124 protein-coding genes and 1 pseudogene (1 of these 125 only partly in view) are annotated in these 111,186 nt (G+C 61.3%); 41 read left to right on the top strand and 84 right to left on the bottom strand.

The genetic code is table 11. From position 1 onward, the window contains the following. Positions 1–114: 114 nt before the first annotated feature. Positions 115–705, bottom strand: a complete 591-nt coding sequence (pdxT, locus tag QP971_RS05815) for a pyridoxal 5'-phosphate synthase glutaminase subunit PdxT (RefSeq protein WP_284811086.1) — start codon at positions 703–705, stop codon at positions 115–117. Then, positions 699–1,601, bottom strand: coding sequence for a pyridoxal 5'-phosphate synthase lyase subunit PdxS (gene pdxS, locus QP971_RS05820; RefSeq protein WP_040424867.1), 903 nt, complete (start codon positions 1,599–1,601; stop codon positions 699–701). Before pdxS ends, pdxT begins: the two co-directional genes overlap by 7 nt. 81 nt (positions 1,602–1,682) lie before the next feature. Between pdxS and pdxR the strand changes: the two genes are divergently transcribed. From pdxR to metX, 4 genes are all read left to right on the top strand, one after another. Next, a complete protein-coding gene (gene pdxR / locus QP971_RS05825; RefSeq protein WP_198492569.1) occupies positions 1,683–2,987 on the top strand; it encodes a MocR-like pyridoxine biosynthesis transcription factor PdxR in 1,305 nt (434 codons plus the stop codon). A 37-nt stretch (positions 2,988–3,024) separates the two neighbouring features. Next, positions 3,025–3,186 (top strand): hypothetical protein, encoded by a 162-nt coding sequence (locus QP971_RS05830; RefSeq protein WP_162837285.1) that lies wholly within the window; start codon positions 3,025–3,027, stop codon positions 3,184–3,186. Positions 3,187–3,308: 122 nt separating this feature from the next. Beyond that, positions 3,309–4,625, top strand: a complete 1,317-nt coding sequence (locus QP971_RS05835) for an O-acetylhomoserine/O-acetylserine sulfhydrylase (protein WP_284811087.1) — start codon at positions 3,309–3,311, stop codon at positions 4,623–4,625. After that, a complete protein-coding gene (metX, locus tag QP971_RS05840; RefSeq protein ID WP_284787208.1) occupies positions 4,622–5,740 on the top strand; it encodes a homoserine O-acetyltransferase MetX in 1,119 nt (372 codons plus the stop codon). Before QP971_RS05835 ends, metX begins: the two co-directional genes overlap by 4 nt. A 113-nt stretch (positions 5,741–5,853) precedes the next feature. On the opposite strand, the gene QP971_RS05845 is transcribed toward metX, so the two are convergent. The 3 genes from QP971_RS05845 to QP971_RS05855 all read right to left on the bottom strand — a co-directional run bounded on the left by QP971_RS05845 (position 5,854) and on the right by QP971_RS05855 (position 8,119). Further along, complete coding sequence (locus tag QP971_RS05845) at positions 5,854–6,834, bottom strand: HNH endonuclease signature motif containing protein (protein ID WP_284767811.1); 981 nt, start codon at positions 6,832–6,834, stop codon at positions 5,854–5,856. Positions 6,835–6,959: 125 nt separating this feature from the next. Beyond that, on the bottom strand, positions 6,960–7,274 hold the full coding sequence (locus QP971_RS05850) for a DUF3017 domain-containing protein (protein ID WP_049378934.1): 315 nt from the start codon (positions 7,272–7,274) through the stop codon (positions 6,960–6,962). Continuing rightward, a complete protein-coding gene (locus QP971_RS05855; protein ID WP_049378933.1) occupies positions 7,271–8,119 on the bottom strand; it encodes a bifunctional methylenetetrahydrofolate dehydrogenase/methenyltetrahydrofolate cyclohydrolase in 849 nt (282 codons plus the stop codon). The genes QP971_RS05850 and QP971_RS05855 overlap by 4 nt, the downstream gene beginning before the upstream one ends. Positions 8,120–8,142: 23 nt before the next feature. Between QP971_RS05855 and QP971_RS05860 the strand changes: the two genes are divergently transcribed. After that, positions 8,143–8,613, top strand: coding sequence for a tRNA (cytidine(34)-2'-O)-methyltransferase (locus QP971_RS05860; protein ID WP_049378932.1), 471 nt, complete (start codon positions 8,143–8,145; stop codon positions 8,611–8,613). Here QP971_RS05860 and QP971_RS05865 read toward each other — a convergent pair. Both QP971_RS05865 and QP971_RS05870 read right to left on the bottom strand, forming a co-directional pair. Beyond that, on the bottom strand, positions 8,597–9,952 hold the full coding sequence (locus QP971_RS05865) for a PH domain-containing protein (RefSeq protein WP_284811088.1): 1,356 nt from the start codon (positions 9,950–9,952) through the stop codon (positions 8,597–8,599). The two genes, QP971_RS05860 and QP971_RS05865, sit on opposite strands and share 17 nt — an antisense overlap. After that, a complete protein-coding gene (locus tag QP971_RS05870) occupies positions 9,949–10,410 on the bottom strand; it encodes a PH domain-containing protein (protein ID WP_284787195.1) in 462 nt (153 codons plus the stop codon). The genes QP971_RS05865 and QP971_RS05870 overlap by 4 nt, the downstream gene beginning before the upstream one ends. 111 nt (positions 10,411–10,521) lie before the next feature. On the opposite strand from QP971_RS05870, the gene QP971_RS05875 reads away from it, so the two are divergent. The 4 genes from QP971_RS05875 to QP971_RS05890 are packed head-to-tail and all read left to right on the top strand — an operon-like array spanning position 10,522 to position 12,084. Beyond that, on the top strand, positions 10,522–11,070 hold the full coding sequence (locus tag QP971_RS05875) for a hypothetical protein (RefSeq protein ID WP_232619491.1): 549 nt from the start codon (positions 10,522–10,524) through the stop codon (positions 11,068–11,070). Between the two features lies 1 nt (position 11,071). Further along, positions 11,072–11,281 (top strand): helix-turn-helix domain-containing protein, encoded by a 210-nt coding sequence (locus QP971_RS05880; protein ID WP_420361662.1) that lies wholly within the window; start codon positions 11,072–11,074, stop codon positions 11,279–11,281. A 42-nt stretch (positions 11,282–11,323) separates the two neighbouring features. Beyond that, positions 11,324–11,587 carry a helix-turn-helix transcriptional regulator gene (locus QP971_RS05885; RefSeq protein WP_023020645.1) on the top strand — a complete coding sequence of 88 codons (264 nt, stop codon included), beginning with the start codon at positions 11,324–11,326 and terminating at the stop codon, positions 11,585–11,587. Continuing rightward, a complete protein-coding gene (locus QP971_RS05890) occupies positions 11,587–12,084 on the top strand; it encodes a hypothetical protein (RefSeq protein ID WP_284787191.1) in 498 nt (165 codons plus the stop codon). The genes QP971_RS05885 and QP971_RS05890 overlap by 1 nt, the downstream gene beginning before the upstream one ends. Here the strand turns inward: QP971_RS05890 and QP971_RS05895 are convergent. After that, positions 12,081–15,200 carry an error-prone DNA polymerase gene (locus QP971_RS05895; RefSeq protein WP_284787189.1) on the bottom strand — a complete coding sequence of 1,040 codons (3,120 nt, stop codon included), beginning with the start codon at positions 15,198–15,200 and terminating at the stop codon, positions 12,081–12,083. The two genes, QP971_RS05890 and QP971_RS05895, sit on opposite strands and share 4 nt — an antisense overlap. A gap of 137 nt (positions 15,201–15,337) precedes the next feature. On the opposite strand from QP971_RS05895, the gene QP971_RS05900 reads away from it, so the two are divergent. The 3 genes from QP971_RS05900 (at position 15,338) to QP971_RS05910 (ending at position 17,986) form a co-directional block, all read left to right on the top strand. After that, positions 15,338–16,201 (top strand): MetQ/NlpA family ABC transporter substrate-binding protein, encoded by an 864-nt coding sequence (locus tag QP971_RS05900; RefSeq protein WP_284787187.1) that lies wholly within the window; start codon positions 15,338–15,340, stop codon positions 16,199–16,201. Positions 16,202–16,271: 70 nt separating this feature from the next. Next, positions 16,272–17,309: a methionine ABC transporter ATP-binding protein gene (locus QP971_RS05905; protein ID WP_284811089.1), complete on the top strand. Its 1,038-nt coding sequence runs from the start codon at positions 16,272–16,274 to the stop codon at positions 17,307–17,309. Further along, positions 17,306–17,986: a methionine ABC transporter permease gene (locus QP971_RS05910; RefSeq protein WP_049378924.1), complete on the top strand. Its 681-nt coding sequence runs from the start codon at positions 17,306–17,308 to the stop codon at positions 17,984–17,986. Before QP971_RS05905 ends, QP971_RS05910 begins: the two co-directional genes overlap by 4 nt. A gap of 31 nt (positions 17,987–18,017) precedes the next feature. Here the strand turns inward: QP971_RS05910 and QP971_RS05915 are convergent, their stop codons facing one another. Further along, positions 18,018–18,878, bottom strand: coding sequence for a sucrase ferredoxin (locus QP971_RS05915; protein WP_284811090.1), 861 nt, complete (start codon positions 18,876–18,878; stop codon positions 18,018–18,020). Between the two features lie 110 nt (positions 18,879–18,988). Here QP971_RS05915 and QP971_RS05920 point away from each other — a divergent pair, with 110 nt between their 5' ends. Continuing rightward, complete coding sequence (locus tag QP971_RS05920; protein ID WP_269954176.1) at positions 18,989–19,546, top strand: AMIN-like domain-containing (lipo)protein; 558 nt, start codon at positions 18,989–18,991, stop codon at positions 19,544–19,546. Here the strand turns inward: QP971_RS05920 and QP971_RS05925 are convergent. Then, positions 19,543–21,066, bottom strand: a complete 1,524-nt coding sequence (locus tag QP971_RS05925) for a Y-family DNA polymerase (protein WP_284811091.1) — start codon at positions 21,064–21,066, stop codon at positions 19,543–19,545. The two genes, QP971_RS05920 and QP971_RS05925, sit on opposite strands and share 4 nt — an antisense overlap. Beyond that, entirely contained in the window at positions 21,063–21,659 is a 597-nt protein-coding gene (locus QP971_RS05930; protein ID WP_198492557.1) for a DnaE2-dependent mutagenesis accessory factor ImuA', read from the bottom strand. Before QP971_RS05930 ends, QP971_RS05925 begins: the two co-directional genes overlap by 4 nt. Before the next feature lie 130 nt (positions 21,660–21,789). Here QP971_RS05930 and QP971_RS05935 point away from each other — a divergent pair, with 130 nt between their 5' ends. Further along, the gene (locus tag QP971_RS05935) at positions 21,790–22,209 is read left to right on the top strand and encodes a hypothetical protein (RefSeq protein ID WP_284811092.1); all 420 of its coding nucleotides are present in this window, start codon (positions 21,790–21,792) and stop codon (positions 22,207–22,209) included. Positions 22,210–22,345: 136 nt separating this feature from the next. Continuing rightward, on the top strand, positions 22,346–23,383 hold the full coding sequence (locus QP971_RS05940) for an HNH endonuclease signature motif containing protein (RefSeq protein ID WP_198492555.1): 1,038 nt from the start codon (positions 22,346–22,348) through the stop codon (positions 23,381–23,383). 66 nt (positions 23,384–23,449) lie between these two features. Here the strand turns inward: QP971_RS05940 and guaA are convergent, their stop codons facing one another. Next, positions 23,450–25,024, bottom strand: a complete 1,575-nt coding sequence (gene guaA, locus QP971_RS05945) for a glutamine-hydrolyzing GMP synthase (RefSeq protein WP_198492554.1) — start codon at positions 25,022–25,024, stop codon at positions 23,450–23,452. A 33-nt stretch (positions 25,025–25,057) separates the two neighbouring features. On the opposite strand from guaA, the gene QP971_RS05950 reads away from it, so the two are divergent. Then, positions 25,058–25,429 (top strand): hypothetical protein, encoded by a 372-nt coding sequence (locus tag QP971_RS05950; RefSeq protein WP_284787166.1) that lies wholly within the window; start codon positions 25,058–25,060, stop codon positions 25,427–25,429. 111 nt (positions 25,430–25,540) lie between these two features. On the opposite strand, the gene QP971_RS05955 is transcribed toward QP971_RS05950, so the two are convergent. Then, positions 25,541–26,704: a GuaB3 family IMP dehydrogenase-related protein gene (locus tag QP971_RS05955; protein ID WP_284792238.1), complete on the bottom strand. Its 1,164-nt coding sequence runs from the start codon at positions 26,702–26,704 to the stop codon at positions 25,541–25,543. Between the two features lie 7 nt (positions 26,705–26,711). Next, positions 26,712–28,232, bottom strand: a complete 1,521-nt coding sequence (gene guaB / locus QP971_RS05960) for an IMP dehydrogenase (protein WP_239273770.1) — start codon at positions 28,230–28,232, stop codon at positions 26,712–26,714. A 119-nt stretch (positions 28,233–28,351) separates the two neighbouring features. Between guaB and QP971_RS05965 the strand changes: the two genes are divergently transcribed. Further along, the gene (locus QP971_RS05965; protein WP_269946397.1) at positions 28,352–28,723 is read left to right on the top strand and encodes a DUF5319 domain-containing protein; all 372 of its coding nucleotides are present in this window, start codon (positions 28,352–28,354) and stop codon (positions 28,721–28,723) included. A gap of 3 nt (positions 28,724–28,726) precedes the next feature. On the opposite strand, the gene QP971_RS05970 is transcribed toward QP971_RS05965, so the two are convergent. Both QP971_RS05970 and QP971_RS05975 read right to left on the bottom strand, forming a co-directional pair. Then, positions 28,727–29,482 carry a hypothetical protein gene (locus tag QP971_RS05970; protein ID WP_284787161.1) on the bottom strand — a complete coding sequence of 252 codons (756 nt, stop codon included), beginning with the start codon at positions 29,480–29,482 and terminating at the stop codon, positions 28,727–28,729. 65 nt (positions 29,483–29,547) lie between these two features. Continuing rightward, complete coding sequence (locus tag QP971_RS05975) at positions 29,548–30,120, bottom strand: sigma-70 family RNA polymerase sigma factor (RefSeq protein ID WP_284787160.1); 573 nt, start codon at positions 30,118–30,120, stop codon at positions 29,548–29,550. 306 nt (positions 30,121–30,426) lie between these two features. Here QP971_RS05975 and QP971_RS05980 point away from each other — a divergent pair, with 306 nt between their 5' ends. Beyond that, complete coding sequence (locus QP971_RS05980) at positions 30,427–30,729, top strand: WhiB family transcriptional regulator (protein WP_198492550.1); 303 nt, start codon at positions 30,427–30,429, stop codon at positions 30,727–30,729. A 9-nt stretch (positions 30,730–30,738) separates the two neighbouring features. On the opposite strand, the gene QP971_RS05985 is transcribed toward QP971_RS05980, so the two are convergent. From QP971_RS05985 to QP971_RS06010, 6 genes are all read right to left on the bottom strand, one after another. Then, positions 30,739–30,897, bottom strand: coding sequence for a daunorubicin resistance protein (locus tag QP971_RS05985; RefSeq protein ID WP_284792237.1), 159 nt, complete (start codon positions 30,895–30,897; stop codon positions 30,739–30,741). Continuing rightward, complete coding sequence (locus QP971_RS05990; RefSeq protein WP_284811093.1) at positions 30,888–31,097, bottom strand: hypothetical protein; 210 nt, start codon at positions 31,095–31,097, stop codon at positions 30,888–30,890. The genes QP971_RS05985 and QP971_RS05990 overlap by 10 nt, the downstream gene beginning before the upstream one ends. Before the next feature lie 64 nt (positions 31,098–31,161). Beyond that, on the bottom strand, positions 31,162–32,778 hold the full coding sequence (gene groL / locus QP971_RS05995) for a chaperonin GroEL (RefSeq protein ID WP_284811094.1): 1,617 nt from the start codon (positions 32,776–32,778) through the stop codon (positions 31,162–31,164). 8 nt (positions 32,779–32,786) lie between these two features. After that, positions 32,787–33,080 carry a co-chaperone GroES gene (gene groES / locus QP971_RS06000; RefSeq protein ID WP_005322702.1) on the bottom strand — a complete coding sequence of 98 codons (294 nt, stop codon included), beginning with the start codon at positions 33,078–33,080 and terminating at the stop codon, positions 32,787–32,789. A 187-nt stretch (positions 33,081–33,267) separates the two neighbouring features. After that, the gene (locus tag QP971_RS06005) at positions 33,268–34,509 is read right to left on the bottom strand and encodes an FtsX-like permease family protein (RefSeq protein WP_284811095.1); all 1,242 of its coding nucleotides are present in this window, start codon (positions 34,507–34,509) and stop codon (positions 33,268–33,270) included. Continuing rightward, positions 34,493–35,098 (bottom strand): ABC transporter ATP-binding protein, encoded by a 606-nt coding sequence (locus tag QP971_RS06010; protein ID WP_284787156.1) that lies wholly within the window; start codon positions 35,096–35,098, stop codon positions 34,493–34,495. The genes QP971_RS06005 and QP971_RS06010 overlap by 17 nt, the downstream gene beginning before the upstream one ends. Before the next feature lie 112 nt (positions 35,099–35,210). Between QP971_RS06010 and QP971_RS06015 the strand changes: the two genes are divergently transcribed. Further along, positions 35,211–36,365, top strand: a complete 1,155-nt coding sequence (locus tag QP971_RS06015; protein ID WP_284811096.1) for a sensor histidine kinase — start codon at positions 35,211–35,213, stop codon at positions 36,363–36,365. Beyond that, positions 36,362–36,997 (top strand): response regulator, encoded by a 636-nt coding sequence (locus QP971_RS06020; protein ID WP_284811097.1) that lies wholly within the window; start codon positions 36,362–36,364, stop codon positions 36,995–36,997. The genes QP971_RS06015 and QP971_RS06020 overlap by 4 nt, the downstream gene beginning before the upstream one ends. Before the next feature lie 18 nt (positions 36,998–37,015). On the opposite strand, the gene QP971_RS06025 is transcribed toward QP971_RS06020, so the two are convergent. The 11 genes from QP971_RS06025 to QP971_RS06075 form a co-directional block, all read right to left on the bottom strand. Then, positions 37,016–38,470 (bottom strand): purple acid phosphatase family protein, encoded by a 1,455-nt coding sequence (locus QP971_RS06025; protein WP_284811098.1) that lies wholly within the window; start codon positions 38,468–38,470, stop codon positions 37,016–37,018. A 122-nt stretch (positions 38,471–38,592) separates the two neighbouring features. Beyond that, positions 38,593–39,021 (bottom strand): hypothetical protein, encoded by a 429-nt coding sequence (locus QP971_RS06030; RefSeq protein ID WP_005322709.1) that lies wholly within the window; start codon positions 39,019–39,021, stop codon positions 38,593–38,595. Positions 39,022–39,111: 90 nt separating this feature from the next. Then, positions 39,112–40,155 carry a tRNA (adenosine(37)-N6)-threonylcarbamoyltransferase complex transferase subunit TsaD gene (gene tsaD / locus QP971_RS06035; RefSeq protein ID WP_284811099.1) on the bottom strand — a complete coding sequence of 348 codons (1,044 nt, stop codon included), beginning with the start codon at positions 40,153–40,155 and terminating at the stop codon, positions 39,112–39,114. 9 nt (positions 40,156–40,164) lie between these two features. Continuing rightward, a complete protein-coding gene (gene rimI / locus QP971_RS06040; protein ID WP_284811100.1) occupies positions 40,165–40,665 on the bottom strand; it encodes a ribosomal protein S18-alanine N-acetyltransferase in 501 nt (166 codons plus the stop codon). Next, positions 40,662–41,369, bottom strand: coding sequence for a tRNA (adenosine(37)-N6)-threonylcarbamoyltransferase complex dimerization subunit type 1 TsaB (tsaB, locus tag QP971_RS06045; protein ID WP_284811101.1), 708 nt, complete (start codon positions 41,367–41,369; stop codon positions 40,662–40,664). The genes rimI and tsaB overlap by 4 nt, the downstream gene beginning before the upstream one ends. Then, complete coding sequence (locus QP971_RS06050) at positions 41,369–41,878, bottom strand: hypothetical protein (protein WP_269954293.1); 510 nt, start codon at positions 41,876–41,878, stop codon at positions 41,369–41,371. Before QP971_RS06050 ends, tsaB begins: the two co-directional genes overlap by 1 nt. A 163-nt stretch (positions 41,879–42,041) precedes the next feature. Beyond that, positions 42,042–43,631: an aspartate:alanine exchanger family transporter gene (locus tag QP971_RS06055; RefSeq protein WP_269954292.1), complete on the bottom strand. Its 1,590-nt coding sequence runs from the start codon at positions 43,629–43,631 to the stop codon at positions 42,042–42,044. Between the two features lie 89 nt (positions 43,632–43,720). After that, on the bottom strand, positions 43,721–44,221 hold the full coding sequence (gene tsaE / locus QP971_RS06060) for a tRNA (adenosine(37)-N6)-threonylcarbamoyltransferase complex ATPase subunit type 1 TsaE (RefSeq protein WP_284811135.1): 501 nt from the start codon (positions 44,219–44,221) through the stop codon (positions 43,721–43,723). Next, positions 44,211–45,314, bottom strand: a complete 1,104-nt coding sequence (alr, locus tag QP971_RS06065) for an alanine racemase (RefSeq protein ID WP_284811136.1) — start codon at positions 45,312–45,314, stop codon at positions 44,211–44,213. Before alr ends, tsaE begins: the two co-directional genes overlap by 11 nt. A gap of 160 nt (positions 45,315–45,474) precedes the next feature. Then, the gene (glmS, locus tag QP971_RS06070) at positions 45,475–47,346 is read right to left on the bottom strand and encodes a glutamine--fructose-6-phosphate transaminase (isomerizing) (protein ID WP_284811102.1); all 1,872 of its coding nucleotides are present in this window, start codon (positions 47,344–47,346) and stop codon (positions 45,475–45,477) included. Between the two features lie 94 nt (positions 47,347–47,440). Continuing rightward, entirely contained in the window at positions 47,441–50,245 is a 2,805-nt protein-coding gene (locus QP971_RS06075) for an FAD-binding and (Fe-S)-binding domain-containing protein (protein WP_284811103.1), read from the bottom strand. A gap of 204 nt (positions 50,246–50,449) precedes the next feature. Here QP971_RS06075 and QP971_RS06080 point away from each other — a divergent pair, with 204 nt between their 5' ends. Next, positions 50,450–51,283, top strand: coding sequence for a dienelactone hydrolase family protein (locus QP971_RS06080; RefSeq protein ID WP_284811104.1), 834 nt, complete (start codon positions 50,450–50,452; stop codon positions 51,281–51,283). Positions 51,284–51,287: 4 nt separating this feature from the next. Here QP971_RS06080 and QP971_RS06085 read toward each other — a convergent pair whose 3' ends face one another. The 10 genes from QP971_RS06085 to eccCa all read right to left on the bottom strand — a co-directional run bounded on the left by QP971_RS06085 (position 51,288) and on the right by eccCa (position 62,272). Beyond that, on the bottom strand, positions 51,288–51,548 hold the full coding sequence (locus tag QP971_RS06085) for a hypothetical protein (protein ID WP_269954288.1): 261 nt from the start codon (positions 51,546–51,548) through the stop codon (positions 51,288–51,290). Continuing rightward, positions 51,548–53,281: a hypothetical protein gene (locus QP971_RS06090; protein WP_284811105.1), complete on the bottom strand. Its 1,734-nt coding sequence runs from the start codon at positions 53,279–53,281 to the stop codon at positions 51,548–51,550. The genes QP971_RS06085 and QP971_RS06090 overlap by 1 nt, the downstream gene beginning before the upstream one ends. Further along, the gene (locus QP971_RS06095) at positions 53,278–53,589 is read right to left on the bottom strand and encodes a hypothetical protein (protein WP_239661112.1); all 312 of its coding nucleotides are present in this window, start codon (positions 53,587–53,589) and stop codon (positions 53,278–53,280) included. Before QP971_RS06095 ends, QP971_RS06090 begins: the two co-directional genes overlap by 4 nt. 111 nt (positions 53,590–53,700) lie before the next feature. Continuing rightward, positions 53,701–55,044 (bottom strand): phosphoglucosamine mutase, encoded by a 1,344-nt coding sequence (gene glmM / locus QP971_RS06100; protein WP_284811106.1) that lies wholly within the window; start codon positions 55,042–55,044, stop codon positions 53,701–53,703. A 188-nt stretch (positions 55,045–55,232) separates the two neighbouring features. Further along, the gene (gene rpsI, locus QP971_RS06105; protein WP_204610198.1) at positions 55,233–55,766 is read right to left on the bottom strand and encodes a 30S ribosomal protein S9; all 534 of its coding nucleotides are present in this window, start codon (positions 55,764–55,766) and stop codon (positions 55,233–55,235) included. Beyond that, entirely contained in the window at positions 55,766–56,209 is a 444-nt protein-coding gene (gene rplM / locus QP971_RS06110; RefSeq protein ID WP_049378943.1) for a 50S ribosomal protein L13, read from the bottom strand. Before rplM ends, rpsI begins: the two co-directional genes overlap by 1 nt. Before the next feature lie 405 nt (positions 56,210–56,614). Further along, positions 56,615–56,902: a WXG100 family type VII secretion target gene (locus tag QP971_RS06115; RefSeq protein WP_005322746.1), complete on the bottom strand. Its 288-nt coding sequence runs from the start codon at positions 56,900–56,902 to the stop codon at positions 56,615–56,617. 69 nt (positions 56,903–56,971) lie between these two features. Next, on the bottom strand, positions 56,972–57,286 hold the full coding sequence (locus QP971_RS06120) for a WXG100 family type VII secretion target (RefSeq protein ID WP_225745954.1): 315 nt from the start codon (positions 57,284–57,286) through the stop codon (positions 56,972–56,974). Between the two features lie 141 nt (positions 57,287–57,427). Beyond that, entirely contained in the window at positions 57,428–58,552 is a 1,125-nt protein-coding gene (locus tag QP971_RS06125; protein WP_284811107.1) for a type VII secretion-associated protein, read from the bottom strand. Continuing rightward, on the bottom strand, positions 58,553–62,272 hold the full coding sequence (eccCa, locus tag QP971_RS06130; RefSeq protein WP_284811108.1) for a type VII secretion protein EccCa: 3,720 nt from the start codon (positions 62,270–62,272) through the stop codon (positions 58,553–58,555). Between the two features lie 154 nt (positions 62,273–62,426). Between eccCa and eccD the strand changes: the two genes are divergently transcribed. Together eccD and QP971_RS06140 are read left to right on the top strand one after the other, a co-directional pair. Continuing rightward, on the top strand, positions 62,427–63,854 hold the full coding sequence (gene eccD / locus QP971_RS06135; RefSeq protein ID WP_284787137.1) for a type VII secretion integral membrane protein EccD: 1,428 nt from the start codon (positions 62,427–62,429) through the stop codon (positions 63,852–63,854). Beyond that, positions 63,854–65,002, top strand: coding sequence for a S8 family serine peptidase (locus QP971_RS06140; RefSeq protein ID WP_284811109.1), 1,149 nt, complete (start codon positions 63,854–63,856; stop codon positions 65,000–65,002). The genes eccD and QP971_RS06140 overlap by 1 nt, the downstream gene beginning before the upstream one ends. Here the strand turns inward: QP971_RS06140 and eccB are convergent. The 12 genes from eccB to secY form a co-directional block, all read right to left on the bottom strand. Continuing rightward, positions 64,992–66,278, bottom strand: coding sequence for a type VII secretion protein EccB (eccB, locus tag QP971_RS06145; RefSeq protein WP_284811110.1), 1,287 nt, complete (start codon positions 66,276–66,278; stop codon positions 64,992–64,994). The two genes, QP971_RS06140 and eccB, sit on opposite strands and share 11 nt — an antisense overlap. A 74-nt stretch (positions 66,279–66,352) precedes the next feature. Beyond that, a complete protein-coding gene (truA, locus tag QP971_RS06150; protein WP_284811111.1) occupies positions 66,353–67,234 on the bottom strand; it encodes a tRNA pseudouridine(38-40) synthase TruA in 882 nt (293 codons plus the stop codon). A gap of 146 nt (positions 67,235–67,380) precedes the next feature. Then, positions 67,381–67,878 (bottom strand): 50S ribosomal protein L17, encoded by a 498-nt coding sequence (gene rplQ, locus QP971_RS06155; RefSeq protein WP_284811112.1) that lies wholly within the window; start codon positions 67,876–67,878, stop codon positions 67,381–67,383. 72 nt (positions 67,879–67,950) lie between these two features. Then, on the bottom strand, positions 67,951–68,961 hold the full coding sequence (locus QP971_RS06160) for a DNA-directed RNA polymerase subunit alpha (RefSeq protein ID WP_005322760.1): 1,011 nt from the start codon (positions 68,959–68,961) through the stop codon (positions 67,951–67,953). 114 nt (positions 68,962–69,075) lie between these two features. Continuing rightward, the gene (gene rpsD / locus QP971_RS06165) at positions 69,076–69,681 is read right to left on the bottom strand and encodes a 30S ribosomal protein S4 (protein ID WP_005322762.1); all 606 of its coding nucleotides are present in this window, start codon (positions 69,679–69,681) and stop codon (positions 69,076–69,078) included. Between the two features lie 21 nt (positions 69,682–69,702). Beyond that, on the bottom strand, positions 69,703–70,107 hold the full coding sequence (gene rpsK, locus QP971_RS06170) for a 30S ribosomal protein S11 (protein WP_005322764.1): 405 nt from the start codon (positions 70,105–70,107) through the stop codon (positions 69,703–69,705). Positions 70,108–70,110: 3 nt separating this feature from the next. Further along, positions 70,111–70,479, bottom strand: a complete 369-nt coding sequence (gene rpsM / locus QP971_RS06175; RefSeq protein ID WP_005322765.1) for a 30S ribosomal protein S13 — start codon at positions 70,477–70,479, stop codon at positions 70,111–70,113. A gap of 183 nt (positions 70,480–70,662) precedes the next feature. Beyond that, positions 70,663–70,881, bottom strand: coding sequence for a translation initiation factor IF-1 (gene infA, locus QP971_RS06180; RefSeq protein ID WP_004566852.1), 219 nt, complete (start codon positions 70,879–70,881; stop codon positions 70,663–70,665). 264 nt (positions 70,882–71,145) lie between these two features. Beyond that, positions 71,146–71,997, bottom strand: coding sequence for a L,D-transpeptidase (locus tag QP971_RS06185; protein WP_284811114.1), 852 nt, complete (start codon positions 71,995–71,997; stop codon positions 71,146–71,148). 65 nt (positions 71,998–72,062) lie between these two features. Next, complete coding sequence (gene map / locus QP971_RS06190) at positions 72,063–72,857, bottom strand: type I methionyl aminopeptidase (RefSeq protein ID WP_284811115.1); 795 nt, start codon at positions 72,855–72,857, stop codon at positions 72,063–72,065. Between the two features lie 2 nt (positions 72,858–72,859). After that, the gene (locus QP971_RS06195; protein ID WP_005322769.1) at positions 72,860–73,405 is read right to left on the bottom strand and encodes an adenylate kinase; all 546 of its coding nucleotides are present in this window, start codon (positions 73,403–73,405) and stop codon (positions 72,860–72,862) included. Next, entirely contained in the window at positions 73,405–74,730 is a 1,326-nt protein-coding gene (gene secY, locus QP971_RS06200) for a preprotein translocase subunit SecY (RefSeq protein ID WP_284811116.1), read from the bottom strand. Before secY ends, QP971_RS06195 begins: the two co-directional genes overlap by 1 nt. A 372-nt stretch (positions 74,731–75,102) precedes the next feature. On the opposite strand from secY, the gene QP971_RS06205 reads away from it, so the two are divergent. After that, complete coding sequence (locus QP971_RS06205) at positions 75,103–76,410, top strand: class I SAM-dependent methyltransferase (RefSeq protein WP_049383596.1); 1,308 nt, start codon at positions 75,103–75,105, stop codon at positions 76,408–76,410. Positions 76,411–76,421: 11 nt separating this feature from the next. Further along, positions 76,422–77,924 (top strand): FAD-binding oxidoreductase, encoded by a 1,503-nt coding sequence (locus tag QP971_RS06210; protein WP_284811117.1) that lies wholly within the window; start codon positions 76,422–76,424, stop codon positions 77,922–77,924. A 108-nt stretch (positions 77,925–78,032) separates the two neighbouring features. On the opposite strand, the gene QP971_RS06215 is transcribed toward QP971_RS06210, so the two are convergent. From QP971_RS06215 to rpsH, 7 genes are all read right to left on the bottom strand, one after another. Further along, positions 78,033–78,521: a hypothetical protein gene (locus tag QP971_RS06215; protein WP_284787124.1), complete on the bottom strand. Its 489-nt coding sequence runs from the start codon at positions 78,519–78,521 to the stop codon at positions 78,033–78,035. Positions 78,522–78,760: 239 nt separating this feature from the next. Further along, positions 78,761–79,207 (bottom strand): 50S ribosomal protein L15, encoded by a 447-nt coding sequence (rplO, locus tag QP971_RS06220; RefSeq protein ID WP_005322777.1) that lies wholly within the window; start codon positions 79,205–79,207, stop codon positions 78,761–78,763. Positions 79,208–79,210: 3 nt separating this feature from the next. Then, positions 79,211–79,396, bottom strand: a complete 186-nt coding sequence (gene rpmD / locus QP971_RS06225; RefSeq protein ID WP_023020587.1) for a 50S ribosomal protein L30 — start codon at positions 79,394–79,396, stop codon at positions 79,211–79,213. A 3-nt stretch (positions 79,397–79,399) separates the two neighbouring features. Beyond that, the gene (gene rpsE / locus QP971_RS06230) at positions 79,400–80,023 is read right to left on the bottom strand and encodes a 30S ribosomal protein S5 (RefSeq protein ID WP_239194921.1); all 624 of its coding nucleotides are present in this window, start codon (positions 80,021–80,023) and stop codon (positions 79,400–79,402) included. Positions 80,024–80,063: 40 nt separating this feature from the next. Beyond that, complete coding sequence (gene rplR, locus QP971_RS06235; protein WP_005322788.1) at positions 80,064–80,465, bottom strand: 50S ribosomal protein L18; 402 nt, start codon at positions 80,463–80,465, stop codon at positions 80,064–80,066. Positions 80,466–80,468: 3 nt separating this feature from the next. After that, positions 80,469–81,005, bottom strand: a complete 537-nt coding sequence (rplF, locus tag QP971_RS06240) for a 50S ribosomal protein L6 (protein WP_284787122.1) — start codon at positions 81,003–81,005, stop codon at positions 80,469–80,471. Between the two features lie 15 nt (positions 81,006–81,020). Further along, the gene (gene rpsH / locus QP971_RS06245; protein WP_005322799.1) at positions 81,021–81,404 is read right to left on the bottom strand and encodes a 30S ribosomal protein S8; all 384 of its coding nucleotides are present in this window, start codon (positions 81,402–81,404) and stop codon (positions 81,021–81,023) included. A gap of 355 nt (positions 81,405–81,759) precedes the next feature. Between rpsH and QP971_RS06250 the strand changes: the two genes are divergently transcribed. Both QP971_RS06250 and fdhD read left to right on the top strand, forming a co-directional pair. After that, positions 81,760–82,008, top strand: coding sequence for a DUF6457 domain-containing protein (locus QP971_RS06250; RefSeq protein ID WP_284811118.1), 249 nt, complete (start codon positions 81,760–81,762; stop codon positions 82,006–82,008). After that, positions 82,008–82,826 carry a formate dehydrogenase accessory sulfurtransferase FdhD gene (fdhD, locus tag QP971_RS06255; RefSeq protein ID WP_284811119.1) on the top strand — a complete coding sequence of 273 codons (819 nt, stop codon included), beginning with the start codon at positions 82,008–82,010 and terminating at the stop codon, positions 82,824–82,826. The genes QP971_RS06250 and fdhD overlap by 1 nt, the downstream gene beginning before the upstream one ends. Here the strand turns inward: fdhD and QP971_RS06260 are convergent. Continuing rightward, a complete protein-coding gene (locus tag QP971_RS06260) occupies positions 82,823–83,608 on the bottom strand; it encodes a formate/nitrite transporter family protein (protein WP_049383593.1) in 786 nt (261 codons plus the stop codon). The two genes, fdhD and QP971_RS06260, sit on opposite strands and share 4 nt — an antisense overlap. A 140-nt stretch (positions 83,609–83,748) precedes the next feature. Between QP971_RS06260 and QP971_RS06265 the strand changes: the two genes are divergently transcribed. Continuing rightward, positions 83,749–84,630 (top strand): sortase family protein, encoded by an 882-nt coding sequence (locus QP971_RS06265; protein ID WP_284811120.1) that lies wholly within the window; start codon positions 83,749–83,751, stop codon positions 84,628–84,630. Positions 84,631–84,739: 109 nt separating this feature from the next. Here QP971_RS06265 and rplE read toward each other — a convergent pair whose 3' ends face one another. From rplE to rplN, 3 genes are read right to left on the bottom strand one after another with little or no spacing between them, the layout of a single operon-like run. Next, on the bottom strand, positions 84,740–85,291 hold the full coding sequence (gene rplE / locus QP971_RS06270) for a 50S ribosomal protein L5 (RefSeq protein ID WP_049358620.1): 552 nt from the start codon (positions 85,289–85,291) through the stop codon (positions 84,740–84,742). Positions 85,292–85,293: 2 nt separating this feature from the next. Beyond that, on the bottom strand, positions 85,294–85,608 hold the full coding sequence (gene rplX, locus QP971_RS06275; RefSeq protein ID WP_049378876.1) for a 50S ribosomal protein L24: 315 nt from the start codon (positions 85,606–85,608) through the stop codon (positions 85,294–85,296). A 4-nt stretch (positions 85,609–85,612) separates the two neighbouring features. Beyond that, positions 85,613–85,981: a 50S ribosomal protein L14 gene (gene rplN / locus QP971_RS06280; RefSeq protein WP_049378875.1), complete on the bottom strand. Its 369-nt coding sequence runs from the start codon at positions 85,979–85,981 to the stop codon at positions 85,613–85,615. Between the two features lie 649 nt (positions 85,982–86,630). Here rplN and QP971_RS06285 point away from each other — a divergent pair. Beyond that, positions 86,631–87,431: pseudogene (locus QP971_RS06285) on the top strand (hypothetical protein). 175 nt (positions 87,432–87,606) lie between these two features. After that, a complete protein-coding gene (locus QP971_RS06290) occupies positions 87,607–87,999 on the top strand; it encodes a multidrug transporter (protein WP_049383588.1) in 393 nt (130 codons plus the stop codon). Positions 88,000–88,035: 36 nt separating this feature from the next. Here the strand turns inward: QP971_RS06290 and QP971_RS06295 are convergent, their stop codons facing one another. The 4 genes from QP971_RS06295 to QP971_RS06310 form a co-directional block, all read right to left on the bottom strand. Continuing rightward, positions 88,036–88,878 (bottom strand): ABC transporter ATP-binding protein, encoded by an 843-nt coding sequence (locus QP971_RS06295; RefSeq protein WP_284787222.1) that lies wholly within the window; start codon positions 88,876–88,878, stop codon positions 88,036–88,038. Between the two features lie 86 nt (positions 88,879–88,964). Further along, positions 88,965–89,999 carry a FecCD family ABC transporter permease gene (locus QP971_RS06300; protein ID WP_284787115.1) on the bottom strand — a complete coding sequence of 345 codons (1,035 nt, stop codon included), beginning with the start codon at positions 89,997–89,999 and terminating at the stop codon, positions 88,965–88,967. 3 nt (positions 90,000–90,002) lie between these two features. Next, positions 90,003–91,088 (bottom strand): FecCD family ABC transporter permease, encoded by a 1,086-nt coding sequence (locus tag QP971_RS06305; RefSeq protein ID WP_284811121.1) that lies wholly within the window; start codon positions 91,086–91,088, stop codon positions 90,003–90,005. After that, a complete protein-coding gene (locus QP971_RS06310) occupies positions 91,089–92,036 on the bottom strand; it encodes an ABC transporter substrate-binding protein (RefSeq protein WP_284787112.1) in 948 nt (315 codons plus the stop codon). 129 nt (positions 92,037–92,165) lie between these two features. On the opposite strand from QP971_RS06310, the gene QP971_RS06315 reads away from it, so the two are divergent. Further along, positions 92,166–92,960, top strand: coding sequence for a siderophore-interacting protein (locus QP971_RS06315; protein ID WP_284787111.1), 795 nt, complete (start codon positions 92,166–92,168; stop codon positions 92,958–92,960). 71 nt (positions 92,961–93,031) lie between these two features. Here the strand turns inward: QP971_RS06315 and rpsQ are convergent, their stop codons facing one another. Genes rpsQ through rpsJ form a run of 11 tightly spaced genes read right to left on the bottom strand, consistent with a single transcriptional unit; the run spans position 93,032 to position 98,203 of the window. Then, positions 93,032–93,340, bottom strand: a complete 309-nt coding sequence (gene rpsQ / locus QP971_RS06320; protein ID WP_284787110.1) for a 30S ribosomal protein S17 — start codon at positions 93,338–93,340, stop codon at positions 93,032–93,034. A 2-nt stretch (positions 93,341–93,342) separates the two neighbouring features. Beyond that, positions 93,343–93,573, bottom strand: a complete 231-nt coding sequence (gene rpmC / locus QP971_RS06325) for a 50S ribosomal protein L29 (protein WP_259885623.1) — start codon at positions 93,571–93,573, stop codon at positions 93,343–93,345. Further along, entirely contained in the window at positions 93,573–93,989 is a 417-nt protein-coding gene (gene rplP / locus QP971_RS06330) for a 50S ribosomal protein L16 (RefSeq protein WP_023020553.1), read from the bottom strand. Before rplP ends, rpmC begins: the two co-directional genes overlap by 1 nt. Positions 93,990–93,992: 3 nt before the next feature. Next, a complete protein-coding gene (gene rpsC / locus QP971_RS06335; RefSeq protein WP_023027807.1) occupies positions 93,993–94,736 on the bottom strand; it encodes a 30S ribosomal protein S3 in 744 nt (247 codons plus the stop codon). Beyond that, a complete protein-coding gene (rplV, locus tag QP971_RS06340) occupies positions 94,736–95,098 on the bottom strand; it encodes a 50S ribosomal protein L22 (protein WP_005276938.1) in 363 nt (120 codons plus the stop codon). The genes rpsC and rplV overlap by 1 nt, the downstream gene beginning before the upstream one ends. A 3-nt stretch (positions 95,099–95,101) precedes the next feature. Then, entirely contained in the window at positions 95,102–95,380 is a 279-nt protein-coding gene (gene rpsS / locus QP971_RS06345; protein WP_005276936.1) for a 30S ribosomal protein S19, read from the bottom strand. 13 nt (positions 95,381–95,393) lie between these two features. Then, entirely contained in the window at positions 95,394–96,230 is an 837-nt protein-coding gene (gene rplB / locus QP971_RS06350) for a 50S ribosomal protein L2 (RefSeq protein WP_204610252.1), read from the bottom strand. A gap of 35 nt (positions 96,231–96,265) precedes the next feature. Next, a complete protein-coding gene (gene rplW, locus QP971_RS06355) occupies positions 96,266–96,568 on the bottom strand; it encodes a 50S ribosomal protein L23 (RefSeq protein WP_049383584.1) in 303 nt (100 codons plus the stop codon). Continuing rightward, positions 96,568–97,221: a 50S ribosomal protein L4 gene (gene rplD / locus QP971_RS06360; RefSeq protein WP_005322847.1), complete on the bottom strand. Its 654-nt coding sequence runs from the start codon at positions 97,219–97,221 to the stop codon at positions 96,568–96,570. Before rplD ends, rplW begins: the two co-directional genes overlap by 1 nt. Beyond that, positions 97,218–97,874 carry a 50S ribosomal protein L3 gene (rplC, locus tag QP971_RS06365; RefSeq protein WP_049378864.1) on the bottom strand — a complete coding sequence of 219 codons (657 nt, stop codon included), beginning with the start codon at positions 97,872–97,874 and terminating at the stop codon, positions 97,218–97,220. Before rplC ends, rplD begins: the two co-directional genes overlap by 4 nt. A 23-nt stretch (positions 97,875–97,897) precedes the next feature. Then, on the bottom strand, positions 97,898–98,203 hold the full coding sequence (rpsJ, locus tag QP971_RS06370; protein WP_003848085.1) for a 30S ribosomal protein S10: 306 nt from the start codon (positions 98,201–98,203) through the stop codon (positions 97,898–97,900). Between the two features lie 719 nt (positions 98,204–98,922). On the opposite strand from rpsJ, the gene QP971_RS06375 reads away from it, so the two are divergent. From QP971_RS06375 to amaP, 6 genes are read left to right on the top strand one after another with little or no spacing between them, the layout of a single operon-like run. Beyond that, complete coding sequence (locus QP971_RS06375) at positions 98,923–99,402, top strand: Asp23/Gls24 family envelope stress response protein (RefSeq protein ID WP_284811122.1); 480 nt, start codon at positions 98,923–98,925, stop codon at positions 99,400–99,402. A 5-nt stretch (positions 99,403–99,407) separates the two neighbouring features. After that, on the top strand, positions 99,408–99,755 hold the full coding sequence (locus QP971_RS06380; protein WP_049378862.1) for a hypothetical protein: 348 nt from the start codon (positions 99,408–99,410) through the stop codon (positions 99,753–99,755). Positions 99,756–99,757: 2 nt separating this feature from the next. After that, positions 99,758–99,952 (top strand): hypothetical protein, encoded by a 195-nt coding sequence (locus QP971_RS06385; protein WP_005322852.1) that lies wholly within the window; start codon positions 99,758–99,760, stop codon positions 99,950–99,952. Beyond that, positions 99,952–100,917, top strand: coding sequence for an Asp23/Gls24 family envelope stress response protein (locus QP971_RS06390; RefSeq protein WP_284811123.1), 966 nt, complete (start codon positions 99,952–99,954; stop codon positions 100,915–100,917). The genes QP971_RS06385 and QP971_RS06390 overlap by 1 nt, the downstream gene beginning before the upstream one ends. Further along, on the top strand, positions 100,910–101,476 hold the full coding sequence (locus QP971_RS06395) for a DUF6286 domain-containing protein (RefSeq protein ID WP_225745982.1): 567 nt from the start codon (positions 100,910–100,912) through the stop codon (positions 101,474–101,476). Before QP971_RS06390 ends, QP971_RS06395 begins: the two co-directional genes overlap by 8 nt. Further along, complete coding sequence (gene amaP, locus QP971_RS06400) at positions 101,469–102,044, top strand: alkaline shock response membrane anchor protein AmaP (RefSeq protein ID WP_239273823.1); 576 nt, start codon at positions 101,469–101,471, stop codon at positions 102,042–102,044. Before QP971_RS06395 ends, amaP begins: the two co-directional genes overlap by 8 nt. Here the strand turns inward: amaP and QP971_RS06405 are convergent. Then, on the bottom strand, positions 102,033–102,731 hold the full coding sequence (locus tag QP971_RS06405; protein WP_239273824.1) for a hypothetical protein: 699 nt from the start codon (positions 102,729–102,731) through the stop codon (positions 102,033–102,035). The two genes, amaP and QP971_RS06405, sit on opposite strands and share 12 nt — an antisense overlap. A 331-nt stretch (positions 102,732–103,062) precedes the next feature. On the opposite strand from QP971_RS06405, the gene QP971_RS06410 reads away from it, so the two are divergent. The 4 genes from QP971_RS06410 to QP971_RS06425 all read left to right on the top strand — a co-directional run bounded on the left by QP971_RS06410 (position 103,063) and on the right by QP971_RS06425 (position 108,746). Beyond that, positions 103,063–104,046: an ABC transporter permease gene (locus tag QP971_RS06410; RefSeq protein ID WP_023020541.1), complete on the top strand. Its 984-nt coding sequence runs from the start codon at positions 103,063–103,065 to the stop codon at positions 104,044–104,046. Beyond that, on the top strand, positions 104,047–105,039 hold the full coding sequence (locus tag QP971_RS06415; RefSeq protein ID WP_284787104.1) for an ABC transporter permease: 993 nt from the start codon (positions 104,047–104,049) through the stop codon (positions 105,037–105,039). It abuts the gene before it with no gap. Then, positions 105,036–106,940 (top strand): dipeptide ABC transporter ATP-binding protein, encoded by a 1,905-nt coding sequence (locus QP971_RS06420; protein WP_284811124.1) that lies wholly within the window; start codon positions 105,036–105,038, stop codon positions 106,938–106,940. The genes QP971_RS06415 and QP971_RS06420 overlap by 4 nt, the downstream gene beginning before the upstream one ends. A gap of 111 nt (positions 106,941–107,051) precedes the next feature. Continuing rightward, positions 107,052–108,746 (top strand): ABC transporter family substrate-binding protein, encoded by a 1,695-nt coding sequence (locus tag QP971_RS06425; RefSeq protein WP_284787102.1) that lies wholly within the window; start codon positions 107,052–107,054, stop codon positions 108,744–108,746. 223 nt (positions 108,747–108,969) lie between these two features. Here the strand turns inward: QP971_RS06425 and tuf are convergent, their stop codons facing one another. Continuing rightward, positions 108,970–110,160 (bottom strand): elongation factor Tu, encoded by a 1,191-nt coding sequence (tuf, locus tag QP971_RS06430; protein WP_239273828.1) that lies wholly within the window; start codon positions 110,158–110,160, stop codon positions 108,970–108,972. Between the two features lie 393 nt (positions 110,161–110,553). Beyond that, positions 110,554–111,186: the 3' end of an elongation factor G gene (fusA, locus tag QP971_RS06435; protein WP_284811125.1), read on the bottom strand. The gene runs 1,497 nt beyond the window's last position; 633 of the gene's 2,130 nt are visible here — the last part of the coding sequence; its start codon lies off the right edge, out of view; the stop codon is at positions 110,554–110,556.

Below are 111,186 nucleotides of genomic sequence, written 5' to 3' on the forward strand. Positions count from 1 at the left end.
TGCAATATCGAAATCAGACCCTTGAAGCCCTAACCGCCTAGAATTAAACCAGTCCAACTTTCGGGGGCCAGTTCACAATGAACGCTGCGGGGCGGCTTTGGTGTATCTGCGTACTTAGAAGCTTTCGAGCCAGGCGGCGTGCACGCGAGCGTCGCCATTTTCTTCTGGGTGGAAGCTCAGCGCCGTCACGCGGCCTTGGCGCACGCCGACCACCGCGTCGCCGTTCTCGCCCGGCACCGTCGCGATGATTTCGACGCCGTCGCCCACGCGAGTAACCAGTGGCGCGCGGATGAAGCTCGCCTCAATGTCGAGCTTGTCCTCCCCCATCGCGACTGGCACGATGCGTTCTTCGGAGAAGCGCTGGTTGCCAAAAGCATTGCGGCGTACAGTCACGTCCAGCAGCCCCAGGGTTTGCTGCCCCGGCGCGGGGTTATCGAGCTCGCGGGCGCAGTAGATGAGCCCCGCGCAGGTCGCGAGCACCGGCAATCCTGCGGCCACGGCATCGCGCAGCGGCTCGGCCAGCCCGAAGCTACGCGCCAGCTTGTCGATGACGCTCGACTCGCCGCCCGGAATCACCAGCCCGTCGAGCCCGTCCACGTCGCGCGGCACCCGCACCCGGCGCGTAGCCACACCGAGCCCGTCCAAAATGCGCAGGTGCTCCTCGACGCCGCCTTGCAGCGCCAGCACCCCGACGGTAGCTACCATCCGCGCTCAGCCAGGCGGTGCGGTGCAGGAACGTCGTTGACGTTGATGCCCACCATGGCCTCGCCCAGGCCGCGGGAAAGCTTGGCGAGCTCAGCGGGGTCGTCGTAAAGCGTGGCGGCCTTCACGATGGCTTCCGCGCGCGCCGCCGGGTTGCCCGACTTAAAGATGCCGGAGCCAACGAAGACGCCTTCGGCGCCCATCTGGCGGACAAGGGCGGCGTCGGCAGGCGTGGCCACGCCACCGGCAACAAAGAGCACGACCGGGAGCTTGCCGGTCTCCGCAACCTCGGCGACCAGGTCGTACGGGGCCTGCAGCTCCTTGGCTGCGACATAAAGCTCGTCTCGATCCAGGTGGCGCAGGCGGGCAATCTCGGCCTTAATGGTGCGCAGGTGCTTCACGGCCTCGGAGACATCGCCCGTGCCGGCCTCGCCCTTGGAGCGAATCATGGCCGCGCCCTCGGTGATGCGGCGCAGCGCCTCGCCCAGGTTGGTGGCGCCGCACACGAACGGCACGTCGAAGTCCCACTTATTGATGTGGTTGACGTAATCGGCCGGGCTGAGCACCTCGGACTCGTCGATAAAGTCCACACCCAGCTCGCCCAGGATCTGCGCCTCTACAAAGTGGCCGATACGGGCCTTGGCCATGACGGGGATGTCGACGGCCTCGACGATGCCCTCGATAAGCTCCGGGTCAGACATGCGGGCCACGCCGCCCTGCGCACGGATATCGGCCGGCACGCGCTCCAGCGCCATCACGGCCGATGCGCCCGCGTCCTCCGCGATGCGCGCCTGTTCCGGCGTGACGACGTCCATGATGACGCCGCCCTTCAACATATCGGCCAGTCCTCGCTTCACGCGCGTGGTAGCGCGTCCTTGTTCATTTACCTGTTCAGTCATAGGTGCCATAGTGGCCCACACAAGTGGTACAAGACAAGAGCCATTTTTAGCGTGTTGGATTAGACCACCTATGATGGGCCCGTGCCTCTTCGCCTCGATCCCTCTGATACGCGGCCGCTGCCCGTGCAAATCGCCGCCGCCCTCCGCACCCAGGTTGCCGCCGGCGTCCTCCTGCCCGGCGAGCGCGTTCCCTCGACCCGCCACTTGGCTTCGCAGCTCGCCGTTTCCCGAGGCAGCGTGGTCACCGCCTACGAGCAACTCACGGCCGAGGGCTACCTCACCGCGGAGGTCGGGTCGGGCACCGTCATCAACCCGCGCCTCCCCCACGCGCGTGCCCCACGGCCGGAGCCGGCCCCCGCACCGGCCACTGAGCCCGAGCTGGTGTCACTGACCCCCGGCCTGCCCGACACCGCCGGAATCCTCACCCCTGAATGGAGGGCCGCGTGGCGCGCCGCGGCTGTCGACCCCTCCGGCGATCTGCCCCGCGAGGTCGCCGCGCACCTGCGCCACATGCGCGGGCTTAACGTCGACCCAGCCTGCATCCTCATCACGGCCGGCGCCCGCGACGGCCTCTCCGTACTCCTGCGCGCTCTCGGCCGCCAGCTGCGCGTGGGCGCAGAATCCCCCGGCTACCCCAGCCTGCGCCGTGTGCCCCGCGCGCTCGGCCATACGTTGGTGGAAATCCCCACCGACCCCGATGGCGTCACCGTCCCCACGGCCGATCTCGACGCCCTCATCGTCACCCCCAGCCACCAATACCCCTACGGCGGCTCGCTTCCTGCAGCCCGGCGCGCCGAACTCGTCGAATGGGCCCGCGCACACGACGCCCTCCTCATCGAGGATGACTTTGATTCCGAACTGCGCTACGTCGGTCAGCCACTGCCCGCCCTGGCCGCGCTCGCCCCGGAACACACCGTGCTGCTGGGCACCTTCTCCTCGGTCATCTCCCCCTCCATTGCCTGCGGCTACCTCGTCGTCCCGCCGCGCCTGCGCTCGGCCGTTGACCGCGTGCGCGAGGTCTTCGGCCAACCCGTCGGCGCCATCCCCCAGGCGGCGCTCGCCCACTACCTTGCCAGCGGCGCTTTACGACGCCACACCGGCCGCATGCGCCGCACCTATAAACGCCGCCGCAACCTAGTGGCCGAAACGCTGGGCTCCGTCGATGGCGCCCAGCTCCTGCCCATCCACGGTGGTCTCCACGCGGTTCTGCTGTGCGATCCAGCCGTGGTCCCCCGCGCCGCCGCCCACGGCATCAAACTCACCCCACTGCGCGATTATTGGGGCGGCGCCGATGCTGAAGACGGCGTCGTCCTCGGCTTCGGCCACCTTAGCGACACCGAGCTACGCACGAGCCTCTCCGCAGTCGCGGCCGCCTTACGCGAGTGATACCGTAATGCCAACGTTCATAAACGAAAGGTAATACATGTCCCTCGGCCCGCTTGAATTCCTACTCATACTCATTCCGTTTCTTATCCTCGCCGGAATCATCGCCATCGTGGTCAAGCTCGTACGCAATAGCAACGAAACTCGCACTAACACCCGCCGCATTGCTGATCAGCTCGAGAAACAAGACCGCCACCGCTAAGCAAGGCACCCCACCAGACCAAGCACACACCGACCGCTTGGTCTATTTTTATTCTCGGTTCTGCCAGCGAGTTTTCCAAGATCCATTCGCCATACATACCGCTTGGTCTAGTCTTGCCAAGCATGACGACGAAATACGATAACTCCAATTCCAACTGGTCCTTCGCTACCCGCTCCGTACACGCGGGCCAAAACCTCGACGGGCACCACAACGCCCGCAACGTGCCGATTTACCAGACCACTTCCTACGTTTTTAACGACGCCGAACACGCGGCCAACCGCTTCAACCTTTCCGACGCCGGCCCCATCTACACCCGCCTGACCAACCCCACCCAGGACGCGCTGGAAGAGCGCCTCGCCTCCCTCGAGGGCGGCGTCGCGGCCGTTGCCTTCGCCTCCGGCCAGGCCGCCGAAACCGCGGCCATTTTGAACCTCGCCTCGGCCGGCGACCACATCGTTACTTCCCCGCGCCTCTACGGCGGCACCTCAACACTCTTCACCGTCACGCTCAAGCGCCTAGGCATCGACGTCACCCTCGTCGAGAACCCGGATGACCCGCAGTCCTGGCAGGACGCCGTCCGGCCGAATACGAAGGCCTTCTACGGCGAGACCTTCGGCAACCCCGTAGCCGATGTCCTCGATATCCCGGCCATCGCCGAGGTCGCCCACAATAACCAAGTCCCGCTCATCGTGGATAACACCATCGCCACCGCCGCCCTCGCCCGACCGTTGGACCTCGGCGCGGACATCGTCGTGGTTTCGACCACCAAGTTCTACACCGGCAATGGCTCGGCCATCGGCGGCGCGATTATCGACGGCGGCTCCTTCGACTGGACCGTCACCCGCAACGGCGAGCCCGTCTTCCCCTACTTCGTCACTCCAGATGAGGCCTACCACGGCCTGAAGTACGCTGATCTCGGCACCCCAGCCTTTGCACTCAAGGCCCGCGCCGGCCTGCTACGCGATACCGGCGCCGCCATATCCCCCTTCAACGCCTGGCTGACGCTGAATGGAATTGAGACGGTGGGGCTGCGTGTCGAAAAGCACAATGCCAACGCCCAGGCCGTTGCCGAGTACTTGGAAGGCCACGCCAAGGTCACCAAGGTCAACTACGCCGGCCTGGATTCTTCGCCGTACAAGGCCACCAAGGAAAAGCTCGGCTACGCCTACACCGGCTCCGTGCTTTCCTTCGACATCGACGGCGGCCGCGAGGAAGCCTGGGCGTTTATCGACGCCCTCAAGCTCCACTCCAACCTCGCTAATATCGGTGACACCCGCTCCCTGGCCGTACACCCAGCAACCACCACGCACTCGCAGTCCGACGAGCCTGCGCTTGCTGCTGCCGGCATCACCCAGTCCACCATCCGTCTGTCCGTGGGCATCGAGCACATCGATGACATCATCGCGGACCTCGAGCTGGGCTTTAACGCGCTGGCATGAAGCTAGTTAGCATCGGCGACTTCCACACCGAAGCCGGCGCCACGCTTGCCGACGCCCACATTGCCTACCACCGCTTCGGCCACCTCCTCGGCGATCCCCACGGCCGCAATAACGTCATTGTGGTTGAACACGCCCTGACCGGTGATTCGAATGTGGCCGAGTGGTGGGCCGATCTAGTCGGCCCTGGCAAGGCGCTAGATACGACGAAGTGGTGCGTTATCGCCACCAACGCACTGGGCGGATGCGGCGGCTCCACCGGTCCCGCCTCCCCGCACCCAGACGACGGCCGCGCCTGGGGCTCGCGCTTCCCCGCGCTTTCGGTGCGCGACCTTGTCTCGGCCGAGCGCGCCGCGCTCCGCGAGCTCGGCATCACCCACGTCCACGCCATCATTGGCGGTTCGATGGGCGGCGCGCGCACGCTGGAGTGGACGCTGATGCACCCCGAGGCCGTTGATGCGGCCTGCGTCATTGCCGTATCGGCCCGCGCTTCCGCCTGGCAGATTGGCATCCAGTCGGCGCAAATCGCGGCCATCGAGCAGGATTCCTTCTGGCATGGCGGCGACTACTACGCCTCCGCGCAGCGCCCACGCGAGGGGCTGGCGGCCGCGCGTCGCATTGCACACCTGACGTATCGCGGCGAGCAGGAAATCGACGAGCGCTTCGGTGTCCAGGCCCAGACCGGCGAGAACCCGCTCGGGCCCTACCGCCGCCGCAATGAGCGCTTTGCCGTCAATTCCTACCTGGACTACCAGGGCACCAAGCTGGCCGATCGCTTCGATGCCGGTTCCTATGTCACCCTCACCGAGGCGCTCAACCGCCACGATATCGGCCGCGGCCGCGGCGGCCTCAACCGCGCGCTGGGCTCGTCCAAGGTGCCAACGATGGTCGTCGGCGTGGACACGGATATCTTGTATCCGTACCATCAGCAAGAACACATCTCGCGCAATCTGGGAAATCTGTTGGCGATGGCGAAGGTTGTCTCCCCAGTGGGCCACGATGCCTTTCTTACCGAGTCACGCCAGATGGATCGCATCTTGCGAAACTTTCTCACCCTTTCCCAACCGGACCCGCGCATCGATTCTGCGGCCGGCGATCCGACTGAGTACACGATTTAAGAACCCGCCAAGTCTGGGATCGCCAAAGCCGCGCAGCGCGCACTAGCGATAAGCGGTGCGGCACACTGCGCTGGGACTATGGATTGACGGGGCGAGCAGAGGCGGGACGCGGCTCAGCGATCTTCGGGCGGTGTAGCCCAGGGCGGGCGCCAGACGATACCTTCGCCGGGGCGGCGCTCGAGCCGGCCGCGGCGCGGCGGCGCATTGGGGTCATCATCATTGACCCCGTTGTGATACTTGCAGGCCATGGTGAGGTTTTCGGAATTGGTGTCCCCACCGAGCAGCCACGGGGTGAGGTGGTGAACTTGGCATTCATCCGCTGGCGTGTGGCAGTCGGGCCACGGGCACACTGGATTTTCCGCCATCGCCATCTGCCGTTGCTTCCACGTAGCCCGGCGCCGCGATTGGTAAAGGTTTACGGGTCCGGTGACGGGATGGATGAGGGTGATAAGGCCGACGTCGGCAAGCGCACGGCGGGCAAGGTCCGCACCGGAAATCTGCGCGCCATTGGTCAGCTGCAGCGTCACGTCCTCGCCGTGGGTGACCTTGACCATCTCATTGAGGGTGAGGACCACGTTGGTGGTGATTGTGGAAGCGGCGGCACCCTGGGAAAAGACGCGGCGAGCATCGGCGACGGTGGAGACATGGTTATTAATCTCTGCCACCAGTTCGGACTCGGCGGTAATGGTCAGCGTCCACAGGTCATCGCGGCGGCGGGTTAGGCGCACTCCCTCAGAGCGCTTGGTGGTGCGCTCCTCGCGCACAAGGCGGCGGGCGCGCTTTTCAATCTCACTGGTAGCAACGCGCAGAGCGCAGAGTTCTTCGCGCAGCGCCCAGGCCGCACGCTGGGTTTTCATCTTCTGGGCGTAGTGCTCGATGATTTTTAGCGCATCGAGCGGCAGCGTCGTGCGGCGGGCGGTGCGCTGCTTGGCGCGAAAGGAGGTGCGGCCGAAGTAGGTATCGGCAAGGCGGGCGAACTCGACGGCTTCGCGGTCGCTAAAGCCCTTATCGACGAGCTCTTCTACCGACAGCCCAGCACACTCCTCGATGAGCACCATCGGGGAGTTCACGGCTGTCAGGTAGGTCGAAATCATGGCCCCGAGCCTAAGTGGGCCGCGCATGCCGGCGCGCGGAGGCGGGCGGTGACCTGTGGATAACCGCCCGAACTACACCATTTAGGGCCGAGATGGGTGATGGCTCTACAAAAACCTGTGGATAACTAGCTGCCGAGCGAGTCCACGGAAAAGGCCAGAAAGGCCATCGTGGCGCCGAGCAGGCCGGTGAAACAGGCGTCGAAGCGGCGCGAGCGCACGGCTAGCACGCCGACGCGACTAGAATCACACGTCAGTCGGACCACGGTGAGCCACAGCAAGGCCAATCCGAGGAGGAATGTGGCTCGCCGCCAGTACTCGAAGACAGCATAGCCACCGGAGACAATCACGCCGGCCACGAAGAGGCCGATTGCTGCCCACTGCGCGGCGGGCGGCAGCGAGGAGGGCGCGAGGCCGGCGTCGTGCGGGTTATCTAGATTCACGCCAACTTTTCCGCGCGCTCGACGATATTGCGCACCAAGAAGGCACGAGTCAGCGGGCCGACGCCGCCCGGGTTCGGCGAGACGAATCCGGCCTTGTCCCAGCAGTCTGGGTGGATGTCGCCGGTGAGCTTGCCGTCGACGCGGGAAACTCCGACGTCGAGAAGCGCGGCGCCTTCCTTAATCATGTCCGCGGTGAGCATGTGGGGCTGGCCGGCGGCGGCGATGACGATATCGGCCTCGCGGGTCTCGGCGGCCAGGTCTTTGGTTCCGGTGTGGCACAGGGTGACGGTGGAGTTCTCGCTGCGGCGAGTAAGCATCAGGCCAATAGGGCGGCCCACGGTAACGCCGCGGCCGATGACCACGGTCTTGGCGCCGTTGAGCTCAACGCCGAAGCGGCGCAAAAGGTGCAGACAGCCGTTCGGGGTGCACGGCAGGGGCGCCTCCTCGTTGAGCACGAGCTTGCCCAGGTTAACCGGGTGCAGACCATCGGCATCCTTGGCGGGGTCGATGCGCTCGAGGATGGCGTTTTCATCCAGGTGCTTGGGCAGTGGCAGCTGGACGATGTAGCCGGTGCAGGCGTCATCGGCGTTGAGCTCATCGATGACGGCCTCGAGCTCTTCCTGCGTGATGTCGGCCGGCAGGTCCTTGCGGATGGAGTTGATACCGAGCTTTTCGCAGTCGCGGTGCTTCATCTTCACATAGGACTGGGAGCCGGGGTCTTCGCCGACCAGGACGGTGGCGAGGCCGGGGGTAATCCCCTTGTCCTTCAGCGCGGCCACGCGCTGGGCGAGGTCGGCGAAAATCTCGTCGCGGTACAGTGTGCCATCTAGTTTGGTAGCGCTCATAGCCACCATCCTAGACTGAAGGCATGAGCCAGCTGCACATTGTCTTTGATAACCCGGTCATTCCTACTAATACAGGCAACGCCATCCGCACGGCCGCGGTGACGGGCGCGAGCCTGCACCTAATTGAGCCGCTGGGTTTCAATTTCGACGATAAGCACTTAAAGCGCGCCGGGCTGGATTATCACGATCTGGCCGATGTGCAGATTCACAAGGATTTTCAGGCCTGCATGGATGCGCTGCCGGGCGCGCGCGTATTCGCGTTTACCACGCATACGGATAAGTGGTTTACGGATATCGAATACCAGGAAGGCGATGTCTTACTCTTTGGCACGGAGCCGACCGGCCTGCCGGAGGAGCATATTAACCATTCGCGCGTGACGGACCACGTGCGCATTCCTATGGTGCCGGCTAGGCGCTCGATGAACCTGTCGAATTCGGCGTCGACGGCCGTATTCGAGGCGTGGCGCCAGCTGGGCTTTAACGGGGCGGTTTAAAATCCGGCAGTTGGCGGGAGCGCAGGCGGGCAAGGAGTGCGGCGGCGTCGGCAAGCGTGAGGTTGCGCGCATCCATGCGCACGGGCCCTTGGACGAGGTCGAGGCCGACGGTGGCTAGGCCGAGCGCTTGGGAAATCGGCCCGCGGCGGTAGGTTAGCTCCTGGATATGGGAGGTGTGGATGGCCTTGACGCGGCGGTTGAGCCGGCCGTTGCGCACGATGACGTAGTCGCCGGTGAGCGCGACGGTTTGCTGGCGGTAATCCAGCGGGGAGACCCATTTGGCGCGGGCCGGCGAGGCGTAGGTGGGGGCGGCGTCGGCCGGGAGGAATTGCCGGGCTTGGGCGAGGGTGCCCACCGGAAGGATGCGAGTGGAGCCAGAAGCCTTGCCGCTTGCCGACGCCCCATACCCCGCCACCGAAACCCTCACCTCGTACCAGCCCAAGGGCCGCCAGAGGAAGGGCTGGGTTATCTGCACGGCGTGGATGCGGTCGAGGCGAATGCTTTGGCGGCGGCGATCGGCCAGGCCGTAGGTGATATTGAGCACCTCGCCGTCGGTGCGGGCGGTATAGCGCCAGGAAGAATCGAGCACGTTCCAAGCGTTGGGAAGCGCGCCGACGAGAATGGGCAGCGCGGTCGAGGGCGGCAACCGCGTAACCACCACGAGGATGAGGAAACCGACGAGGAAAAGCGTGGACGTACGCAACGCGGCCGCAATCAGGGAGCGGGCGATGGGGATTTCAGGCACGAGAGCTGGTTCTTCGGCCGGCGGGGCGGGTGTTTGGGCGCTAATCGCGTCGGCGGCGGTTGCGTCGATGTCAGTGTCGGTAGCGGCCGGTGTGGGTGCGCCGTGGACGCGGGCGAGGATGTCATCGCGTAGGGCCTCGGCGTCGGCCTTCTTCAGGTAGGCGATTTCGATGACAGAAGATTGGCCGCCTGCGGTTTCCACGCGCACGGCTGCGAGGCGAAGGAGTCGGGCGATGACGGGCTCGACGACGTCAACGGCCTGCGTGCGGTCATAGCGTGCGGTGCGCAGCTGGACAGATAATAGTCCGCGGCGCAAAGAAAGCTCTTCTGCGCCGAGCCGATAGCCCATGCGGCGCCACCATAGGCCGGAGACGAGCCACACCACCGCGCAGACCGCGATGAAGCCGGCGAGGGCGAGGGCGGTATCGCGCAAGGCCTCGCCGCGGTGTTCGCCGGTAATAAAAGCGAAGATATCGCGCAGGGCTGCCAGGTTGACGTTGAGGGCGAAGGCCGCGATGAGGGCTAGGATTACGGACCACAGGCGCAGCAGCGGGGTGAGGCGGTGGACGCGCCGGAAGCTGAGCTGATCGCTCATAGGCCGCTCATCCGTTCGCGGGCTTGATGGGCAAGGCGGGTACGGAGGGCGTCGGCAAGCGGGGCTTCCAAGCCTTTGATGGTGGCATCCGTGCTGGCCGAGGCCGTATGGAGCTGCAGCTTTTTCAAGCCTAGGGCGCGGTCGATGGGCCCGGAGGTCACGTCGACGAACTGGATGCGGCCATAGGGCACCACGGTGAAGGTATACCAGAGCTTGCCGCGGGTGATAAGTAGCTCGTCGTCGGTTTCGAGCCAGCCCATGTTGCGCACTTGGGCGGGGATGAGCCAGAGCAGCCAGAAGAAAAGTGCGACGAAAATTCCGGCCGCCCAATAGAACCACGGGGTCCACCAAAAGCCTGCAGCAGCGGCGGCCGCGGCGAGCAGAAACATCCAGCTCAGGTGGTGGATATAGCGCGAGGTCACCAGTCGCTGTGAGACGGGATTCATTTCTTCGCTCATAGCTATTGACAGTATCAATCGGGTTCACCCCTTGCGCAACTTATCGTTACTCGATATTATCGAATTACGACAACATCGAAAGTCGATAAATTATCGACGGAAAGGATTGTCATGACCACCCCACAACCCACCCCTAAGGCCGAGCGCCGCGAAATTAATGCAGCAGCCGGTCTCGCCCTCCTCACCATCATCATCCTCGGCCCCTCCTACCTGCGCGACCTTGCCACCGGCCACTTTTCCACCGCACTGAGCGCGGCCATTCCGGAAGGCCTAGGCAAACACAACCTCGACGGCGGGCCATTCTGGATGCTCGCCGCAGCGCTCGCCGTCAAGATTGCGGCCATCTTAATTATCGCGTTCTTTGCCTATAGCCTGGTTAAGCCGATGCTTCGCGGACAGGTTTTTAATACGAAAAATATCCGCCTCCTGAACGGAATGACCGCCGGCATCCTCGTCTGGTTTATCGGACGGTTCGTACTCGAAGGCCTGGGCAACAACTGGGCCTCCTCACAGCTTGGAATCGACTGGTGGGCCAGCCAGGACGGAACGTCCCTTGGCGAGCTCGCCCTGCCCTACCTCTTCGTCTGCACCTTGCAGCTCTTCTCGGCCGCCATCAAGCGCGGATGCAAACTGGAAGAGGAGGTCGAAGGCCTTGTCTGAGATACATGAACCCCAAGTAATCTGCCACCTCGACCGGATTATGCAAGAGCGCGACATTACCGGCGCGGCGCTCGCTAGAGAAGTAGGAATCACCCCAGTTAACCTCTCCGTCCTGAAGAATAATCGCGCCAAGGCCGTACGCTTTAGCACCCTGGCAGCACTGTGCACGGCACTGGACTGCCAGCCGGGAGATATCTTCGGCGTCGAGTAACAAGCCTTGCCAGCGTGTTGGGTTTATGCAATACTTTGATTTATGTCCCCAAAGAAGAAGCCCTCCGCACCCATTTATAACCGGGTTCGTGTGCTGCGCGCCGAGCGGGACATGTCGCGCGCGCAGTTGGCTGAGGCCATCGACGTCAATCCCCAGACCGTCGGTGCACTTGAACGCGGCGACCACTCCCCCAGCCTGGACTTAGCCTTCCGCGTCTGCGAGGTCTTTGACCTCCCCGTGGAGGCTATTTTTTCCCGCCAGGAATTTTCCCCCATGTCCACTGAAATCTACAGGAAGAATTCCTAATGGCTAACACGATTCCCGCCTCCGTTTCTCGCCGCAAGCGCCTGGTCCTGGCCGGCGATATTTTTCTCGGCCTGGCCATCGTGGCGGCGGCCCTACACTTCTTCGCTCTCGGCTTGTCTAACTTGCTATGGCCAATTGCCGGCATTGCGGCGACTATCTGCACCACGTGGCTGCGCCAATCCATACGTCGCCTCGATGTGCCCACCACGGATATGGACGGGTACGAACTGCGCCTGCATACCGGCGCCCGTGACCAAGGCCTTAAAACTGCCTTGGCCACGGCCATAGTGCTCTTCCTCGTCGCCGGCGCCACCGCATTTGGGCTGCGCTTCCTCGGGGCGGATGAAGTCGCAGTGGAGGAGGCGACCTCGGGGGCGAATATCGCCATCTTCTTTGCCGAGCTCATCTATATCCAGCTGCTGTGGATCCCATTTGCGGTAGCCAAGGAATTGGCCAATAAACTTAACGCGGACGAGCTGCGCAGCGGCGGCAACTAGCGGAAGTCGCGGGAGCCGCGGGAGAGGAATTCCCCAAAGTCCAGCGGCTCGAGCTTATCCGCAACCACGCTGACCACGCCGGTGGCATTTTGCACGATGCCGCGGATGATCATCGCACGGGCGGTGCGAGCCAGCACCTTATGCCGCGACCACAATCCGGGTGAAACCATCACATTCATCAGGCCGGTCTCATCCTCCACACCCAAAAAGGTCAGGCCAGACGCTGTACGCGGGCGCTGGCGGTGAGTGATAATGCCGGCGATGCGCACGCGGGTGCCATCGGGGACATGGGGGAGCTGGGAGGCAGGGAGGACGTCGGCAAGCGAGGCACGCACCAGCTCCATCGGCTGCTGGTTATGGGTCACGCCGGTGGCGGCGACGTCGGTAGCCATAAGCTCAAAAGCAGACATGCCGGGCAGGTGCGGCGAGGCCAGGGCGGAGGTGCCGGGCAGCATGCCCTCGCGCTCGGTGGCGGCAACGCCGGCCTGCCACAACGCTTGGCGACGGTCCAGCCCAAGGCACTCCAACGCCCCGGCCGTGGCCAGCGCCTCCACCTGCTCCACACTGAGGTCCGCCCGGCGCGAAAGATCGGACACGCTAGCAAAAGGCGCGGCCGCCTCTACACGCTCGGCGGCGGACTCCCCCAGCCCTTTGATGAGGTTAAGGCCCAAGCGAATCTCGGCTGGTCCCGTCGCGCGGGCCTGGGCGCCGGAGTCATTAATACTTACCGGCAGCACCCGCACGCCGTGGCGCCGGGCATCCTGGATGAGTGACTGCGGGGAATAGAAACCCATCGGCTGTGCGCGCAGCAGGCCCACACAAAATTCCGCCGGGTAGTGATATTTAAACCACGCGGAAAAATACACCAGCGAGGCAAAGGACTGCGAGTGCGACTCCGGGAAGCCATAGGCAGCAAAGGCCACAATCTTGGTCCAGAGCTTATCGGCCACCTCGCCCTCGATACCGTTGGTCTCGCGCAGGCCGGCAAAGAAGCGGCTGCGCAGCGCGGCCATCTTTTCCGGGGAGCGCTTCGAGCCCATGGCGCGGCGCAGGTCATCGGCCTCGGCGCCGGAAAAACCGGCGGCGTCGACCGCGATCTGCATCAACTGCTCCTGGAAGAGCGGGATGCCTAACGTCTTGCCCAGGGATTTTTCCAGCACCGGATGGTCATAGGTCACCTCCTCAAGGCCATCGCGGCGGCGCAGGTAGGGGTGCACGGACCCGCCTTGGATAGGGCCGGGGCGAATGAGCGCGACCTCGACCACCAGGTCAAAGAAGCGGCGCGGCTTCAGGCGCGGCAGCGTGGCTAGCTGCGCACGGGATTCCACCTGGAAGACGCCCACCGCATCGGCGCGGCAGAGCATGTCATAAACTTCCGGCTCGGCAAGGTCGAGCTCCCACAGGTGCACCTCGCGGCCGGTGGTGGCGCGCACGGCATCAATCATGTGGTGCAGCGCCTCCAGCATGCCGAGGCCCAAGAGGTCGAATTTCACCAGGCCGGCGGCCGCGCAGTCGTCCTTATCCCACTGGAGTACGGAACGATTGTCCATGCGCGCCCATTCCATGGGCACGACGTCCGCAATGGGCCGATCGCACAGCACCATGCCGCCGGAGTGGATGCCCAGGTGGCGGGGCTGGCCGAGGAATTGCTCGGCTAAAGAGGAGACGTCGGCAGGCGGCTCAGAGGTACCTTTCGACCACGCATCGGCCGAGCCCTGCGGGTAGCCCAACGCGCGGGCTGCATCGCGCGTAGCTCCCTTGCGGCGATAGGTAATGACATTGGCCACCTGTGCGGCGCGATCGCGGCCGTGGGTGCGGTAGACATACTGGATGACTTCCTCGCGGCGGCCGGACTCGATGTCGATATCAATATCGGGCGGGCCATCGCGGTCCGGGGAGAGAAAGCGCTCGAAGAGCAACTGCGCGGAGATGGGCTCTGCATTGGTAATGCCCAGCGCGAAGCACACCGCAGAGTTGGCGGCCGAGCCACGCCCCTGGCACAGAATATTCTCGCGCCGGCAAAAATCCACCAGATCGCACACGATCAGGAAGTAGCCGGGGAAGCCCAGCTGCTTGATGACGCCCAGCTCATGCCGAATCTGCTTCCGCGCCGCCTGCCTGATCGCGGCCGGGCGCGAAGCATAGCGGTCCTTGGCGCGGCGCCAGACCTCGTGCTCCAGCCAGCTCATTTCGGTGTACCCCTCCGGCACCGGAAAATGCGGCAGGTTGGGCGCGAGGGCGTCCCAGGTAAAAGAGCACTCGCGGACGAGCGCCACGGTTTCGGCGATGAGCTCCGGCCGATCCGGCAAGAGTTGCGCCATCTGCTCGCCGGATCGCAGCCAGCCAGCTCCCATGGGGTGGGCGTGCGGAGCGGCGGCCGCAAGAGATTCGCGCCGGGCTAGGGCACGCTTGGCGGCGGCGAGCCGAGTTTGGTCGCGGGTCGCGGCCGCGGGCCGTGCGGTTGCGATGGCCCGCAGGTTATTGTATTTATCGAGGAAACGGTGCTGATCCGCATCCTCGGGGGACATGCTGCACGAATATTCGAGAACTATGCTGTCTATTTTTATTCTTTCGAGCAAGTTATCGATTTCTGCTAGCGCCTCCGGCCCCACCAGAAAGAAGCACTCCCCTTCCAGTTCGCGCGCCACTTCATCCAAGGACGGATAAGCCACGCGATCCTTCTCCCCGGCTTCCATCCGGGCGCGCGCGATGAGGCGCGACAGGCGGCGATAGCCCTCCGGGGTGCGTGCCAGCACGGTCACCGGAGCCTCCGCGAGCGATAGCTCCGCGCCATATACAGCCGGAAGGCCCGCTTTAGCTGCGGCTTCAGCAAATTTCATCAGGCCATAAAAACCATCGCGGTCCACTATGGCCAGCCCCTCAAGCCCCAGCTCCACAGCCCGGGCCACCAGTTCCTCCGGCTCGGCGGCGCCGTCGAGAAAACTATAGGAACTTACCGCATGCAGCTCCGCAAAGGGCACGGTGGAGTGGCCGCGCTGGGCGGGAACCGTTGGTCCGTGAAGGTGATCCACCGGCACGGGCGCAGCAGATTCGCGGCCAGAGAGGATGCGCTCCACCCGCGACCACGACAGCGCCCTTCCACCATTAAATTCCACCCCACACAGCGTAATATCGAATTATTGTTCTAGACAAGCCGGTGGGACGTGATGCCCACAATAGACAAAGCGGTTCGCTGATTGCTAAGTTGCTAAACAAGCAAATTATTTCAACTCCTACAAGAAGGGGATTCCCCATGCAGATCCGTCGCGTAGTGGCTGCTACCGCCGCCGTAACCATCGCCGCCACCAGCCTGGTGGCATGCTCTTCCGACTCCGATGACTCCAAGACCATCACAGTCGGCACCACCGATGACGCAAAGAAGGCTTGGGTAGCGTTCGAGCAGGAAGCAAAGAACGCAGGCTATGACATCGATATCCAGCCTTTCGCGGATTACAACACCCCGAACCAGGCTCTGGACCAGGGCGAGCTGGATACCAATAACTTCCAGCACCTGAAGTTCTTGGCGGAGTATAACCACGGCAACGGCACCAACCTGGTGCCTATCGTGGCTACCGAGATCGTGCCGCTAGCACTGTTCTGGAAGGACCACGACTCCCTCGACGGCATCGAGGGCGAAGAGGTCGCCATCCCGAATGACTCCACCAACCAGGCTCGCGCCATCAACGTGCTGGTTCAGGCCGGCCTTCTCACTCTGAAGGACAAGGACAACCTGGAGCCCACCCCGCTGGATATTGACGAGGCGAAGTCCAAGGTCAAGGTCACCCCGGTAGATGCGGCACAGACCACGTCCGCACACGGAGAGGGCACCCCGGCGATTATCAATAACTCCTTCCTGGAGCGCGCCGGCATCGACCCAGCCACCGCCATCTTCCAGGACGACCCGAACTCTGAAGAGGCAGAGCCGTACATCAATGTCTTCGCCGTCCGCGAGGAAGACGCCGATAACGAGGACATCAAGAAGCTCGCCGAGCTATGGCACAGCGACGCCGTCCAGGAGGGCGTCGACGAAGACTCCGCCGGTACCTCCGTCGAGGTGGAGCGCAGCCAGGAGGATCTGCAGAAGATCCTAGATAAGCTCGAAGCAGATCTGGACTAATCACCCTTGCTTTTACCCCGCCGGAGTCCCCGGCGGGGTTTGGCACTTTCCTAGCTAAGGACGCAAACACGTGGCAGATTCCACTCAACGCGGCACCCGCATCGAGTTCCGCGAGATCACCAAGGTCTTTAAACAGAAAAAGGCACGAGTCAAAGCCCTCGACAATGTCTCCATGACCATCGAGCCCGGCGAAATCGTCGGCATCATTGGCTATTCCGGCGCCGGCAAGTCCACCCTCGTGCGCATGATCAACGGTTTGGACACCCCGTCTGCGGGCGAGCTACTGCTTGATGACACCAATATCGTCGGCATGTCCGAGAAAAAGCTGCGCGGCATTCGCCGCAATATCGGCATGATTTTCCAGCAGTTCAACCTGATGAACTCGCGCACCGCAGCCGGCAATATTGAATACCCGCTGCAGCTACAGGGCGTCGGCAAGCAGGAGCGCGCCAAGCGCGTGCAAGAGCTGCTGGACTTCGTCGGCCTGGGAGACAAAGGAAAGAGCTACCCGGAGCAACTCTCCGGCGGCCAGAAGCAGCGCGTCGGCATTGCCCGTGCGCTGGCCACCAACCCTTCGCTGCTGCTTGCCGACGAAGCCACTTCCGCCCTCGACCCCACCACCACGCAGGAAGTCCTCGACCTACTGCGGCGGGTGAACAAGGAATTCGGCATCACCATCGTGGTTATTACCCACGAGATGGAAGTCGTACGCTCCATCGCCGATAAGGTCGCCGTGATGGAAAGCGGCCGCGTAGTGGAACAAGGCAGCGTCTACGAGGTCTTCTCCAACCCGCAGACCTCCGTGGCCGCCAAGTTCGTGGCCACCTCGCTGCGCAACGAACCCGACGTTGTCGAAACCGACGACCTGCTTGCGCACGAAGGCCGCCTGTTTACCATCAACCTCACCGAGGAATCCGGCTTCTTCACCGCCGCCGCCCGCCTCAAGGAAGCCGGCGTATCCATCGCCGTTGTCCACGGCGGTATCACCACGCTGCAGCAGCATTCCTTTGGCAAGCTGACCGTGCGACTCAGCGGCGATAATAACGCCATCGAAGGGTTTTACCGCACGCTTTCTACCACCACCCAGATTGAGGAGATTGCACGATGACCGTCACCACCCTCGCCCAAGCCAACTGGGACCGCCTCGGCCCTTCACTAGCCGAGGCCATCGTCGATACCCTCATCATGGTCTCGACCACCCTCATCATCTCCGGCATCCTCGGCCTTGGCCTGGGCATGCTGCTCTATACCACCCGCACGGGCGGCATCCTGCAAAACCGGTTTGTCTATTTCATAGTCAACCTGCTGGTGAACTTCGTCCGCCCCATCCCGTTCATCATCTTGCTGGCTTTTGCTCAGCCACTGACCGTCATGGTGATGGGCGGTTCCATCGGCCGCGGCCCGGCGACCTTCGTCATGGTGATCGCCGCAACCTTCTCCGTAGCCCGCGTGGTGGAACAAAACCTCGTATCCATCGACCCCGGTGTTATCGAGGCCGCCCGCTCCATGGGCGCCTCGCCGTGGAAGATCATTACCTCCGTTATCGTCCCAGAGGCCCTCGGCCCACTGATTCTGGGCTACACCTTCCTGTTCATCGCCATTGTGGATATGTCCGCTATGGCCGGCTACGTCGGCGGCGGCGGCTTGGGTGACTTTGCCATCGTCTACGGCTACCGCGCCTTCGAGTGGGAAGTCACCGTCGTGGCCACGCTCATCATCATTGTGCTGGTGCAGGCCGCCCAGTTCTTTGGCAACTGGCTCTCCTCCAAGGTCATGCGCCGCTAGCCCCTGCTTGCCGACGCCGCCTTCGCGCAGCCTACCCCGCGACCGGCTCCACGCCGGTCGCTACGATGGCTTGGCCTTTCTTCGGCGCATCGCCGCACGAGGAGACCACACCTTCTACCTCGCGCTCCTCGAGCGCCACGCGCCAGCGCCGGCCGTCAGCGTGGCTGACCTCGCCGCTGTCGGTGGCGGTGAGCTGGCCATAGGAGAGGTCCTCGCCGGCGTCGATAAGCGAGCGGGCCACCGCCAACTCCGCCACCTGGCCGCGCGGGCTGAAAATACCGCGCCCGCGATTTACCGGGTAGAAATACTTCCCCTTCGCCGCCGCCGCAATCATCTGCGCGGCGGCTTCTTTATTCATACGGCCAAAGGAATAGCCCCACGGCATGAGCATGACCGACGGCGCGAACCGGTGCCCCTTCGTGTGCGAGGTCTCCCACACTATATCTGGGTAATCCGCCACCAGCTCCGCGGCCAGCGGCCGGCCCTTGACCGCACAGCACGTATCGCGCTTCGCATGCGTACACACCAGCACTAGCGGCGTGTCCAAAGCGCCGCCCCCATTGCGGCCAGGCCCGGTCAGGTCCAGATCGAGGATCTTCTCCGGGCCCGTCAGCAGCACGAGTTCCATCACGCCCTGCTCGGCCCACACCAGGTAACAGCGGTGCATCTTGCCTACCTGGCGGCCGTCGCGGCCCGGCCGGCGGATAAGCTGCAGCCCCGCCACGCCCTTCAGCTTGGTCTTGAGCTGCGCCGTGAACTCCGGCCCAAAGGTATCGCCGTCGAGCACGTCTCGCGACCATCCGCCCGGCCACTCGAAAAGCACATAGACGGATTCCTTCTTCGCCGTGCCTGGCAGCGGCTCTACCTGGATATCTGAACAGAACTCGGTCATATACCTAAGCCTAACCTTTCTGCATTTCAGCTCACACCCTTGGCAACAATTCGGCCACGAAGTACCCCCTCAGCTATACAGTTCACGGCCGAAAATATAACCTAGGGGACATGTTGAAAGTCCGTCTCGCCGCAACGCTTCTCGTCGCTGCTTCTCTCAGCGGCTGCGCCGCCCACGAGACGGACCGCACCACCATGGCCGCGTCTGTGGATAGCTCCCAGCTCAATCCGCTGGGCCAGGCCAATATGGAGATGAAAACCCTCCGGCCGCAGGCCCCCTCCGAGCTCACGGTGACCGACGTGCGCATCGGCCAGCACGAAGGCTTCGAGCGCGTCGTCTTCGAACTCGACGGCGGCGGCACTCCTGGCTGGTTCGTGGACTATGCCGATACGCCTACGCAGCAAGGCTCCGGCAAGACCATTGATTACTCCGGCGAGACCGCGCTCAATGTCAATATCGACGGCGTGGTCTACCCCTTCGAGGCCGGCAAGGAAGACCCCCGCATCGGCGTGGTGGATGCCCCTACGGAAGGAATTGTCACCCAAGTGGTCAACGGCGGCACCTACGAGGGCCGCTGCCAATTTGTCATCGGCATGACCTCTCGCAAGCCTTATTCCGTGCAGGTGCTCGATAACCCCACCCGCCTCGTGGTCGATATTCGCAATTAGTAAGTCGCCTCAACCCGCCAGCGGCCGCCGGACCATACCAACAGCCACGCCCGCTGATGCTCTTCGTGGTCGGCTTGGCCCACCACCTGCAGGCGCGCTACGTGCTGTGGAGTATCGGTCCACCACTGCGTATCCACCGGCCAGGGGCCGGCCCAGCCCAGTACGCGGAAGCGATGTGCACCCCAGCTCACGGCCACCGGCACCCCGGACAGGAGGGCCTCAGCGGTGACGAAGACGGGGTGCTCGGCGGCGTCGACAAGCCGAATGCGCGCGGCCGGGTGGTTCGGCCCACCACCCAACCGCGCGGGCAGGGGCGCGGGAATGCGGCCGGGCCACTCGCCCTGCGGCGGGGCGTCGCGCTGCTCACCATAGGGCATATACTCGATGCGCTCGGCCACCCCACGGCCGCCCACTGCCCGCGGCTGCAGCACACGATCCACCCCCAGCTGTGATTGCACGCGGGCGATCACGCGCTTGACCTGCTCCTGCGAGCCTTCCCCACCCCACAAACCGGTGGCGGACGGGGCGGCAACCTCCACCGGCTCCAGCGCTAGGCGGCGAATGGCCGCGCCCTCACCAGTAGCGCGCGTGAGCCAGCCATCGAGCTGCCAGCGCACGCGGTCCGCGGTGGCCTGCTCCGTCAGCGCTTCCTGCGTGCGCCATACCCGCGCCAGCTCCTCGCCGGTGCCAAACTCCGCCACCACGCGCAGCCGCAGGCATACCTTGCCGGCCTCCTCCAAGCGGGCATGCAGCCGGGCCGCGAGTTGGCGGGCCGCGAAGGCCGCCGCGTCGACACGCTCGATGCGCTCTTCCATTTCTACGGCCAGGTCTGGGCGCGCCAGCTCTGGTGCCACGCGCCTATCCGCACGGGCCTGGGCCAGCTCGTGCGCGCGCCGGCCCGGCTCGCCAAACCGGGTGGCTACCTGCTTAAACGGCAGCGCAGCCAAGTCACCCAGGCGCCGCACACCCAGCTTATCCAGTTGTGCGATAAACCCAGCCTCAAAGCCCAAGGCCTCATCGGCCGCCAGTACCTCTATGGGCTGGGTGGCCAAAAACTCCCGCGAGCCGCCCTCTGGCACCACCGCGCCCACACCACGATGCCGGGCCGCGATGACGGCCGTGGCAATCTCGTCGGCGACGCCGAGGGTGGAGTCGAAGCCGGCGTACGAAGCGGCGTCGACAAGCATCTCTAGTGCTTTCTCCCCGTGGTAGCGCAACGCCGCGCCCGCATCCACAATCGCCAGGCCCGGGCGTAGCACCTCCACCGAGGACGCCACCGCGTCCAAACCAGCCGCAACCTCCGCAAACGCCGCGCCATCCCGGTCCGGATTGGCCTCCACCACCGCGGCCTCGGGGCACAGCGCTTGGGCCTGGCGCAGGCGCATCCCGCGCCGCACCCCCGCCCGGCGCGCCTCTCTATCGCACACCGCCACCGCGTGGTTGCGCGCAATAACCATAGGGCTCTGTCCGCCGGCGGCCTGGATGGGCCAATCCGGAAACCAGACGGCCGCTACCCTCATACGGCCTCCAACCGGCGGCGCTCACCCACCGTGAGCACCCCGCGCGAGGCACCCTGCTTCGAGGTCACCTCCACGTCCATGTCCACACCGCGAATGCGCCCACTGCCCTTGCCGACGCCCCGGTAAGCACTCACCCGCGCCCCTATCCCCACCGCCGTGCCTGGCAGCCGGGTGCCGACTGTAAGCACCGCCGCGCGCCCACCGCGCACCTTCGCCAGCACCGGCCGAGCCTTGGTGGGGCTCACCTCGCCGGGCGGCCCACGGTGGATGACAAGGTCCAATCCTTCCGCCAATACTCCCGTCACCATCCAAGATTCCAGGCCCGGATCCGGCACGGTTACCACGCGTTCGATATCACCTTTATCGGCCACTTGTGCGAGCAGTAAATCCGGCCACCCCACCACTCCCACATATCCGCCACGGGCGGTGAGGTGACAGATAAGCTCCACCACCAGCGCCGGACAGTTCGCGCAGTGCACCACCTGCCGGCGCGCCAACCCACCTGCAGGAAGCAAACGCGCCAGCCCAGGGAGCGTATCTACCAGCTCTTCTTCCGGACTACGCTCCATAGCGCGCATGCGGGTACGCAGCATCGCCACACGGTCTGACCTGCTTAGCCCGGCCACCGCTTTTTCTAGACGAACGCTCGTTTGACTCACCCAAATAGTATGAACCCTCACCCGGACACATGCAAGTGTATGTTCGAATGGTAGCCTTAACGGCATGAACTTCAACGCTGCCTACAGCGCCATGCGCGAGCACACCACCCCCATCCCCACTCCGCCATGGGTGCGCTTGGGCTCGTCCATCCTCATCGGTGCGGCCGTGGCACTCTTGGCTAGCCGCGCGCATATCTTTGCCGCACTGGTTGGGGCACTCGTATGCCTTGTGGCGGCCTTCGTTCTCGTCTTTGCCCACCCCTACCGCCGCGCGATGCGCGCTTATGCCGACAAGCGCAATGTCGCTCTGGTTCCCACCGTCGCACAGCTCGTGCCGCTGATGATCCTGTGGCTTATGGTGATGATCGCACCCATCGTGGTCCTGCCCGCCTGGGGCGCCGGTCTGGTGTGGCTAGTGGTCTTTGGGCTGAGCTTTTTCGTCTTCCCCCACGTGGATGGCACGCGCCGGCTCGCGTTTGCCTAATCTATACGACACTTTTCGGGGTTATCCACAGCTTTTCCGGCCCTAGTGCCGGGGTGGGGCGGGTTATCCACAGAATTCGCTGTAGCGGTTGCGCCGGCCGTGCACCGGTGTAGGTGCGCGCCGTAGCGTTGCAGGCATGAACGCACTCGAGACCTACCTCACCGCCTTGGGCCCCGGCATGGACATCATCGCCGGGTGCCAGGGCATGTCTGGGTCCGAGCTTATGGACCGCGGCGCGCCCGATGCCATCGCCGCCGATCTGCTTCTTTTGTGCGAAAGCTACTTCGGCCGCACCAAATTTACGCGCCTGCAGCGCCGCGCTATTGCCGACGCCCGCCGCAACACCCATTCCATCGCCACGCTTACCGCCCTAGAGCGCATTGTTAACCGCGCACCCAGCAAGAAGCAGGCCTGGCAGCTGCGCGCGGAATGTTGCGCGATGACCGGCTCGATGAGCCATATCCTTAAACACGCCCGACGGCGCCTGCGCGAGATGAAAGACAACACCGTAACCCCAGGCGTGCGCACTTACCGACGCCCCAATGACTACTGGACGCTGGCCATCACCGGAACCTCTAGTTTCATCGCAGATCTCAACGCCGCGCTGGCCGCGACCGGAAAGCAATCGCTCGAGGCGGTGGAAAAGATATTCTTTGACCAAGCTGCAGCCGCGCGGGCAGAAGTGGTCACTAATGCCATCGTGCCCTTGGACAAATTCATCCGCATCCGCGATGGCCGCGGCGATGATATCGAGCTCGATCTGACTAACGGCGCCACCATCACCGGCACCGAATATCTGCGCCGCGTGCTCAACGACGTCGGCTTTTCTGGCGATAAAGAAACCGGCTACGTCACGCTCGTGCACCCCGAAGAAGGCCCAGTCAACTTGTACCGGACCGCACGTGTGGCCAATGACAAGCAACGCATTATGGCCGCTGCAGAAAATCCACGCTGTGCCTGGCCGGGCTGCAACCAACCGGCCGACCTCTCCCAAGTCCACCACCTTAAAGCGTGGAGCAACGGTGGGGAGACGAATATGAAAAACCTGGTCATGTGCTGCGCCTACCATAATGGCGTCAACGACGATGACCCCAACGCCCCACCTCGGCGCGGCCGCCTCGAGCGGGTGGGCGGGCGCATTGTGTGGCGCCCACCGTTTATCCCGCACGAGTAAGCGCCGCCGCTAAAACGAGCGAAAAGGCGCTCAGCACTAGACTGAGCGCCTTTTACGCCTGCCGTTTTACTCCCACTCGATGGTTCCCGGTGGCTTGGAGGTGCAATCCAAGACCACACGGTTGACGTCCTTTACCTCGTTGGTGATGCGGGTAGAAATCTTCTCCAGCACTTCGTAAGGCAAACGGGTCCAGTCCGCGGTCATAGCGTCCTCCGAGGACACCGGGCGCAGCACAATCGGGTGACCATAGGTGCGGCCGTCGCCCTGCACGCCGACGGAGCGGACATCGGCCAGCAGCACGACCGGGCACTGCCAAATCTGGTCATCCAGGCCGGCATTGGTCAGCTCGGTGCGGGCAATGAGGTCTGCCTCGCGCAGCGTCTCCAAGCGCTCCTCGGTCACCTCACCGATAATGCGGATACCCAAGCCTGGGCCGGGGAATGGCTGACGGCTAACGATCTCTTCTGGCAAGCCCAGCTCACGGCCGACGGCGCGAACCTCGTCCTTAAACAGGAGGCGTAACGGCTCGACCAGTTCGAACTCCACGTCATCCGGCAAACCGCCGACATTGTGGTGAGACTTAATATTCGCCGTACCATCGCCGCCGCCAGACTCGACGACGTCTGGGTACAGCGTGCCCTGGACGAGGTAGTCGACGGTGGAGCCAGCAGGGGCGTCGTCAAGCACGCCTGCAACCGCCCGCTCAAAGGAACGGATAAACTCCGCGCCGATAGCCTTGCGCTTGGCTTCTGGGTCGCTAACTCCTGCCAGCTTATCCAGGAAGGCGGCGCGCTCATCGGCAGTCACCAGCTTCGCGCCGGTGGAGGCGACAAAGTCCTTTTCTACCTGCTCACGCTCGCCAGCACGCAGCAGGCCGTGGTCAACGAAGACACAAGTGAGACGATCACCGATAGCACGCTGCACCAGAGCGGCCGCTACAGCGGAGTCCACACCGCCGGACAGGCCGCAAATAGCGCGGCCTTCCTCGCCCACCTGGGCGCGGACGTCGGCAATGAGCTGCTCGGCGATATTATCGGCCGTCCAGTTCTGCTCTAGGCCAGCAACCTCAGTAAGGAAGCGGGTAAGCACCTCCTGGCCATGCGGCGAGTGCTGTACCTCAGGGTGGTACTGCACGCCGGCCATCTTCTTGTCTAGGCACTCCATTGCTGCAACCGGAGCACCGGCCGACGTGGCCGTAACCTCAAAGCCTTCGGGAGCGGCAGATACGGCATCGCCGTGAGACATCCACACCTTGTGGGTAGCCTCCAGGCCTTCATGAAGTACGCCGCCCTTGACATTTATATCGGTACGGCCGTATTCACGCTCGCCAGTCGACGACACGGTGCCACCAAGCGCATGGTTCATGGCCTGGAAGCCATAGCAGATGCCGAAGACTGGGATGCCGAGCTCAAGCAGCTCCGGCTTCAGAGCCGGGGCGCCGTCAGCATAGACAGAGGACGGACCGCCCGTCAGAATAAGCGCGGCGGGGTCTTTAGCTTTGATTTCCTCCACAGACGCGGAGTGAGGGACAACCTCGGAGTAAATCTTGGCCTCGCGCACGCGGCGGGCAATAAGCTGCGCGTACTGAGCGCCAAAGTCCACAACGAGGACGGGGCGCGGGGTAGTATTTGGCTTAGTCACGTCCCATAGTCTAACCCACTAAACTGATAGCTTATGAAGCGCTTGGCTATTGTGCTCGCCGCGAGCCTGTTGTTGTGCGGTTGTGACGCCACCCCAACTACGGCGGAGGTGGCGTCTACGCTGGATGAACAAGGCCCGCAACAGGTGACACTTCCGGCCGCGGAAGTCTTTGGAAGCGAGTGGGATGAGTGGGTTCCATTGTGCGGCACGCAGCAGGCAGAGCGCGCGGGGCATCCAGAAGTAGCGCAAAATTCGGTGGTTCTACGCGCGAGCGGCGAAGAGAAGGTTGTAGAGCTCAATCCCTCGGGAGTACGCGTGTGCCCAATCCACAACGCAGGGCAATGGCGGCCAGCGACGGGCAAGACCACGTGGAGGCGCGAAGGCGGCTGGCAATTGATTTCCTAATCACTCTCCTACCTCGCCACCTGGCATCTGTTCAGCGGCGAAGGAAGTAATAGGGCAAAGAAACGCGGCTGCGCCAAGAAGGCACAGCCGCGTCGGAAACTCTCGCACGGATTAGTAGCGAACGGCGAGTTCGACCTTCTGGAAGGACTTCAGGTCGGTGTAGCCACACTTGGCCATGGAACGGCGCAGCGCGCCGACCAAGTTGGTGCGGCCGAAAGGCTCGCTGGAGGGGCCATGCAGCACGGTTTCCAGCGACGGGGTGGCCGACTCTTCTGTGGCTTCGGCCGGGGTACCGGTGGTGAGGAAGTCGATGTCCAAGTCGGTATCGGCCCCGGAGAACTGAACGAAACCGCGTGGGAAACGCGGGTGGCCGGCCGTGGCAGGCCAGTACCAGCCCTTGCCGCCGGCCTCGCGGGCCTGAGCCAGCAGTGGGCCGAGAACAACGCCGTCAGCGCCGCAGGCAAAGGCCTTGGCAATATTGCCGGAGTTTTCAAACTCGGTATCGGCGATGATGTGTACGTAGCGGCCGCCGGTCTCGTCGAGGTAGTCGCGGCGGGCTGCGGCGGCGTCGGCAATCGCGGTGCCCATGGCTGAGTCGATGCCTACGGTCTCGGCGTTAGTGGTCACGCCTGCGCCAACGATGACGCCGGCCGCACCGGTGCGCATCAGGTGTAGCGCAGTGGTGTAGTCGGTGACTCCGCCGGCGATAACCGGAACGTCAAGGGAGCCAATGAACTCCTTGAGGTTCAGCGGCTCACCGCCGGTAGCCACGTGCTCCGCCGACACCAAGGTGCCCTGGATAAATAGCAATTCGGCACCGGCCGCGATAACCTTTGGGGCCATCTCTCGCGCATTCTGCGGAGAAACACGCACAGCGACGGTAACTCCGGAGTCGCGGACTTGGGAGATGCGTTCGGTAAGGAGGGCGTCGTCAAGCGGTGCAGCGTGCAACTCTTGGATGATGGAGTTATCACCCGGCTGCGAGTAAATGCGGGCTAAAGCTCCCTCGAGGTCCTTGTGGCGGCCCCACAGGCCCTCGGCATTGATGACGCCGAGGCCACCTTGCTTGCCCATCTCGATGATGAACTCAGGGGTGGCGAGCGCATCGGTGGGATGGGATACGAAGGGGATGCCGAAGGTATAGGCGTCGATGTGCCAGGTGGTGTCCACGTCCTTGGAGGAACGGGTGCGGCGCTGCGGCACGATGGATAGTTGCTCTAGATCGAAGGTGCGGCGGGCCTCGCGGCCGATGCCAATTTCGGCGTATTCACGCATGATATTCCTAGCGGTAGTTTGGTGCTTCTGCGATTTGCTGCAGGTGGTGCGGGTGGGATTCCTTCAGGCCCGCGGCGGTGATTTGAACGAAGCGCTTGGTCTTTAGCTCGGCCAGGGTGGCGGATCCGGTATAGCCCATGGAGGCGCGCAGACCGCCGATAATCTGGTGCACGATGGCATCGATATCGCCACGGAAGGGCACGCGACCCTCGACGCCTTCCGGAACCAGCTTGTCTTCGCTGCGGACATCGGCCTGGAAGTAGCGGTCCTTGGAATAGGAGCGCTTCTCACCAGAGAGGCCACGGCCCTGCATGGCGCCCATGGAACCCATGCCGCGGTAGCGCTTGTACTGCTTGCCCTGGTAGACCACGATGTCACCGGGGGCTTCGGTGGTGCCGGCAAACATGGAGCCCAGCATGACGGTATCGGCGCCGGCCGCCAGGGCCTTGGCGACGTCGCCGGAGTACTGCATGCCACCATCACCGATAACCGGCACACCGGCCGGGCCAGCTATTGCGGCGGCCTCCATCAGGGCCGTAATCTGCGGCGCGCCCACGCCGGCGACGACGCGGGTGGTGCAAATGGAGCCTGGGCCGATGCCGACCTTAATGGCGTCGGCGCCGGCATCGATCATCGCCTGGGCGGCCTCGCGGGTGGCGAGGTTACCGCCGATGACATCAACCTTGGAACCGAAATCCTTTTGCACGCGGGAGACCATTTCCAGCACGCGGTTGTTGTGGGCGTGGGCGGAGTCGACGACGAGGGCGTCCACGCCGGCGTCGACAAGCGCGGCGGCGCGTTGATAGGACTCTTCGCCGGTACCAATGCCGGCTGCAACCAACAGTCGGCCGGCCGAGTCCTTGGACGCGTTAGGGTACTGCTCGGTCTTGACAAAGTCCTTGACGGTAATCAGGCCGGTGAGCTTATTATCCGCATCGACGATGGGCAGCTTTTCCACCTTATTGGCCGAGAGCAGTTCGAGGGCTTCCTTCTTAGATACGCCCTCGCGCGCAACGACGAGCGGCATGGCCGTCATGACCTCGCTGACCTTGCGGTCAAAGTCAGGTTCGAAGCGCATATCGCGGTTGGTGCAAATGCCCACCAGGGTGCCGTCCTCGTCTACCACCGGCAGGCCGGAGATGCGGAAACGGGCGCACAACGCGTCTACTTCCCCGATGGTCATATCCGGGCGGGCAGTGATGGGGTCGGTGACCATGCCGGACTCGGAGCGCTTCACAATCTCTACCTGCTCGGCCTGGTCCTCGGTGGACAGGTTGCGGTGCAGCACGCCGATACCACCCTGGCGGGCCATGGCAATGGCCATGCGGGCCTCGGTCACGGTATCCATGGCGGCCGAGGCAAGCGGAACGCCGAGGCGGATATTGCGGGTAAATTGCGCGCCAGTATCGACCTCGGAGGGCACGATATTGGATTCGGCGGGCAAAAGGAGCACATCATCAAAGGTCAGGCCGCGCAGGGCTACCTTGTTCGGGTCATCTCCACCAGTATGAATACGGTTCTCGCTCATCGAGGTCTCTCCTTAACAGGTTTAGCGGCTAACCTAACTGTAGTGCGTTGCCGGCCGAAGACACCATTTGGGCAGGGGGTAAATTGCCTCGGGAGGGTAAGTTCAATAGGCTCGCAGGCGTGAACTTCTTCGCCAATATGCCCCGCGATCCTTTCGCCGATGATCCGAATGACCCCGCCTCCTTCTTGGAGGAAGACGAGCAGGTCATGCCGCTTACCGACGACGACCGGATCGCCATCATTCACGACCTCGCGCTGGTGCAGAAATTTGCGTCCATCCTCGGCCCGCGCGGCATCGATGGCATCTTCTTCTTGTGCGAGGATTGCCAGGAAAACCACTTTTATGAGTGGGACATTATGGCCGCCAATATGCGCGCCACCCTTGAAGGCGAGCTAGCACCGGTGCACGAGCCAAGCGCCGAGCCAGATCCCTCCCGCTACGTGCCTTGGGACTACGCCTTGGGTTACTTGGATGGCCTAGAGGGCCGCTAGCTTCTACTGCTGCTGGCCCAACTCGATGGTGGTCGTCGGCCCATCCTCAACGTTGGGGTTGGGCTGCGGGTTTGGCTGCCCTTGTTCCGTGACCACCACGGTTTCGGTAGCGTATTGAGTTTCGGTCACGGTGACCTGCTCCGGCTGCTGTTCCGGTTGCGAAGCCTCTTCCGCCACGGTTTCGGTGGCGGTCTCCGTCACGGTGTGCGGGGTAGGCTTCGGGTGCGCAGAGCGCTTTTGTTCCGCCTCGCGGTTGGCAGCGATGGCCTTTTCTTCTTTGCCTTCGGCCTCGTCCAGCTTGGCGCGGGCGTCCTTCATCAGTTCGCGAGCGCCTTCAATATCGCCTTCGGCCGCGCGAGATTCCATCTCTTCCAGCGTCCCGGCCAGCTCCACGTTGCGGGTCTTATCACCCTTGTCAAAGGTTCCGGCGTGCAGCATCGCACCACCAGCGCCAGCGATGACTAGGGTTGCGGCGGCAGCGCCGATGAGCCCATGTACGAACGGGCCGCCGCGGCGGCGCTTGCGGGCCTGGCCTAGGTCGATGACCTCAGGCTCAGCGTCGGCGCCTTCTACCAGCGGAGCTGGAGGCATCTGCTTATCGACGTCCCCCTTTAACTCCAGCAGCAGCTCCGCCAGGTCATCCTGACGGTCGGAAGGGGCGTTCCCCTTCGAAAGCTCAGTGAGGAATGCATCATCATCGACCAAGGGCTGGAGCTGTTCCGCTAGGTCGTCGTTATCGCCGTGGTGCTTCGGTGCCATGATGGTGTCTCTCCCCCTTCCTTTCTGTTATGAAATATCTGCTGTAAGAGTCGGCCGCTAGGCCCTTAGCGCGCAGTTTCCTGGGCGGCCTGGAGGGTCTTTCGCAATTGAGCGAGTGCTCGGTGTTGTGCGACACGAACCGCGCCTGGGGTGGAACCCACAATTTCCGCGGTCTCTTCTGCCGACAAACCGTTGAACACGCGCAGAATAACGATGTTTTTCGCCTTGTCACTTAACGTATCGAGCAAGGCGCGCATTCTGTTACTACCGTCGGTCTCCAGCGCCCACTCTTCAGGGGTGGCGTCACGCGCGGAGTCTTCTGGAATTTCTTCGGTAGGGGTGGACTTATCGCGCCCCATGGCGCGGTGGGCATCGGTGACCTTATTGAAAGCGATGCCATAGACATAGGCCATAAACGGGCGGCCTTTGTCCTCGTAGGAGCCAATAGAGGTGGCCACTGCAAGACAGATCTCTTGGGCTACATCCTCCGCGGTGGGTTGACGGCCGCCACCGATGCGGGCGCGGCAGTAGCGCAGCACCTGCGGGTGAATGATCCGCAGGACTTTTTGCAGCGCTCGACGGCTGCCGTCGACGGCATGCGGGACGAGATCCGCTAGCTCCTGTTCTTTATCACTCACGTATGCACCCTCTGAGATGTTTTCGACCGGTAACTAACCATATTGGCACACAGGAAGTTTATGCAAAGACAACGCGCAGCCCCATTACCTATGCAATCTGAGAGACAGAAAATTCACAAACCGTTAACCTTCGACGTTTGCGCTGGTAAACCATGGTGTAGGAAGAGGAATGGCGAGAACAATACTTAAAAGTCAAAAATCGGTAACCCACCGTTTACCCACGCGCGAAACACTACGTGAGGTTGCTTTCCGCGACACTGCGGAAGCCGCACAAGAATTCTCGCCCTTACAAAGGAGCTTATTAACGTGTCTCAGCCTCATTTGCTTCCCGGTCCCACCGCTGACTTGTGGGATTGGCAGCTACAAGGCGCCTGCCGCGGAGAAAACTCAGATGTGTTTTATCACCCAGATGGCGAGCGCGGCCGCGCCCGCGCCCAGCGCGAGAATCGCGCCAAAGCCATCTGCAATTCTTGCCCGGTCATTGATTTGTGCCGCGAGCATGCCTTGCAATCCGCCGAGCCCTATGGTGTATGGGGCGGAATGAGCGAATCCGAACGCGTCGTAGAGCTTCGCCAGCGCCGCCGCGCCACTGCCCCTGTCAACGCTTAGGACGGGAAACTAGGGGGAGACGAGGGCGTCGGCAAGAAAGCGCCCTGTCACCGAATCACGCTGCTGTGCCAAGTCAGCTGGTGAGCTACCATAGACCAGCTGGCCACCGGCTGAACCGGCGCCAGGGCCCAAGCCGATGGCGTGCTCCGCATGCGCGATTACGGCCAAGTTGTGATCGATGCAGATGACGGAGTGGCCGGAGTCCACCCGCTCATCACGCCCTGCTCCACGTAGACCACACCCGCACCGCTGCGCTTGGGGCAGGCACTCTCGGAATACGCGGAAAAGAGTGCAGGTTTAACGCCATTGGCCTTGGCGAGGGCCTTGCGAATGGGGTCGGTATCAGCGGTGACCTTGATGTATTCCACGACCCTAGCCAGGTACAACAAAACCCGCCACGCGGGAAGCGGGGCGGGTGATGTTGGTAGCCGTTTAGTGCTGGTGGCCGTGACCGGCGTCAGCAGGCTGCTCTTCCTGTGGCTTTTCCACCACGGAGGCCTCGGTGGTAAGAACCATGCGGGCCACGGAGGTAGCGTTGACCACGGCGGAGTGGGTGACCTTCACCGGATCGATAATGCCGTTATCGATGAGGTTGCCGTACTCGAGGGTATTGGCGTTGAAGCCTTCACCGTTGGACATCTCGGCAACGCGGGAGACGACGACGGCGCCGTCGAGGCCAGCGTTTTCGGCGATCCAGTAGGCCGGGCGGGTCAGGGCGCGGGCGACGGCGAGGACGCCGACCTTAGCCTCACCCTCGAAGCCCTCGGCGAAGGACTCGAGTTCCTTGGAAATCTGGACCAGCACGGAGCCACCGCCGGCGATGACACCCTCTTCGACGGCCGCGCGGGCCGCGTTGATGGCGTCTTCGACGCGCAGCTTGCGCTCGTTGACCTCGGTCTCGGTAGCCGCACCAACGCGGATGACGGCCACGCCGCCGGAGAGCTTAGCTAGGCGCTCCTCGAGCTTTTCCTTATCCCAGGTGGAATCGGTGCGCTCGATCTCGCGACGGATCTGCTCGCGGCGTTCCTCTACTGCCTCAGCGGTGCCGCCACCATCGACGATGACGGTGTTATCCTTGGTGATGGTCACGCGGCGGGCAGAACCGAGCACGTCGAGGCCAGCCTCGTTAAGGTTGACGCCGACCTCTGGGTCGATGACGGTGGCGCCGGTAACGACGGCCAGGTCATCCATGAATCCCTTGCGGCGCTCACCAAAGTACGGAGCCTTAACGGCCGCGACCTTGAGCACCTTGCGGATGGAGTTGACGACGAGCGCCTGCAGCGGCTCGCCCTCGATGTCCTCCGCGATGATGAGGGTCGGGCGATTGGTCTCGGCGATCTTCTCCAGCAGCGGCAGGAAGTCCGGCAGGGAGGAGATCTTGTTGCGGACGAGCAATACTGCGGCGTCGTCCAGCACGGCGTGGTAGGTCTCTTCCTCCGTAGCGAAGTACGGGGAAAGGTAGCCCTTATCAAAGGAAATGCCCTCGGTGACATCGACGGCGGAGTCGATGGTCTGGGATTCCTCGACGGTGACCACACCATCCTTGCCCACCTTGTCCATGGCACCGGCAACCATCTCGCCAACCTCCGGGTCGCGGGAAGAGACGGTAGCTACCTGCGCGATTTCAGAGGAGGAGTTGACCGCGGTGGCGCGGGCCTTGAGCTCCTCGACGGCCTTTTCGGCCGCCGCCGCGATGCCGCGGTTGAGCTCAATGGGGTTGGCGCCGGCCGCTACGTTGCGCAGGCCCTCGAAGATGAGCGCTTGGGCCAACAAGGTAGCGGTGGTGGTGCCGTCACCTGCGGTGTCATTGGTCTTGACCGCAACGGACTTGACCAGCTGCGCGCCGAGGTTTTCGAAGGGCTCCTCGATGTCGATATCGCGGGCGATGGTCACGCCGTCGTTGGTGACGGTGGGGCCACCGAAGGCCTTGGACAGCACGACGTTGCGGCCGCGCGGGCCGAGGGTGACCTTGACGGCATCAGCCAGCGTATCGACGCCGCGCTGGATTCCCTCGCGGGCTTCTTGGTCGAATGCAATCAGCTTTGCCATAAGTGGGCCTACTTCTCGATGACGGCGAGCAGGTCACGGGAGGACAGCAGCAAGTACTCCTCACCGTTGTACTTCAGCTCGGTGCCGCCGTACTTGGAAAAGACCACGGTATCGCCTTCATTGACACCTACCGGGGTGACCTCACCCTTGTCGTTGGTGCGGCCTGGGCCTACGGCAACGACGGTAGCTTCCTGCGGCTTTTCCTTGGCGGAATCCGGAATAACCAGGCCGGAAGCGGTGGTGGTTTCAGCTTCTACGATCTGTACGAGGACGCGGTCCTCGAGAGGCTTAATGTTTGCCATGATGTTTCCTCCGTAGTGTTCGTATGCGCGCCGGTATGGCGCGCGCGTGCCGGTTGTGGATGTCCAGCACAGCCGTCGTCGCGGGTGAACAACTGTGGGTCAAACAACCTGATTAGCACTCTACCCTCGTGACTGCTAACCCTCAACAATGACCCGGCCCACATTCCTACGCCCTCAACGATCCCTTTTAGCGTCCTCGTTGCCCGGCGCGTACACAGCCGGCCAGCGCCAGCTTGACGACGTCCAGGGCAATAAACATGGCACCAAAAATCACGGCGAAGGCCGACCACCACAGGTCCTCCACCAGCGTTCGACCGAAGGAAGCCTGTGGGGTGAGCAGGTGGTGGAGTGGGAGGAGCGTCGCCAAGCACAGCGCCCAGACCACGCCGGCCGCAGTCAGGGTGAGGCACGCCGCCTCCCCCACTTGCACGCGGGCCCAGGCCGAGCGGGTGGCGCCGGCCAGGGTGAGGCCGCGGATATCGGAGGCGATGCGCCCGCGCATGAGCAGCGAGGTAAGCACAGCGCCTACGATGCTGGGTGCAAAGACCGGCCCTAAAAGGGCGACGAAGACCTGCCACGAGGACAAGGTGCCGCCGGCGCCTGCGTCGTTTCCAAAGCGCAGGCCCGAGCCGACGGCGACGATAAAGCCGCCGAGGAGCACCCACGGCACGATGTGTGGGGTGGAAAAGTGCCGGCGCACGCGCACGTTGGCCCCAGCGATGCCGGCCATGCGGGTCCATTGGTCGATGCCGGGCATGAGCCAAGGTAAGAAGAGGGCGACGAGGATGACAAGCCCCATCTCTGCCGAGAGGAGGTCGCCGGGGTCCTCGATGTGCAGGCACCCATAGACCGTGCCGCCGATGGCCGCGGCCGCAAGCAGGAACTTCACCAGAAGCCAGGCCGGGTGTGCGGTAGTACGCGGCCGGAATACGCGGCGCAGTGGAGGCAGTGCACCAACCAGGGCCGCGGACATGCAGACGGCTACCGCAATGGCGGTGACCTGGCCGGTAATGACGATATCCGGCATGGGGATGCCATCGCTGCGCAGCGCGCGCACGCACGGGGCAAGCAGCGGGCGGGCAGGCAGCACGCCAAGAACCCCTGCGGCCGCGCTGACCACGGCGACCTGGCCCAGAATGAAGGCGATAATCATCCACCCAGGCATGCCCACCATGCGCCAGGAGCGGTAGACCGGCTCGCGCTCGGAGATGATAAGGCGTATCTCCGATAGCGTCACCAGCACCACCACGCACAGGGCCATGCCCAGCACCGTGCCACCCAGCGGGCCGGCGGGGTCTCCTTCGGTCCCGGAGGAAGCCACCAGCATGGCTAGCGCCAGGGTGCACGAGGTGGAAGACACCACCAGTGTCAGCGCCACGGCCAGCCACGATAACCAATTGGACTGTAAGTCCTTAAGCCACACCAGCATGGGCCACCTCCTCTAAGGAAATGATCCGGTCGGCCGCCTCAGCGGCGAGGTGCGAGTGAGTCACCATGACCACGCTGGCGCCATCGCGGGCGGCGGCGCGCAGGTGGAAAAGGACGGTGGATGCGGTGGCGTCGTCAAGCGCGCCTGTAGGCTCGTCCGCGAATATATAGGGCGCCTGGGCCAGCAGTGCCCGGGCGACGGCCACGCGTTGCTGCTGCCCGCCGGAAAGCTGCCCGGGCAGGCGGCGCTCTAAGCCAGCAAGGCCAAGCGAGTCAAAGACCTCCGCCACCCTGCCGCGTGTAGGGCGCCGGCCGGAAAAGCGCGCGGTCAAGGTGGCATTGCGCTGCGCGGTGAGGGCTTCCAGCAGGTTATAGTCCTGGAATACAAATGCCCGCTGCGTGCGCCCCGGCGCATTGACTCGGCCGGAAGTGGGCTTATCTAGCCCGGATAGCAGGTTCAGCAGCGTGGTTTTACCGCTGCCGGAAGGCCCCATGATGGCGACGAATTCGCCCGGGGCGATGGACACAGTGACGCGATTGAGCACGGTGTGGCGGCCGTAGCGCTTGCTGAGGTTGTCTGCTTTTAACATGCCTTTGATTCCACTCGGCCGCGTAGCAGAAAGACATGGGGCGGGCTGCCGGGAAAATGGTAGAGCTAGCTCTACTGCCCCACCCTGGCTAAGGCGGCTAGGCTCATGGGTTATGCGAACCCTCAAAGCCTGCGCGTGGAGCCTTGTCCTCGGCGCGCTATTTATCCCGGCGTTGGTGGTTTCGGTGCTGATGCTGCCGTGGATTCCGCTGGTGGGACGCGCCGCGGAATTTATCGGCCGGTTGGGTGCGCAGTGGATGGGCGTGGAGATCCCACCCCGGCGTGCGGGCCGCTGGTTTGATTGGCAGCAGTTTTATCACCTTATTGTGCAGCTATTGCTTTCGGCTGCCTGCTTTGCCGCGTGGACTGCCTTGGGGTTTACGGCGGGCGTGCTGGTAATTGCGCCATTCGTGCCAAAGACCGAATTCTCCTTTGGCGAGTGGTCTACCTCCAACCGGCCGCTCATTTTCTTCACCTGCTGGCTCACCGCGCCGCTACTGGTGGCTCTATTGGTGGGGCTTAACCGCCTGTTGGTCTTGGCATCGACCTCGCTGACTCGGCTGGCATTGAGCCCCTCGGCCGAGGAGTTGGCGGCCTCGCGTGCCACGCTTATCGATGCCTTCTCCGGCGAGCGCCGCCGCATCGAGCGCGAACTGCACGATGGCCCACAGCAGTATCTCACCGCGCTCAAGCTCAATTTGGCCGCGGCGAAATTGCAGGCCCCTCCCGAGGCGCAACCTGCCTTGGCCGATGCGGAACATAATGCCTCATTGGCCTTGGCCTCCCTACGGGCGACGGTGCGTGGCATTGCCCCGCAGGTGCTTTTCGACGCCGGATTAATCCCCGCCCTCGACGAACTCCTCGCCCACTCCGGATTGGAGACCGAACTACACGTGGAAGGCGCCGAGCGCTCAGTGGATGAAACCACTGCCCTGCTGGCTTACCACGCGGTGGCCGAGGCGCTTACCAATGCGTCCAAGCATGGTGCGGCCACCCAGGCGACGGTAATAGTTGCTTTTGGGGACACGCTGCGCCTAGACATCGTTGATAATGGAACCGGACCTAACCCCAGCCCCGGCTCCGACCCCGGAGCTGACCTCGGTCCCACGGCCAAGGAGCCGGCTGAGACCGGCACCGGTATCGCCGGTTTGCGCGAGCGCGCCGCTGCACTGGGCGGCACGGTGAGCTTTGCCGCCGCACATGACGCGGCTGCGGGTGAACGCGGTGGCCGGCTGCAGGTCGAATTGCCGCTGAAGGAGGCGGAATGAAACTACTACTGGCGGAAGATTCCGCGCTGCTGCGCGCGGGGCTCGAGCAGCTACTTAGCGCTCTGGGGCATAGCGTTACGGCGGCCACGGATGCCGAAAAACTGCGCGCTATTGCCGGACAGGAAGATTTTGACCTGATTATCACCGATGTGCGCATGCCACCGACCATGACCGACGACGGCCTGCGCGCCGTGCATGACCTGCGAGCGGCCAATCCCACCCAGCCGGTGGTGGTGCTCAGCCAATACGTAGCGGCAAGCTACCTCGACCGGCTCTTGGAGCACGGCGGATTCGGATACCTGCTTAAAGAGCGCGTTTCTAATGTGGAAGAATTCGTGCGCACGCTAGACGAGGTCGCGCGCGGCGGCACCGTGGTGGACCCCGAGGTGGTCACTGCACTGCTGTCAGCGCGGCGTACTGGTTTAGCCCAGCTCACCGCCCGCGAGCGGGAGGTACTGGGGCTTATGGCCCAAGGATTGAGCAATAAAGAAATTGAAGACACGCTCGTTCTTACCGCCGGAGCGGTAAGCAAGCATGTCTCCAATGTGTTTATGAAGCTCGGCTTTCGGCCCGAGGACTCCAACCGGCGGGTCAAGGCCGTATTGACGTGGCTGCGCCACACCGAGCGCTAGCCAGTGGGCCGACGCTAGTTACTTCTTCGAGCTGAGCCCACCGAAAATATCGCTGGAGCTCAGGGAGCTGCTACCTTCCGGATCTTTGGGCGCCTCTGGGGTATCCGGATCGGTGGAATCGGCGGGGTCGGTGGCGTCGTCGGCGGGCGCAGCGCCGCGGTCCTTCTTCTTGAGGGAAACCTTGTCCACCAGCGTGTTATCGCCTTCGTTGAAGGTGGTAAAGGTGAGCTTGTCATCGGAGACGTCCACTCGCATGTAGTCCTCGGTGTAGTCCTGGCGCCACATGGCGGTGGATTCGTGGGCAAGCTTTGGATCGATGGTCTCCATACGCGCGCCCTTGTGCTTTTTGTTATTCACGTCGGTGAAGTCGTAGTACTTGCCGCCACCTGCGGTGGTGGTGGTCAGGTACAACGCCTCGCCGTCCTTGGGCTCGAGAACATCGCCGCGCTGCGGCTTTTCTTCCGGCAGCACCGGCTTATTGTTCTTCATCAGGTGGCTGCGGGTGTAGATGTGGTCGTGGCCGGAGAGCACGGCATCGACGTTGAGCTCAGAGAGTACCGGGGTGAGCTTCTCGCGCAGGTTGGTGACGTCCTTATCAAAATAATGGGTGCCCTGGGAGTATGGGCCGTGGTGCATGCCGACGACGATCCAGTCATTATCCGTGCCACGGGATTCGATGGCCTCGCGCAAGAACTGCTCGTGGCGGGCGATATCGGCGTCGGAAGAAGCATTGGAGTCCAAACCGATGAAGAGCACGTTATTGCGCTCGAAGTAGTGGTCGCGGATATCGTCCGCCTGGTGCGGGTTGGAGAAGTGCTCATCATGGTGCTTCATGGTGAGGTTATAGGTCTCGTGGTTGCCCGGGACCGTATTGGTAGGGATGTGGCGAATCTCCGGGGCGGAGAAGTACGCATCGTACTGCGGTACCTGCGCGCCCCACCCCTCCACCTGGTCACCCAGCGACCAGATCATGCTGGCATTCGGCACGTGGGAAGCCGCGTGACCGATGGTCTTGCGCCACTGTTCGGCTTGGTCATCCACCTTGAGGTCCACGCCGATCTGCGGGTCAGCGAAGGTAAGGAAGGACCAGTCATCGCCGTTGGAGCCGGTGTTAAAAGTCTCTGGTTCGGACCAGCCGCCTTCCTCGGAACCAACGCGGTAGGAATATTCGGTATCCGGCTGCAGGTTGGTAGCGGTGGCGAACTGGGACTTGTACAGCAAGGCGCCAAAGTCGCGCTCGTCGGCGCGGAAGGTCGTGGTGCCTTCTGGGCCGGTGACCTCGAGGACCTCGTCCGCCTTGGACTTCGTGCGCCAAGTGACCATGACCTGGGATTCATCTTCGCCCGGCTGCAGGATGGTGCGGTAGATGGGCGAGTCAGCAGCCAGCGCCGGGGTGGCAGGCACGAGGGCGGCGGCGCCACCCGCGGCGAGGGCGGTGGCGAAGGAGGCGACGAAGCGCGATGAACGAAGCATACAGTTTTCACCTTTGGAGTCTTAGAAGAAGCGGTACGGCTCCCTAGAACACCATAAGAATGTGAACACCGTATTACGGGCGCGCGAAAAGCGCTTGAACCCTACCTGTGAGGGGCTGGGGTTTAGAGGCTCTTATCGGAGTTGATAACGGCCGCGCGCCAGAGGGTGTATTCCTCCGGGTTATCTTCGCGGTAGTTCTTCACTGCGCGAATACCCTGCTCCACAGACTCGATAACGGCATCGATGGTGGTGTCTTCGCCCTCGGCGTCAACGAAAATGACGGGACCGCAGATGGAGCGGATGGGGTCCTGCAGGAAAGCGGCGTTGCCGGTGGCAGCCGCGTTGCGCGCCAGGGAGGCTACCGGGTTCGGCTCGGCGCCTTCGGCCTTGGCTTCGGGGTTGTAGAGCGCGGCATAGGTGGTGCCGTCTTCCTGGAAGACAACGGAGACGCGGTCCTCGGTGGTGCCGCCCAGGAACTGGTTGGCGTGCTCCAGCTCGAACTCGAGCTTACGGCGGGTGAGATCAGGGTTGACAAGGAAACCGACGGTCATGAGAGAAAGCTCCTTCAGAAAGCCAAGAGGGCATGAACGCCTTTAGAGTACCGGCCCCGCGCCCCACCTGCAGCGCGAGCGAGAAGAACTTTAGGTTAACTGCGTCTCTTCCACGTCCATCTGGGTATCGGTGCCTACGCCGAGACCAGAGGGCTGGGCACCTTCGTGGATGAGCTGCGCACCGATGGCCGCGATCATCACGCCGTTATCGGTGCACAGGGAAAAGCGCGGCACGCGCAGCTCCACCCCGGCCGCGGCGCAGCGCTCGGTGGCCAGCTCGCGCAGGCGGGAATTAGCGGCCACGCCGCCTCCCAGCAGCAACACGCGGGCACCGGTGTCCTCGCAGGCACGCACGGCCTTGGCGGTCAGGACATCGGCCACGGCTTCCTGGAAGCTGGCACAGACATCTTCCACGCTGATGGTCTCCCCTGCCTTTTCGGCGCGCTCCACGTAGCGGGCCACGGAGGTCTTGAGCCCAGAGAAGGAAAAGTCGTGGCGGTGTGGGCCGCGCAGATCCTCGGCACGGGACATGCCACGCGGGAAATCGATGGTAGCTTCGCCGCGGGCGGCGAGCTTATCAATCACCGGGCCGCCCGGGTAGCCCAGCCCGAGGAGGCGGGAGACTTTGTCGTAGGCTTCACCTGCGGCGTCGTCAAGCGTAGAGCCCAACTCGCGCATGGGCTTGCCGACGGCCTCAACCTCCAACAGTTGCGTATGCCCGCCCGAGACCAAGAGGGCCACCGAGTGCGGCAGCTCTTCGCCTTCCAGGTTGGCCACGGCAACGTGGCCGCCGAGGTGGTTAACGCCGTAGAAAGGCACGCCCCAAGCCGCGGCATAGGCCTTGGCGGACGAGGCACCCACCAGCAAAGCACCGGCCAGGCCGGGCCCTACGGTGGCGGCGATGGCATCTGGCTTAGCGATGCCCGCCTCATCCAGCGCCGCCTGCATCACCTGCGGCATGGCCTCAAGGTGGGCGCGGGAGGCGATTTCCGGGACGACGCCACCGAAGCGCGCATGCTGCTCCATGGAGGAAGCAACGGCATTGGCGATGATTTCCATGTGGCCGTCCTCGCGCAGCTCGACGATGCCCACGCCGGTTTCATCGCAGGAGGACTCGATGCCCATGATCTTCATGACTGCTCCTTAATCTTCTTGGCTATCTTCTGGGCGCTCGGACTGGCGCGGGCGCACCATCACGTGCGCATCCGCCCCGGAGGGTTGGTAATAGTTCTTGCGAATCCCCTGCTTGGCAAAGCCGTAGCGCTCATACAGGCCAATGGCGGGATCGTTGCCCACACGAACCTCGAGGAAGACCGGGGCATCCTTGAGATCCGCAATATGGCAGATATTGTCCATCATCATCCGCGCGATGCCGCGGCGCTGCGCGGCGGGATCGACGCCGATGGTGTGGATTTCAAACTCCGGGTCCGCGGCCGGCCCCATCATGCCGATGCCCGCATAGCCTAGGAGTTCCAAGGGTTCCGGTTCCTCGATCGCACCTTCCACCCCGAAATAGAAGTTGAAGGGCTGGGCCATTTCTTCCCGGAAAATCCGGCTGGACCACGGGGTTTCGCCTGGAAAAAGGACCTCTTCCAGTTCGGCGCACCGAGGTGCATCGGCCGGGGTTAGCTCGCGTAGCTTCACAGCTCGACCTTCGGGATGGCGGCAGAAAGCTGTTGCTGCTTCGGCGGGACCGCATCCGGGCGGCGCAGGTACAGCGGCACGACGGGAGCCGGTTCCGCCTCGAGGTCGGCCGCGGCAACGAGGGCCGTCGCACTCGGATGGGCCGCGCGGTGCGGCAGGGCGGCGAGCTTCTCGGGGAGTTGCTCAGCAAGGCGGTCCGGGATGATGACTTCCGCGGTGGAGGCAAGTTCCACTTCGAGTTCGGCCGGTTTCGCCACCGCGGGGTCAGAAATGCGCTGCACACCGGAGTCGGTAGCGCGGTAAGTGGCCCAATAGATCTCTTTGCGGCGGGCGTCAGTAGCTACCAAGGCGGTCGCTTCCTCGGCCGCGGCGACAGGATCTACGTCGAGCTCGGCTGCGGCCGCGATGGCATCGTGGGTGCAGATGCCGTGGAGGGGGATAGAAAGGGCGTCGGCAAGCGCGGAGGCCGTCGCCATACCCACGCGCAACCCGGTAAATGGACCCGGGCCCACGCCGGTGACCACCGCTTCGAGGTCGGAATACTCCATGCCCGCCTCTGCGAGGACCTCGGTGATGGTAGGAATGAGCAGCTCATTATGCGCGCGGGTATCCTCCAACACGCGCTCGGTGCTCTGCCCAGTGGCGGTATCCACTACCCCGGTAACCAGGGCGGTGGTAGCCGTATCGATCGCGAGGACGCGCATTAGGCGACCATCTTCCAGGTGCCATCCTCGCGCTGGAAGCCCAGCGGCTGGGTGCCCTGGATCATGGGCACGCCGCCATCAAGGCTCTGGCCCTGCTGCTCCATGGCCTTGACCTGCATGTCAATCATCTCGCACACCTCGACCTTTTCCGGATCCAGCTCTTCGATGAAGGGCTTAGCGCTCTGGGAAATAGCTACCGCGTAGCTCTTGCCTTCAGGCACCGCACCATCTTCAAAGGTGATGTTCTCGGTGTCGATCTGTGCTTCCTTGACCTTGTCCTCGCGCATGCCCGGGCAGATGAAACCGATGGCGGGGTATTCCTCACCATAAACATCGGTGGGCATGAGGGTCATAAATTCCAAGTTATTTGGTGTCTTGTCCAGCGTGGAGGTGAGGTTTCCCTCCAAGTGGTCATCCTCGCGCAGCGTGGAGGAGGCAAGAAGAACCATCATGACAACGATAAAGATGGCGATGATGGCGGCGGTGAGGTTGCGAGCGAATTTAGTCATGGGGTGAGTATGGCTCCTTGAAAAGATGTTTAAGTTTCAGGCGGGCGGCGGTAATTCTGGCAATCGATGCTACCTGGTTAACCGCAACACAAAACCCACAGGGTAGTGCCTGCCAGTGTAGGCGGGCGACCCTGTGGGTGAGTAATTAACGCGAGATATTGCGCTATAGCAACAGCAGGAGCAGCACCTGCGAGGCAATGATCTTGCCGATAATTGTGGTGGGATAGACCGTGGCCCATCCGCGGCCGGCCAGCTCGGTGCCGGTTTGATCACGAATATAGGCAAAGACTGCAGGGTTGGTGGTCATGCCGGCCGCACAGCCCATGGCCTCGTCCCACTTCAGCTTCAGGACCAGCATGCCGATGACGCCGATCAGGATGGCGGAGGTCAAGGTGATAATAAGGCCCACACCCATGATGGTCAGGGAGGACGGATCCGTCAGGGCATCGCGGAAGGAGGCGCCGGCCGAGGTGCCCACGCCGGCCAGGAACAAGGTAAGGCCCATATTAGAAATGGTTTCGCGCGTGTGAAATGGCATCTGCCAGTTCAACGGGCCGGTACGGTTGAGGTAGCCCAGCAGCAGACCGACAACCACGGGGCCGCCACCAAAGCCCAGCTGCAAGGTGGAACCGCCCGGCATCGGAATCGGAATGAGGCCGAGCAACATACCCAGCGACAGGCCGATAGACATGGACAGCAGGTCCGCGTTGCCCAAAGCGGCCTCAGAGTCACCGAGGTACTTGCGCACGTACGGCAGGCGGCTCGGGCTGGTTACTACGCGAACACGGTCCGAGTAGTTAAGCACCGTATCCGGGTGCGGAACAATGTCATTATCACCCTTGCGGACTCGAGCGATGATAAAGCCGTGATCAAGAGCCTTGATCTCGCGGACCGACTTGCCAGCAATATCCGGGTTGGACACGGTAATGCGGGCGTACTTCAAACCAGCTTCCTCGGTCAGCTCCACCGGATATTCTTCACCCAAAATCTCAATGGCCTTATCGACGGCCTCTTCTGAGCCATTGAGCAGATAAGCCTCGCCCTCGCACAACGGCATTTCCGGAACAGCCAGGCGGTGGCGCTCCTCGTCCGAGACGATACGGGTAGCAACGACAGTCTGGCCGGTAACGCGGTAGATGTGGCCAGCGGTGTCATTAAAGTTCTTGGTCAAACGCACGCCCTTGGCCACAAGCTCGGCGGGAATCATGCCCTCTTCGCGGGCATCTTCCTCATGGTTGGCTTTGACAACCTTGGCGCCGATGGCGGCGACGAGGATCGCGCCGATCACTGCGCCCGGGTAAGCCAAGGAGTAACCGACGACCGGGGTGGAATCGCCCACCATTTCCACCACGGCGGCCATGCCCGGCGTGGAGGAAAGCGAACCGGCAAACATACCGGTAGCTTCTGGCGCGCTCAGGTCAAAGGCGCGGATAAGGCCATAGCCGACCGCGACCAAAATAACCAGCATGCCCAGCATGAAGACGGTGAGCTTCCAACCGCGGGTTTTAAACTCGCGGACAAAGGAAGGCCCGAAGCTAAGGCCAATGGCATAAACGAAGATCGCCAGGCCAAATTGATAGACCAGCGGCGGAATTTGGATATCCGGATTGGCAGTAGATAGACCCAGTGCCACGAACATCGCAGCCGCGGCACCAAGGGAGATGCCGAAGATCTTAATCTTGCCAATCGCTAGCCCCACCGCCATGATGACGAAGAGAGATAGCAAAGGACTTGAGGCGAGAAAATTCAACACCTCAATAGAATTACGTACTGGTTATACCCGGGGCAAGTTCTCCGCGTAGGAGATTCATCACTTATCTGCACTTTAGGCGGACATTTGTACTAGTGGCCGCCCCGCCACGACCATGTAAAGCGGCGAACGTCTTCGTCTGCATCCGCGTATTCCGCCGGCTCACGGTCGATGTTGATAAACAAGTAGCGCTCCGCAATCTGCTCTACTAGTCCCCCGCCCCATTCGGCAATGACCACGGCGTCCTCTAGCTCCGTGTCTAGGTCGAGAGCGTCAAGCTCCCCTAACGGATCCCCAGAATTAGCGCCGCCTTCATCGAGCAGGCGGTAGGCATCCACATGCACCAGGTCTGGCCCACTCACAGTGGAGCGGTGCACGCGGGCGATCACAAAGGTCGGCGAGGTAACGCGACCTTTAACCTGCATGCCCTTGGCGACGCCCTGCGTGAGCGTCGTCTTTCCAGCCCCCAACGGCCCATCTAGGATCACTACATCGCTGGCTTCAAGCGCTGCACCCAGTTCTTCCCCGAATGCGTAGGTTTCTTCCACCGTGGATAGGTCGCGGCTACCAGATTCCGGAAAGCTACTGCGCATCATCTTCTCCTATATATTCGCGTTCGGTGCGGCCATCGGGCAGGCACACTACCTCATAGTTAATGGTTCCTGCCGCCGCGGCGAGATCCGTGGCCGATACTCCCCCGTTGCCAAAGATCACGGCTTCTTGCCCTGTGTCCACACCATGGGGGTTTTCGCCCAAGTCCACCACAATCTGATCCATGCAGATACGGCCTACCTGTGGGTAGAGGTGCTCACCAATGCCTACATGCAGGTCGCCCTGGTAGCCACGCGGCAGGCCATCGGCATAACCACAATCCACTGTGGCCAAAAATCCCGGCTTATCCGCTTTCCAGGTCAATCCGTAGCACGTGCCCTCCCCTGGTTGAATGGGCTTGACATTGAAAATCTGCCCGGACCAGGTCATGGCTGGGCGCAGGCCGTGCTCACGCCCTTCGATGGGCTCCAAGCCATAGCAGGCGGCGCCTACGCGCACTTGCTCAAAATAGGAGGAAGGGCGCGTCAGCACGGCAGGTGAATTGGCCAGGTGATTGACTGGGCACTCCAGCCCAATCTCGCGCGCGAGCCGCAGGGCCGCGCGAAACGCCTCCTCCTGGGCATCATTGTGCGGATTATCCGGCTCATCGGCACACGCAAAATGGGACATGAGGCCGAGTACCTTGATACGTGGAGCATCGCGCAGCACCTTAAAGGTCTCTGCCCAATCGTCCTCATCCACGCCGGCGCGATGCATACCGGTTTCCACCTTGACGTATACCTCAGCAGGAAAATCGGCCTTGACCAGCTTATGCGCCTGCTCAAGGGAGTTGACCGCTACCTCGATTCCATTGGCCAAGGCTTCTTCGAGGATTTCATCTGTTTGCCAAATCCACGCCACGATGGGCGCATCCACGCCCACACGGCGCAGCTTCACGGCCTCCCGCAGGGTGGCCACGCCAAAGCAATCTGCGCCGGCGCGCGCCATCACCGGCACAACCTTGGCCGCGCCATGCCCATAGGCGTCGGCCTTGACCACGCACATCAGCTTGACCTCAGGCCCCACCTTTTCCTTGATGAGGCGGACGTTGTGCGCAATAGCGGAGAGATCAATCGTGGTTTTCAGCATGCCCACCATTGTGCCACTGCTCACCCTTGTGCTGAATTCGGGCAGGGTATGGCCCGTGCACCAGCATCGTGCCCGGGAAGATCTGTGCGCAACAGAAAAGCCTCCTTTCCTGCCGCGCAAGCTACGCGGCGGGAAAGGAGGGTTAGCTAGTACCGTTCGGCGTGGATTACTCCACGGTCACGGACTTGGCTAGGTTACGCGGCTGGTCAACGTCGTAGCCCTTGGACTTAGCTACATGGGCAGCAAAAATTTGCAGCGGCACGGTGGCCAGCAGCGGCTGCATGAGGGTCGGCGCCTTCGGGATGCGGATGACGTGGTTAGCGTAATCCTCCACGGCGGTATCGCCCTCTTCCGCAATCACGATGGTAATGGCACCACGGGCGCGGATCTCCTGGATATTGGAGACGACCTTGGAGTGCAGGGAGTCGCGGCCGCGCGGGGACGGCACGATGACGAAGACCGGCTGGCCTTCTTCAATCAGCGCAATCGGGCCATGCTTGAGCTCGCCGGCGGCAAAGCCCTCGGCGTGCAGGTAGGCGATCTCCTTGAGCTTAAGCGCGCCCTCAAGAGCTACAGGGAAGCCGACGTGGCGGCCCAAGAAGAGCACGGATTCCGCATCCTTCATGGAGTTGGCCAGGCTGGCCACCTGGTCCTCTTCGTCGATGACGTTTTGGACCTTGTCCGGCATGTGACGCAGCTCAGCGAGAACGCTCTGGATTTCATCGGCGAACATGTTGCCGCGCAGCTGGGCCAGGTAGAGGCCGAGCAGGTAGGTAGCGGTAATCTGCGCCAGGAAGGCCTTGGTGGAGGCCACGGCGATTTCCGGACCGGCGTGGGTGTAGAGCGCGGCATCGGATTCGCGCGGGATGGACGAACCCTGGGTATTGCAGATGGCAATGACCTTGGCGCCCTGCTGGCGAGCGTGGCGCACGGCCATCAAGGTATCCATGGTCTCGCCGGACTGGGAAAGTGCAACAACGAGGGTCTTCTCGTTCACAATCGGATCGCGGTAGCGGAACTCGTGGGCGAGCTCAACCTCGGTAGGAATGCGACACCAGTGCTCGATGGCATAGCGTGCCACGTGGCCGGCGTAGGCGGCGGTACCGCAGGCAATGACGATAATCTTGTCGATGGACTTCAAAACGGTCTCATCGATGCGCAGATCATCGAGAGCCAGCTGGCCCTGTTCATCAAAGCGGCCGAGGAGGGTATCGCGCACGGCGGCGGGCTGGTCGTGGATTTCCTTTTCCATGAAGGAATCGAAGCCACCCTTTTCGGCAGCGGCGGCATCCCACTTGATTTCAAAAGGCTTGCCCTGTGCAGGGTTGCCCTCATAATCGGTGATTTCCACCTCGTCGGCGGTGATTGTCACGACCTGGTCGTTGTCCATCTCCACGGCGGACTTGGTGTAATCGATGAAGCCGGATACGTCGGAGCCGAGGAAGTTTTCGCCCTCGCCCAGGCCGATAACCAGCGGCGAGTCACGGCGAGCGGCAACGATGCGATCGGCCTGCTCGGCGTGGATGGCCAGCAGGGTGAATGCGCCCTCCAGGCGGGAACAGGTCAGCTGCATTGCCTTGGTGAGGTCACCAGCGGCCTCGTTGTGGAAGACATCGCCCAGCAACGTAGCGGCAACCTCAGTGTCGGTCTCGGAAACGAAGTTATAGCCCTTGTTCAAAAGCTCGGACTTAAGCTCGGCAAAGTTCTCGATGATGCCGTTGTGCACCACGGCGAGCTTTCCGCCATCGACCACGTGCGGGTGCGCATTCAGGTCGGTAGGGCCACCATGGGTAGCCCAGCGGGTATGGCCAATGCCCAGCACGGAGTCTGGCAACGGGCGGGCCTCAATCTCAGCATCCAGCGCAGCGACCTTACCGGCCTTCTTGCGCCAGCTGATGTCCCCGTCGGCGTACATTGCTACGCCAGCGGAGTCATAGCCGCGGTATTCCAAACGGCGCAGCCCTTCCAGAACTACGTCGAGGGCGAAGTAATCACGGTCACCACCAGCGTGACCAACATATCCAACAATTCCACACATGGTTGCTGATTTTACAGCACGAGAGGCAGACCTCTAGGCGGGCGGGGCGTCGGCAAGCGGGGCCTAGCCCCCACCCGCTAGTGCGCTGGGAAAACTAGCGCGTCGCCTGCTCCAAAAGCTCCAGAATGTGGTGATAATCCTCGCCGGTAGCACGGGTCAGGCCGAGCTCGCAGGTGCGGTTGGTCGAGGCGTGATACTGCGCCCCGATTTCCTTGACTTGCGCTGCCTCGGCGCGGGTAGCGGCTTCTGTAAGCTCTGGGTGGAGCATGCCGCGGTCGCCAGCATAACCACAGCAATTCCAGTCAGTAGGAATGTGGACCTCGGTCGCTGCGGCACGGGCTACCTTTTCTACGTCCTCCATCATGCCCAGCTGGAAAGCAGAGCAGGTGGGGTGCACGGTCACGGAGGCCGCGGGGTTCTTGACCGCAAGCTGCGGCAGGAGGGTATCGGCCGTAAAGCTAATGGCGTCGATGACGGTAATGCCTACCGACTCCAGCATGTCCTTAAATCCGGCGGTGCAGCTGCTGGCGTCCACGATGACCGGCAGGCGCGCACCATCGGTGGCCTCCATGACGACATCGCGCACGCGCTGTTCCATTGCATCGTGGCCGGCTTGCATGCCCTTAGACGCCCATGGGGTGCCACAGCAGAGCTTGTCGATGCCCGCCGGAACCTCCAGCGCTACCCCGGCGCGCTCCAAGAGAGCCACGAAGGAATCGGTAGTGCCCTTGCCGCCGCCCTGCGGGCCAAACATGGTGTTCACGCATGCTGGCAGGTAGATGCCGGTGGTCTGCGCGTAGCGGTCGCCCACGCGCCCGGCCAAGCGGCCGCGGGACTTGCCGCCCTTGCCCAGCTCCGGCTGGTACTGCGGCAGGTTATCGGTGCCGATGAGGCTACGGCCCACGTCGGTAACCTTCTTGACCAGCTCGGTGGGAAGCAAGTGCGCGCCGGTCAGCGCCAGCCCGGCGCCTTGGCTGACTACCTGCCAGTTCTTAGCGGCCGCGCCCCATAGCTTCTGCTGCGCTGGTTGCGCCTCCTCGCGGCGCAGGCGCTTGATGAACTTGCCGGTATCGATGCCTACTGGGCAGGCGGTGCGGCACATGGAATCCACCGCGCAGGTCTCGATGCCCATGTATTCATAGGCCTCATCCAGCTCGGCTACGAGCTGGCTATCGCCGGCTTCTTCCGCGCGCTTGCGGGCACGGCGCACCACAATGCGTTGGCGTGGGGTAAGCGTGAGATCGCGCGACGGGCAAACCGGCTCGCAATAGCCGCACTCCACGCAGCGGTCCACTTCCTCTTCCACCGTGGGGTTGAGCTTGATGTTTTTGATGTGCGCATCCGGATCATCATCCAAGATGACGCCCGGGTTCATCGTGTTGGTGGGATCGCAGGCCCACTTGAGTTCCTGCATGACCGCATAGAGTTCGTCGCCGTATTGGCGGCGCACATACGGCGCCATGGCGCGGCCGGTGCCGTGTTCTGCCTTGAGGTTGCCCTCGGCGGAGAGGACCAAGTCCACCATGCCCTCATTGAAGTCGTTATACCGACCGATGGCGGCATCGCCTTCAAAGCGGTCCGTAAGCAAGAAGTGGATATTGCCGTCCTTGGCGTGGCCGAAAATGACAGCATCGTCATAGCCATAGCGGGTAAAGAGTTCCTGCAGCGAAGAACACGTATCCGCCAGATCGCCGACGGGTACCACGATGTCTTCCAAAAGGGCCGTCGTACCGGACGGGCGTGCCTCTGCTACTTGGGCGTAGAGGCCCTTGCGGAAGTTCCACGCAGCATTGCGAGCGGCGGTGTCTGCAGAGAAAGCGGCCGGAGACTGCAATGGCAGCTCGCGCAAGAGCTGCGAGCCCTTGCCCTCCTTATCGCGCAACTCCTCTTCTGCATCCGCATGGTATTCGATGAGCAGTGCGGCCTGCTTGTCCACATCGAAACCGGTGATGGCCTGCGGAACCTTGTCAAAGCCTTGGCCCACGCGAATAGAAGCGGAGTCCATTAGCTCCAAGGTGGCCGCCCCGGTATCCAGCAGAGCCGGCAGGGACTTGGTGGCAGCGGTGAGATCATCAAATACCGCCACCGTGGTGGTAGTCAGCTTAGAAATCGGCACAGTGCGGAAAACCGCTTCCGCAATAAAGGCCAGGGTTCCTTCCGACCCGATAAGCAAGTGCTCAAAAAGTTTGACCGGGCTATCAAAGTCCAGGAAGGAATTGAGGCCATAGCCCATCGTGTTTTTCAGCTGGAAGTGGCGGCGGATAATATCCACGGACTCTTGATTACCGCGCACGCGGCGCTGCAGGCGGATAAGCGTGTCCACCAGCTCCGGCTCCTGCTCCTGAAACTGTCGGTCGGCGTCCGGATCGGCGGTGTTAATCACGGTGCCGGTGGGCAGCACGAAGATCAGCGATTCCAGGGTGTTATAAGTATTGAGCTCAGTGCCGCAGGCCATGCCGGAAGAGTTATTGGCTACCACGCCGCCAATGGTGCAGGCAGACTCGCTCGCCGGATCCGGGCCGAGCTTGCGGTTGCGCAGGCCCAACCGAGCATTAACCTGGCGCACCGTCGCACCAGGCTGGACGCGCACGCGCTTGCCCTCATCCAATACCTCGATGCCGCGGAAGTGCTTGCGCACGTCCACCAGGTAACCATCGCCAGATGCCTGGCCGGCAAGGGACGTGCCGCCGGAGCGCAGGGTTACCGGAACATTCTGCTGTCGGCCCGCACGAAAGATGGCGGCCACGTGCTCGGCGGAGCGAGCCTCGATGACTGCCTTGGGGGTGTACAGGTAGTGCGAGGCATCGGAGGCATGCGCCACGCGGTCAATAACCTCGGTTTTTACCTCCATCCCGTAGCGGTTAGAAAGTTCTTCCACATCAACGACGCCGGTAGTCATGTACCGCAGCCCGCCTTCCCAGAAAAATAGAGTATGTAGTTGCCCACACATTGCACTCCCCTGCGCACAGGCGCGCAAGTTAGGAGGGGCTTAGGAAAGCCTTTCCACCACACCCGTGGCTCGGCTGGATACTGCGCAGACATTTCTCAGATAAACCCGCACCCTTTCCCGCCTAGCGGGTGATCTTCATCTATCCTGGAATGCGTGTCTGCGAATTTGAATAAACATCTAGCAACGTTGTCGAAGCGTGGTCGCAACCGAGTTTTGGTTGGCGACCTTGACTATGCCGGAATCACTGGCAAGGTTTATACCCCCGCGGAGGGCCAAAGCCTGCCCGCCGTGGCCTTTGGCCATGACTGGATGCACAAGATTAAGGATTACCACGCCACCCTGCGCCACTTGGCCAGCTGGGGCATCGTCGTGGTAGCCCCCGATTCCGAGACCGGCCCCTTCCCCAACCACCGCAACCTGGCCGCGGATATGGAATCCGCGCTGCAGATTGCCGCTGGGGTAAAACTTGGCACCGGAAATATTACGGTCTCCCCGGGCAAGCTCGGCATGATTGGCCACGGCATGGGCGGTGGTACGGCCGTGCTTGGCGCCTTGGATAACCAGAAGGTCGCCGCCGTCGCCGCCATTTACCCTTCCATCACCGCGCCGTCTGCGGTGCAGGCGGCCCGCCGCATTAATACCCCGGGCTTGGTCATTGGCGCCGGCCAGGAAGACATTTTCAATGCCGGCAACCCCGCCAAGCTGGCCTATAACTGGAATGGCCCAGTCTGCTTCCGCGCCATCGACAAGGGCAGTCACGCTGGCTTTACCGAGGATCGCCTGCGCAAGCTGGCCATCGGAACCGACGCATTCCAATCCGGCCCCACCGAAATCGCCCGCGGTTTGGTCACCGGATTCTTGCTGGCCACCCTCAATGGCGATTCCACCTATGACGCCTTTACGGATCCAGAGGCCAGCGCGAAGAAGGTCCAAAGCCTCGTAGGCGAGGACTTGGCCGAGCGCGCAGGCGTCACCCGCGACGCCTAAGTAATTAACCCCGCCGCAGCACAGATTGCACCTGCCCCGACGCGTTCCGTGAGCGCGCTGGGGCAGCGCCATATCGGGGCCTTGGCACCGCCGCCGCTTGCCGACGCCCCACCTGGCCCTCCTCCCTTCGCGCCTCCTGCATGGCTTTATCCGCGGACTTTTCTAGCTCGTCCTGCGCTTTCGCCAGCGTTTTTTCAAATTCCAGCAGGCGTTTAGCCGTCCTTTCCCGAAAGCCCTGCGCAAATTCTGCGAAGTCGTTATTCATTACCACTGACCTGCCTTTCGTGCCTTAATGGTTGGTTCTTCTGGCGCGGGCGCCGCCTCCTGCTGCGGTGCTGGTGCCGGTGCTGGCGCCGGCGCTGAGGCTTCTTCTGGAGTCGGCTGCGGTGCTGGTTCAGGAGCTGGGGCTGGTGGCGATGCCGGCGCCTCCGCTGGACCGGACGCCGGGAGGTGTGCCACCTTCTCTGGTGGCGGCGTTGGCTCCTCTACCTGAGACAGCTCAGGAGGCGGAGTCATGACGCCATCATCACCAATTGGCTCCGGTTTGGGCTCTGGCTCTGGCTCTGGTTTAGGTTCCGGGCAGGGATCAGGTTCTGGCTCAAGCTCCGCCTCAGGAACGGGGTCCGGTTCAGGTTCCTGCACTGGGCAATCCGCCTCCGACATGATCTCCAAGCACTGCGCCGCGCCTTCCACAATGAGTCCCACGCCTACCAAAGCGATTCCGGCCCCCACCATGCCGAGGCTGCCACTGCAGGAGGATTCAATTCCACAGCCTTCTGAGCTGGTTTGGGTCGTTTCCACACATTCTTCGGTACTTTCCGCGGTACTTTCTGGGCAGAGCGTTTCCTCGCCTGCGCCCGATTCAGAAGCGGGCTCCGTATCCAAGTCTGGTTTAGGTTTCGGCTCTGGCTGAGGTTCAGGTTCCGGGCACGGCTCTTCTACTTGCTGTGGCTGTTCTGGCGGCTCCTGCGGCGGAATGATCTCCGCCTGTGCCGGCCTAGTTATCTCTACTTCGCGCTGGAACTGCGATGAACGCTCGGTAAATGATTGCTCGATGCACTCTTGGCAATGGCAGCCGAGACCGTGTTCTGCAGTGATCTCCGTGTGCACTTCCGTCTTGGCTGAAGGCTCGGGACTAGGTGTGCTAGTCCGCTCCGGCTCCGGTTCGGGGCATTCCCTTGGTGGAACTGGTGGTGGCGAAGGAGGCGTGGGTTCTGGAGGGCACTCCACTTGGGCCGGCTCGGTGGGCTGCGAGGGCGGGGGCGGGCATTCTTCCTTCGGCGTCGGCTTAGTGGGAATAGGAGTGTCCGGGCATTGCTCTACCGGTGCAGGGCAGGCACCATCTGCAGGCTTAGCCGGCGTCGGGCATTCTTCCGGCATCGGACGCTCACAGACGCATTCGCAGCGCGATTCAAACTCGTTATAGCAGGACTCAATCGCATCATCGCGGTCGCGGCAGGTGCTAGCGATATTGTGATTCGTCTCTTCGATAACGCGCCCGCCGATGGTGGAAAGAATCGGGATGATAAACCGGGCCAGCGGGTGCTTGGTGGCCACCATGGACAAGATATTCAGCAATGGGATGACCGCAGAGATGAGCTCGGTAAGGGCGGTGTCGGAGACATCGACGACGTCGGCAATAGCGCCCGAGCACTGCTCCGCCGAGCTGGTGAGATGTGCGGCATCTTGGCGGTCAATGTCGAAGTCTTCCTGCACGCCGCACAGGTGCTCCCGCATGGCGCCCTGAGCAACCTCGGAATCATCCTGCTGCAAATAGCCCGCTAGTCCAGCACCGCCTCCCTTCGGGCGATTACCGCCCACCGCCGTGACGGTGTTTTTCACCAGGTTTTCGGGCGCGATGCCATCGACCGCACCGACTAACTCCCCCAGTAAATTCATCGGCATGCTGGGGCCCGGGTAGCTTCCCAAGCATGCGAATTGGAATTGGGAAATCGCGTTGGAATAGTCCCCCAACAAGGATTTGGTCAGCGTACTCACTTGTTCGCCTCCCCGCCGCGCGCAAAGGAGCTGCCGAAGGACTCATCAAAATCGGCAAAGGCGCGCACCTGTTCATGGGCGGCGTGGGCGGTGGCGGATAAATTATCCAACCTCTGCCCGCCGCGCTCATGGATGCGCGCCAAGACATCACGAATGCGCTCACCGTGGCCGCCAAAGTTGCGCCCAGCCGCGGCCACCGGAAAATCCGGTACCTCGGCCCGGTGGGCATCGCGTTGCTCATCGTTATCGGCTACGACCTGCCGTAGTGCGGACATCGCCTCCGAGGGGCGAAGAAAAACCTCAGACACTGGTGTATTCCCCCAAATCCATATGCGGTAAAAGTTCTCACCTTCATTGGACTGGGGATTGCGCCAAATGGTTCCCTAGGAGGCCAAAATTCTTCCGCCCCGGCGGTTGTCCTAGACCGAGGAAACGATGGCGGAAAGCCTCCCGGCAACCTTGCGAGCCTGCTCCTTATCGGCGGCCTCCACCATGACGCGGAAAACCTCCTCAGTGCCGGAGGGGCGCAACAGGACGCGGCCGGTTTCGCCAAGTTCTTCCTCGGCCTGGGCAATGGCTTCTTGTACTTCGGGGGCGTCCATGATGACGCCCTTATCAGAAACCGGCACGTTAATGAGCACCTGCGGCAGCACGGTCATCACCGATGCTAATTCCTTTAGGGACTTCCCGGACTTGGCCATGCGAGCCATGATGGACAGGCCAGTAAGCGTGCCGTCGCCAGTCGTGCAATCATCTGGCAACACGACGTGGCCAGACTGCTCGCCGCCCAAGGAGAAATCGCCGCGGTTGAGCTCTTCCAGAACATAGCGGTCGCCTACTGCGGTGTGACGCACCTCAATGCCTTGTTCCTGCATGGCTAGCTTCAGGCCCAGGTTAGACATGACGGTTGCTACCAGGGTGTTGTAGCGCAGGTCATTATCCTCCTTCATGCCTACGGCCAGCAGTGCCATAATCTGGTCACCGTCAACAACATTGCCCTCGGCATCCACAGCCAGGCAGCGGTCAGCGTCGCCATCGTGTGCCAGGCCCAGATCGGCGCCATGCTCGACGACGGCCTCCTGGGCCTTTTCAATGTGTGTCGAACCGCAGTCCTCATTGATATTGAAAGCATTCGGCTTGTTGTGGATAGCAATAACCTCTGCGCCAGCCGCCTCGTAGGCGATCGGAGCAACCTTGGAGGCCGCACCATTGGCGGTATCTACGACCACCTTGATGCCGCTGAGGTCGGTGGAGACTACTTCCTTCAAGTGGTTGAGGTAGCGCTCGCGTCCGTCTGGGGCCTCCGAGATGATGCGGCCCAGCTTGGTGCCAGTCGGGCCATCCTCGGTGAGGTTTTCCATGGTGGCCTGAATCTGATCTTCTACCTCGTCCGGCAGCTTCTTGCCACCTGCGGAGAAGAACTTGATGCCGTTGTCTGGCATCGGGTTGTGGGAGGCGGAAATCATCACGCCCAAATCCGCACCATAATCATCCGTCAGGTAAGCAATTGCTGGGGTTGGCAGCACGCCTACGCGCACCACGTCCACGCCGCGGGAAGCCAGACCGGACGCAATCGCCGCATCCAGCATCTCGCCAGAAACACGTGGGTCGCGGCCAATAATGGCCAGCGGCTGGCGCTCGTAGGATTCACGCTTGGCGGTAAATACCTCCGCAGCGGCCTGGCCTAGTTGCAAGGCCAGAATTGGGGTCAGCTTCTTGTTCGCGAGGCCGCGAACGCCATCGGTTCCAAAAAGTCGAGACATGCAGTCAATTATGCACTCCTGTGCCCATCGATTGCATGTTGGGGCGGTTTAGGCGGAGGCAAGCTTTTGGTTTATCGACGGAATGAGCGACATTCCCTCCTTCCGCGCTCCATAAAACGACGAAGGCCGCCGCCTCCCAAAGGAAGCAGCGGCTTTGCGTAGCGCTTGCGCGCGCAGTAGAAGCGAGATTAACGCTTGGAGTACTGCGGTGCGCGACGTGCCTTGTGCAGACCGGCCTTCTTACGCTCAACTGCACGAGCATCTCGGGTGAGCAGACCAGCCTTCTTGAGGGCGGTGCGGTCAGCCGGGTTGTAGATGTTCAGTGCACGAGCGATAGCCAGACGCAGGGCGCCAGCCTGACCGGTTGGGCCGCCGCCGTTAACGGTGACCTTGAGGTCGAACTGGTTCTCGCGCTCCAGCAGGGTCAGCGGAGTGAGGATGTCCTGCTGGTGCAGCTTGTTCGGGAAGTACTCGCCGAACTCGCGGCCGTTAACCACAATCTGGCCGGAGCCAGCAACGAGGCGAACACGTGCGACGGCGCGCTTACGGCGACCGACGGTCTGGATCGGGCCCTCGTGTACCGGAGCGGCAGCCTCGACCTCTTCGGTCTCGGCCGGTGCAATGGAATCACCGATGGTGTTGGTGAACTCTTCGGTAGCGGCGCTTGCTGCAGCGATGTCAGCAGCGTCGGCTACGTTGTTGTCGATGTTCTGCTCAGACATTACTGTGCCACCTGCTTAAACTCGAAGGTTTCCGGCTTCTGGCCGGCGTACGGGTGCTCTTCGCCTGCGAAGACGTGCAGCTTCTTGATGGAAGCGCGGGAGAGCTTGTTGTGCGGCATCATGCCGGCAACGGATTCTTCGATAACGCGAACCGGGTTGGCGTCCAAAGACTGACCCAGGGTCATGGACTTCAGGCCGCCCGGGTAACCGGAGTGGCGGTAGCGCATCTCACGGCCGCGCTTGTTGGAAGAAACGTGGATCTTGTCAGCGTTGATGATGATGACGTGGTCACCAGCGTCAACGTTCGGTGCGAACTGTGGCTTGTGCTTGCCGCGCAGCAGGTCTGCAACGGTGGAAGCGAGCTTGCCCAGCACCACATCAGTAGCGTCGATGACGTACCACTTGCGGGTGATGTCACCGCTCTTTGGGTGGAAAGTAGACAATTTGACTCCTTGAAAGTCTGTCTCGGAACTGCCGGCCAGCGCTAAGCATCCATTCACTCCCGTACAGCGGCCGGTGGAGACCTGCAGAGAGCGCTTCGCCAGCTGCTTGCCGACGAGCGAACACATAGGTTTCCTACCCTACTTGCTCACCTGCCCAAAGACCAAAACACCGAAACCGGCACCTTCCGCGGCTCAAACGGGAGGTGCCGGCTCGTGGGTACGGACTAGAAAGGTACGACTTCAAAGAATGGAAGAGATAGCAAGAGAAAAGAACTAGAAAAGGAGTATTCACGCTGGTTTCTTGGTCGAGGCTGCGGCTGCGTCCGCCTCCTGCCACGCGGGTGTGGTCAGTGGCACCGCAGCTCCGACGGGGACAGCGTAGAACTGTGCGAACAGGGTGTGGATTTAGCCCCAGCTTGCGGCGGCGCGACGATTGACGTCGCTCATTGCATCGTTGCCCTGCGAGACGGTCTTGGAGATGGTGGCGAGCACGGTGTTGAGTTCTTGCGACGCCTTATCCCACTTGGCCTGTGCTTGGTTATAAGCCACGGCGGACTCGCCTTCCCAGGTGCTCACCATCGGCTGCAGGCGCGCCTTCAGATCTGCCAGAGTGCTGTTGATGCGACCAGAGGTGGCGTTGATATCGGCTGCGGCGGAAGAAATGGCACCGAATTCGTACTTGATCTCGGACATGTGGTGATGGATTCCCTTCTGTGAATCTATAGCTTTGAGGCTGCGGAGTAGTGAAGTGTGCGGTGCGGTTTAGAGGGCGAGCCCGCCGCCCACGTTGGAGAAGGCCTGGGTGTTTTCTGCTTCCACGTTGTCGAAATTGTGGGCATTGCTGCGGATATTGTCAGAGATAGAAGCCAAGGCCTCGCGCAGCTGCTGCGCAGAGGTGTTGTAGCGCTGCATCAGGTCATCGAAGGAGACCTGCGCCTGGCCGGCCCAGCTGCCGCGGACGGAGTCGACGACGCCCTGCAGGCGGGTGAGCTCACCTTGGACTTCATCATTGGTGTTATCGACTTTGCCGGCGGTGGCAATCATGACATCGGCTTGTGTCTTGAAAGTCTGAGACATAAGAGTGCGCCCCTCCTTAGGGCGGATGAGATTGTGTGTATTTCCCCCGAAAAAGCAGCTGTGCTTCGCATCTGTGCTTTCTCACCTTTATTGGACTGAACTTTCCGCCAAACGGTTCCCGGCTAGGCAAAGTTTTTAAGACTATTTTTTGACTAGGCTTTCCGTGGCCATACGGCAAGCCGCTTTTTGAACGGCGTTGGAGTTATGCCGGGTATGGCACCCCACGGACATCTGGTGCCCACGGTCTTCCCAGGTAGTCCATTCCACCAAGGAGCCGTCCCCAGGGTCTTCGGTATAGGTCAGTCGCCCGGCCTCATCGGTGGCATCGCGAAGCGCTGGATCTTCGTCAACCTGCGCGTGAATTTCTTTAAACAAGGCATCCGCCGGCACGTTAAACATCTCATCCGCCGCCAGCAGGATGCGTAGGTTCGGGTCTTCCCCGGTGGCGGTGACCAGGCCATCTTCCACCTTGGTGTGGAACCCACTGGGGACGACTACTGACATTCCCTCCACGTCTAAGCGCTTTTCACCTGGGCTCAATTCGTCACTGCCGGATTCCGGCGCACCCGCCGTACCCGGCTGTGGCGAGGCCAGCGCGGACTCTGTTGCGTTCTCGCGGCTTGGCTCGGCGGCGCGCGGTTGCGGGCGCACTGTATCCGAAGCGGCGTCACCATCACCGGAAGCCTGGGCACCGATAGCCCACCAGGAAGCTCCGGCCACGGCGATGATGACCACCGCGATTGCGACATGAAAGATATCAATGGCCCCGAGCCAACCGCGCAGGCGGTCGGTCCAACGTGGCGTTACCGGCTCGTCGTAGGCAGGCATCTCCATCACAGCGGTGGGCGGTGCCGATTCTGAGGCATCGCTGACTGGATGTGAACGCGGAGCGGGTGGGTCTGGGGCTGCTGGCGGGGAGATGGCTGGTTCTGAGTCGAAGAGGCGCACCCCGGTGACTTCCAATTGCCGGCAAATGATGGTGGTAGCTTCCTGCGCAATGCCCGTGCCGGAAGAGTCTGCCACCACGCAGGCTTCCACGTCGGGCCAGGACGATCCCGCCATCTTGGATATCTGATCCATGACTTGGCCTAAGGCCCAGCCTTCCACAATGCCGGTTCCCGGAAGGTCATAGCGGTAGACCGTTTCGGGCCCTTCAAAGATGGTGGCCGCATCTAAGATGGTGACGGTAATGGGGCTGGCGGTGGTCTCCCCACCAGTAGGGATAGGGGTGTCGGTTGGCGCATTCGCGCTGAGATTGGTGGTCATTTACTTTTCTCCTTCTAGGTACACCGCTTGGGCGACGCCGAGGTTTTCACCGCGGATGCTCCACTGACCGCGGCCGGGTGGTTGGTGGCAGGGCTTGAGTCCGAAGATGGTTCCTTCGTCCCGGTCGGCGTCGAAAAGCAGCAGCGCCGGCTGCAGATCGCGCACCGCGGAAAAGAATTGGCCAAAGAGGGCACGGCCGATGCCGCCGGACTTGCGAGCGATAACAAGGTGCAGGCCAATGTCGCGGGCATGGGGAAGCAACTCCAATAGCGGCGAGAGAGCGATATCGCTTAGCAGGTCCGCATCATCGATGACTAGGTAAATGTCTGGGCCCTGCCACCAATCTCGTGCGGCGAGCTGCGCCGGGGTAATGCCCGGGCCAGGCAGGCGAGATTCCAGGGTCCGGACAGTATCGACAATGGTCTCTTGCGCACTCGACTGCGTCGCGGCGTAGGCAGCAACCATGTTCTGGTCCAAGGTTCCCAGGTGGGCTCGGCGCTGGTCGATGACGACGAGCCGGGCGTCTTCCCGCGCAAAGTCGCTAATGCCGCGCATGATCTGCGCCAGGAAGGTGGACTTGCCACAGCCCTGCGCCCGGATTGCCACAAGGTGCGGTTCACGAGACGGATTCCAGGTCAGCGTATCGAGGTCGCGCCCGCCGATGCCCCAGGTGATCTCGCCGGTGGGCACGCCCTCTTGAGCCGCGAGGGCGGACGGAGTAAGCACGGCGGGCAGCATCTTGAGCTGTGGAACTGGGTCAGCCGCAGCATGCACGCGGCAGATGTGGGCGATGTCCTGGTTGGAGGTGCGAGCTAAGAGCATATTCTCACCCGCCAAGGTGAGCCCGCGGCCCGGCGCGCTGGGGAGCTTGTGCTGTAGTTTGCGGTCGATGAGCGAATCCAAAGCCTCACCCAGGCGCAGCTCGAGGCGATTGGCAATGAGGTCGCGGATAGCCGGGCGCATCGTGGTCCACCGCGAAGTGGCAATGATGACATGCACGTGGGCGGAGGCACCATCGGCGACGATCTCGGTGACCTTCTCCGCTATGTCTTCAAACTCGGCGTTGGAGGTACCAATGTGGTGCCAGCCATCAATGACAAGGAAGGTTGCGCACCGTTCTGGGCGGCGGATAAACCCAGCTACTTCGTCGACGATGCGCCGTACCTTTTCGCCCTCCTCGCGCCCGGCAACTCCGGCTACGTGGGGCAGGCGCTCTAGGGACGTTAGCTGACCGCCGCCAAGATCGATGACGTAGAAGCGTGCCGTCTGCGGGTCATGCCGTAGAGCTAGCGCAGAGACGATCGTGCGCAGCGCACTCGATTTACCGGACTGCGGGCCACCGCACAGTGCCATGTGTCCGCCGTGCTGGGTGAAATCAATAATCAGCTCATCCTGGCGTTGGTAATACGGCCTATCGATAATGCCGATGGGCGCGCACAGCTGCCTTTGATCCGCTGCGAGCGATTCTGCACCCGCGGCATGTACACCGGAAAGCCCTGGCAGCGCGGATAGCTCAATGACCGGCGGTAGCGGCGGTAGCCAGATGCGGTGCGCCGATTGATCGCGCATGTGGGCCTCTTCCGCCGCGGCGCGAACGACCTCGGTAAGCACAGTGGTGGAGTCATCGAGAACCACCGCAGCGCTAGTATTGTCCTCTTCCTGGGACCAGCCATGGAAGAGCTGCACGCGGCCGCGGGTTGGAGCGGGGTGGTCCCCGGAATCCTCGGCAAGCGCCCGGCGCGGCAGGGGCCCAGACACGTAGGAGGCTTGGAAGCGGGTCAAGGCTTCAGCATCGGATTTGAGGTAGCCCGCGCCGGGCTGGCCGGGCAGGTGGTACGCATCGGTCACGCCCAATACTTGGCGGGATTCCGCTGAGGAGAAGGTTTTCAGGCCGATTCGGTAGGACAAGTGGGAATCTAGCCCCCGCAAGCGGCCTTCTTCGAGCCTTTGGGAGGCCAAAAGCAGGTGCACGTGGAGACTGCGCCCCAAGCGGCCGACGGCGACGAAGAGTTCCGCGAAGTCCGGGTGCTGGCCCAAAAGCTCCGAGAACTCATCGACGACGATAACCAAGGCCGGCAAGGGCCCGTGCTCACGCACGGCGGTGGCAGAAGCGTTGTACTCACTGACATTGGCAAAGTTTCCGGCGGTGCGCAGCAGCTCTTGGCGTCGGTTCATCTCGCCGGAGATGGCATCGTACATGCGCTCTACCAGCGTAGATTCCTCCTCCAGGTTGGTAATCACCGCGGAAGTATGCGGCAGGCGGTCGCATCCTAAGAATGTCGCACCGCCCTTGAAATCCACGAGCACGAGGTTAAGCTCGTCCGGACTATGGGTAGCCGCCAACGCGGTGACAAGGGTGCGCAGCAGTTCTGACTTTCCGCTGCCAGTCGCGCCGATGCACAGGCCGTGCGGCCCCATACCGCCGTGGGCAGATTCCTTGAGATCCACCGTGACGGGCTGGCCCACCGTATCGATGCCGATGGGCACCATGAGACGCGCCGAGCCCTCCCGGCCATGCCACATGCCGCTAGCCGCTAGCTCTTCCACATCGCGATAGCCCAGAAGGCCCATAAGGTCACTGCCGCGCCGGCCAGAAGTACTATCGGGGCGGCGATAGGAGGCCATACTGCGCGCGAGCAACGTAGCGCCGGCCACACTCATCCCATCGGGAGACCCAAGGTCTTCCACCCCTGCCGCGGTGACCACCTGCAGCTGCTCCCCTGCCACTAGGCTTAGCCCTTCGTGCTCGGCGCGTACCCCCAGCGCCGAAGACGGCGCCCCACCAACCTCAATGATGGTGGTATAGGAATCATCGTGGAAGAAGTCTTCGGTTCCCGTGGTCAGCACGCCATCGACTATGAGGATGCGAAAGCGCGCCTTTTCCGGTGTGCGCGCATGGGGCAGCCACTTCAGCCACTCCCACTGGCCACCGATGGCCTCAATACCGCAGGTTTCCGGGCCATGCGCCACCGCCATCTGCAGCACCATTGCACGCACCATATCGCGGGAGGGATCTGCGGGCTCTTCGCCCCGAGTCGACGCCATTCCGGACACGGACAAGAAGCGAAAGGCCTGCAGTTGGATAACCACCGGCATATCGGGAACGGTGCCCACTGCCTTAATGGTCTGGCGCATGCTCACCGCACACACCGGGTCCAGGTCTTCCGTGGCGCCCGAATCCGGCACGTTGATGGGGGTGCACAAAGTCGTTGGTCCAGTTCCCACGCGTACCTCGAGGGTGTCCGAGTCATCCGGGCCCCGCTCCCACATGCGGCGCGAGCCAACTAGAGTGCTGAGTTCCACCGGTGCCGGGTGGCGATAACTTTCATGTGCACGCTGCGCCGAGGCATTGCGCAGCGCCTTTTCGCGCAAGGCTTTGATGTGGCGCAGGTAAGTGCGCCGGGTTTCATCCGGATCCTGCCCGCTGTTATTGGGCCCAAACATCATGGCCATGCTCGCCAGCATCATCAATGGAAACATCAAGGCCATCGGGCTAACCTGCCGGGATTCCCCAGCGCCTAACACCATGAGGGCGACCATGCCGAGCATAGCCGCAATCATCACCACCGGAAGCAGCAGCCGCACCAGCGGCACCGGCTGCGGGCGCACCGCCTCCGGGACTTCCTCCGCCTCGATGCTGCCGGTGGGCAGCGGCGGCGCAGCATCCCGCAGTGGCATGGTCAACGGCTCAATGACGCGGGTATCCCCGATCCCAAGCATGCCTAAATAACCTCCCCCGAGCCACGCGCCAAGCGCCCTTGGCCCCCTGCCAAGATTCCCCGCGCTGCGGTGGACACGTCGCCACTAGTAAGCCACAATATGTGGCATTGGGCAAGGGGGACGCCCACAATCCATACATTTTTCGGGGGACATCATGACTACTGCAACGGCGCATCATCTGCGCCTTACCGTTCGCATTCATGCCGGCGCTTTCCACAAGGAGGCGGACGTGGCGTTACCGCTAAGCTCCAGCGTGGGCGAGCTTTTGGCGGAGATCACTGACTTGGTGGATGCGCCCACCATTTCTGAACCTTGGCGCGCCAGTACAGCCTCCGGCCGCGCCATCGATCTCACCGCCCCGTTGGCTGCCACTGTGCTCACGGAAGGCTCAATTCTTGTTATTAGTCCGCGCGAGCGCCGGTCTGCACCGGTGATTCGGGATGCGGCGGAATCGCTCGCCGCCGCGGCTGAAGAGGATACTACCGCCGCCCTTCCCACCATCTGGGCTTGGGCAGGGCTGCTTGCCGCCTTCGCCCTAGTGTGGGTTAGTACCCTTCCCCTAGCGGCGTGGGCGGCGTTGACCGCTGGAGCCCTGTTGCTCGCCTTGTGGACCCGTGCCCTATCACTGGTGCACCTTAGCCTGGTAGCCGGCATGGCGTGCGGCTGGGTGGTGATTTCGCCCTCGCTTAGCGAAGCCCCCTTTGCCGCACTCACCGCCTGCGTCGCCCTCCTCATCGTGCTGCTTGCCTGCCACGTCACCGGGTTGAGCACGGTTCGCACTACTGCCGTGGCACTCACCGTCTCAGTGCTGTTGTTGGTCGCGGCTGTGGGCTACCTGCTGCCCGGACCAGGGACGGGTCTCCAGGGCAGCCACGGTACGGCGGCAGCCGCTTGCGTGGTGATCGCCGGCATTATCCTGCTGGCCGCAGCTCCTGCGCTGACCGTTGCGACCGCTGGGCTCAAAGTCCCGCAGCTGCCCACTGCCGGCCAAGACCTCGCGGTTTCTGATGCCGTCCAGCCGGATATCGATATCCGCGCCCGGCGCGCCGGCAGCGCCTATGAGGGAATGTGCTTTGGGCTGTCGCTCTGTCTCATTCCGGCCCTTATCGCCCTCTCGCTGACGGGCAGTGGTTCGGCGTTGGTGCCGGCTAGCGGCGCGCCCGATTCCCTCTCCGAGTACGTTGCGGTGCTCTTTGGTGCTGAGCACACCGGCGTGGGCTTCGTCCAAGCACTCTGCGTGACCACCGCGGGTGCCGTCGTCATGCATGCTGCCCGGCACGGTCGTGTGCTGGCTAGCTGGGCCCTGATGCTGCTGGCGATGACCGCCTGTCTCGCTGCATGCTTGTGCGCTACCCACAGGGTAGCGGATTCCGGCCTTACCGATGCCTGGGCGCAGATCCTTGTTGCCTGCCTGGTTCTCCTCGCCATGCTGAGCGCCCCGCTGTGGGCACCCAAGGTGGCCGGGCTCGAGCCCACCACCATCGCGTGGTTTGAGCGCATAGAATCCCTCGCCATTGCCGCTAGTTTGCCGCTGGCCGCGCACCTAGCCGGTGTCTTCGTGCTCATTAGGGGGCTTGGATAATGCGCGTACTGCCCACCGCTTTAGTAGTTGCATTCGCTGCAGGACTGACTGCTGCTCCCTACGCGGCCGCGCGCGAACCGGACCGCGAATGCGCCACCGCGCATTCCTCACCGCTTTCGCCCCAACCAAGCCAGGAGCAGTTAGACTACCGGGCCCGTCTACATTCCTTTGCTACCGGGGAAGGCGTCAAAGTAGCCGTTATCGATACTGGCGTGGCCCGTCACGATCAACTGCGGCATCTCAGCAGTGGCGCCGATCTTGTCGCGCCCGAGGCCCCAGAGCCACATCGCGATTGCGACCTGCACGGCACCGTCGTGGCCGGTGTCATCGCCGGTCACGATATCGGTATCGCTCCGCGAGCAGAGATTTACGCTGTACGCCAGACCAGCGCGCACTACCGCCAAGAAGCCGAGGACAGTACCACCGGCTCGCTGGACACCTTGGCCCGCGCCATCGATGACGCTGCCGATGCCGGTGCCCGCGTCATTAACATTTCGGTTGTTTCCTGCGTTCCGCCAGATGTGGCCGCGCAGGTCGATACTTCCCGATTGGAACGCGCTTTGGCGCATGCGGAAGACTCCGGCGCCGTGGTGATCGCTGCCTCGGGCAATGCGTCCTCTGGCAGCTGCGAGATGGGTGACCGCGTCTTTCCGGCGGATTCGCCAACGGTGCTCTCTGTAAGCGCCCTAGCGGATTCACACGAACTCGCTGACTACTCACTGAATTCAGCCGACGGACCCCAGCTTGCTGCGCAAGGTTTCATTCCGTTAGCGCTCGACCCCGCGGGTGGGTGGGCCGATGGTAAGGAGGGCACGGACGGAACGGCGCAGTTCCATGGCACCTCCTTTTCCGCGCCGGTGGTCAGCGGCACCGCTGCCCTCTTGGCACAGCGCTTTCCCGACGATAGCCCGGCCGCCCTCCGTAAACGCTTGGAGGACGCCGCGGAACCGGGACATGGCTTCATCGACCCGCTCACTGTGCTCACCCACGTGGAAGCGGGCGCGGACGTCGATACCCGAGCTATGACAATCCGCCCCACTGACGAAGGCGACTCCCGCACCCCAACACGCACTGCCTGGGTGCTAGGTGGATTAACGCTGGCGCTTGCTGCGTGGGCCGTGTGGCGCGGGCTACGGCCTAAGAACTAACCTGCAGCGCCTGCTCACGGTTCAGCGCGGAGCCTTCCGGGAGCAAGCGCAGGATCTCCCACGGCACCTGCGCGCCCACGCCGGTGCCAAGGGCTTCCAAAGTCTCTTTGGCCTTGACCTCGTGCCGCTGCCCCGTGGGTGAGACCACGTGATAGCCATGGCCGCTGTCTACGCCTACGCCACCGGCGTTGAGCCCACCAAAGCGATGGGCCACCGACTCACCTGCCAAGGCGATGGTGCCTGCTTGGGCAGGTACCACTACCCCGCCGCCCTCGTTACCAGCACACATCCAGCCATCGTCCGGGCTTAAGAAGCGGAAGGACGTGGAGGGAAGGTTGAGGTCTAAAGGGGCGTCGGCAAGCGCGGCAATCTCCTGCGGCGTGGCTGTCGTCTCCTTGGCACCCACGCCTGTGAGCATCTCCGCCTGCGTAGGCGTGAGCTCCGCTACGCCCTCGGGCGTACGCGCCCACAGGCTCTGCCCAGTATCGACAACCTCGGGCGGATTAGCCGGAAAGTTCAGCGGCGGCAGCTCCGCAAAGGCATTGAGCAGCTCGGGTGGCACGGGCCAGGTGTGGGTACTATCGTCCACGCCCAGCGCCCGGCGCACGACGCGCCCTTCGGTGCTGGAGGAATCTGACAACGCCACGCGGCCTTCCTCTGTGATAAGCCACTGCGCGCCCTCGGATTCCACCAGTGCGGCGCGCTCCTCACCGAGGCTTTTCTGCTCGGGCTCGGCGAGAACAATAACCTCTTGCGACGCAACCTGGTGGCCGCCGATGCTGGTTGGGTTTTCTGTAGTCGGCGCCTCATCCTTGCCGGCTAAACACGCTGCCCAACGCTGCTGGGGAGTCTCGCCTGCTGCCGCGAGGTACCCAGGGGCATCCGAGATACCCACCGGTGAGCCCAGTAGCGCTTCTTGCAGGTGCTCATCCCCAATGGTCTGCGCCTCGGCCGCCTGCCCGGCGATAATGCGCGCCGACGCCAGGTTGAATACCGGGTGGTAGGTGTCGTTGACATCCACAAAGAGCTGGCCCTGCTCCGAGCGCACAATCGGCGCATCACCCGGCTGCGGGCTCGGCTGCAGCCATGCCAACATGCCAGAGCCCACCGCAAGGAAGGCGACGCCGACCCCGCCGAAAAGGAGCGCTTTGCGGCGCCTAGCCAATGGATCGTGAATCATGCGGATATCGCCTAATACGAGCCCATGCTCGACGCGGCGACGTAAGAATTTATGGCCCGATACCTGGGCCTTGGTAGTAGGCAGCGGACGTGCCATGATTTTCCCCCGAAAAGTCTGTGTACACCCAGCACACAGGCTATCCCAGGTAAGCACCCGCTGCCACTTGGGCGCTAGTCGGCGCTGCGCCTTTCGCGGGTGACCTCGGCGCGTGCCGCCAGTTGATCCGCGGCCGGGTAATCAACGGCGACGAGCGAGAGTCCCTTGGCCGGGGCCACGGGGATGCTGGAAGAGCGCTTCGTCTCTTGCAGCAGTGCCGCGGCGAAGTCGGCATCGCGCCGCCCCTCCCCCACGCGCAGGCAACAGCCCACCAGCGAGCGCACCATCGACCAGCAGAACGCATCGGCGCTTACGCGGGCCTCAAAAAGCTCCGGTTCTTCGGGCGTAGAAACGTCGCGCCAAGAAAATTCCTGCAATTCACGGATGGTCGTGGCATTCGGCTTGGCTTTACAAAAAGCCGCAAAATCATGCAGACCCACCAGGGCGGTGGCGGCTTCTTGCATGGCATCGATATCCACCGGCTTAATCCACTCGGCCGTATCCCGCGCCCGGGTCGGCAGCGCGCCGCGCGGGTTGGTGGTAATCCGGTAGACGTAGTGCCGCCGCAGCGCCGAAAACCGCGCATCAAAGCCCGCGGGTGCGAACTCGCACCCGTGTACCCGAACGTCTTCTGGCAGAAGTTTTGCTAACCGACGCACCAGCTTCGCCGGCTCTCCCGCCACCGAGCGCTGATCCAGCATCTCTGTGGGAACGTCCACGTGCGCCACCTGGCCACGAGCGTGAACACCGGCATCCGTCCGGCCAGCGACCGTAAGCGGCACCTCCGTGCGTGCAATCATCGCCAGCTTCTCTTCCAATACCCCCTGCACCGTGCGCAGACCGCCCTTCTGCTTGGTCCAGCCATGAAAGTCCGTGCCGTCATAAGCCAAGTCCAAACGCAGGCGAACGAACCCGTCCGCCGGCCCTTCGGGGGAAGTCGATGCTGCATCTGTCATAGTGGGCTTCATGCTACCTGAGCGTTTACTGCCCGCCGGCGCTGGGTCGTTCGTGCGTTGAGCCCTAGTTGGGTGCGGACATGACAAAGCCGCCGCCCTCCCACAGATGGAAGAGGCGGCGGCGAGGCGCTAGGGCCGAAGGGAAATTACTTCTCCTCGGACTCCTCAGCTGCGGTCTCCTCGGCAGGTGCCTCGGTCTCAGCAGCCTCGTCTGCCTTAGCTTCCTCAGCCTCAGCGGCCTTGGATGCGGCAGCGTGGGTAGCGCGGTTAGCCTCGGAGGTCACGGTCTCCTCGAGAACGAGGGAGATCTGGGACATCGGGGCGTTGTCACCGGTGCGGTTGTCCAGCTTGATGGTGCGGGTGTAGCCACCCTCACGGTTCTCAAACTTCGGCGCTACCTCGTCGAACAGGTAAGAAACAACATCCTTGCGCGGGATGAGCTTCAGGACTGCGCGGCGGTCAGCAACGGTGCCGGACTTAGCCTTGGTGATGATCTTTTCGATGTACGGGCGAAGAACCTTCGCCTTGGCATCGGTGGTCTTGATAGCGCCGTGCTCGATCAGGCTGGCTGCCAAGTTGCTCAGCATGTGAGCCTGCTGCTTGGCGGAGCCGCCGAGACGGGCACCCTTCTTAGGGGTTGGCATTGTGTACTCCTCGTATGCGGTAAAAGTTGAGCGCGCGGCAATTAGGTTATTGCCGCAAGTCAGCGGGGTTCTTTACTCGGAATCCTCAGCAGCCGGATCCTTGAAGTCACCGGTTTCTGCGTCGTAGCCCTCGAGCTGGGTTGGGTCGAAGTCCTCAGGGGTGTCCTTGAGAGCCAGGCCCAGGTTAGCCAGCTTGATCTTTACCTCATTGATCGACTTCTGGCCGAAGTTGCGGATATCCAAAAGGTCGGACTCGGTGCATTCAGCGAGCTCGCCCACGGTGTGGATCTCCTGACGCTTCAGGCAGTTATAAGAGCGGACGGAGAAGTTCAGGTCCTCGATCGGCATGCCGTAGGCAGCGATGTACTCGGTCTCCTGCGGGGAGGGTCCGATCTCAATGCCTTCGGCAGCGTTGTTCAGCTCGCGAGCCAGGCCGAAGAGCTCGACCAGGGTGCCGCCGGCGGAAGCCAGGGCATCGCGGGCAGAAATCGAGTTCTTGGTTTCGACGTCGATGGTCAGCTTGTCAAAGTCGGTGCGCTGCTCAACACGAGTTGCCTCGACCTTGTAGGAAACCTTGAGGACCGGGGAGTAAATCTGGTCGACCGGGATGCGGCCGATCTCACCGGAGGTAGGAGCGGCTGGGACATAGCCACGGCCGCGCTCGACGACGAGCTCAATGTCCAGCTTGGCGGTGTCATTCAGCGAAGCAATGTGCAGATCCGGGTTGTGGATCTCCACGCCAGCCGGTGGCTGGATATCGCCTGCGGTGACATCGCCCGGGCCTTCCTTGCTCAGGTACATAACAACCGGCTCATCGGAGTCGGAAGAAAGCACCATGCTCTTGATGTTCAAGATGATCTCAGAAACGTCTTCCTTCACACCGTTGATAGTGGTGAACTCGTGGAGAACACCATCGATCTTGATGGAGGTTACCGCTGCACCTGGAATGGAGGACAGCAGGGTACGACGCAGCGAGTTACCGAGGGTGTAGCCAAAGCCCGGCTCGAGCGGTTCGATGACGAACTTGGAACGAGACGAGTCGATGAATTCCTCGGTGAGCTGAGGACGCTGGGAAATGAGCATTGAAATTCTCCTTTTCGGCGACCGCTATTTGACGCCGGTAGAGGGGTAAAAATCTTCGGGATTGAAGATTCCTGGTTATCCGCCAGGCCATTACAGGCCGTGCGGTATAACAGTTTACTTCGAGTAAAGCTCGACGATGAGCTGCTCCTGCAGCGGAATGTCGATCTGAGCGCGCTCGGGCAGCTGGTGCACGAGGATGCGCAGGGTATCAGGAACAACCTGCAGCCATGCCGGTACGTTGGCATCGATGAGGGCGTCCTGAGCATCTTCGAACCATTCCATCTTCTTGGAGCGGTCACGGACATCGATGATGTCGTACTGGGTGACCTTGTAGGAAGGAACGTTGATGTTCTTGCCGTTCACGGTGAAGTGACCGTGGGAGACAAGCTGGCGAGCCTGGCGGCGGGTGCGTGCCAGACCTGCACGGTAAACTACGTTGTCCAGGCGGGACTCGAGCAGGATAACCAGGTTATCGCCGGTCTTGCCTGGGAGGCGGTTAGCCTCTGCGTAGTAGCGACGGAACTGACGCTCCAGCACACCGTAGGTGTACTTTGCCTTCTGCTTCTCCTGGAGCTGCAGCAGGTACTCAGATTCCTTGATGCGGTTGCGGCCAGCCTGTCCCGGTGGGTACGGGCGGCGCTCGAATGCCATATCGCCGCCGACCAAGTCGACGCGAAGACGGCGGGATACGCGGGTAGCGGGGCCAGTGTAACGAGCCATTTTCTTACCTCTTCCTTTCCCTTAAACCTTGCGGCGCTTGGTCGGACGGCAGCCGTTGTGCGGCTGTGGGGTTGCATCCGTGATCGAGGAAACCTCGAGGCCTGCAGCCTGCAGGGAGCGGATGGCGGTCTCGCGGCCGGAGCCCGGACCCTTGACGAATACGTCAACCTTCTTCATGCCATGATCCATTGCCTTGCGAGCAGCGTTCTCGGCTGCCATCTGAGCGGCGAACGGAGTGGACTTACGGGAACCCTTGAAGCCAACGTGGCCGGAGGATGCCCAAGAGATAACAGCACCGGTCTGATCGGTGATCGAGACGATGGTGTTATTGAAGGTGGACTTGATGTATGCGTGGCCGAGGGCCACATTCTTCTTTACGACGCGACGGCCGGAACGGCGCGCGCCGGAACGAGTCTTTGGAGGCATGAATTACTTCTTCTTTCCTGCGATCGTCTTCTTCGGACCCTTACGAGTGCGCGCATTGGTCTTGGTGCGCTGGCCACGTACAGGCAGGCCACGGCGGTGGCGCAGACCCTTGTAGCTACCGATTTCAATCTTGCGGCGGATATCAGCCTGAACCTGACGGCGGAGGTCACCCTCAACCTTCCAGGTAGCCTCAATTGCGTCACGGAGCGCCGACAGCTGGTCATCATCCAGGTTGTCAGTGCGCAGGTCAGGAGAAATGCCAGTCTTTTCTAGCAGTTCCTTGGCACGGGTTGGACCGATGCCGTAGATGTAGGTGAGAGCGACCTCCATGCGCTTATTGCGGGGGAGGTCAACACCAGCTAGACGTGCCATATGGCGTGTCCTTTCGGGTTGTTACGGCGGTTTTCTCCCCATCCGTCCCGCTCCACGCAACGCTTCGCCCGGACCGTGCCGGGAATCCTTGGGTTGCTTACCAGTGCGGGCTCAGGCCACCGTAGCCTGAGGTGGACAGAGTGAACCTACGGGTTCACCCTTGGGTGAGGAGGCTTACTGTCTTTACTTGTAGCGGTAGACGATGCGTCCGCGGGTCAGGTCATAAGGAGACAGCTCTACAACCACACGGTCCTCTGGGAGGATGCGAATGTAGTGCTGACGCATCTTGCCAGAAATGTGTGCAAGAACCTTGTGTCCATTGTCGAGCTCGACACGGAACATTGCGTTGGGCAAAGGCTCGATAATACGGCCTTCTACCTCGATTGCGCCTTCCTTAGCCATAACCTCTACTTTTCTGGCGACGGTCAAGTGCGCCGTCACCTGCATGTTTGTTGTCTACTGCGGTGGCGTATCCGCGCCAGCCTCGCTGACGCTATACACCGACTTAACAGCATACGCTGCAGCGACACGTTTTCCAAACTGCTGCGCTTTCCGACGCCCCGCTAGCTCGCCCGCCCCTCACCCTAAGCCAGCAAAATCCCCCGAACCAATTCTCCTCCTCGGGAGCTCAGTTCGGGGGATGAGACTTTCGCTTAAGCGCGGGCCTTAGTAGATAAAGACCTTATCGCCAACCTGCACATTATCCCAGTAGCGCTTTGCAGCCTCTGGCGGCAGGTGAACGCAGCCATTGGAATCAACGGCTGGGTCATCCAGGTGGAAGGCGTGACCGTTGTTGGTGAAGTAAATGGAGTACGGCATCGGCGCGTTATTAAACTCGCGGGAAATGTCATGCTCTACCTTGCGGCCAACGTAGAACGTGCCGCGCGGGGTTTCCTGACCACGCATGCCAGCAGACATAGCCGGGGAGACATAAGAAACCTTGCCGCCGTCCTGCAGCCAGGTGCGGCGACCGTCAAGGTCAACGCAAACCTTCGCGTCAGCCGGGCACGGGCCACGGTCGAACTGGTTAGCGCGGCGCTGTGCTTCTGCCTTGCGTGCTGCAGCCTCAGAACGAGCCTTCTCAGCAGCAACGCGCTCAGCGTTGGCGCGAGCAGCGGCCTCGCGGGCCTTACGTGCTTCCTCATTCTTCTGTGCAATCAAGCCTGGGAAGAGGAATTCTACGGCGCCGTCCACAGCGGTCTGGACGCTAGGTGCCAGCTCTGGGGAGAACTTCTCTGCCTGGTCCAGAATCTGGTTGCGGGTATTCCAGGCCTGCTCGCGGCTCTGGCCGTAGAAGTTATCCAGCTGCTTCTTTGCCTCAGCGGTGAGGTTGTCTAGGCCGGATTGGGAAGAGAGCTGAGCGAGGTCGGAGTTTGCCTTGGAGCTGAGCTGATCCAGGTTCGGAATCTCCTGGGCGGTAGCGGCAGGAGCCGCAATGGTGGTGCTCAAGGCCATCACGCCAGCGACTGCGGGCGCTGCAACCGTGGCACGGATCTTGCGGAAGCTAAATTTAGACATGGCTGTGAGTATAAACCTTTCAGGGGAATATGCCTAGTGCAACAGGCAATATCGGGGAATAAATGTCAGTAGCGGCGGGTAAGAATACGGGGTCCATCGCCGGTCGCGGCGACCGTATGCTCCCAGTGAGCGGCGAAGGAGCCATCGAGGGTAACGACCGTCCAGTCATCCTCTAGCACGGCAGAATCCTCTGTGCCCAAAGTTAGCATGGGTTCAATAGCTAGGACGGAACCTTCTTGGATCCTCGGGCCACGGCCCGGCCGCCCCTCATTGGCCAGGTAAGGATCCTCGTGCATGGTGCGCCCGATGCCGTGACCGCCGTAGCCATCCACGATGAATAGATCCACGCCGAACTTCTGCTCGGCCCGTCGGGTGGCTTGCTCGAGGGCATGGGAGACGTCGGTAAGCAGATTGCCCGGAACCATAGCCTGCATGCCCTCCATAAGGACATACTCGGTGGCCGAGTTGAGAGCCGCGACATCAGCATCGAGCTCACCCACTGCGAAGGACCAAGCGCTATCGCCTACCCAACCATCGAGCGTGGCACCGCAATCGATGGACACCAAGTCGCCTTCTGCCAGGATGGTTTCCTTATCCGGAATGCCGTGCACGATGACGTCATTAACGGAAGCACAGATGGAGCCCGGAAATCCTTCGTACCCCTTGAAGGTGGGATAGGCGTCGGCATCGCGAATGGTCTGCTCAGCCACCGCGTCCAGCTCGAGGGTAGATACGCCAGACGCCGCAGCAGCGCGGACTTCCTGCAGTGCCTTGCCAACAATTTCGCCGGCGGCCTGCATGGCGTCTAGTTCGCCCGGAGTGCGAGCGGGGATGCGCTTACTGCGGCGTCGAAAAGCCATGCTTACTTACCCAGTGCTTCCATCGCACGGGCATTGATTTCCTCCACGGTGCCTTCGGCCTTAATGGAGATGATGGCATCGCCGTAGTGCTCGATAAGCGGGAAGGTTTCCTCACGGTAGACACCGAGGCGGGTGCGGATGGTCTCCTCGTTGTCGTCGGCGCGGCCACGGGCCATCATGCGCTCAACCACAACGTCCTCGGAGACCTCAAAGTTGAGAACTCCGTCGAGCTTCTCGCCCTTCTTAGCCAGCAGCTCCTCCAGGATGTCTGCCTGCTCGGTGGTACGCGGGAAGCCGTCCAACAGGAAGCCATTCTTGGCATCATCTTGGTTAAGGCGGTCCTCAACCATGCGGGCGGTGACGTCGGTAGGTACCAGCTTTCCTGCATCGATGTAGGACTTTGCCTCTACACCCAGCGGGGTGCCTTCGCCGATATTGGCGCGGAACAGGTCGCCGGTGGAGATGTGCGGAACGTTCAGTTTCTCGCTGAGGATAGCTGCCTGGGTGCCCTTGCCGGCACCGGGAGGTCCTAGAAGTACAAGACGCATTACTTAAGTAGTCCTTCGTAGTTGGATTGCAGTAGCTGGGACTCGATCTGCTTGACCGTAGTCAAGGCGACGGAGACCATAATCAGGATGGCCGTACCACCAAAGGCGGACGTGCCGCTGGCGGAGGAGCTGCCTACGCCGAGGTCCAAGAGGATATTCGGCAGGATGGCGATAAGTGCCAAGTACAGGGCGCCCACGCACAGCAGACGGTTCATCACATAACCAAGGTACTCCGCGGTCGGGCGGCCCGGGCGAATACCCGGGATGAAACCGCCGTATTTCTTCATATTATCCGCCTGCTCTGCCGGATCGTACTGGACCGAGACATAGAAATAAGCGAAGAAGATGGTCAGAACGAAGTACAGCACAATGTACTGCCAGGAGGAAGGTGCCTGCAGGTGCGCGATGACGTTGCGCTGCCACCAGTTATCCGGGGTGCCGGCGGAACCAGAGTTCACAATCTGGGTAATGAGAACCGGCATGTAGATAAGGGAGGAAGCGAAGATGACCGGGATAACTCCGGCCTGGTTGACCTTTAGCGGCAGGTAGGTAGAGGAACCACCGTACTGGCGGCGGCCGACCATGCGCTTAGCGTACTGGACCGGAATGCGGCGCTGGCCCTGTTCAATGAAGGTAATGCCAACAACCAGGATGACCAAGCCGGCTACCACCATGGCGAAGACGAGTCCACCATTGTTCTGCAGGATGCTTGCACCATCGGTTGGCAGGCGGGTTGCAATACCGGCAAAGATGAGCAGGGACATGCCGTTGCCAATGCCCTTTTCAGTGATGAGCTCACCCATCCACATCACCAGTACGGCACCGGAAGTCATGGTGATCACCAGGACGATGAGGGTAAAGAAGTTACGGTCTTCTGCCAAAACCGGCACACCCTGGCCCAGCAGCTGCTCGCGGTCTGCCAGCGCGACGATGCCGGAGGATTGCAGCAGCGCCAACGCGAGGGTCAGGTAGCGGGTGTACTGGGTCATCTTGGCCTGACCAGACTGGCCTTCCTTCTTCAATTCCTCAAAGCGAGGAATGACCACGGTCAGCAGCTGCACAATAATCGACGCCGTAATGTACGGCATGATGCCGATAGCGAAGATTGACAGCTGTAGCAGCGCACCACCCGAGAAGAGGTTGATGACGGAGTAAAGGTCTCCGGACTGCTCGGTCAACTGGCGCAAACGGCCAGCAATAGACGCATAGTCAACACCCGGAGACGGGATCTGTGCACCGACGCGGTACGCGATGATCATCACGATGGTGAAGATGATCTTCTTACGTAGGTCGGCATCCTTGAAAGCCTGGACAATGGCGGACACTACAAAATCCTCCTGGCCTACCGCTGCCGAACGCAAAATCTAGGGAGGGTTTCGCGTTCACACACGGAGGTGGAAACTCATCTACCCCTAGGAAACCACACCCCCTGAGCCAGAAAGCTTAGGGGAAATTCAGGTTTCCTTCAGGGACGGTTGAACACTTATGACCCCATTACCCTACCAGCCTTACCCCACATAGCCACATTAAGCCCCAATAGTGTGACCATGATTGCTTCTTCGTTCGCACCTTTTGTATGCGGGGTTTACCATGGGGGCATTGCCAGCGCGCAATTCCCTTTTTAGTCTCCGACCTCGCGGGTCCCTGCGCCACGAGGCCGTTATTGGTGTGAACCTAATGTTTCGAAAGAAGTACTTATGAGCAAGAAATTCACGCCGATGACCGTTGCTGAGATCATCGACGTTTTTGTCCCTAGCCCCAACCCTTTCCGCTGGGAGGCCTTCGACGGCTCCGCGACCGGACCGGAAGACTCCCAGTACAAGGTGACTATTAATAGCCTTGAGGGCCTCTCATTTATTGCTACCCATCCCGGCGATGTGGGTTTTGCGCGTGCATATGTCACGGACGGCATCACGGTGCATGGCGATCACCCGGCCCACCCCTATGGCATTTTTGACGCGCTGCATGCCATGTATGACAAATTCCAAAAGCCGGATGCGAAGACACTGGCACGCGTTGTCCGTTCCCTCGCATCCATGGGCGCCTTCCAGATCCAGCCGGTCCCCGAGGTGGAGCGCGCTTCCTGGCTGCGCCGCAAGCTACACGACGGCCTATCCAAGCACTCGAAGCAGCGCGATGCCGATGTCATTTCTGATCACTACGACGTGGGCAATGATTTCTACGAGCTCTTCTTGGGCGATTCAATGACCTATACCTGCGCCTACTACCCCTCCCCAGACGCCACGCTAGAGGAAGCGCAGGAGAATAAGTACCGCCTCATCTTTGACAAACTCCGCCTCAAAGAGGGCGACCGCCACTTGGATGTGGGCTGCGGCTGGGGCGGTATGGTGCGCTACGCGGCGCGCCGCGGCGTGAAGTCCATCGGCGTCACCTTGTCCAAGGAACAGGCCGAGTGGGGCCAGCGCAAGATTGAGGAGGAAGGCCTCCAAGACTTGGCGGAAGTCCGCTTCATGGACTACCGCGATATCACCGAAGAGGGCTTCGATGCTATTTCCGCCATCGGCATTATCGAGCACATTGGCGTGAAGAACTACAACGACTTTTTCAAGTTCCTCCACGGCAAATTGAAGGTCGGCGGTCTGATGCTCAACCACAACATCACCTACCCGGATAATCACAAGACCCCCAAGGGCGGCTTCATTGACCGCTATATCTTCCCCGACGGCGAGCTCACCGGTTCCGGCAACGTCACCAAAGCCATGCAGGATAATGGCTTCGAGGTCATCCACACCGAGTCTCTGCGCTTTGATTACATGCGCACGCTGCATGATTGGTGCGAGAACCTGAAGGAAAATTGGGATGAGGCCTGCGCCACCGTGGGCCTGCCAACCGCCCGCCTGTACGGCATTTATATGGCCGGATCCGAATGGGGCTTTGAGCGAAATATCATCAACCTGTATCACTTCCTCGGCGTAAAGCTGGGCGAGGCCGGCTCCCGCGCCGGTGTGCCTGAGCGCCGCTGGTGGGAAGATAGCCGCTTTTAAGGAGGGGTGCTATGACTCTCATTGATAATCTGCGCCAACACCTCGCCGCCGCCCAGCCGCGGCCGGTGGATGCCATGCCCATTGAACCGGTGGGATGGACGGCGCACCAAGAGGGCGTCGATAAGCTGCTGGCGAGCTTCCGTGCTGTCCCGGCCGGAAAGCGCGTGCGCCTAGCCAAGAAGACCTCCAATCTCTTCCGTAGCCGCAGCGAGGCGCAGGAAGGCCTCGATGTATCCGGCCTTAGCGGCGTCATTGAGGTCGATCCAGTTGCCCACACGGCCGATGTGCAGGGCATGTGCACCTATGAGGACCTCGTGGATGCCACCCTGGCCCATGGCCTCATGCCCTTCGTCGTACCGCAGCTTAAGACCATTACTTTGGGCGGTGCGGTTACTGGCATGGGCGTGGAATCCACCAGCTTCCGTAACGGTCTCCCACACGAGTCCGTGCTGGAGATGGATGTTCTCACCGGCACCGGCGAGATTCTCACCTGCTCCCGCGAAGAAAATGTCGATCTCTTCCGCCTCTTCCCCAATTCCTATGGCTCGCTGGGCTACGCGGTGCGCCTCAAGATTGAGCTGGAACCCGTGCCCGCCTATGTAGAGCTGCGCGAGGAGCGTTTCCACACCGTGGAGGAAGCGAGCCGCGTGCTTGCCGACGTCACCTCTTCCCACACCCACCGTGGCGAGCCCGTCCATGGCCTCGATGGCGTGGTCTTCTCCGAGGACGAGGCCTACCTCGTCTTCGCCCGCTTTACCGATGAGGAGGGACCAACCTCCGACTACACGCGGGACAAGATTTACTACCGCAGCCTTCAGCACGACTCTGGCATCCGCTGCGATCGCCTCACTATCCGCGACTATATCTGGCGCTGGGATACCGACTGGTTCTGGTGCTCGCGCGCCTTTGGTGCGCAGAACCCCAAGGTGCGCAAGGTATGGCCGCGCGAATTGCGCCGCAGCTCTTTTTATTGGAAATTGGTCCGGCTCGACCGCAAATACGAGCTGGAATATAACTTCATCAAAAAGCCCCACGGCAAGCCACGTGCTGAACGCGTGGTCCAAGATATCGAGGTCACTCCAGAAAACCTGCCGGAATTCCTCCATTGGTTCTTTAATGCTTCCGATATCCAGCCGGTGTGGCTCTGTCCAATCCGACTTCGCGATGGCGTGAACGAGCTGGTAGGCACCGGCGACATCGCCTCTAACTCGAGCGACCCCTGGCCGCTCTACCCGCTTCGCCCCGGGCAGACCTGGGTCAACGTTGGCTTTTGGTCTGGTGTAGAAGGCGACCACGTCGACCCTTCTGCCCCGAATAATGGTGCTTTCAACCGCGTCATTGAATCCAAGGTCAACGAGCTTGGCGGCCACAAGTCCCTCTACTCCGAGGCTTTCTATTCCCGGGAAAAGTTCGAGGAACTCTACGGCGGCAATCTTCCCGCCACCATCAAAGCGGTTACCGATCCGGATGACCGCTTCCCCGGCCTATACGAAAAAGCCGTAGACGAGGCCTAGGCCTTCCCTCCCCCGCACCTACCCTGGTCGGAAAAGAATAAAGGGTGGAACGCCCTCCCCGAGCGTTCCACCCTCTTTTTCGTCCCGAAGTCTTGGGACACCCGCGCTTTAGTAGGCAGCGGTGATGTTGTCGTAGCCGTTGATCTTCAGGGCCTCCATGACGCGCTGCACAGCTGCCTCATCCTTCTCCGGGTTATAGGTCTCCGGGAAGGTCAGATGAGCAGAGTGGTCATCCTTAAACTCGATGTTCATGAACTCGTGGCCGGCCTCCTGGGTAGCCAGGGCGAGCTCGCGCTGCACGGCCAGCTTACCGCTCTGCAGGTTGCCACCGTTGAACCCTGGATCGACCTCTTCGGTACCCTCTGCGTCGCCGTTGATGACGTCTTCTTTGTCACCGGTGATACGGCCCTTCTCAGCGTGAGCGCCCGGCTGCTGTTCCTGAGCGGTCTGCTCGCCAGCTTCGGCAGGCGCGGTCTGAGTGGTCTCAGTAGGATCCGGCTGGGAGAGCTGTTCTTGGGCGTCGACCGGGCCGGTAGAGCCGGCAAATGGCATGATGGCAGCGACTGCGGTTGCGAGCAAGGAAGAAATAGACGACATAAGAGTCTCCTTAACGGTAGATGATTTTCAACTAAGATTCACTTTAACACTCATGAATATATATCGCCATACCGGCAACCTTATTTATTAATAAAGGTTTCCTGTCAGTTATTTCCAGCAACAATTGTGGCCATAACCGAGGTACTGCGCTCTATACCGGCACCAGGTCGCCCACCAAACGAAATCATCCCCCTGCTCCGCTGGTGCGGAGAGGGGGACGAAAGTCTACTTGAAAGAGATTACTTGGTGTTGGCGGATCCGCCAGCAGCCTCGATCTTCTCTACAGCAGACTTGGAGAACTTATCAGCAGTGACGTTCAACTTAACGTTGATGTCGCCGTTGCCCAGAACCTTGACCGGCTTATTAGCGCGGACCAGGCCAGCAGCTGCGATGTCAGCAACGGTGATGTCGCCGCCATCTGCGAACTTCTCAGCCAGGTCAGCAACGTTAACAACCTGGTACTCAACATGGTTCGGGTTCTTGAAGCCCTTCAACTTAGGCAGACGCATGTGGATCGGCATCTGGCCACCCTCGAAAGCAGCGGAAACCTGCTTACGAGCACCGGTACCCTTGGTACCGCGACCAGCGGTCTTACCCTTGGATGCCTCACCGCGGCCGACGCGGGTCTTAGGCTTGTTTGCTCCTGCGGTTGGGCGCAGGTCGTGCAGCTTGATGATATCAGCCATGGTTTACTCCCCTGCCACTTCTTCGACGGTGACCAGGTGGCGAACCTTGTGAACCATACCGCGAACGATCGGGGTGTCCTGCTTAACTACGGACTGACCGATGCGCTTGAGACCAAGAGCCTCAATGTTCTTGCGGTGATTCGGCTTGGTGCCCACCAGGCCCTTTACCTGTGTAATCTTCAGAGCCATTGCTTATGCCTCCTGACCTGCGCGCTTGCGCAGCATACGGGCCGGGGTGACCTCTTCGAGGGACTTGCCACGACGTGCGGCAACCTCTTCAGGGCGAACCAGCTGCTTGAGGCCGTCCACGGTAGCACGGACGACGTTGAGTGCATTGTCGGAGCCCAGGGACTTCGACAGGATGTCCTGCACGCCAGCGCATTCGAGCACTGGACGAGCAGCACCACCAGCGATAACACCGGTACCAGGTGCGGCAGGCTTCATCATAACGATGCCAGCTGCGTCGCGACCCTCAACCGGGTGGGTGATGGTGCCGGCAATCATCGGAACGCGGAAGAAGTTCTTGCGAGCCTCTTCAGCACCCTTCTGGATTGCGGCTGGGACTTCCTTGGCCTTGCCGTAGCCAACGCCAACCTGACCCTGGCCGTCACCTACGACGACGAGGGCGGTGAAGGACATGTTGCGGCCACCCTTAACGGTCTTGGAGACGCGGTTGATGGTCACAACGCGCTCGATGTACTTATCGCGCTCGTTGTCCTGGTGGTTACGACGATCGTTGCGGCGGCCGTTGCCACCGCGGTTGTTCTTGTTGTTCTCGGCGGAGCGTCCGCCGTCACGCTGTTCACGGTCCGACATTAGGCGTTCCTTCCGTTGATGTTTCCGTTGACGATGATCATTAGAACTTCAGACCACCTTCACGTGCGGCGTCAGCCAGCGCAGCGACGCGGCCGTGGTACTTGTAGCCTGCGCGGTCAAATACGACGTGCTCGATGCCAGCGGCCTTAGCGCGCTCGGCAACCAACTCGCCTACCTTGGCAGCCTTGGCCTTCTTATCGCCCTCGAGTGCACGAACGTCCGCCTCCATGGAGGATGCGGAGACCAGGGTGTGGCCTGCCAGGTCGTCGATGACCTGCACGTGCATGTGACGGGAGGAGCGGTGAAGAACCAGACGCGGTGCCTCAGGGGTGCCACGCAGAGTCTTACGGATACGGAAGTGACGGCGTGCGCGTGCTTCGCGACGACGAGAGGAAATGTCCTTGCCGACTGGAGTGCGCTTGGTGTTTTCAGTGTTTGCCATTGCTTACTTACCCGTCTTTCCGACCTTGCGACGGATCTGCTCGCCCTCGTAGCGAATACCCTTGCCCTTGTAAGGATCGTCCTTACGCAGACGACGGATATTAGCGGCGATCTGTCCGACTAGTTGCTTGTCAATACCGGTAATGGACAGCTTGGTTGCGCCGTCCACTGCGAAGGTAATTCCCTCCGGAGCCTCGATGAGGATCGGGTGGGAGTAGCCCAGGCTGAATTCCAGGTCCTTACCCTTCTGCTGAACACGGTAGCCAACACCGAAGATTTCCATCTTGATGGTGTAGCCCTCGGTCACGCCAACAACGGCGTTGTTCAGCAGGGAGCGGGACAGACCGTGCAGGGCACGGTGCTTGCGGTGGTCATCAGGGCGGGAGACGGACAGTACGTCGTCTTCCAGGTTGATGGCGATAGGCTCTGGAACGTTAACGCTCTGGGTGCCCTTAGGGCCCTTCACCTCAACGTCTTGGCCGTTGATCTTGATTTCGACGCCGTTCGGTACGGCGATTGGTGCTAGACCGACTCGAGACATGTGTCAAACCTCCCTTTACCAGACGTAGGCGAGAACTTCTCCGCCTACGCCCTTCTCCTCAGCCTGACGGTCAGTCAGCACGCCGTGGGACGTGGAAATGATAGCCACGCCCAGGCCGCCCAAGACCTGTGGCAGTTCGGTGGACTTTGCGTACACACGCAGACCCGGCTTAGACACGCGACGCAGGCCAGACAGGGAGCGCTCGCGGTTGTTGTACTTCAGCTCGAGGGACAGGGTGTGGCCCTCGACGGTGTAGTCAGCGATGTAGCCTTCCTGCTTCAAGATGTCAGCAATGTTTGCCTTCAGCTTGGAGGTAGGCATCGACACGGTGTCATGGTGCGCATTACTTGCGTTGCGCACGCGCGACAGCATGTCGGCAATAGGATCAGTCATAGTCATATGAGTGACCGTGTACCTTTCTCGTTGCGGTTCCCGTGCTCACCAAAGCGTTCTCCGTGTGATTTCGGGCTACTCACGCTCCCTACGGTCAATACCGTAAGGCGCTCGCCACCCTTTGATTCAGACAACGGTCCGCTATCTACGGCGAGGGGCCTACAACAAAGTTGATGTTCAGTTCTTGCATCGGCTCGGCGCTTTCTGCAGCTCAGCGCGCCAAAATTCGCAATGATTGAGGCACGCCGAAACCTCGGCGCAAGCACGAGGTACCATACTACGCCATAACCTGCGGTTTTCCAAATAGTCTGGCACCTTCATTAGAGTCGAGACCAGCACGAACGTAAATAAGGAGATGGTGATGAGCCAAACACACGAGGACCCCATCCAATCCGCACACGAGTGGCTCGAAGAAGCCGCCCGTCTCCTCGGCCTTGATCCGCAGGAGGCAACCGCACTCACCCGCGAAATCCTAGACCTCACCAAGGACGTCGCGCATAATCGCTCCCGCCCCGCGGCCCCACTCACTGCTTTCCTCGTGGGCCTAGCCTCCAGCGACCTAGAGGAAGCCCGCGGCAATATCACTGCCCTGAAGCAGGTGTTGCAATAATGGCCGGCCGCAAGAACTCCACCTTTGCCGTCACCAAGGTCCGCCTAGGCGATGGCCTGCAGGTCGATACCCGCGCCGATACGGTCGCCGGCGAGGAACCGCTCGAAATCCACGTGGGTGGTCAGACCATTACCACCACCATGCGCACTCCCGGCCATGACGTGGAGTTGGCGCACGGTTTCTTACATTCGGAAGGCCATATTGCCTCGCTTGGCGACGTCGCCGAGGCCCGCTACTGCGCCGGCGCCACCGTCGATGGCATGAATACCTACAATTTGCTCGACGTCGAACTAACAAAAAAGAATGTGCTCGACCTCAGCGATCTGCGCTTGACCACCACCACTTCCGCCTGCGGCGTATGTGGCACCTCTTCTATCGAGGCCTTGACCAAACAGACCCGCTACCGGATTCCCCGGGTGCCGGTGGATCCCCATGTCGTCGCCAAGCTGCCAGACAAGCTCCGGGCTGAACAGAAGCAATTTAAAAAGACCGGCGGCATCCATGCCGCCGGCGCCTTCACCCTAGACGGTGAACCGGTAGTCATCCGCGAGGATATTGGCCGTCACAATGCCGCAGATAAGGTCATCGGCCACCTCCTTTTAGAAGACCGCCTGCCCGCAGATGATCTCATTTTGGTCATGAGTTCTCGCGCCAGCTTTGAGCTCGTCCAAAAAGCCGCTATGGCCGGATTCGGCATGCTCGTTGCTGTGAGCGCCGCCTCCTCCCTAGCGGTAGAGACGGCCCGCGAAACTGGCATGGCACTCGTCGGTTTCGCCCGCGGTGACCGCTTTAATCTGTATTCCGGTGAACTCGCTTAGTCGCGGTAGGCCTCCGGGCCGCGATTGAGCCACGCGTAGACGCCGCCAACCAAAAGGCCGCCGCCAATAAAGTTGCCGATCCAGACCAGGATCCAATTGAGAGCCACGTTGCCGGCCGTCAACGCTGCCGGCACCGGGTCGGAGGCGAATAGCGTGATGCTAAACAGGCAGAAGTTCGCGATAACGTGCTCCAGGCCTAACGCCACGAAAGCGCCAATGATCGGGATGATGACAAAGAACTTCGAAGCCGCATCCTTAGCGAAGATGGCACCGACGATGCCCATGTTGACCACAAAGTTCGCGGCAATGGCCTCTACCAGCATTCCTTGCGGGGACTTGATGAGCTTGCCTTCAGAAACCGTCACCAAAAGGTGCGAGGGATCTAGGTCGGCGAACTTGGCAGACATCGCCATAATCGCGGCAAAGATGATCGCGCCTACCAGGTTGAAAATGGTGGTGATGAGCAGCAGGTACAGGGCCTTGCCCCACGCCACGTGCTTATTGCTAGCGGCATAGACCATGTACATCATGTTGCCGGTAGCCAGATCGGCGCCCAAGAGCAGAATGGCGAACAGGCCTACGCCGAAAAATAGGGCAAAAGCCACGGAGCCCATTCCCGGCGCAACGCCGTTGACGGCCTGGCCTACCACACCGGCAAAGGCGGTACCGATACACAGGTACACACCCGCCAAGGTCGCGCGAACTGCAAAGCGAGCGAAGGATTCATCTAATAAGGTGACCTTCTTGACGGCCGCCGCCTTGGCGGCATCATTGAGAGACATTTCTACCTCATTAATCAAAGAGTATTAAACCCTTCTAATCTTATCCTGACCACCTGATTCCGCGTCAATTCCGGGTATGCATAACACTACGTTGTAAGCTAGAACTTTCCTATTACCCGTATTTTCTCTTCGGGGGTCGCATGGATTCCCACTACCGGCCGCGGAGGGAACCGAATCGGCTTCCCGCTAACGGGCGCCGCAGCGTTCCATCGCGATCCGACCGCACAGATGCTGATCGCCAATGGCGCCAGACCGAAACGCGCACCCGCCAACAACAGCGCCGCCGCCCACCGCGCCGCGTTGAGGACACCTCACTTCCCCGACACCGCCGCAAACCCACGCTGTGGGAGCGGATCAAAAAGGTATGGAAGTCCTCCGGCATCCTTCGCGTGGTTATCGGCATCGTTGCCACGGTGTTACTCGCCAGCACGATTAACCGGGTGGTCAACCCACCAGAGGGTCTAGAGACCAATGAAGTCACTGCAGAAGAGGCACCTGCCATCGATCCTTCACCTGCAGTCGAGCTCTTCATCCCAGCTATTGAGGTTCATGCCGATTTTCAAGACGGCTCCTGCCGCGTAGTCAACGGCGCCATCAATCCGGACTCCATGAATAAGGCCTGCACCTATACTGCCGAAGACCGCCCTTATTCTCTGCCGGGCACGACGTCCCAGGACATCGTGGTCATTGCCGGCCATACCGGTGCGGGCGTGCCAGGCGTTTTCAATAACCTCTACGATGGTTCCGCGAATGAGCACAAGGTTCATCTGGGGGACAAGCTCTATGTGCGCACACAGAACTCCGGCCAAAACTGGCTCATCTATACGGCTACCGACTTACACGACCCAGATAAACAGGGGCTTTCTGACGACGCCTCTATTTGGGGCGAAGGCCCCATGCCCGGCCGCCTTCTCACCATCAGTTGCATTCAACCTGCCAACCCTTTGGAGCCGGCAGTGCGTAACGCGGTCGTCGGCTGGCAGTATGAGGGCACCACGCACACAGAGACCGAAAGCGCCTAAGCCACACCCGCACAAGCCGCCGCCTGCACACCTTTGAATTCAAGCTGCTCGGTAAAACTAGAAAATCCCAACGCCCCTTCCGGGGAGTTGGGATTTCTTAGCGCTCTATTTACTTGAACGGGAAGCCGAGCTCGCGCAGGAGCTTGCGGCCCTCGTCGTCGTTAGTAGCGGTGGTAACGACGGTGATGTCCATACCACGAGGGCGATCGATCTTGTCGATGTCAATCTCGTAGAACATAGACTGCTCGGACAGGCCGAAGGTGTAGTTGCCGTGGCCGTCGAACTGCTGATCAGACAGGCCGCGGAAGTCACGAATACGTGGCAGCGCGATGGTCAGCAGGCGGTCCAGGAACTCCCACATACGGTCGCCGCGCAGGGTAACGCGTGCACCGATAGGCATGCCCTCGCGGAGCTTGAAGTTCGCGATGGACTTCTTAGCGCGACGCAGCTGCGGCTTCTGACCGGTAATAGCGGTCAGGTCCTCGAGTGCGCCGTTGATGACCTTGGAGTCACGTGCGGCTTCGCCAACGCCCATGTTGACGACAACCTTGGTGACGCCAGGGATCTGCATGACGTTGTCGTAGTTGAACTCGTCATTCAGGGTCTTGCGGATTTCCTCGCGGTAGCGAGTCTTCAGACGCGGGGTGTAGTTCTCGCTCATTTTTAGATGTCCTTCCCGTTGCTACGCGCGATACGGACCTTCTTGCCGTTCTCGTCGAAACGGTAGCCCACGCGGGTCGGGTTGCCTTCGGAGTCAACGATCGCAACGTTGGACACGTGGATCGGGGCTTCCTGGGTAACGATTCCGCCGGACTCGGCGCCACGCTCGGCAGCAGAGTTTGCGACGTGCTTCTTGATGCGGTTAACGCCCTCTACGAGGACCTTTTCACGCTTTGGGTATGCCTCGATGACCTTGCCCTTCGCGCCCTTATCTGGGCCCGAAATGACGATCACCATATCTCCCTTATGGATCTTCATAGGACTAGATCACCTCCGGTGCGAGAGAAACGATCTTCATGAAACGCTTGTCACGAAGTTCGCGAGCAACCGGTCCGAAGATACGGGTACCACGAGGCTCGCTATCGCCCTTGAGAACAACTGCAGCGTTCTCGTCAAAGCGAATGTAGGAGCCGTCTGGGCGACGGGTTTCCTTCTTCGCGCGGACGATAACTGCCTTTACAATGTCGCCTTCCTTGACGTTGCCACCTGGGACAGCGTCCTTGACAGTCGCGACGATGACGTCGCCGATGCCAGCGGAGCGTCGGACAGAGCCGCCGAGAACGCGGATGCACAGCAGTTCACGTGCACCAGAGTTGTCGGCGACGCGCAGACGCGATTCTTGCTGAATCACTATGGGTCTCCTGACCTGGATTGATGTGCGGTAAGATTTCCGTCCTTGCCGCACGCGGTCTACAAACTTGCGATGCTCAAGCCTTGACAACGGCCTGTGCCGAAGGGTCTCGGACCGGCGGTTCGGAAACGCACCGCTACGGGCCGACCAGCTTTTGCAACCTATACATTCAACCACACGCCAGCGCCCATACCAAAACACCGCTCGTTGCTTGTCGACGCCCCCTACCGCCACATTTATTTTCGCCACTACACCCGCTTACCCCTTGACCCCTTATTTCGAACGCACCGACACACACGTTATCCAAAATTATCGGCACAATCTGCACATATAAACCACATTTTAATGCCCTTCAGTGCCAAACTAGTCGCATAGACATTTTAATAGTCCAATTTTTCACAGCTGTAACGCATAAAAATCACAGTCACTTCTGAGTTCCATGTGGCAATTGCGAATTATGTGACTACTGCTAATTGCGTCGCGAAAGACATTTCTGTGCGCTTTCGCTAATTTCCCGAAGGAGAAACACATGAAGCGTTTGCCACAGACCCTAACCGCTGCTGTACTGACTGGCGCACTCGCCTTTGGCGGCGCAGCTGTTGCTTAGGCCCAAATTCCGGATCCTGTAGAGGACAAGCCCCTGACCGAGATGCCTACCCCGTCTGCGGATGAAGATACCGCCACCGAAGACACCCCAGCTGAAGAGGGCACCAGCGATATTGAACACCATGATGTTGCTGCCGATCCGATTACCGTCGATGGTGTCGAGTACTTCAAGCAGGAAGACGGTTCTTGACTGTCCAAGCCGGTCGCAGGCAACCCTGTTCGCTTGACTCCTGAGCAGGCAGAAGAGTTCGTGAAGGAGCAGCAGGACACCTCCGCAATTCCTGCTCCTGCCACCAAGAAGGACGCAGAGGGCAATGAGTGGTACCAGAGCCTGAAGGATCCCAATGTTTACGTCAAAGGCTCGGCTCTGGTGAATGAAGAGAGCACCGACGAGATGCGCGATGCTTATGCAAAGGCATTCCCGTCTGAAGATGCGAAGCCTGAATTCGACAAGAAGAAGCTGGCTTGGTTGACACTGCCAGCTGCGTTGATCATCGGTGGCATCACCTGGTACCTGTCCTAGGACGGCAAGACCTACGTCAAGGACGAGGCACGCAAGAACCAGCAGCCGACCGCTGAGGAGAAGACTGCTTCCGAGCAGATGCTGAACGCTAACAAGGACGAAGTTATCGCCCAGGGCGGTCAGCTCGCTGAGGGCGACGCTGCTCAGGCTGACGCCCCTTCCGCTCCATCTGCCCCAGCTGCTGGCGAGTCCGCAGACTCCGCACGTGGTATGTCCGCTGAGACGGGCTCCAACTCCGTTGCGCAGGCTCTGGCTGCACTGGCTGTAGCTGCGATGGTTGCTGCTGGCGCATTCGCCGCACGCCACAAGTTCTTCGCTTAAGCAAGAGCCTTCCTACCAAGTAAGAAACTGAATTGGGACTGGCTGTGCCGGTCGGGCTTCGGTCCGGCCGGCACAGTTTTGTTTCGCTCAGAACAAGATCCGCGTAAACGAAAAACGAAGCCCCTACAGGATTGAAATGCCCGGACGCCGGGGAATTCTTAGTACAGTTTCCAATATGACCTACACCAAGCGCACCCTGTGGCTGCACGCCGCGCTCTTTCTCCTCGCGTTTCTCGCCTTCATCCTGCCCGTAGTCTTTGGTACCGCCGCCCTACTCCCCGTCTGGTTGACCGGCGGGCTGAGTCTGGGGCTTGCAGCTTGCGCGCTTGTCGACGCCGCCTATAAATTCTTCGCCCCTACCTCCCCTCGTAGCCTCCGCCTGCTATCTGGTCTCGCCGGCCTCGTTCTGCTCATCGGCTGGGGCATCTGGGTCTATATCTACGGCAATATGGCCGCCGTAGGCACAGGCTCCTATCGAATCGGCACCTTTTTGCTCGGCGCGGGAAGCGTGCTCAATCTTTTTGTAGTGGCAATTTCCTTTCTAGATGTACAACGAAAGGTCAAGTAAAGCATCTGGCACACAGCCACTATTGGCAGGTCTCCACTAATGCGCCGCTACGACGCGGCGGGGAACGATAATGGGGGCATCGCCAAGCGGATCCTCCCAGGCCTCAGCCTCGATACCATAGGCCTGCGCTAATACCTTCGGCGACAGCGCTTGTTTCGGCGCCCCGCGAGCGATGATATCGCCGGCTTTCATCACCACCATGGAATCAGAATAGTGGCCCGCCAGCATGAGATCGTGTAGGACTACAACCACTGTCTTTCCCGCCTGCGCCTGTGCGCGGGCCAACTCCAGCATGCGCATGGCATGGGCAGGGTCGAGGAAGGTCGTGGGTTCATCGAGAAGCAGCACGGGCGTATCTTGTGCCAGGGCCAACGCCAGCCAGACGCGCTGGCGCTGCCCGCCCGATAGCGAAGCGATATCACGATCGAGGAAGTCCACAATGTCGGTAGCCTCGCAGGCCTGCGCAATGATCTCCCGGTCCGTCGTGGAAAGACCGCGCATCCTCCCCTGATAGGGATGACGCCCGCGCGCGACCAACTCACCCACCCGCAGCCCATCGGGGGCCACGGGGTGCTGTGGCAGCAGCGCCACCTGCTGCGCGGCATCCTTCGCGGACATCGCGTGCAGGTCAGCTTCCCCGACCATGACGCTGCCCTGCCGCGGGGCCAGGATTTTCGAGAGAGTTTTCAGCAGCGTGGACTTGCCGCAGCCATTGGGCCCAATGAGCGTGGTGACTTCGCCGGCGCGGGCGTGCAAATCGACGCCGGCAAGGATATCCCCGCCATCCTTATATCCCGCATGAATGCCGGTGGCGTGGAGGCTGCACCGAGGCTTCGGGGTCGTGGTCTGTTTAGGCTGATTAAGCCGATTATCCTTCATTTCTTTTCCTTCATCCACGTCTGACTGTCTAGTACCATCCGGCGCGATGCTTGTCCGTTTCCCCCTGCTGTGCCGCGGCACAACGTTTAGCTGCGCCCGGCCGCATTCCACACCAATATCACCAAGGCGCAGCCGCCGATGACCGAGGAAACCGCACCCACCGGTGCATTTACCGGGATAGCACCGGCGATCACAGCACACACGGTCAGCAATGCGGCACCCGCGGCTGCCGATGCCAGCGGCGATGGTGTGGGGGTACGCGCCACCATCCGCGCCAGGTGCGGCCCTAGCAGCGCGATAAACCCAATGGGTCCCACCACCGAGACCACCACGGCACTGATACCGGTTGCCGCAATAAGCAGGAGGGCGCGCTGGCGGGAGATATTCACGCCCAGGGTGGTTGCGGAGGAATCATCATGGGCAAGCAGCGGCAACTCCCTCGAGCACCAGATTCCTATGGCGAGAAACGGTGCTAATGCCACCAGGAGGGGGAGAATGACCTCCATGCGCACGAATCCAGTCGATCCTGCGAGCCAAGTTTGCGCCTCCGCAGCGCGCAGGATCTGGGCGCTGCGCATTAAATACGCGACGATGGCTTGAAACATCAGCGATAAGGCAATACCGACGATGACGATGCGGTTGCTCGTACCGATGCCACCCAGAACAGCGAGGAGGATGACAACGAGGAGGGCGCCGATCATCGCCAAGCATGCCCGCCACCAAAACTCCGGGATACCCTCGGCGAAGCTGGGGCGCGAATGCACGGTGCCCAAGACCACCAGCACCGACGCCCCGCCGGTAACGCCTAAAATATCCGGGGAGGCCAGCGGGTTCCGAGCCATGGTTTGCGTCCAAGAACCGGCCAGGCCGAGGGCGGCGCCCACGATGACGGTGGCGATGGCAACCGGCAGGCGCAAGTCCCACACCACCCTGATGTGGTTCTTGCTGCCGCCTCCGGTGAGGACGTCGATGACCTGCCACGGACTCAATGCCATGGGACCTTGCCCCAGTAACACTAGGTATGCACTAAGGGCAATGAGGATGAATACCAGTGTGGAAGCGAGCACGCGCACGTGCCGGCGGCGTTGCTGAGCTTTTAAAATAGTGCTGATCGCGGTCATGCGTTATTGCCCCCATGCTCTGCCCACGCCGCGGTGAGCACCCCAAATGAGGAAAGGTGCGCCCACTATCGCGAGGACGATCGACATCTCCAGCTCCGAGCTACCCGCAATGAGACGGCCGGTGATATCAGCGGCAAGCACGGCACAACCGCCCAAGAGCGCGGAGGGCAAAAGCAAGGTGGCAACGCTAGGGCCCACCAGCCGCCGAACGATGTGGGGAATGGCAAAACCGACGAAGGCAATGGGGCCCGTTGCTGCCGTTGCGCTGCCGGCCAACACCACGACGCTGAGCGCCGCGCCCACCCGCGCGGTGGTGGGGGACCCGCCCAAGGCGAGGGAGGACTCCTCCCCCATAGCCAAAAGGTCGAGGGGTCTGGCTGCCATCGCCGCGCACGCTAGGCCGATAACAAGCCCTATGCCCGCGATCGCGACGTCTTCTGGGCCGCGGCCAAAGGTGGATCCGATGGTCCACCGCCGCATGCTATCGAGGACGTCCGTGGAATAAAGGCCGATGATCATCGCGCCCGATCCCAAGGCGGCGGAGACGCCGGCACCTACCAGAACGAGCGTCAGAGGATCCTGAAACCGCCGCGATACGGCTAAGACCAGCAGCGTGGTAATACCCGCGCCAGCGAGCGCGAGGGTAGTCCGCATACCGGTGGAGGTAGCAATGCCGATGGCCGTGCCTATGGCAACAAAGAATGACGCACCCGCGGTAACGCCAATAAACCCTGGATCCGCCAGCGGGTTTCTGGTCCACGATTGCGCCAGTACACCGGCCACAGCAAGGGCCGCGCCGGCGAAATAAGCCAGGAAGGTGCGCGGCATGCGCAGGTTCCACACGATATCGTGGATATCCTGCTCCCCTGCTCCGTGCAGGGCAGCGAGAACCTCCCCGGGCGGAATCGAGCGGGATCCCACCGCCAAAGACGCCACCGCCAACACCAGGCTGGCGAGGATGAAGGCGACAAGGAGCATCTTATGACTCTGTGCCCGCGCCACTACCGGTGTGGGGGTGCCGGTGGTCGTAGGACTATCTGCTGCGGAATCCGACTGGATTTGTTGGCCGTCCATCGTGGTTGCTGGCAATTACAGCTTCTCTTCAAATTCATCTACTGCCCAGGGGATGGTCACCGGGTTCGGCATACTCATGGCATTGCCGGTATCCGTATCCAAGTAGCGCACGCGATCATCCTTGACAACGTCGAGGCCTTGGAAGGTCTTATCCTTCTTCAAGGCATCGGAGGAGCCATTGTAGTCCACGACAAAGAGGTAATCAACCTGGTTAAGCTTCGCGTAGTTTTCTGGGGCAATGTCGACGAAGAAGCTGCCTCCATCGCCCTGCAATGCATCGGGGATCTCCATGCCAAGGTCCTCGATAAATTGTCCACGCCCATCCTCCTCGGTGTATAGACCAATTTTGCCGTCATAAGGCATGACGATGGCCGCAGACTTATCCTGCAATTCCGCGTGCTCGTGGCGGAATTCCTCGAAGGCCTTTTCGGTGTCATCGATAAGCTTATCGCCTTCGTCTTTTTTGCCCACCGCATCCGCGATGGTCTCTACCTGCTTTTCCCAGGGCACCTGCCAGTCTTCATAGCCGTTCGGCTTGACGGTGGTAGGCGCGATTTCTTCCAGGGATCCCTTCGTGCGTGCATCCACCGCCTGGTTCACCGCAATGATCTGGGTGGGGTCAGCCGCGGTGACCTGCTCAAAGGTATCCGCCGTAAATCCGCTTGCGGTATTATAAATCACCTCAGGCTTTGCCTCGCCCAAAAGTTCCTCTGCCCAGGGGCCGACGCCCGAAGCGTCGCCATCGCCCTCAGCACCCCACGGCGCCACCGTTACGGGAGTGATCCCCAAGGCAAGCAGCGTGTCGGCATCACCTAGACCCAGGCTAGCCACGCGCTGTTCGCTGGCAGCGTCGGTCGCCTGAGCTGTTTCATCGCCCTCACCACGCGAGCAACCGCCTAAAGCTAAGGCTCCGGCGGAAAGCATTGCTACTGCACCCATGGTGCGACGGCCGAAAATCTTCATGAGGTTAAGCCTTTCAATAAAGGAGGAAAATAACCTTGCTTACCCTATAACGCATAGGGACGATTAGGCAAGGCTAAACTAAAATAGTAATTTATTAGACACATGAACGCTTCTCTACAATCGGCCCCAATGTCTGCGCACGAACTCATCCCCGTTACTTTGACCGCCAATAAACGGATCCGTCCGCGCTTGCACCGGCTCACGTTCTACGCCGAGGCTTTCCGGACTTACACCCTCTCCGGTCCTGATGAATTCTTTGGACTCGTCATGCCCCGAGCTGAACAAGAATTTACCCCCTTCCCCGTCGACGGCATAAACCTTCGCTCGGCTGTGAGCGCGATCGACGAGGAGAGGAGGCCGGGCCTGCGCTGGTACACCATCCGCGCACTCCACTCGGAGGAGGCCACAGTCGATGTCGACGTGGTGACACACGGTGATTCAGGACCTGGCTCGCGGTGGATTCGCCGCGCACAAGCCGGGGATACAGCGGGATTCTTCACCTGCAACGAACTGTGGCGGCCAACCGAGAAGCCACAACTTCTAGTCGCCGACGCATCCGCCCTGCCCGCCCTGCGGCACATTTTGGCCTACCAAGAAGATCATAACCCGGAAATGCTTCTGGCCACCGATGTTATGGCCGTGGTTACCAGCACCGACGAGGTAGAACCAGGCCTCGCAGCTAGATGGGAGGCGAGCGTACGCAGCCTGCAGATTATTCATACCCAACCGCACGAGGAGGCGGAGGCTGTCGTTGCCGCCCTGAGAGCGGACTATGCCGGTGCGCCGGGGCCAGGATACGTATGGGCTTCTGGCGAGGGGAGGCTAGCAAAAAGCGTGCGAGGCCTCGCGGTGAATGAATGGGGCCTAGATACCACCGACGTCACATGGGTTCCCTACTGGTTTTATGGCAGGGCCCGGCCGTAAAGAAGTCCTAAAACGGCGAAGGCCCCGCCCCGAACCCTAAGATTCGGAGCAGGGGCTGCGCTGGCTAGTTTTTACTTAGCCTTCTCGATGATCTCAACGAGACGGAAGTGCTTGTCCTTGGACAGCGGGCGGGTCTCAGCGATGCGTACGAGATCGCCGATGCCTGCGGTTTCTTCCTCATCATGCACCTTAACCTTCTTGTTAGAGCGCATGATCTTGCCGTACAGGGCGTGCTGCTTGCGGTCTTCCAGCTCGACAACGATGGTCTTGTTCATCTTGTCGGATACTACATAGCCGGTGCGAACCTTAGGAGCACCCTTGACCTTCTCCTTCTTCGGAGTAGGTGCCTTCTTGGAATCAGTCACGTTAGCCTCACTCATGATTAAGCCTCAGCTCCCGGAGCAACGGACAGGCCCAGCTCGCGCTCGCGCAGAACGGTGTAGATGCGGGCAATGTCGCGCTTAACCGTGCCGATGCGGCGGTTGTTGGTCAGCTGGCCGGTGGCCTTCTGGAAACGAAGGTTGAACAGTTCTTCCTTCGCCTCCTTCAGGCGGGACTGCAGCTCAGCGTTGTCGAGCTCACGGAACTCGTGGGCGGGGGTACCGGTTGCCATTAGAACTGGTCCTCCTTCTTGATGATACGGACCTTGCAAGGAAGCTTCTGGCCAGCGCGGCGCAGAGCCTCGATTGCAACGGCATCGTTCGGATAGCTCATCTCGAAAAGTACGCGGCCCGGCTTAACGTTAGCCACCCACTTCTCAACCGGGCCCTTACCGGAACCCATACGAACGCCGAGCGGCTTCTGGGTCAACGGACGGTCCGGGAAGATGTTGATCCACACCTTGCCACCACGCTTGACGTGGCGGTTGATGGCAATACGTGCGGCCTCAATCTGACGGTTGGTGATGTACGCCGGCTCGAGAGCCTGGATAGCGTAATCGCCGAAGTTGATGCGGTTACCGCCCTTGGACACGCCGCGACGGTTCGGGCGGTGCTGACGGCGGTACTTAACACGCTTAGGAATCAGCATGGATTAGCCCTCCTGCTTCTGCTGTGCACGCTGGCGGCGCTGGCCACCGCGGCGGGAGCGACCATTACGGTCACGGCCACGGCCCTGTGCCGGAGCGTTCAGTTCGGACTCGCGTACGCCACCGACGACGTCACCCTTGTAGATCCACACCTTGATGCCGATGCGGCCGAAGGTGGTGTGGGCCTCTGCGGTGCCGTAGTCGATTTCGGCGCGAAGGGTGTGCAGCGGAACGCGACCCTCGTGGTAGCGCTCAACGCGCGACATTTCTGCACCGCCCAGGCGGCCGGACAACAGGATCTTGATGCCCTTAACCTGTGGCTGGCGCATAGCGGACTGGATAGCCTTGCGCATTGCACGACGGAATGCGACACGGTTAACCAGCTGCTCCGCGATGGAGTGAGCAACCAGGGTTGCGTTTGCGTCTACCTGCTTGACCTCGAGGATGTTGAGGGCAACCATCTTGCCGGTGAGCTTTTCCAGCTCGCGGCGGATGCGGTCAGCCTCAGCACCGCGGCGGCCGATCACGATGCCCGGGCGGGCGGTGTGAATGTCGACGCGGACGCGGTCGCGGGTGCGCTCGATGACGACGTCGGCAATGCCGGCGCGCTCAAGGCCCTTGTTGAGGTAGTTACGAATCTTGATGTCTTCGGCTACGTAGTTCGCGTAGTCCTTATCGGCGAACCAGTGGGTCTTCCAGTCGGAAGTGATGCCCAAACGTAGGCCGTGAGGATGGATCTTCTGGCCCATTACTTGGCCCCTTCCTGCTGGCTTTCGACCACCACGGTGATGTGGCTGGTGCGCTTACGAATCATGAATGCACGACCCTGTGCACGCGGCTGGAAACGACGCATGGTCGGACCCTCGTTGGCATAAGCCTCGGAGATGACCAGGGTGCGTGGGTCGAGGCCGAAGTTGTTCTCAGCGTTAGCGGCTGCAGAAGCAACGACCTTAGCAACTGGCTTGGAGGCACCCTGCGGTGCGTACTTCAGGATAGCCAGGGCTTCGCTAACGGACTTGCCGCGGACCAGATCGAGCACGCGACGTGCCTTCATCGGGGTGACGCGGACGTAGCGGGCCGTGGCGGATGCGGAGGTGATGGTCTCACTCATCGCTTATCGACGTCCCTTCTTGTCATCCTTGACGTGACCCTTAAAGGTCTTGGTTGGTGCAAACTCGCCGAGCTTGTGGCCGACCATGGAGTCCTCGATGAAGACCGGCACATGCTTGCGGCCGTCATGGACGGCGAAGGTGTGACCGATGAAATCGGGGAGAATGGTCGAGCGGCGAGACCAGGTCTTGATGACCTGCTTGGTGCCTGCATCGTTCTGAGCATCCACCTTGTTGAGGAGGTGCTCATCGACGAACGGGCCCTTCTTAAGGCTGCGTGGCATTGTTTACCTCCTCTTAGCGCTTCTTGTTCGGGCGACGACGGCGCACGATCATGTTGTTGGAGTAACGGTTCGGGTTGCGGGTGCGACCCTCCTTGTGGCCCCATGGGGACACAGGGTGGCGACCACCCGAGGTCTTACCCTCACCACCACCGTGTGGGTGGTCAACCGGGTTCATAACGACACCGCGGACGGTGGGGCGTACGCCCTTCCAGCGCATGCGGCCGGCCTTGCCCCAGCGGATGTTCATCTGCTCGGCGTTGCCGACCTCACCAACGGTGGCGCGGCAGCGGATGTCCACACGACGGATTTCGGAAGACGGCATACGCAGAACTGCGTACTTGCCTTCCTTACCCAGCAGCTGGATGGAAGCACCAGCGGAGCGGGCCAGCTTAGCGCCAGCGCCCGGCTTGAGCTCAACAGCGTGGATGATGGAACCGGTCGGGATGTTACGCAGCGGCAGGTTGTTGCCAACCTTGATATCTGCGTTCGGGCCGGACTCTACGATGGTGCCCTGCTTCAGGCCCTTAGGGGCGATGATGTAGCGCTTCTCGCCATCAACGTAGTGAAGCAGTGCGATGTTTGCGGTGCGGTTCGGGTCGTACTCGATATGAGCGACCTTTGCCGGAATGCCGTCCTTGTCGTTACGACGGAAGTCGATCAGACGGTAACGGCGCTTGTGGCCACCGCCGATGTGGCGGGTGGTGATGCGGCCGTAGTTGTTACGGCCACCAGTCTTGCTCAGCGGGCGCAGCAGGGACTTCTCCGGAGTAGAACGAGTGATCTCGTCAAACTCAGAAACGGAGGATGCGCGGCGACCCGGAGTTGTCGGCTTGTACTTGCGAATAGCCATAATTCTTCCTTTTCCTTTCGGCTCTCCGGTGGCGCTTAAGCGCCGCCGCCGAAGATGTCGATGGAGTCGCTGCCTTCACGGAGCGTCACGTATGCACGCTTGGTGGACTTACGCTGGCCGTAACCGGTGCGGGTGCGCTTACGCTTACCTGCACGGTTCACGGTGTTCACGGAGTCGACCTTAACGTCAAAGATCTGCTCTACGGCATCTTTAATCTGGGACTTGTTGGAGTCCGTGGAGACGTAGAACGTGTATACGTTCTGCTCCATCAGACCGTAGGACTTCTCGGATACAACCGGGGCGATGATGATATCGCGTGGGTTAGAAATCTTAGCCATTAGTTCTCCTCCTTATCCGCGCCGGTTGCGCGGTTGATGAAGGTGTGTAGCGCCTCAACGGAGAACACAACGTCATCGGAGTAGAGAACGTCGTAGGTGTTGAGCTGGCCAGCGTCCAGGATCTGGACGTTAGGCAGGTTATTAGCGCTACGACGAGCATTGATGTCCTCGCGGCCGATGACCAGCAGCACGTTCTTGCGCTCGGTCAGGGACTCGAGGAAGGCCTTGGCCGACTTGGTGGACGGCTTCTGGCCCGGTACGAGCTCTTCGATGACGTGGATGCGCTCGTTGCGAGCACGGTCGGACAGTGCACCGAAGAGAGCAGCCTTGATCATCTTCTTAGGGGTGCGCTGTGCGTAGTCGCGTGGCTGTGGGCCATGGACGGTGCCGCCACCAGTGTAGTGCGGTGCGCGGATGGAGCCCTGGCGTGCACGGCCGGTGCCCTTCTGACGGAAAGGCTTGCGACCACCACCGCGGACGTCGCCGCGGGTCTTGGTTGCGTGGGTGCCCTGGCGTGCAGCAGCAAGCTGAGCGTTAACAACCTGGTGCATCAAAGCAATGGATGCCTCGGTGTCAAAGATTTCAGCTGGCAGGTCTACAGAGCCGTTGGTCTTACCCTCGGAAGTGTGGACGTCTAGCTTGAGGTTGCTCATGCGTGTGCACCGCCCTTCACTGCGGTCTTAACGGTGACGAGGCCGCCGCGCGCACCCGGGATAGCACCCTTGATGAGCAGCAGGTTGGACTCGGCATCGATTTTCTGAATCTTCAGGTTTTGGGTGGTCACGCGGTCCTGGCCCATACGGCCAGCCATGCGCTTACCCTTGAAGACGCGGCCCGGGGTAGCGGCGCCGCCGATACCGCCAACGCGGCGGTGAGCGGCCTGGTTACCGTGAGCTGCGCCCTGGCCTGCGAAGCCGTGGCGCTTCATGCCACCAGCGTAACCGTGGCCCTTGGTCTTGCCGGTGACGTCAACGAAGGAGATGCCCTCGAAGATGTCAACCTTGACCTCTTGGCCAACCTCGTAGGCAGAGGTGTCGTCCATGCGGATTTCCGCAACGTGACGGCGCGGGGTTACGCCAGCCTTCTTGAAGTGTCCACCAACCGGCTTGTTTGCCTTGCGTGGGTCGATTTCGCCAAAGGCGATCTGGATGGCGCTGTAGCCATCGGTTTCGGGGGTGCGAATCTGGGTGACAACGCATGGCCCTGCCTCGACGACGGTAACCGGCACAACGCGGTTGTCCTCGTCGAAGACCTGGGTCATGCCGAGCTTCTTGCCCAGAATGCCCTTGATCTCGTTTTCACTCATTATTTGTTCTCCACCAAAGTCGCTTACTGGATGTTCACGTCGACGCTTGCCGGAAGATCGATGCGCATAAGAGCATCAACGGTCTTCGGGGTTGGGTCGAGAATGTCGATCAGGCGCTTGTGAGTGCGCATCTCGAAGTGCTCGCGAGAGTCCTTGTACTTGTGCGGAGAACGAATAACTGCGTATACGTTCTTCTCGGTTGGGAGCGGCACTGGGCCAACTACACGAGCACCGGTACGGGTAACGGTCTCGACGATCTTCTTTGCAGAAGCGTCGATAGCCTCGTGGTCATAGGCCTTCAGCCGAATGCGGATTTTTTGTCCCGCCACGCTTATCCTCTTCCTCGCTTCCCCACTTTCACATTCCCGGCGTTTCCGGGGCGTGAAGCGGTGGGAAATTGCTTCTCGATTTCTCTATAACGTTGTCCGGGCTTGGGGCCTGACACAACGCCAGTGGTCTGACTGCCATGACGACCAAGAGTTGCGGTACATGGCAAGTGCCAGAACGCAGTGCTCTCGACGGGGTACAAGACCCGTAGTCAAAGTATTGTGAAGAGGACGGTTTTCACGCATTACACGTGGAGAGTGTCCAATTCGTCTACTGCCGCTGTTTATTTGCCATGCCCCTTCTCCGGTCCATCTTCTCGGGGTGTCACTGCTCTAACGCGGACCTAGCCCGATTGGATGACCTTCCAGTCAATGCTTCAGGTTTTCCTGAAGCATGGCGACAACGAAGGTGTCATGTTCGCTTTACCAGCTCAGCGTCTCCCCGAGACTCATGCTTGGCGACGTCCGCCGCCATCACCGAACCTCGGTTCTCGCTGCCCTGTTAAAGCAACCTTTGTATTTAAGCATGTTGGGCTGCGGTTTTTCAAGCCGCGTATTAAACCGTGCCAAAAATCACGTTTTGGAAAATTTTGTTGCCTCGCACCCCACACTCGGCTGAGAAGTATCTAAGCTCGGAGGTAATGGCTGTGGACTCTTTGTCCTGCCTAGATAGTTGAATATCGCGTTCATGCATCACCCTATAGAGAAAGGCTCACTCGCCCATGTCTGAAAACAAGACCCCTGCACAAAACTCTGACAACCAGGTTCCTGCTTCCGAGGAGCGCGAGGTCAATAACAACCTGGAAACCCAGTACGGCACCACCACCATCGATGATGTCGTGGTGTCCAAGATTGCCGGCATCGCTGCCCGCGAGGTTTCCGGCGTGGATGCCCTGGGTGGCGGCGGAGCCCGCATGATCGGCAATATCCGCGAGTCCTTCGGTGCTTCTGAGGACGTCCGCCAGGGTGTGGACGTAGAGGTAGCGGACGGCACCGCTCGCATCGAGATTGCCATCACCGCTGAGTACGGCGTGGCCATCCACGAGCTCGCCGAGGCTATCCGCCGCAACATCATGAATGCGGTAGAGCGCATGACCGGCCTGAGTGTCGAGCGCGTCAACGTTGTTGTTCACGACGTTAAGCTGCCGAAGGAAGAGTCCGAGGCTGAGGACCAGGCTGCTTTGAACCAGGGTCAGGCTTAAGCCCAATGCCTGAGCCCCGAGCACGTTTTGAGCTCGAGGTAAGCCACGCCCGCGCTATTGCAGAGGCAGTCCAGAAGGTACGCGGTGTCGCCGCGCTCGACGGTGGTTCGTTCGGTTCGGTGAGTTTGTACCTACCGGGCGAACGCATCGTCGGCATGCGGCGGCCCGACCCGCGCGATGATCGCCACCTGCAGATCAACATTCGCGTTGATATCAGCGCCGCGCCGGATCTGTATGCCTTGGCAGAAGATATTCGGTCCGCCGCCCGTGGGGCTTGTCCCGAACTGCAGCGCATTGACGTTGAGTTTTCTGACGCCGTAGATGGCTTATCCGCTGCTCCATCGAAGGAATAGATATGAAGAATTACACCACTTTGGGCATCATTTCCGGCCTTATTCTTGCCTTCTTTTTGTACCTAGGCTGGGGTCCTACTTTGCTCGCCGTACTCCTTGCCGCAATCGGCGGCATTGTGGGAGCACACTTTGATGGCCGTATCGATCTCACTTCTGTGTGGAATGGCCTCATTGGTAAGGAGAAAGGCCAAGGTTAATGACAGATAGTTCCACTCAGGGCCACACGCGTATCTCGCTGCGGACCATGGAACGCATCGTTACCGCCGCGATTGCTAGCGTGCCCGGCACCAAGGCTATAGAGGCCAAGCTAGCGGGCATCGGCGGCCGCGGTTTTCCACGGGTCTCGGTCCAAATGGACTCGGAGCGCGAGGTAGCGGCCGTCAACGCCACCATTGGCGTGGTGTGGCCTTCGCCGGTCACCACGGTGGCGGAACATACTCGTGCTGCCATCTCGGAAGCCATCGCGGCACACACCGGTTATTCCACAACGCGCGTCAATGTCACCGTCGGCGGTTCCGTTCCGGGCAATCGAGTGACTGCCGCAGAGGTGGAGCAACGCCAGGTTGCTGCTGCCGTCGCGCCACGCATCACGCCCTCGCCGGTATGGCAGCCGGTCACTGCAGAGTCGGTGAATGTACGCAGCATTGCCACACCGCAGGAGACACCGGTGCGCACCATCGCTGCGCCGGCCGCCGGCGCCGCAGTGCAGTCCGTGGACACCCCGCGCGAGACTGAGGTACGCAACATTTCCACTGACCTCCCAGACCACCAGCTGCGTGAGATTTCGTCCCCAAGCGACCACACGGTGCGGCCGATTAGGGAACCCAAGCCGGTTCGCGTACACAGCGTGGCTGCACCTCGCCCAACCAGGTTGATCCCTAGTGGGCAGGTTCGTCCGCTGGCACGGAAAGTTCAAGTAGCAACTCCTCGGCCGCAGCCGCTGCGCGAGATTGAAATTCGCCACGAGTGGACTCCGCGCCGCGTCGAGGCCCCCAAGTCTGCCCCTGCGCGCACGGTAAAGGCCCCGCGGCCACAACCGCTCAAACGCATTGAGGTCACGCCGGCAAATCCTCGGCCGTTGCACGTCGATGCTCCACGACCCGAGCCCTTGCGCGCCATTTCCATTAACCCGTATCGCCCACAAGGAGGCAATAATGGCTGACCAGCACATGCCTGAACACTTTGGGCAGCAGCCGAAGGCGTCTCCGGCGGCGCGTACTTGGGCCGTGATCCTTGGGCTCCTACTGCTCGCCGCGGGCGTCGTCGGCGTGCGCGAGACGTGGCTGGTGGGCTCCGGCTCCGATGCCCAGTCCTGGGTACAGCCGGTACTTAATCTCATTGCCACCGAAGAACTGCAGACCTGGATGATCTGGGCCGGCGTTGCCTCCATTGTCGTAGGCCTGATTTTCCTCTTCGCGGCAGTGAAGACGCGCCGCACCACGCACATGCAGCTTGCCTCCGATACCGCGTCCATGTGGATGCGACCGGTGGATATCGCCCGCCTCTCTTCGGCCACTGCCCGCCGTGTTCCGGGCGTGGCCTCCGCGCAGACCTCCGCGGATAGCAAGACTGCCAAGGTCACCGTCAATGGCGATACCGAGGATGCAGAGTTGCAGGGCCGGGTGGAGACCGCGGTAACGCGCTGCCTGGCCCACCTCAAGAACCCGCCGCAGGTCACCGTAGCTGTAGAGAAGATTCCGGAGTTGGATAACAATGTCTAGAAAACTTGCTACCTTTGACCGCATCCTACTGGGCCTGCTGGGAATAGTCCTCATCGCTTTGGGCGTGTGGCCTATCTTGATCCACTTCAACGTGGAATTTGCCAAGTACTTAGCCCTGTGGGTGGACCACGATACGTGGAAGAGCTTGGCGGACAATGACTGGTGGGTGTGGGCGCTGGCCGGTGGCTCCGCACTGCTACTTATTTTGGGGCTGTGGATTGTCGTGGCCAACCTGCGCCACCGCCGCTTCAATAACGTGGAGTCCGCTTCTTCCAATGACAAGGGCTCTATCACGACGTCGATGAACGCTATCGCCGGCGCCGTGGCCCAAGATTTGGATGGAGTCAAGGGCGTGGACCATGTAGAGCGCCTCGTGGCCTATGACCGCGCGCGGCCCACGCTGCAGTACACAGTGACGGCAAATCCGGACACCCCGGTGGAGCGCCTTACTAGCGCCGTTGAAACCAATGAGCGCGATTTTCGCGCAGCGTTTCCCGACGCCGATTTGGACACCATTTACAAGCTGCAGTTCAGCAAGGTAGGTCCGATGAAGGACCTATCCGAATAACGGGTTAGGAGTCTCCGCCACCAAGATTTCCTGAACGGCCCCAAGGCGGGCCGACTCGCCGCCCCCGAGGATCATTTCCAGTTCCTCGCCGGGGCGGCATTTTTCTATGCGCTGCCAAGAGTAGTCCTGGCGAGTTACACGGCGGTTTTCCTTAGCAAATAGGTGCAGCCCATGATCGAGTACACCGATGGCTGCTGCAAAGCGAAGGATGAACACGAAATCACCCAAATCCTGCCGCTTCAGGTCATTAAGGTCTGGGCGCTCAGCGCTTAACCGCATAAGACTAGAGACCACACCAAAGCGGTGTTCAAAGCCCTCGGTATCCCGAATGGTAAATGGGCGGCTAGGACCCGTGGGACGAATGGACTCATAGGCCCACACCACAGGCTGGGTGTCGGGGCGGCGCACGATGATGTGGGTAGGGGTGGCGGTGATGCGGTAGGTGGGGGCGTCGGCAAGCACAAGCCATTCCCCCGCCGCAATGCGGCCGTCCTCCAAGGGAAGCAAGGGCGGATGCACGCCTGCCTGGCGCTCCAATTCCGCAACGAGTTCATCGTCGGTGGCGCCCCAGCCGATGCCTTGATTGGCAAGCATGGCAAAGAAGGTGGGAAGGCTGAGGTTGGGCTGGCCCTCCCAAGCGCGGCGGAGGGACTCAAGAGTGGGATCGATGCGGGTGGGGTCATCCATATCCGCCAAGATTACCCAGCACCCGCGCCGGCCAGACAGCCGGGGCCGAGTGAAAACTTTCACCCCCGAGTTAATTTCATTCAATTAAATAAATACTATAAGTGTTCAACAATCTAGATCCACGTATTGCCTGTTCAAAACAGATTTATTTGACAAATTTTCACACTTTCCATGCCTACTAATACCTGTCGTATTATTGGGGATTTATGTCACGGGGTGGATTTGATTGTGTTCTGAATAACATATTATTAGATTAGTCACATACAACGATTCGCTCGTTGGATACACCTTCGCACCACGTTTCCTGCTTAACCGCGCACGGAGAATCTCTATGACTAAATATCTGATCAAAAAGACCTTGGGCTGGTTACTCATGATCTTTTTGGCTACCAACCTCGCCTATCTCTTGGCGGCCAGCTTCCTGGACCCACGGTCCAACTACACTGGCCGACGCCCACCACTTTCGCCGGAGGAAATCAATAGCCTCCTCGAGCCCTATAACCTCAGCCCCGATACCCCGCTAGTACAACGCTGGTGGACCTGGCTGACCAATATCCTCACCAAATGGGACTGGGGCCAATCCCCGGTAGGCGAGGTGGTGAATTCAGAAATTAGCTACCGCATCTGGGTTTCCGCGCAGCTGCTTTTACTTTCCACCATTTTGTCCATTCTCATCGGCGTGGCCGTGGGCGTCTACACCGCTTCGCGCCAGTACAAAACTGGTGACCGCATCTGGCAGGGCATTTCCATCATTGCGATGAATACCCACGTGGTCGTGGCGTCCATCGCCGTGGTGTGGGGTGCGCTCAAGATCAACGAGCTCAGCGGCAAGAAGATTTTCTACGTCGTCGGCTCTCATTCGCTAGACGTGGAAGGTTTCTTTCCCAAGCTGGTGGACTCCGCACAGCACTTGATTCTTCCCACCATTTCCCTGGTCTTCATTAGCTACGCCAGCTATCACATGACCCAGCGCACCTTGCTGCTGGATAACTTGGATGCGGACTATGTGCGCACCGCCCGCGCTAAGGGCTTGACCCGCCAACAGGCGATTCGCAAGCACGCACTGCGCACCTCCATCATCCCGGTGGCAACCTCGGTGGCCTTTTCCATCCCAGGCATCTTCACCGGTGCGGTGATGACCGAGCGCATCTTTGGCTGGAACGGTATGGGCCAGTACTTCATCGAGACCATTAGCAAGAACGACGTCAACGGTGCAGCGGCCGTCGCTGCCTTTGGCGCCGCCATGACGGCCATCTCCGCGGTATTGGCGGACTTGGTTGTCGTCGCGCTTGATCCACGAGTGAGGGTGAGCTAAATGACCCCATCTAAAGACCGCAACTATTTCAAGCAGGAACCCCGCGGGGATATCACCGCACACAGCGAGGTCACAACGGGAGACCCCTTCTCCCCCGCCGAGGCCGAGCAGGTAGCCACCCTGGAGCAGATGCCCCGTGGCACCTCGCGCTACAAGCTGTACCTGCGCCGCTTCTTCCGCAATAAGCTGGCCACCTTGGGCCTTATCATCTTGGCTTTCTTGGTCCTTGCGGCGCTTTTTGGCGGCTTCTTTGCCAAGTGGGACTACACCGAGCCGGACTTCCTTGCACTGTCGGAGCCGCCGAGCCCCGAGCACTGGTTTGGCACGAATGACACCGGCAATGACCTCTATGCCCAGACCATTCACGGCTTGGGGAGGTCACTGACCATCGCCATCGTGGTATCACTGGCCACCTTGGTCATCTCCGCGTTCATCGGATCCGCTGCAGCCTTGTGGGGAGGCATCGCCGAAAAGGCGGTGCTGGCGGTCATTCACTTCCTGCTGTCCATCCCTACCTTCCTGCTCATCGCACTGGTGGTGGCGGATTCCGGCGGCGACTGGAAGCTGCTCATCGTCGTACTCATCCTCTTTGGCTGGATGTACCAGGCCCGCGTGATTTGGTCGCTAGCGCTTACGGTGCGCGAGCAAGACTACGTCCGCGCGGCGAGCTACATGGGCGTGTCCAAGCTGCGCACTATCGTGCGCCACGTCATTCCCAATATTGGTTCGCTACTTATCATCCAGTTTGTCTTCGGCGTGGTGGGCACCGTGGGCTCAGAGACGGCCCTGTCCTTCCTGGGGTTGGGCGTCAAGCTTCCCGACGTCTCCCTCGGCACCCTCCTGCAGGGCGGCACCGCCGCCGTGCAATCCTCCCCATGGCTGTTCTACTTCCCTGCCGCAACCCTGACCTTGCTCACCGTGTCCATGGCTTTCATTGGCGATGGCCTGCGCGATGCACTCGACCCCAACTCGAATTCCGGAGGTAAAGCATGACCTCGCCCGTCTTATCCGTCAAAGACCTGCGCGTTAACTTCCCGTCCGAAGCCGGATCCGTCTCCGCGGTCCGTGGCGTGGATTTTGATCTCTACCCTGGCCGCACGCTCGGTATCGTGGGTGAATCCGGTTCCGGCAAATCCGTGACTTCCATGTCCATCATGGGGCTCCTGCCGGACTACGCGAAGATCACCGGGTCCGTAAAGTTCGACGGCCGCGAGCTACTCGGCCTCAGCGACAAGCAGATGTCCGAGATCCGTGGCAACGGCATTGGCATGATCTTCCAAGATCCGCTCTCCGCCCTCACCCCGGTCTTCGATATTGGATCGCAGTTGGTGGAGGCAATCCAGGCCCATAAGGACGTCGGCAAGAAGCAGGCCCTCAAAGAGGCCACGGAGTTGCTCGACCTCGTGGGCATCCCCGATCCGCACCTGCGCCTGAAGTCCTTCCCGCACGAGTTCTCGGGCGGCATGCGCCAGCGCGTGGTCATTGCCATCGCAATTGCCAATAATCCGCGCGTGCTCATCGCCGATGAGCCCACGACCGCACTGGATGTAACCATTCAGGCGCAGATTCTGGACGTCATTAAGCTCGCTCAGCGCGAAACCGGCGCCGCCACCATCATGATTACCCACGACATGGGTGTGGTGGCAGAAACGGCCGATGATGTCATGGTCATGTACGCCGGCCGCCCCGTGGAGCGCGGCGATGTGGATACCATCTTCTCCCAGCCCCGCATGCCCTATACCGTAGGCCTGCTCGGCTCTACGCCGCGCCCAGATGTATCGGCCGAAGAACCGCTCACACCTATCGTGGGCAGCCCGCCGGTGCTGGTGGACCTCAAGCAGCGCTGCCAGTTTGCCCCGCGCTGCCCTGTGGCGCAGCCCGCCTGCTCCGACGGCGAGCCGCCGCTTATCGCGCTTGACGACGCCCCCTCGCACCAGAGTGCCTGCCTGCGCGCGCCCGACATCCACGACCGCAAAATCGGCGGCGAGCTCATGTTCACACCACCGCAGCTCGCGGAGGACGTCATGGCCGGCATCCCCCGCGACGAGCGTCCCACTACCTTGGAGGTCACGGACCTGCGCAAGGAATTCCCACTTACCAAGGGCGCGCTGGTCAAGCGCCGCGTGGGCACGGTCAAGGCAGTGGACGGCCTCACCTTTGATATTCGCAAGGGCGAATGCATGGCCATCGTAGGCGAGTCTGGCTGCGGTAAGACCACCACCCTGCTAGAAATCATGGATTTAAAGCCCGAGAACGGCGCAGTCGTGCTCAACGGGAAGGACGCGGCCGGGATGAGCAACTCCGAGCGCCGCGAGGCCCGCAAGGACATCCAAATTGTCTTCCAAGACCCGATGAGCTCCCTCAACCCGCGCCTGACCGTGCGCGAGGTCATCGCCGAACCGCTCAACTCCCTAGGCTACGACGGCGACGTGGACGCCCGCGTGAACGAGCTCATGGGACTTGTCGGCTTGGACTCCTCCCAGCTGGATCGCTTCCCCAGCCACTTTTCCGGCGGGCAACGCCAGCGCATCGGCCTCGCCCGCGCGCTGGCCACGAACCCTTCGGTTTTGGTCTTGGATGAGCCCGTCTCTGCACTCGACGTCTCCATCCAGGCCGGCGTCATCAACCTGCTCGAGAATCTCAAACGAAAGCTGGGACTGTCCTACCTTTTCGTCGCCCATGACCTGTCCGTGGTGCGCCACCTTTCAGACCGGGTGGCCGTCATGTACAAGGGTCAGTTTGTGGAGTCCGGGCCGACCGATGACATCTTCGAAAACCCCCAAGCGGACTACACCAAGAAGCTCCTGGATGCCATTCCGATTCCGGATCCGGCAGCTGCCCGCAGGCGACGCAACCCCAGTCCAGCGCAAGCCTCACCAATTTCGCAAAAGTGACCTTACGCACACCCCGTCTTATATATAGTTATTCTCACAACTGAAGTGCTGCGGCGGCTTCCTCTGCTACCGCAACCTTCACTTTCCTCTCACTCAAGGAGAAACCCCACCATGAAAAAGTTCACCCGCTTCCGGATTGCTACCGTAGCTACCCTCTCCGCCGCGGCACTCGCCCTCACCGGCTGCGCCGCCAACTCGGACGGCGACTCCTCCAAGGCAGTCGGCGGCCTCGACATCGAGGTTAATCCGGCTGGCGACTACAACGAAAAGTCCCGCGAGGAGCTCAAGGACGACGGCGAGCTCACCCTCGCTCTCGATGAACTCACCGAGCAACAAAACATGTTCCACGCCAACATGACCGCCGATACCCGCAAGGTCTGGGGCTGGTACAACCCACAGCTGGCGCTATACGACGGCGAGGGAAACTACACCCCAAACCCCGACTACATCGATGATGTCAAGGAAGATAAGAAGGGCGAGAACACCGTCGTCACCTTCAAGGTAAACAAGGATGCCACCTTCAACGATGGCACGCCTATTGACTGGAAGGCCTTCGAGAATACCTGGCGCTTCAACAACGGCAAGGATGAAGACGTCCAGGTAAACGCCACCGATGGCTTCGAACGCATTACCTCCGTAGAAAAGGGCGATACCGACAAGGACGTCGTTGTTACCTTCGACGGCCCCTACCCGTGGTGGCAGGGCCTCTTCAACGAGCTTCTCCACCCCGCCATCGACAGCCCAGAAGAATTCGACAAGGCATATCTGGGCAAGCTGAACCCGCAGTACGGCGCCGGCCCATTCAAGGTAGAAAACGTAGACTTCAAGGGCGGAACCCTCACCCTCGTGCCCAACGAAAAGTGGTGGGGTGATAAACCGAAGCTGAAGAAGGTAAGCTTCCGCGTCATGGAATCCCAGGCCACCATCAACGCCTTCCAAGCCGGCGAAATCGACGCCGCCGGTGTGGCCGATAAGAACAGTCTCACCATTGCCGGCGAGATGGGCGATGCCATAGACATCCGTGCCGCACTGCGCCCCGCCAACGTTATCTTCACCCTCAATTCCAAGGCTCCACAGCTCAAGGACGAGGATGTACGCCACGCCGTCTTCTCCGCCATCGACCGCGATCAGCTGGCCGAAATCCGCTATAACGGCCTGGGCTACGAAGAGGAAATGCCGGGCTCCCTTACCCTCTACTCCACCCAGGAGGGCTACAAGGACAACATCAAGGACGTCATCGAGTTCGATCCTGAGCAGTCCAAGAAACTGCTAGAGGACGCCGGCTACCAGCAGGGCGATGATGGTATCTATGCGAAGGACGGCGAGAAGCTCTCCCTGCGCTATATCCTCATCGGCGACGATGAAGTGTCGAAGTCCCTTGCCGCAGCGGTGCAAAAGATGCTGAAGGACGTCGGCGTTGACCTCAAGATTGAAGAGCGCCCTTCGTCCGAGTTTTCCAAGGTAACCTCGGAGCGAGATTTCGACCTCTTCCTTTCCGCGTTTGCCTCCTCTGACCCGTTTGGCGTCGCCTACTTTGGCCAGACCTACGCCAGCGATTCCACACTGAACATGTCGAGCACCGGCACCAAGGAATTCGATAAGAAGATTGAGGAGCTGCAAAACCTGCCGACCAAGGACGAGCAGATTGACCGCGTCAATGAACTCGAGTCGGAGGCCTTTGGTCACTACGGAATCCTCCCCTTTGCCAACGGGCCACAGATGGTCGGCGTGAAGAAGGGCTTGGCCAACTATGGCGCCAACGGCTTCGCCATCCTCCCCAAGGAAGATATCGGCTGGGAGAAGTAAAAGCACTAAAAGCCTCTAGCGCAATACGCTCAAGCCTCCCGCGGCATCCCCACCAGGGCGAGTCCGCGGGAGGCTTCATTCTGCTCATAAAGTCCACGCATGCGGCATCAACTACAAGCGGTTGCTTCGCGCGCAATTTCGTTGGGCAGAGATCAAAAAATCCGCCCCACCCGAAGGTGGAGCGGACTCTTTAAAGCTCTACTGAGCGGTTACGGGGTATCGATTACTCGATAACCTTGGTAACGCGGCCAGCGCCGACGGTGCGGGAGCCCTCGCGGATAGCGAAGCGCAGGCCCTCGTCCATAGCGACCGGCTGGATGAGCTCAACGGACATCTCAACGTTGTCGCCAGGCATAACCATCTCGGTGCCCTCTGGCAGGTTAACAACACCGGTAACGTCCGTGGTACGGAAGTAGAACTGCGGACGGTAGTTGTTCATGAACGGGGTGTGGCGGCCGCCCTCTTCCTTCTTCAGGACGTAGACGGAACCCTCGAACTTGGTGTGCGGGGTGTAAGCGCCCGGCTTGATAACGACCTGGCCACGCTCAACGTCCTCACGCTTGGTACCACGCAGAAGCAGACCACAGTTGTCGCCAGCCTCGGTGTAGTCCATCATCTTGCGGAACATCTCGATACCGGTAACGGTGGTGGTCTGGGACTTCTCCTGGATACCGATGATCTCAACGTCCTCGTTGACTTCCAGACGGCCACGCTCAACACGGCCGGTAACAACGGTACCGCGGCCGGTAATGGTGAAGATGTCCTCGATAGGCATCAGGAACGGCTGGTCGGTAGCGCGCTGCGGATCCGGGATGGAGTTGTCGCAAGCTTCCATCAGGTCAACAACGGACTGTACCCACTTGTCCTCGCCCTCGAGAGCCTTCAGAGCGGAGATGTGAACGATAGGAGCTTCCTCATCGTAGTCCTGCTCTGCGAGCAGCTCACGGATCTCCATCTCAACGAGCTCGATGATTTCCTCATCATCAACCATGTCACACTTGTTCAGTGCAACGAGGATGTAAGGAACGCCAACCTGGCGAGCAAGCAGAACGTGCTCACGGGTCTGCGGCATCGGGCCATCGGTTGCAGCAACAACCAGGATAGCGCCGTCCATCTGAGCAGCGCCGGTAATCATGTTCTTGATGTAGTCGGCGTGGCCCGGAGCGTCAACGTGTGCGTAGTGGCGCTTCGGGGTGGAGTACTCAACGTGGGAGATGTTGATGGTAATACCGCGCTCCTTCTCCTCAGGAGCCTTGTCGATCATGTCGAACGCGAATGCCTCGTTCTCCTCAGGGTACTGGTCAGCCAGAACCTTGGTGATCGCTGCGGTGGTGGTGGTCTTGCCGTGGTCGACGTGTCCGATGGTGCCGATGTTCACATGCGGCTTCGTACGCTCGAACTTCTCCTTTGCCACTGTATGTCCTCCTGGACTATATGGTGGCTACGACCTTCGCAGCCACGTGGTTGACAGTTGTCATTGGCACCCGACCCACAGTATGTGGGGCAAAGCGCTAATGACGCTTTCTTTACGTGCCAGTTACACGATCCTAGATTTATGTCGCGGTTTTTTCAAACCGCCGTTATAGGAGGTAACCCCGCGAAAAATCGCGGCCATTTCCCTCGACAAGAATCTTTTTAAAAGGATCCTGGGAGGGTAACGGCCGGCTCAATACACAACTTAGAGTCCTAAGCTGCAAACTCAGCCCGCCGCTACCCTGGCCCAGTTGTCCCGCCCCGCGGCGGGTCTGGCAACTACTGGCGAAGAGTACCAGCCCGACTAAACCGCGGAGGAGACGGGGGCTAGCGCTTAGTTGGCGCCGCCGGTGCGCTCCTCGATGATCTCCTGTGCCACGGAGGAAGGAACCTCTGCGTAGGAATCGAAGACCATGGTGAAGTTTGCGCGGCCTGCGGTGGAGGAACGCAGGTCACCGATGTAACCGAACATCTCGGACAGCGGCACCTTAGCCTTAACGACCTTCGCACCGGAGCGGTCTTCCATTGCGAAGACCTGGCCACGGCGGGAGGAGATGTCACCGTTAACGGTACCCATGTACTCCTCAGGGGTAACAACCTCAACGGCCATCATCGGCTCGAGTAGAACCGGCTTAGCCTTGGCCATTGCTTCCTTGAAGACCTGGGAGCCGGCCAGCTTGAAGGCCATCTCGGAGGAGTCGACGTCGTGATAAGCGCCGTCTTCCAGGGTGGCCTTGATGTTGACCATCGGGAAGCCTGCCAGGTAGCCGTACTGCATAGCGTCCTGGATACCAGCGTCGACGGAAGGAATGTATTCCTTCGGAACGCGGCCACCGGTAACGGCATTCTCGAATGCGTAGGTTGCGGACTCGCCCTCTTCCAGGGTCTCTGGGTCCGGGTTGTACGGCTCGATGGTGCAGATAACCTTTGCGAACTGGCCGGAACCACCGGTCTGCTTCTTGTGGGT

It is taken from the genome of Corynebacterium marquesiae (genome assembly GCF_030229635.1).
In the GTDB taxonomy this organism is placed as follows: domain Bacteria; phylum Actinomycetota; class Actinomycetes; order Mycobacteriales; family Mycobacteriaceae; genus Corynebacterium; species Corynebacterium marquesiae.

Bases quoted from the DNA above. Each gene is read 5' to 3' on its own strand.
- QP971_RS05950 (WP_284787166.1), top strand. From the start codon at position 25,058: ATGAAGCGCTTGGCTATTGTGCTCGCCGCGAGCCTGTTGTTGTGCGGT.
- QP971_RS06295 (WP_284787222.1), bottom strand. From the start codon at position 88,878: ATGAAGGATAATCGGCTTAATCAGCCTAAACAGACCACGACCCCGAAG.
- QP971_RS05865 (WP_284811088.1), bottom strand. From the start codon at position 9,952: ATGAGCGATCAGCTCAGCTTCCGGCGCGTCCACCGCCTCACCCCGCTG.
- QP971_RS06020 (WP_284811097.1), top strand. From the start codon at position 36,362: ATGAAACTACTACTGGCGGAAGATTCCGCGCTGCTGCGCGCGGGGCTC.
- QP971_RS06205 (WP_049383596.1), top strand. From the start codon at position 75,103: ATGAGCAAGAAATTCACGCCGATGACCGTTGCTGAGATCATCGACGTT.
- glmM (WP_284811106.1), bottom strand. From the start codon at position 55,044: ATGTCTCGACTTTTTGGAACCGATGGCGTTCGCGGCCTCGCGAACAAG.
- QP971_RS05970 (WP_284787161.1), bottom strand. From the start codon at position 29,482: ATGGCACCGAAGCACCACGGCGATAACGACGACCTAGCGGAACAGCTC.
- rplW (WP_049383584.1), bottom strand. From the start codon at position 96,568: ATGGCTAAGATTTCTAACCCACGCGATATCATCATCGCCCCGGTTGTA.
- QP971_RS05870 (WP_284787195.1), bottom strand. From the start codon at position 10,410: ATGAGCGAAGAAATGAATCCCGTCTCACAGCGACTGGTGACCTCGCGC.
- QP971_RS05855 (WP_049378933.1), bottom strand. From the start codon at position 8,119: ATGAGCGCTACCAAACTAGATGGCACACTGTACCGCGACGAGATTTTC.
- QP971_RS06075 (WP_284811103.1), bottom strand. From the start codon at position 50,245: ATGACTACCGGCGTCGTTGATGTGGAAGAACTTTCTAACCGCTACGGG.
- rplC (WP_049378864.1), bottom strand. From the start codon at position 97,874: ATGAGTGAAAACGAGATCAAGGGCATTCTGGGCAAGAAGCTCGGCATG.
- QP971_RS06415 (WP_284787104.1), top strand. From the start codon at position 104,047: ATGACCCCATCTAAAGACCGCAACTATTTCAAGCAGGAACCCCGCGGG.
- glmS (WP_284811102.1), bottom strand. From the start codon at position 47,346: ATGTGTGGAATTGTTGGATATGTTGGTCACGCTGGTGGTGACCGTGAT.
- QP971_RS05830 (WP_162837285.1), top strand. From the start codon at position 3,025: ATGTCCCTCGGCCCGCTTGAATTCCTACTCATACTCATTCCGTTTCTT.
- QP971_RS05955 (WP_284792238.1), bottom strand. From the start codon at position 26,704: ATGCGTGAATACGCCGAAATTGGCATCGGCCGCGAGGCCCGCCGCACC.
- rplE (WP_049358620.1), bottom strand. From the start codon at position 85,291: ATGAGCGAGAACTACACCCCGCGTCTGAAGACTCGCTACCGCGAGGAA.
- tsaB (WP_284811101.1), bottom strand. From the start codon at position 41,369: ATGCGCGTCCTCGCGATCGATACGGCTACCACCGCCCTGGTTACCGGG.
- tsaE (WP_284811135.1), bottom strand. From the start codon at position 44,221: ATGCGCAGTAGCTTTCCGGAATCTGGTAGCCGCGACCTATCCACGGTG.
- QP971_RS05885 (WP_023020645.1), top strand. From the start codon at position 11,324: ATGTCCCCAAAGAAGAAGCCCTCCGCACCCATTTATAACCGGGTTCGT.
- QP971_RS05920 (WP_269954176.1), top strand. From the start codon at position 18,989: ATGTTGAAAGTCCGTCTCGCCGCAACGCTTCTCGTCGCTGCTTCTCTC.
- QP971_RS06010 (WP_284787156.1), bottom strand. From the start codon at position 35,098: ATGTTAAAAGCAGACAACCTCAGCAAGCGCTACGGCCGCCACACCGTG.
- rpmD (WP_023020587.1), bottom strand. From the start codon at position 79,396: ATGGCTCTGAAGATTACACAGGTAAAGGGCCTGGTGGGCACCAAGCCG.
- groES (WP_005322702.1), bottom strand. From the start codon at position 33,080: ATGGCAAACATTAAGCCTCTCGAGGACCGCGTCCTCGTACAGATCGTA.
- QP971_RS05860 (WP_049378932.1), top strand. From the start codon at position 8,143: ATGAGCCAGCTGCACATTGTCTTTGATAACCCGGTCATTCCTACTAAT.
- QP971_RS06380 (WP_049378862.1), top strand. From the start codon at position 99,408: ATGCCTGAGCCCCGAGCACGTTTTGAGCTCGAGGTAAGCCACGCCCGC.
- rplV (WP_005276938.1), bottom strand. From the start codon at position 95,098: ATGAGTGAGACCATCACCTCCGCATCCGCCACGGCCCGCTACGTCCGC.
- rplQ (WP_284811112.1), bottom strand. From the start codon at position 67,878: ATGCCAACCCCTAAGAAGGGTGCCCGTCTCGGCGGCTCCGCCAAGCAG.
- QP971_RS06405 (WP_239273824.1), bottom strand. From the start codon at position 102,731: ATGGATGACCCCACCCGCATCGATCCCACTCTTGAGTCCCTCCGCCGC.
- truA (WP_284811111.1), bottom strand. From the start codon at position 67,234: ATGACAGATGCAGCATCGACTTCCCCCGAAGGGCCGGCGGACGGGTTC.
- QP971_RS06250 (WP_284811118.1), top strand. From the start codon at position 81,760: ATGAGCCAAACACACGAGGACCCCATCCAATCCGCACACGAGTGGCTC.
- QP971_RS06385 (WP_005322852.1), top strand. From the start codon at position 99,758: ATGAAGAATTACACCACTTTGGGCATCATTTCCGGCCTTATTCTTGCC.
- QP971_RS06215 (WP_284787124.1), bottom strand. From the start codon at position 78,521: ATGTCGTCTATTTCTTCCTTGCTCGCAACCGCAGTCGCTGCCATCATG.
- QP971_RS06390 (WP_284811123.1), top strand. From the start codon at position 99,952: ATGACAGATAGTTCCACTCAGGGCCACACGCGTATCTCGCTGCGGACC.
- rpsM (WP_005322765.1), bottom strand. From the start codon at position 70,479: ATGGCACGTCTAGCTGGTGTTGACCTCCCCCGCAATAAGCGCATGGAG.
- QP971_RS06160 (WP_005322760.1), bottom strand. From the start codon at position 68,961: ATGCTCATTTCCCAGCGTCCTCAGCTCACCGAGGAATTCATCGACTCG.
- rpsI (WP_204610198.1), bottom strand. From the start codon at position 55,766: ATGTCTGAGCAGAACATCGACAACAACGTAGCCGACGCTGCTGACATC.
- QP971_RS06085 (WP_269954288.1), bottom strand. From the start codon at position 51,548: ATGAATAACGACTTCGCAGAATTTGCGCAGGGCTTTCGGGAAAGGACG.
- fdhD (WP_284811119.1), top strand. From the start codon at position 82,008: ATGGCCGGCCGCAAGAACTCCACCTTTGCCGTCACCAAGGTCCGCCTA.
- QP971_RS06025 (WP_284811098.1), bottom strand. From the start codon at position 38,470: ATGCTTCGTTCATCGCGCTTCGTCGCCTCCTTCGCCACCGCCCTCGCC.
- rplX (WP_049378876.1), bottom strand. From the start codon at position 85,608: ATGAAGATCCATAAGGGAGATATGGTGATCGTCATTTCGGGCCCAGAT.
- rplP (WP_023020553.1), bottom strand. From the start codon at position 93,989: ATGCTGATTCCTAAGCGTGTTAAGTACCGCCGTCAGCACCGCCCGAAC.
- pdxS (WP_040424867.1), bottom strand. From the start codon at position 1,601: ATGACTGAACAGGTAAATGAACAAGGACGCGCTACCACGCGCGTGAAG.
- rplF (WP_284787122.1), bottom strand. From the start codon at position 81,005: ATGTCTCGAGTCGGTCTAGCACCAATCGCCGTACCGAACGGCGTCGAA.
- QP971_RS06290 (WP_049383588.1), top strand. From the start codon at position 87,607: ATGACCTACACCAAGCGCACCCTGTGGCTGCACGCCGCGCTCTTTCTC.
- rpmC (WP_259885623.1), bottom strand. From the start codon at position 93,573: ATGGCAACCGGTACCCCCGCCCACGAGTTCCGTGAGCTCGACAACGCT.
- QP971_RS06210 (WP_284811117.1), top strand. From the start codon at position 76,422: ATGACTCTCATTGATAATCTGCGCCAACACCTCGCCGCCGCCCAGCCG.
- QP971_RS06030 (WP_005322709.1), bottom strand. From the start codon at position 39,021: ATGACCGTCGGTTTCCTTGTCAACCCTGATCTCACCCGCCGTAAGCTC.
- QP971_RS06425 (WP_284787102.1), top strand. From the start codon at position 107,052: ATGAAAAAGTTCACCCGCTTCCGGATTGCTACCGTAGCTACCCTCTCC.
- QP971_RS05910 (WP_049378924.1), top strand. From the start codon at position 17,306: ATGACCGTCACCACCCTCGCCCAAGCCAACTGGGACCGCCTCGGCCCT.
- rpsE (WP_239194921.1), bottom strand. From the start codon at position 80,023: ATGTCGGACCGTGAACAGCGTGACGGCGGACGCTCCGCCGAGAACAAC.
- eccD (WP_284787137.1), top strand. From the start codon at position 62,427: ATGACTACTGCAACGGCGCATCATCTGCGCCTTACCGTTCGCATTCAT.
- rpsH (WP_005322799.1), bottom strand. From the start codon at position 81,404: ATGACTATGACTGATCCTATTGCCGACATGCTGTCGCGCGTGCGCAAC.
- QP971_RS06375 (WP_284811122.1), top strand. From the start codon at position 98,923: ATGTCTGAAAACAAGACCCCTGCACAAAACTCTGACAACCAGGTTCCT.
- QP971_RS05845 (WP_284767811.1), bottom strand. From the start codon at position 6,834: ATGATTTCGACCTACCTGACAGCCGTGAACTCCCCGATGGTGCTCATC.
- QP971_RS06410 (WP_023020541.1), top strand. From the start codon at position 103,063: ATGACTAAATATCTGATCAAAAAGACCTTGGGCTGGTTACTCATGATC.
- QP971_RS06265 (WP_284811120.1), top strand. From the start codon at position 83,749: ATGGATTCCCACTACCGGCCGCGGAGGGAACCGAATCGGCTTCCCGCT.
- QP971_RS05930 (WP_198492557.1), bottom strand. From the start codon at position 21,659: ATGCTGCGTACCCGCATGCGCGCTATGGAGCGTAGTCCGGAAGAAGAG.
- guaB (WP_239273770.1), bottom strand. From the start codon at position 28,232: ATGAGCGAGAACCGTATTCATACTGGTGGAGATGACCCGAACAAGGTA.
- QP971_RS05835 (WP_284811087.1), top strand. From the start codon at position 3,309: ATGACGACGAAATACGATAACTCCAATTCCAACTGGTCCTTCGCTACC.
- QP971_RS06185 (WP_284811114.1), bottom strand. From the start codon at position 71,997: ATGTCTAAATTTAGCTTCCGCAAGATCCGTGCCACGGTTGCAGCGCCC.
- QP971_RS05900 (WP_284787187.1), top strand. From the start codon at position 15,338: ATGCAGATCCGTCGCGTAGTGGCTGCTACCGCCGCCGTAACCATCGCC.
- QP971_RS05875 (WP_232619491.1), top strand. From the start codon at position 10,522: ATGACCACCCCACAACCCACCCCTAAGGCCGAGCGCCGCGAAATTAAT.
- rpsK (WP_005322764.1), bottom strand. From the start codon at position 70,107: ATGCCTCCAAAGACTCGTTCCGGCGCGCGCCGTTCCGGCCGTCGCGTC.
- eccCa (WP_284811108.1), bottom strand. From the start codon at position 62,272: ATGCTTGGGATCGGGGATACCCGCGTCATTGAGCCGTTGACCATGCCA.
- QP971_RS06050 (WP_269954293.1), bottom strand. From the start codon at position 41,878: ATGACTAAATTCGCTCGCAACCTCACCGCCGCCATCATCGCCATCTTT.
- rpsC (WP_023027807.1), bottom strand. From the start codon at position 94,736: ATGGGCCAGAAGATCCATCCTCACGGCCTACGTTTGGGCATCACTTCC.
- QP971_RS06195 (WP_005322769.1), bottom strand. From the start codon at position 73,405: ATGCGTCTTGTACTTCTAGGACCTCCCGGTGCCGGCAAGGGCACCCAG.
- amaP (WP_239273823.1), top strand. From the start codon at position 101,469: ATGTCTAGAAAACTTGCTACCTTTGACCGCATCCTACTGGGCCTGCTG.
- rpsQ (WP_284787110.1), bottom strand. From the start codon at position 93,340: ATGAGTGAGGCTAACGTGACTGATTCCAAGAAGGCACCTACTCCGAAG.
- rplD (WP_005322847.1), bottom strand. From the start codon at position 97,221: ATGAGCAACCTCAAGCTAGACGTCCACACTTCCGAGGGTAAGACCAAC.
- rplO (WP_005322777.1), bottom strand. From the start codon at position 79,207: ATGGCTGATATCATCAAGCTGCACGACCTGCGCCCAACCGCAGGAGCA.
- rpsS (WP_005276936.1), bottom strand. From the start codon at position 95,380: ATGCCACGCAGCCTTAAGAAGGGCCCGTTCGTCGATGAGCACCTCCTC.
- QP971_RS06005 (WP_284811095.1), bottom strand. From the start codon at position 34,509: ATGCTGGTGTGGCTTAAGGACTTACAGTCCAATTGGTTATCGTGGCTG.
- QP971_RS05890 (WP_284787191.1), top strand. From the start codon at position 11,587: ATGGCTAACACGATTCCCGCCTCCGTTTCTCGCCGCAAGCGCCTGGTC.
- groL (WP_284811094.1), bottom strand. From the start codon at position 32,778: ATGGCAAAGCTGATTGCATTCGACCAAGAAGCCCGCGAGGGAATCCAG.
- QP971_RS06115 (WP_005322746.1), bottom strand. From the start codon at position 56,902: ATGTCCGAGATCAAGTACGAATTCGGTGCCATTTCTTCCGCCGCAGCC.
- QP971_RS06015 (WP_284811096.1), top strand. From the start codon at position 35,211: ATGCGAACCCTCAAAGCCTGCGCGTGGAGCCTTGTCCTCGGCGCGCTA.
- tsaD (WP_284811099.1), bottom strand. From the start codon at position 40,155: ATGAAGATCATGGGCATCGAGTCCTCCTGCGATGAAACCGGCGTGGGC.
- rpsD (WP_005322762.1), bottom strand. From the start codon at position 69,681: ATGGCTCGTTACACTGGCCCCGCTACCCGCGTATCCCGCCGTCTTCGC.
- pdxT (WP_284811086.1), bottom strand. From the start codon at position 705: ATGGTAGCTACCGTCGGGGTGCTGGCGCTGCAAGGCGGCGTCGAGGAG.
- metX (WP_284787208.1), top strand. From the start codon at position 4,622: ATGAAGCTAGTTAGCATCGGCGACTTCCACACCGAAGCCGGCGCCACG.
- QP971_RS06315 (WP_284787111.1), top strand. From the start codon at position 92,166: ATGTCTGCGCACGAACTCATCCCCGTTACTTTGACCGCCAATAAACGG.
- rplB (WP_204610252.1), bottom strand. From the start codon at position 96,230: ATGGCTATTCGCAAGTACAAGCCGACAACTCCGGGTCGCCGCGCATCC.
- eccB (WP_284811110.1), bottom strand. From the start codon at position 66,278: ATGGCACGTCCGCTGCCTACTACCAAGGCCCAGGTATCGGGCCATAAA.
- QP971_RS06140 (WP_284811109.1), top strand. From the start codon at position 63,854: ATGCGCGTACTGCCCACCGCTTTAGTAGTTGCATTCGCTGCAGGACTG.
- QP971_RS06125 (WP_284811107.1), bottom strand. From the start codon at position 58,552: ATGACCACCAATCTCAGCGCGAATGCGCCAACCGACACCCCTATCCCT.
- QP971_RS05925 (WP_284811091.1), bottom strand. From the start codon at position 21,066: ATGAGGGTAGCGGCCGTCTGGTTTCCGGATTGGCCCATCCAGGCCGCC.
- QP971_RS06395 (WP_225745982.1), top strand. From the start codon at position 100,910: ATGGCTGACCAGCACATGCCTGAACACTTTGGGCAGCAGCCGAAGGCG.
- QP971_RS05935 (WP_284811092.1), top strand. From the start codon at position 21,790: ATGAACTTCAACGCTGCCTACAGCGCCATGCGCGAGCACACCACCCCC.
- QP971_RS06420 (WP_284811124.1), top strand. From the start codon at position 105,036: ATGACCTCGCCCGTCTTATCCGTCAAAGACCTGCGCGTTAACTTCCCG.
- infA (WP_004566852.1), bottom strand. From the start codon at position 70,881: ATGGCTAAGGAAGGCGCAATCGAGGTAGAAGGCCGTATTATCGAGCCT.
- QP971_RS06260 (WP_049383593.1), bottom strand. From the start codon at position 83,608: ATGTCTCTCAATGATGCCGCCAAGGCGGCGGCCGTCAAGAAGGTCACC.
- rplR (WP_005322788.1), bottom strand. From the start codon at position 80,465: ATGGCAAACACTGAAAACACCAAGCGCACTCCAGTCGGCAAGGACATT.
- QP971_RS05915 (WP_284811090.1), bottom strand. From the start codon at position 18,878: ATGACCGAGTTCTGTTCAGATATCCAGGTAGAGCCGCTGCCAGGCACG.
- QP971_RS06310 (WP_284787112.1), bottom strand. From the start codon at position 92,036: ATGAAGATTTTCGGCCGTCGCACCATGGGTGCAGTAGCAATGCTTTCC.
- QP971_RS05940 (WP_198492555.1), top strand. From the start codon at position 22,346: ATGAACGCACTCGAGACCTACCTCACCGCCTTGGGCCCCGGCATGGAC.
- QP971_RS06300 (WP_284787115.1), bottom strand. From the start codon at position 89,999: ATGACCGCGATCAGCACTATTTTAAAAGCTCAGCAACGCCGCCGGCAC.
- map (WP_284811115.1), bottom strand. From the start codon at position 72,857: ATGGCTTTTCGACGCCGCAGTAAGCGCATCCCCGCTCGCACTCCGGGC.
- QP971_RS06120 (WP_225745954.1), bottom strand. From the start codon at position 57,286: ATGTCTCAGACTTTCAAGACACAAGCCGATGTCATGATTGCCACCGCC.